100 protein-coding genes, 1 tRNA gene and 2 pseudogenes are annotated in these 113,407 nt (G+C 35.6%); 19 read left to right on the top strand and 84 right to left on the bottom strand.

Annotation, left to right across the window (positions count from 1 at the left end; genetic code table 11):
* The 17 genes and pseudogenes from ACYIAQ_RS02970 to ACYIAQ_RS02890 form a co-directional block, all read right to left on the bottom strand.
* Window positions 1-161, bottom strand: a pseudogene (locus ACYIAQ_RS02970) (ABC transporter permease); the annotation flags it as partial.
* Window positions 154-1,689, bottom strand: a complete 1,536-nt coding sequence (locus tag ACYIAQ_RS02965; protein ID WP_483562511.1) for an ABC transporter ATP-binding protein — start codon at window positions 1,687-1,689, stop codon at window positions 154-156. The gene ACYIAQ_RS02965 and the pseudogene ACYIAQ_RS02970, both read right to left, overlap by 8 nt.
* Window positions 1,690-1,870: 181 nt before the next feature.
* The gene (locus ACYIAQ_RS02960) at window positions 1,871-2,962 is read right to left on the bottom strand and encodes a BMP family lipoprotein (protein WP_483562510.1); all 1,092 of its coding nucleotides are present in this window, start codon (window positions 2,960-2,962) and stop codon (window positions 1,871-1,873) included.
* A gap of 236 nt (window positions 2,963-3,198) precedes the next feature.
* On the bottom strand, window positions 3,199-3,852 hold the full coding sequence (locus ACYIAQ_RS02955) for an HD domain-containing protein (RefSeq protein WP_483562509.1): 654 nt from the start codon (window positions 3,850-3,852) through the stop codon (window positions 3,199-3,201).
* Between the two features lie 206 nt (window positions 3,853-4,058).
* Window positions 4,059-4,131 (bottom strand) — tRNA-Thr (locus ACYIAQ_RS02950).
* Between the two features lie 290 nt (window positions 4,132-4,421).
* Window positions 4,422-4,829, bottom strand: coding sequence for an NUDIX domain-containing protein (locus ACYIAQ_RS02945; RefSeq protein ID WP_483562508.1), 408 nt, complete (start codon window positions 4,827-4,829; stop codon window positions 4,422-4,424).
* A gap of 61 nt (window positions 4,830-4,890) precedes the next feature.
* Window positions 4,891-6,156 (bottom strand): tyrosine--tRNA ligase, encoded by a 1,266-nt coding sequence (tyrS, locus tag ACYIAQ_RS02940; protein WP_483562507.1) that lies wholly within the window; start codon window positions 6,154-6,156, stop codon window positions 4,891-4,893.
* Between the two features lie 270 nt (window positions 6,157-6,426).
* A complete protein-coding gene (locus ACYIAQ_RS02935; RefSeq protein WP_483562506.1) occupies window positions 6,427-9,399 on the bottom strand; it encodes an LTA synthase family protein in 2,973 nt (990 codons plus the stop codon).
* Window positions 9,400-10,003: 604 nt separating this feature from the next.
* Window positions 10,004-11,119 carry an LCP family glycopolymer transferase gene (locus tag ACYIAQ_RS02930; RefSeq protein ID WP_483562505.1) on the bottom strand — a complete coding sequence of 372 codons (1,116 nt, stop codon included), beginning with the start codon at window positions 11,117-11,119 and terminating at the stop codon, window positions 10,004-10,006.
* 102 nt (window positions 11,120-11,221) lie between these two features.
* On the bottom strand, window positions 11,222-11,803 hold the full coding sequence (locus tag ACYIAQ_RS02925) for an aldose epimerase family protein (protein ID WP_483562504.1): 582 nt from the start codon (window positions 11,801-11,803) through the stop codon (window positions 11,222-11,224).
* A 307-nt stretch (window positions 11,804-12,110) separates the two neighbouring features.
* A complete protein-coding gene (locus ACYIAQ_RS02920; RefSeq protein WP_483562503.1) occupies window positions 12,111-13,547 on the bottom strand; it encodes an MFS transporter in 1,437 nt (478 codons plus the stop codon).
* A gap of 157 nt (window positions 13,548-13,704) precedes the next feature.
* Window positions 13,705-15,813, bottom strand: coding sequence for a BglG family transcription antiterminator (locus ACYIAQ_RS02915; RefSeq protein ID WP_483562502.1), 2,109 nt, complete (start codon window positions 15,811-15,813; stop codon window positions 13,705-13,707).
* A 49-nt stretch (window positions 15,814-15,862) separates the two neighbouring features.
* On the bottom strand, window positions 15,863-16,153 hold the full coding sequence (locus ACYIAQ_RS02910) for a PTS sugar transporter subunit IIB (protein ID WP_122019012.1): 291 nt from the start codon (window positions 16,151-16,153) through the stop codon (window positions 15,863-15,865).
* 23 nt (window positions 16,154-16,176) lie between these two features.
* Entirely contained in the window at window positions 16,177-17,565 is a 1,389-nt protein-coding gene (locus ACYIAQ_RS02905) for a PTS galactitol transporter subunit IIC (protein WP_122019014.1), read from the bottom strand.
* Between the two features lie 25 nt (window positions 17,566-17,590).
* Complete coding sequence (locus ACYIAQ_RS02900; protein WP_122019016.1) at window positions 17,591-18,043, bottom strand: PTS sugar transporter subunit IIA; 453 nt, start codon at window positions 18,041-18,043, stop codon at window positions 17,591-17,593.
* Window positions 18,044-18,137: 94 nt separating this feature from the next.
* Window positions 18,138-18,878, bottom strand: a complete 741-nt coding sequence (locus tag ACYIAQ_RS02895; RefSeq protein ID WP_122019018.1) for an L-ribulose-5-phosphate 4-epimerase — start codon at window positions 18,876-18,878, stop codon at window positions 18,138-18,140.
* A gap of 174 nt (window positions 18,879-19,052) precedes the next feature.
* A pseudogene (locus tag ACYIAQ_RS02890) lies at window positions 19,053-19,196 on the bottom strand (sunset domain-containing protein); the annotation flags it as partial.
* A gap of 495 nt (window positions 19,197-19,691) precedes the next feature.
* Between ACYIAQ_RS02890 and hflX the strand changes: the two are divergent.
* A complete protein-coding gene (hflX, locus tag ACYIAQ_RS02885; protein WP_122019019.1) occupies window positions 19,692-20,957 on the top strand; it encodes a GTPase HflX in 1,266 nt (421 codons plus the stop codon).
* A gap of 67 nt (window positions 20,958-21,024) precedes the next feature.
* Here the strand turns inward: hflX and ACYIAQ_RS02880 are convergent, their stop codons facing one another.
* From ACYIAQ_RS02880 to ACYIAQ_RS02865, 4 genes are all read right to left on the bottom strand, one after another.
* Window positions 21,025-21,897 carry a C40 family peptidase gene (locus ACYIAQ_RS02880; RefSeq protein ID WP_483562501.1) on the bottom strand — a complete coding sequence of 291 codons (873 nt, stop codon included), beginning with the start codon at window positions 21,895-21,897 and terminating at the stop codon, window positions 21,025-21,027.
* 165 nt (window positions 21,898-22,062) lie between these two features.
* Entirely contained in the window at window positions 22,063-22,797 is a 735-nt protein-coding gene (locus tag ACYIAQ_RS02875) for a C40 family peptidase (protein WP_122019130.1), read from the bottom strand.
* A 218-nt stretch (window positions 22,798-23,015) separates the two neighbouring features.
* Entirely contained in the window at window positions 23,016-23,507 is a 492-nt protein-coding gene (locus ACYIAQ_RS02870) for a C40 family peptidase (protein WP_483562500.1), read from the bottom strand.
* A gap of 170 nt (window positions 23,508-23,677) precedes the next feature.
* Window positions 23,678-24,226: a guanylate kinase gene (locus ACYIAQ_RS02865; protein ID WP_483562499.1), complete on the bottom strand. Its 549-nt coding sequence runs from the start codon at window positions 24,224-24,226 to the stop codon at window positions 23,678-23,680.
* 94 nt (window positions 24,227-24,320) lie between these two features.
* Here ACYIAQ_RS02865 and ACYIAQ_RS02860 point away from each other — a divergent pair, with 94 nt between their 5' ends.
* Both ACYIAQ_RS02860 and ACYIAQ_RS02855 read left to right on the top strand, forming a co-directional pair.
* Window positions 24,321-24,647 (top strand): DUF2187 domain-containing protein, encoded by a 327-nt coding sequence (locus ACYIAQ_RS02860; RefSeq protein WP_483562498.1) that lies wholly within the window; start codon window positions 24,321-24,323, stop codon window positions 24,645-24,647.
* Between the two features lie 881 nt (window positions 24,648-25,528).
* Window positions 25,529-27,022, top strand: coding sequence for an O-antigen ligase family protein (locus ACYIAQ_RS02855; protein ID WP_483562497.1), 1,494 nt, complete (start codon window positions 25,529-25,531; stop codon window positions 27,020-27,022).
* A 56-nt stretch (window positions 27,023-27,078) separates the two neighbouring features.
* Here ACYIAQ_RS02855 and ACYIAQ_RS02850 read toward each other — a convergent pair whose 3' ends face one another.
* Together ACYIAQ_RS02850 and ACYIAQ_RS02845 are read right to left on the bottom strand one after the other, a co-directional pair.
* A complete protein-coding gene (locus ACYIAQ_RS02850) occupies window positions 27,079-27,699 on the bottom strand; it encodes an LVIS_2131 family protein (RefSeq protein WP_483562496.1) in 621 nt (206 codons plus the stop codon).
* A gap of 100 nt (window positions 27,700-27,799) precedes the next feature.
* A complete protein-coding gene (locus ACYIAQ_RS02845) occupies window positions 27,800-28,324 on the bottom strand; it encodes a hypothetical protein (protein WP_483562495.1) in 525 nt (174 codons plus the stop codon).
* Window positions 28,325-28,680: 356 nt separating this feature from the next.
* On the opposite strand from ACYIAQ_RS02845, the gene ACYIAQ_RS02840 reads away from it, so the two are divergent.
* Both ACYIAQ_RS02840 and ACYIAQ_RS02835 read left to right on the top strand, forming a co-directional pair.
* Window positions 28,681-30,258, top strand: a complete 1,578-nt coding sequence (locus ACYIAQ_RS02840; RefSeq protein WP_483562494.1) for a multicopper oxidase family protein — start codon at window positions 28,681-28,683, stop codon at window positions 30,256-30,258.
* 84 nt (window positions 30,259-30,342) lie between these two features.
* Window positions 30,343-31,053: a C39 family peptidase gene (locus ACYIAQ_RS02835; protein ID WP_483562493.1), complete on the top strand. Its 711-nt coding sequence runs from the start codon at window positions 30,343-30,345 to the stop codon at window positions 31,051-31,053.
* A 174-nt stretch (window positions 31,054-31,227) separates the two neighbouring features.
* On the opposite strand, the gene ACYIAQ_RS02830 is transcribed toward ACYIAQ_RS02835, so the two are convergent.
* The 5 genes from ACYIAQ_RS02830 to ACYIAQ_RS02810 form a co-directional block, all read right to left on the bottom strand.
* Window positions 31,228-31,704 (bottom strand): threonine/serine exporter family protein, encoded by a 477-nt coding sequence (locus tag ACYIAQ_RS02830; RefSeq protein ID WP_122019037.1) that lies wholly within the window; start codon window positions 31,702-31,704, stop codon window positions 31,228-31,230.
* 2 nt (window positions 31,705-31,706) lie between these two features.
* Window positions 31,707-32,483, bottom strand: a complete 777-nt coding sequence (locus tag ACYIAQ_RS02825) for a threonine/serine exporter family protein (RefSeq protein ID WP_122019134.1) — start codon at window positions 32,481-32,483, stop codon at window positions 31,707-31,709.
* 15 nt (window positions 32,484-32,498) lie between these two features.
* Complete coding sequence (locus ACYIAQ_RS02820; protein WP_483562492.1) at window positions 32,499-34,040, bottom strand: ABC-F family ATP-binding cassette domain-containing protein; 1,542 nt, start codon at window positions 34,038-34,040, stop codon at window positions 32,499-32,501.
* Window positions 34,041-34,230: 190 nt separating this feature from the next.
* Window positions 34,231-34,590 carry a hypothetical protein gene (locus ACYIAQ_RS02815; RefSeq protein WP_122019041.1) on the bottom strand — a complete coding sequence of 120 codons (360 nt, stop codon included), beginning with the start codon at window positions 34,588-34,590 and terminating at the stop codon, window positions 34,231-34,233.
* A gap of 46 nt (window positions 34,591-34,636) precedes the next feature.
* The gene (locus ACYIAQ_RS02810) at window positions 34,637-35,806 is read right to left on the bottom strand and encodes an LCP family protein (protein WP_483562514.1); all 1,170 of its coding nucleotides are present in this window, start codon (window positions 35,804-35,806) and stop codon (window positions 34,637-34,639) included.
* A gap of 146 nt (window positions 35,807-35,952) precedes the next feature.
* Here ACYIAQ_RS02810 and pepF point away from each other — a divergent pair, with 146 nt between their 5' ends.
* On the top strand, window positions 35,953-37,758 hold the full coding sequence (pepF, locus tag ACYIAQ_RS02805) for an oligoendopeptidase F (RefSeq protein WP_483562491.1): 1,806 nt from the start codon (window positions 35,953-35,955) through the stop codon (window positions 37,756-37,758).
* A gap of 53 nt (window positions 37,759-37,811) precedes the next feature.
* Here the strand turns inward: pepF and ACYIAQ_RS02800 are convergent, their stop codons facing one another.
* The 15 genes from ACYIAQ_RS02800 to ACYIAQ_RS02730 form a co-directional block, all read right to left on the bottom strand.
* Complete coding sequence (locus ACYIAQ_RS02800) at window positions 37,812-38,954, bottom strand: ArgE/DapE family deacylase (RefSeq protein WP_483562490.1); 1,143 nt, start codon at window positions 38,952-38,954, stop codon at window positions 37,812-37,814.
* Window positions 38,955-38,967: 13 nt separating this feature from the next.
* Window positions 38,968-39,714 carry an amino acid ABC transporter ATP-binding protein gene (locus ACYIAQ_RS02795; protein ID WP_483562489.1) on the bottom strand — a complete coding sequence of 249 codons (747 nt, stop codon included), beginning with the start codon at window positions 39,712-39,714 and terminating at the stop codon, window positions 38,968-38,970.
* Window positions 39,707-41,200 (bottom strand): ABC transporter substrate-binding protein/permease, encoded by a 1,494-nt coding sequence (locus ACYIAQ_RS02790; protein WP_483562488.1) that lies wholly within the window; start codon window positions 41,198-41,200, stop codon window positions 39,707-39,709. The genes ACYIAQ_RS02795 and ACYIAQ_RS02790 overlap by 8 nt, the downstream gene beginning before the upstream one ends.
* Window positions 41,201-41,551: 351 nt before the next feature.
* Window positions 41,552-42,781 (bottom strand): lactate oxidase, encoded by a 1,230-nt coding sequence (locus tag ACYIAQ_RS02785; RefSeq protein ID WP_483562487.1) that lies wholly within the window; start codon window positions 42,779-42,781, stop codon window positions 41,552-41,554.
* A gap of 146 nt (window positions 42,782-42,927) precedes the next feature.
* A complete protein-coding gene (locus ACYIAQ_RS02780; protein ID WP_483562486.1) occupies window positions 42,928-43,725 on the bottom strand; it encodes a metal ABC transporter permease in 798 nt (265 codons plus the stop codon).
* Window positions 43,725-44,345: an ATP-binding cassette domain-containing protein gene (locus ACYIAQ_RS02775; RefSeq protein ID WP_122019136.1), complete on the bottom strand. Its 621-nt coding sequence runs from the start codon at window positions 44,343-44,345 to the stop codon at window positions 43,725-43,727. Before ACYIAQ_RS02775 ends, ACYIAQ_RS02780 begins: the two co-directional genes overlap by 1 nt.
* Window positions 44,346-44,400: 55 nt before the next feature.
* Window positions 44,401-45,549 (bottom strand): SLAP domain-containing protein, encoded by a 1,149-nt coding sequence (locus ACYIAQ_RS02770; protein WP_483562485.1) that lies wholly within the window; start codon window positions 45,547-45,549, stop codon window positions 44,401-44,403.
* 17 nt (window positions 45,550-45,566) lie between these two features.
* A complete protein-coding gene (locus ACYIAQ_RS02765) occupies window positions 45,567-46,451 on the bottom strand; it encodes a metal ABC transporter solute-binding protein, Zn/Mn family (protein ID WP_483562513.1) in 885 nt (294 codons plus the stop codon).
* Window positions 46,452-46,730: 279 nt separating this feature from the next.
* A complete protein-coding gene (locus ACYIAQ_RS02760) occupies window positions 46,731-47,456 on the bottom strand; it encodes an LrgB family protein (RefSeq protein WP_122019058.1) in 726 nt (241 codons plus the stop codon).
* Window positions 47,456-47,890 carry a CidA/LrgA family protein gene (locus ACYIAQ_RS02755; RefSeq protein ID WP_483562484.1) on the bottom strand — a complete coding sequence of 145 codons (435 nt, stop codon included), beginning with the start codon at window positions 47,888-47,890 and terminating at the stop codon, window positions 47,456-47,458. The genes ACYIAQ_RS02760 and ACYIAQ_RS02755 overlap by 1 nt, the downstream gene beginning before the upstream one ends.
* A 152-nt stretch (window positions 47,891-48,042) precedes the next feature.
* On the bottom strand, window positions 48,043-48,771 hold the full coding sequence (locus ACYIAQ_RS02750) for a LytTR family transcriptional regulator DNA-binding domain-containing protein (RefSeq protein WP_483562483.1): 729 nt from the start codon (window positions 48,769-48,771) through the stop codon (window positions 48,043-48,045).
* A 1-nt stretch (window position 48,772) separates the two neighbouring features.
* On the bottom strand, window positions 48,773-50,479 hold the full coding sequence (locus ACYIAQ_RS02745) for a LytS/YhcK type 5TM receptor domain-containing protein (RefSeq protein ID WP_483562482.1): 1,707 nt from the start codon (window positions 50,477-50,479) through the stop codon (window positions 48,773-48,775).
* A gap of 228 nt (window positions 50,480-50,707) precedes the next feature.
* The gene (locus ACYIAQ_RS02740; protein ID WP_483562481.1) at window positions 50,708-52,663 is read right to left on the bottom strand and encodes a PTS fructose transporter subunit IIABC; all 1,956 of its coding nucleotides are present in this window, start codon (window positions 52,661-52,663) and stop codon (window positions 50,708-50,710) included.
* 16 nt (window positions 52,664-52,679) lie between these two features.
* On the bottom strand, window positions 52,680-53,594 hold the full coding sequence (gene pfkB / locus ACYIAQ_RS02735; protein WP_122019064.1) for a 1-phosphofructokinase: 915 nt from the start codon (window positions 53,592-53,594) through the stop codon (window positions 52,680-52,682).
* On the bottom strand, window positions 53,594-54,349 hold the full coding sequence (locus ACYIAQ_RS02730) for a DeoR/GlpR family DNA-binding transcription regulator (RefSeq protein WP_122019066.1): 756 nt from the start codon (window positions 54,347-54,349) through the stop codon (window positions 53,594-53,596). Before ACYIAQ_RS02730 ends, pfkB begins: the two co-directional genes overlap by 1 nt.
* Before the next feature lie 142 nt (window positions 54,350-54,491).
* On the opposite strand from ACYIAQ_RS02730, the gene ACYIAQ_RS02725 reads away from it, so the two are divergent.
* Window positions 54,492-55,847, top strand: coding sequence for a threonine/serine exporter family protein (locus ACYIAQ_RS02725; RefSeq protein ID WP_483562480.1), 1,356 nt, complete (start codon window positions 54,492-54,494; stop codon window positions 55,845-55,847).
* A gap of 102 nt (window positions 55,848-55,949) precedes the next feature.
* On the opposite strand, the gene vprA is transcribed toward ACYIAQ_RS02725, so the two are convergent.
* The 13 genes from vprA to ACYIAQ_RS02660 form a co-directional block, all read right to left on the bottom strand.
* Window positions 55,950-57,386, bottom strand: coding sequence for a vinyl phenol reductase (vprA, locus tag ACYIAQ_RS02720; RefSeq protein ID WP_483562479.1), 1,437 nt, complete (start codon window positions 57,384-57,386; stop codon window positions 55,950-55,952).
* Between the two features lie 57 nt (window positions 57,387-57,443).
* Complete coding sequence (locus ACYIAQ_RS02715) at window positions 57,444-59,306, bottom strand: FAD-dependent oxidoreductase (RefSeq protein ID WP_483562478.1); 1,863 nt, start codon at window positions 59,304-59,306, stop codon at window positions 57,444-57,446.
* A 31-nt stretch (window positions 59,307-59,337) separates the two neighbouring features.
* Window positions 59,338-60,558: an MFS transporter gene (locus ACYIAQ_RS02710; protein WP_483562477.1), complete on the bottom strand. Its 1,221-nt coding sequence runs from the start codon at window positions 60,556-60,558 to the stop codon at window positions 59,338-59,340.
* Window positions 60,559-60,583: 25 nt separating this feature from the next.
* Window positions 60,584-62,068: an FAD-dependent oxidoreductase gene (locus ACYIAQ_RS02705; protein ID WP_483562476.1), complete on the bottom strand. Its 1,485-nt coding sequence runs from the start codon at window positions 62,066-62,068 to the stop codon at window positions 60,584-60,586.
* A gap of 205 nt (window positions 62,069-62,273) precedes the next feature.
* The gene (locus ACYIAQ_RS02700; protein ID WP_122019084.1) at window positions 62,274-63,182 is read right to left on the bottom strand and encodes a LysR family transcriptional regulator; all 909 of its coding nucleotides are present in this window, start codon (window positions 63,180-63,182) and stop codon (window positions 62,274-62,276) included.
* Window positions 63,183-63,296: 114 nt separating this feature from the next.
* Window positions 63,297-65,099: an FAD-binding protein gene (locus ACYIAQ_RS02695; protein WP_483562475.1), complete on the bottom strand. Its 1,803-nt coding sequence runs from the start codon at window positions 65,097-65,099 to the stop codon at window positions 63,297-63,299.
* 115 nt (window positions 65,100-65,214) lie between these two features.
* Window positions 65,215-66,183: an asparaginase gene (locus ACYIAQ_RS02690; protein WP_483562474.1), complete on the bottom strand. Its 969-nt coding sequence runs from the start codon at window positions 66,181-66,183 to the stop codon at window positions 65,215-65,217.
* Between the two features lie 120 nt (window positions 66,184-66,303).
* Window positions 66,304-66,624 (bottom strand): carboxymuconolactone decarboxylase family protein, encoded by a 321-nt coding sequence (locus tag ACYIAQ_RS02685; RefSeq protein ID WP_483562512.1) that lies wholly within the window; start codon window positions 66,622-66,624, stop codon window positions 66,304-66,306.
* Window positions 66,624-67,037 (bottom strand): cupin domain-containing protein, encoded by a 414-nt coding sequence (locus tag ACYIAQ_RS02680; RefSeq protein WP_483562473.1) that lies wholly within the window; start codon window positions 67,035-67,037, stop codon window positions 66,624-66,626. The genes ACYIAQ_RS02685 and ACYIAQ_RS02680 overlap by 1 nt, the downstream gene beginning before the upstream one ends.
* Window positions 67,030-67,467, bottom strand: a complete 438-nt coding sequence (locus tag ACYIAQ_RS02675) for a MerR family transcriptional regulator (RefSeq protein WP_483562472.1) — start codon at window positions 67,465-67,467, stop codon at window positions 67,030-67,032. Before ACYIAQ_RS02675 ends, ACYIAQ_RS02680 begins: the two co-directional genes overlap by 8 nt.
* A gap of 169 nt (window positions 67,468-67,636) precedes the next feature.
* Complete coding sequence (locus tag ACYIAQ_RS02670; RefSeq protein WP_483562471.1) at window positions 67,637-68,713, bottom strand: HigA family addiction module antitoxin; 1,077 nt, start codon at window positions 68,711-68,713, stop codon at window positions 67,637-67,639.
* Entirely contained in the window at window positions 68,706-69,044 is a 339-nt protein-coding gene (locus ACYIAQ_RS02665) for a hypothetical protein (RefSeq protein WP_483562470.1), read from the bottom strand. The genes ACYIAQ_RS02670 and ACYIAQ_RS02665 overlap by 8 nt, the downstream gene beginning before the upstream one ends.
* A 161-nt stretch (window positions 69,045-69,205) precedes the next feature.
* Window positions 69,206-69,898 (bottom strand): 2,3-diphosphoglycerate-dependent phosphoglycerate mutase, encoded by a 693-nt coding sequence (locus ACYIAQ_RS02660; protein WP_122019095.1) that lies wholly within the window; start codon window positions 69,896-69,898, stop codon window positions 69,206-69,208.
* Between the two features lie 153 nt (window positions 69,899-70,051).
* On the opposite strand from ACYIAQ_RS02660, the gene ACYIAQ_RS02655 reads away from it, so the two are divergent.
* The gene (locus ACYIAQ_RS02655) at window positions 70,052-70,843 is read left to right on the top strand and encodes a DUF6612 family protein (RefSeq protein WP_483562469.1); all 792 of its coding nucleotides are present in this window, start codon (window positions 70,052-70,054) and stop codon (window positions 70,841-70,843) included.
* 292 nt (window positions 70,844-71,135) lie between these two features.
* Window positions 71,136-71,321, top strand: a complete 186-nt coding sequence (locus ACYIAQ_RS02650; protein ID WP_483562468.1) for a hypothetical protein — start codon at window positions 71,136-71,138, stop codon at window positions 71,319-71,321.
* 166 nt (window positions 71,322-71,487) lie between these two features.
* Here ACYIAQ_RS02650 and ACYIAQ_RS02645 read toward each other — a convergent pair whose 3' ends face one another.
* Window positions 71,488-71,760, bottom strand: a complete 273-nt coding sequence (locus tag ACYIAQ_RS02645; protein WP_483562467.1) for a hypothetical protein — start codon at window positions 71,758-71,760, stop codon at window positions 71,488-71,490.
* 2 nt (window positions 71,761-71,762) lie between these two features.
* Window positions 71,763-71,945 (bottom strand): hypothetical protein, encoded by a 183-nt coding sequence (locus tag ACYIAQ_RS02640; RefSeq protein WP_483562466.1) that lies wholly within the window; start codon window positions 71,943-71,945, stop codon window positions 71,763-71,765.
* A gap of 196 nt (window positions 71,946-72,141) precedes the next feature.
* Here ACYIAQ_RS02640 and ACYIAQ_RS02635 point away from each other — a divergent pair, with 196 nt between their 5' ends.
* Window positions 72,142-72,327, top strand: a complete 186-nt coding sequence (locus ACYIAQ_RS02635) for a hypothetical protein (RefSeq protein WP_483562465.1) — start codon at window positions 72,142-72,144, stop codon at window positions 72,325-72,327.
* A 611-nt stretch (window positions 72,328-72,938) separates the two neighbouring features.
* Entirely contained in the window at window positions 72,939-73,907 is a 969-nt protein-coding gene (locus tag ACYIAQ_RS02630) for a Gfo/Idh/MocA family protein (protein WP_483562464.1), read from the top strand.
* Here ACYIAQ_RS02630 and ACYIAQ_RS02625 read toward each other — a convergent pair.
* The gene (locus tag ACYIAQ_RS02625; RefSeq protein WP_369916879.1) at window positions 73,842-73,982 is read right to left on the bottom strand and encodes a hypothetical protein; all 141 of its coding nucleotides are present in this window, start codon (window positions 73,980-73,982) and stop codon (window positions 73,842-73,844) included. The two genes, ACYIAQ_RS02630 and ACYIAQ_RS02625, sit on opposite strands and share 66 nt — an antisense overlap.
* A gap of 604 nt (window positions 73,983-74,586) precedes the next feature.
* On the opposite strand from ACYIAQ_RS02625, the gene ACYIAQ_RS02620 reads away from it, so the two are divergent.
* Window positions 74,587-75,372, top strand: a complete 786-nt coding sequence (locus ACYIAQ_RS02620; RefSeq protein ID WP_369916872.1) for a Fic family protein — start codon at window positions 74,587-74,589, stop codon at window positions 75,370-75,372.
* Window positions 75,373-75,702: 330 nt separating this feature from the next.
* On the opposite strand, the gene ACYIAQ_RS02615 is transcribed toward ACYIAQ_RS02620, so the two are convergent.
* The 8 genes from ACYIAQ_RS02615 to ACYIAQ_RS02580 form a co-directional block, all read right to left on the bottom strand.
* Window positions 75,703-76,857, bottom strand: coding sequence for an SLAP domain-containing protein (locus tag ACYIAQ_RS02615; protein ID WP_483562463.1), 1,155 nt, complete (start codon window positions 76,855-76,857; stop codon window positions 75,703-75,705).
* A 45-nt stretch (window positions 76,858-76,902) separates the two neighbouring features.
* Window positions 76,903-78,120, bottom strand: a complete 1,218-nt coding sequence (locus tag ACYIAQ_RS02610; RefSeq protein WP_483562462.1) for a glucosaminidase domain-containing protein — start codon at window positions 78,118-78,120, stop codon at window positions 76,903-76,905.
* Between the two features lie 121 nt (window positions 78,121-78,241).
* A complete protein-coding gene (locus ACYIAQ_RS02605; protein ID WP_483564037.1) occupies window positions 78,242-78,763 on the bottom strand; it encodes a sigma-70 RNA polymerase sigma factor region 4 domain-containing protein in 522 nt (173 codons plus the stop codon).
* A 171-nt stretch (window positions 78,764-78,934) separates the two neighbouring features.
* Window positions 78,935-79,765, bottom strand: a complete 831-nt coding sequence (locus ACYIAQ_RS02600) for a hypothetical protein (RefSeq protein WP_483562460.1) — start codon at window positions 79,763-79,765, stop codon at window positions 78,935-78,937.
* A gap of 211 nt (window positions 79,766-79,976) precedes the next feature.
* Window positions 79,977-81,764 carry an SLAP domain-containing protein gene (locus tag ACYIAQ_RS02595; RefSeq protein ID WP_483562459.1) on the bottom strand — a complete coding sequence of 596 codons (1,788 nt, stop codon included), beginning with the start codon at window positions 81,762-81,764 and terminating at the stop codon, window positions 79,977-79,979.
* A gap of 319 nt (window positions 81,765-82,083) precedes the next feature.
* Window positions 82,084-83,904, bottom strand: coding sequence for an SLAP domain-containing protein (locus ACYIAQ_RS02590; protein ID WP_483562458.1), 1,821 nt, complete (start codon window positions 83,902-83,904; stop codon window positions 82,084-82,086).
* Window positions 83,905-84,434: 530 nt separating this feature from the next.
* A complete protein-coding gene (locus tag ACYIAQ_RS02585; RefSeq protein WP_122023355.1) occupies window positions 84,435-84,683 on the bottom strand; it encodes a DUF2922 domain-containing protein in 249 nt (82 codons plus the stop codon).
* Window positions 84,684-84,720: 37 nt separating this feature from the next.
* On the bottom strand, window positions 84,721-84,945 hold the full coding sequence (locus tag ACYIAQ_RS02580; RefSeq protein ID WP_483562457.1) for a DUF1659 domain-containing protein: 225 nt from the start codon (window positions 84,943-84,945) through the stop codon (window positions 84,721-84,723).
* Window positions 84,946-85,155: 210 nt separating this feature from the next.
* Here ACYIAQ_RS02580 and ACYIAQ_RS02575 point away from each other — a divergent pair, with 210 nt between their 5' ends.
* From ACYIAQ_RS02575 to ACYIAQ_RS02565, 3 genes are all read left to right on the top strand, one after another.
* Window positions 85,156-86,031, top strand: a complete 876-nt coding sequence (locus ACYIAQ_RS02575) for a hypothetical protein (protein WP_483562456.1) — start codon at window positions 85,156-85,158, stop codon at window positions 86,029-86,031.
* 206 nt (window positions 86,032-86,237) lie between these two features.
* A complete protein-coding gene (locus tag ACYIAQ_RS02570) occupies window positions 86,238-86,672 on the top strand; it encodes a hypothetical protein (protein ID WP_122019119.1) in 435 nt (144 codons plus the stop codon).
* A 116-nt stretch (window positions 86,673-86,788) separates the two neighbouring features.
* Window positions 86,789-88,819 carry a KUP/HAK/KT family potassium transporter gene (locus ACYIAQ_RS02565; protein WP_483562455.1) on the top strand — a complete coding sequence of 677 codons (2,031 nt, stop codon included), beginning with the start codon at window positions 86,789-86,791 and terminating at the stop codon, window positions 88,817-88,819.
* A gap of 41 nt (window positions 88,820-88,860) precedes the next feature.
* Here ACYIAQ_RS02565 and ACYIAQ_RS02560 read toward each other — a convergent pair whose 3' ends face one another.
* The 5 genes from ACYIAQ_RS02560 to ACYIAQ_RS02540 form a co-directional block, all read right to left on the bottom strand.
* On the bottom strand, window positions 88,861-90,729 hold the full coding sequence (locus tag ACYIAQ_RS02560) for a MucBP domain-containing protein (protein ID WP_483562454.1): 1,869 nt from the start codon (window positions 90,727-90,729) through the stop codon (window positions 88,861-88,863).
* A 353-nt stretch (window positions 90,730-91,082) separates the two neighbouring features.
* Complete coding sequence (locus tag ACYIAQ_RS02555) at window positions 91,083-93,032, bottom strand: M13 family metallopeptidase (protein WP_483562453.1); 1,950 nt, start codon at window positions 93,030-93,032, stop codon at window positions 91,083-91,085.
* Window positions 93,033-93,126: 94 nt separating this feature from the next.
* Window positions 93,127-94,350 (bottom strand): MDR family MFS transporter, encoded by a 1,224-nt coding sequence (locus tag ACYIAQ_RS02550; protein WP_483562452.1) that lies wholly within the window; start codon window positions 94,348-94,350, stop codon window positions 93,127-93,129.
* A 163-nt stretch (window positions 94,351-94,513) separates the two neighbouring features.
* On the bottom strand, window positions 94,514-96,580 hold the full coding sequence (locus ACYIAQ_RS02545; RefSeq protein WP_483562451.1) for an SLAP domain-containing protein: 2,067 nt from the start codon (window positions 96,578-96,580) through the stop codon (window positions 94,514-94,516).
* A gap of 468 nt (window positions 96,581-97,048) precedes the next feature.
* Window positions 97,049-98,515 carry an FAD-dependent oxidoreductase gene (locus tag ACYIAQ_RS02540; protein WP_483562450.1) on the bottom strand — a complete coding sequence of 489 codons (1,467 nt, stop codon included), beginning with the start codon at window positions 98,513-98,515 and terminating at the stop codon, window positions 97,049-97,051.
* 113 nt (window positions 98,516-98,628) lie between these two features.
* Here ACYIAQ_RS02540 and ACYIAQ_RS02535 point away from each other — a divergent pair, with 113 nt between their 5' ends.
* Window positions 98,629-99,465 (top strand): LysR family transcriptional regulator, encoded by an 837-nt coding sequence (locus tag ACYIAQ_RS02535; protein WP_483562449.1) that lies wholly within the window; start codon window positions 98,629-98,631, stop codon window positions 99,463-99,465.
* A 176-nt stretch (window positions 99,466-99,641) separates the two neighbouring features.
* Here the strand turns inward: ACYIAQ_RS02535 and ACYIAQ_RS02530 are convergent, their stop codons facing one another.
* From ACYIAQ_RS02530 to ACYIAQ_RS02515, 4 genes are all read right to left on the bottom strand, one after another.
* A complete protein-coding gene (locus ACYIAQ_RS02530) occupies window positions 99,642-100,901 on the bottom strand; it encodes a carboxylate--amine ligase (protein WP_483562448.1) in 1,260 nt (419 codons plus the stop codon).
* An 18-nt stretch (window positions 100,902-100,919) separates the two neighbouring features.
* The gene (gene asnB / locus ACYIAQ_RS02525) at window positions 100,920-102,869 is read right to left on the bottom strand and encodes an asparagine synthase (glutamine-hydrolyzing) (protein WP_483562447.1); all 1,950 of its coding nucleotides are present in this window, start codon (window positions 102,867-102,869) and stop codon (window positions 100,920-100,922) included.
* Window positions 102,870-102,972: 103 nt separating this feature from the next.
* Window positions 102,973-104,370 carry a metallophosphoesterase gene (locus ACYIAQ_RS02520; RefSeq protein ID WP_483562446.1) on the bottom strand — a complete coding sequence of 466 codons (1,398 nt, stop codon included), beginning with the start codon at window positions 104,368-104,370 and terminating at the stop codon, window positions 102,973-102,975.
* Between the two features lie 53 nt (window positions 104,371-104,423).
* Window positions 104,424-104,909, bottom strand: coding sequence for a hypothetical protein (locus tag ACYIAQ_RS02515; RefSeq protein ID WP_483562445.1), 486 nt, complete (start codon window positions 104,907-104,909; stop codon window positions 104,424-104,426).
* Window positions 104,910-105,086: 177 nt separating this feature from the next.
* Here ACYIAQ_RS02515 and ACYIAQ_RS02510 point away from each other — a divergent pair, with 177 nt between their 5' ends.
* Entirely contained in the window at window positions 105,087-105,653 is a 567-nt protein-coding gene (locus ACYIAQ_RS02510; protein WP_483562444.1) for a DNA-3-methyladenine glycosylase I, read from the top strand.
* A gap of 49 nt (window positions 105,654-105,702) precedes the next feature.
* On the opposite strand, the gene phnE (ACYIAQ_RS02505) is transcribed toward ACYIAQ_RS02510, so the two are convergent.
* The 6 genes from phnE (ACYIAQ_RS02505) to ACYIAQ_RS02480 all read right to left on the bottom strand — a co-directional run bounded on the left by phnE (ACYIAQ_RS02505) (window position 105,703) and on the right by ACYIAQ_RS02480 (window position 111,196).
* Window positions 105,703-106,515, bottom strand: coding sequence for a phosphonate ABC transporter, permease protein PhnE (phnE, locus tag ACYIAQ_RS02505; protein ID WP_483562443.1), 813 nt, complete (start codon window positions 106,513-106,515; stop codon window positions 105,703-105,705).
* On the bottom strand, window positions 106,515-107,318 hold the full coding sequence (gene phnE, locus ACYIAQ_RS02500; RefSeq protein WP_483562442.1) for a phosphonate ABC transporter, permease protein PhnE: 804 nt from the start codon (window positions 107,316-107,318) through the stop codon (window positions 106,515-106,517). The genes phnE (ACYIAQ_RS02505) and phnE (ACYIAQ_RS02500) overlap by 1 nt, the downstream gene beginning before the upstream one ends.
* A complete protein-coding gene (phnC, locus tag ACYIAQ_RS02495) occupies window positions 107,311-108,084 on the bottom strand; it encodes a phosphonate ABC transporter ATP-binding protein (RefSeq protein ID WP_483562441.1) in 774 nt (257 codons plus the stop codon). Before phnC ends, phnE (ACYIAQ_RS02500) begins: the two co-directional genes overlap by 8 nt.
* 12 nt (window positions 108,085-108,096) lie before the next feature.
* A complete protein-coding gene (gene phnD, locus ACYIAQ_RS02490; RefSeq protein ID WP_483562440.1) occupies window positions 108,097-109,029 on the bottom strand; it encodes a phosphate/phosphite/phosphonate ABC transporter substrate-binding protein in 933 nt (310 codons plus the stop codon).
* Between the two features lie 321 nt (window positions 109,030-109,350).
* Window positions 109,351-110,277, bottom strand: a complete 927-nt coding sequence (locus ACYIAQ_RS02485) for a phosphate/phosphite/phosphonate ABC transporter substrate-binding protein (protein ID WP_122019181.1) — start codon at window positions 110,275-110,277, stop codon at window positions 109,351-109,353.
* A gap of 445 nt (window positions 110,278-110,722) precedes the next feature.
* On the bottom strand, window positions 110,723-111,196 hold the full coding sequence (locus ACYIAQ_RS02480) for a universal stress protein (protein WP_199688589.1): 474 nt from the start codon (window positions 111,194-111,196) through the stop codon (window positions 110,723-110,725).
* A gap of 138 nt (window positions 111,197-111,334) precedes the next feature.
* Between ACYIAQ_RS02480 and ACYIAQ_RS02475 the strand changes: the two genes are divergently transcribed.
* Together ACYIAQ_RS02475 and ACYIAQ_RS02470 are read left to right on the top strand one after the other, a co-directional pair.
* Window positions 111,335-112,135 (top strand): tyrosine-protein phosphatase, encoded by an 801-nt coding sequence (locus ACYIAQ_RS02475; protein ID WP_483562439.1) that lies wholly within the window; start codon window positions 111,335-111,337, stop codon window positions 112,133-112,135.
* 16 nt (window positions 112,136-112,151) lie between these two features.
* Complete coding sequence (locus ACYIAQ_RS02470) at window positions 112,152-112,628, top strand: nucleoside 2-deoxyribosyltransferase (protein ID WP_483562438.1); 477 nt, start codon at window positions 112,152-112,154, stop codon at window positions 112,626-112,628.
* Between the two features lie 62 nt (window positions 112,629-112,690).
* Here the strand turns inward: ACYIAQ_RS02470 and ACYIAQ_RS02465 are convergent, their stop codons facing one another.
* Window positions 112,691-112,858, bottom strand: a complete 168-nt coding sequence (locus tag ACYIAQ_RS02465; protein WP_483562437.1) for an IS3 family transposase — start codon at window positions 112,856-112,858, stop codon at window positions 112,691-112,693.
* On the bottom strand, window positions 112,855-113,407 hold a 553-nt coding region (locus tag ACYIAQ_RS02460), incomplete at its 5' end, for a DDE-type integrase/transposase/recombinase (protein WP_483562436.1). The genes ACYIAQ_RS02460 and ACYIAQ_RS02465, both read right to left, overlap by 4 nt.

Raw genomic sequence — 113,407 nt, 5'->3', positions numbered from 1 at the left:
ATACCATTCATATTGCCCAACGCACTTGAAAACATTGAACTATACGCTTCAAATGGATTATAACTCCAGATAAGCATAATTACCGCACCAACTAAAAATCCAGCTAAAATTGAAATTGTGAGCACTAAAAACTTTTTGATTCTAGGGGTTACTTTAAGCAACAGAGCTTCCTTCTTTCTTAACACCAGTCATTAATAGCCCCAGCTCTTCATCACTGGTTGTTTTTGGCATTACTTCACCAGAAATATTACCATCATGCAAAACAATAATTCGATCCGATAATTGCATAATTTCATCTAATTCATACGAAATCAGCAAAATAGCTTTACCTTTAGCTCGCTCTTGTAAGAGCTGTCGGTGAATATATTCAATTGCACCAACATCAAGACCACGTGTTGGTTGAAACGCAATAATCAAGTCACTATTTCGACTCAATTCCCGCGCAATAATTACTTTTTGTTGATTACCACCAGATAAGTCACTTACAGGCACACTGCTGCTAGTGGTACGAATATCAAATTGCTTAATCAACTGATTAGCATGCGAATTAATTACATCATGGTGCAAGACGTGATGATTAGAAAAAGGTGCTTGATAATATGATTGCAAAGCTAAATTATCCGAGATTGAAAAAGGCATAATTAAGCCATACTTTTGACGATCTGCTGGAATACATGAAACACCCGCTTCAGTGATTTCACGTACTTTTCGATTGGTCATTTCCTGTCCATTAATCAATATATGGCCAGCATTAACGTGCTGTAAGCCAGTTAATGCTCGAACCAATTCGTCTTGACCATTACCATCAATTCCTGCAACACCAAGAATTTCTCCAGCATGCAAATTAAAAGATAAGTCTTTTAATGCCATAATGTCTTGATTATTTTTAACTTGCAAATTATTAACCTGCAAGATAGTTTTACCCACTGTAGCAAGTGGTTTATCAAGACGCATATTAACATGACGCCCTACCATTAATTCTGCTAATCGATTATCAGTAACACCAGCAACATCAAATGTACCAACACTCTTGCCAGAACGAATTACAGTTACCCTATCAGCTACTCGTTTGATTTCTTCCAACTTATGAGTAATTAAAATGATTGCCTTACCTTCTTTAGATAACTCTTTCAAGATTTGAATAAACTCAGTAATTTCTTGTGGCGTTAATACAGCAGTGGGTTCATCAAAGATCATAATATCTGCGCCTCGATATAGTACTTTGAGAATTTCAACTCGTTGTTGTTGTGCTACCGTTATTTCACTAATTTTTTTATTAGGGTCAACATTTAAATTATAGCGTTGTGATAGCTCTTGAATTTGTTGAAAGGCTTTCCTAAAATCAAGTTTTGGTCCTTTAGTTGTTTCATGGCCTAAAATAATATTCTCTAAAACGGTAAAAGAATCCATTAGCATAAAATGTTGATGAACCATTCCTATCCCCAAGTCCTTAGCTACTGTCGGATTCTTGATTTTAACTTGCTGTCCACGAACCAATACTTTTCCAGAAGTAGGGGTTAATAGTCCTGACAAAATACTCATAAGGGTTGATTTACCTGCACCATTTTCACCAAGAAGAGCCAAAATTTCACCTTTTTTAAGTGTAAGATTGATATCATCATTGGCTCTTAAGCCGTCAAATTCCTTAACAATATGACGCATTTCGATTACATTAGCCGTGTTTTCCATTATTTGTTTTCCTTTTATAAAAAACTCTTTGTCACACACAAAGAGTTTTTTAAACACTCAATTATTTTTATTAGCTAACAGTTGGTTCTTCTTACTAAATCAAAAATAGGATTTTTTTAAACTACATAACACGCCAGTCACATAATTTTGTAGACATGCCCAACATACGGTCCTATAAAAATTATTTACTTGGATGAATTGGCACTTTAATTTCGTTGTCTATAATTTGTTGACGTGCTTCACGCGAATATTTCCATGCCGTATCACTTATCTGACCACGCTTAATTGAAACTCCGTTAGTCTTCAAACCATAAACCAGCTGTTGACCTCCGGGAAACTTACCTTCGTAAGCACGGTTAGCAATATCATATGTAGCTACGTCTACACCAGTAATAACAGAAGTTAAAACACAATTTTCTTTTTTACCATCTTTATTCTTGTAATTACCCAAATGTGATTGATCAACATCTACACCAATAGCCCAAACTTTTTTACCATCAGGACGGTTTTGATTGAGGGCCTTAGCTTCTTGGAAAAGACCATTACCGGCCAAACCGGAAGCGTGAAAAATAATGTCAGCTTTTTTAGCATACATTGATTGTGCAATGGCTTTTTCCTTATCAGCACTAGTAAAATCACCAACATATTGATTCAACAAAGTAATCTTCTTATGTAATTTCTTAGCCTGATCTTTAACTCCACGAGTAAATCCGGCATCAAAAAGATCAATAATATCACTATGCGTACCACCAATAAAACCAACGGTATTCGTCTTAGTTTCTGTGGCAGCAACAACACCTGCTAAATATGAAGCTTGTTCACTCTTAAAATTAGCTGAAGCAACATTCTTTTGCCCCTTAATCACATCGTCAATAATAACAAAGTTTCTTTTTGAATCCTTTTTAGCAGCGGCACTAACAGCATCTTTTAAGCTATAACCTACACCAAATATTGTTTGATATCCTGCTTTACTAGCTTGATCAAAGTTAGGTTCAAAATCAGCAGCACTACTTGATTGGAAATATTGATACCCGTTACGACCTCGATTTAAGTTGTGTTCTGAACCATATTTCTTAAATCCACGCCATGCAGACTGATTGAATGAATTATCATTAACACCTGCAGTATCGGTAATCAGAGCTATCGAGTGTTTCGCACTATTACCTGAATTTCCGCTTCCCCCCTGCTTTTTACCAGAACATGCAGTAAATGCTATCGCAGCCGCAGCTATCATTGTAGTGACAGTAAAAACTTTTTTAATCTTAGACTTCATAAATAATCCTCCTAATATTTCTTCCACTTAATAAAATATCAACATTTAGTGGTTATGTCAAAATTATGCCACAAGATAAAGTGTTGATGTGACAATGTTTTTATTTTTGCTCTAATTGCAAGTCCACCTAGGTAGAGCAAAATTTTGTATACACCAAAATTTGAAAAATAATTTTTTTACATTTAATTTTCGCAAAAGCCAAATCTTTTAATTAATACCTCGTTTTAACCCACTCGTTAAATATTCCATTCTGCCATAAATTCTTTGACAAAATTACGCATAAATTCTGTTCGCTGGTGAGCTTCTTTTCTTCCCCCCTCTGTATTCATTGTTTTTTCCAACTGGAATAATTTTTCATAAAAATGATTAATTGTTGTTTCTTGATGCTGGCGATATTGATCATGACTGAACAATTTTTGAGGTTTAATTTGTGGATCATAAATTAAATTTCCATGTGCGCCGCCATATGTAAAAGCCCGTGCAATTCCTATTGCTCCTAAACTTTCAATGCGGTCAGCATCTTGCACATAGGCGCCAGATAATGGTAATTGGTAATGGTGCTCAATGTTCTTAGAAAAAGACATATGTTGCATCGTAAATAAGATATCCTTAATCTCCAAATCTGTAAAACCAACCTGCGGTAACAGAGTCTTAATTTGCGTTAAAACTGATTCTGGAGCAGCACAAATCTTTTCATCAATCGTATCGTGTAGATAGCCTGCTGTTTGAATAATCGCCACCAATCTACTGTCAGAATGTGCATTCGGATTATCCTGCAAGTAAAGTTGACTGGCTAAATGTGCTACACGCTGTCCATGATAAAAGTCATGACCAGTCTTTTCGTCTTTTAATTGTTCTTTAACAAAATTAATTATTTTTCTTAAATCCAACTCAAGTATTCCTTTCCCTTAAACTAATTAGTTTAATGCGATAAATAGTTAATCATCCTTTGATCAGTTAATTCTAAAACCATCAAAATTTAATATTAACATATTTCGATAAGTAATTAGCATTAGCACTATATTAAAACCATCCTTAATTTATCTTAACAAAATCCGATAAATTAAAGATAACTATTTTATATGATGTTAATCAAAGCCGCTTCCCAGAGTTGAACTGAGGACCTCCTCCTTACCACGGGGGTGCTCTACCTGCTGAGCTAAAGCGGCAAGTCAATTGTAACAAAAAAATATTCGCCACGTTGGTGAATACCAAAATTTATTACAATTTTTGTATGACTGCATATCTTTACTAATTGAGCTGTAATCACAGCACTACGACATTATCAGTATCCATTTTTTTATCCACTCTGCAGTTTAATTTTGTGAATTCTTCAATACTTTTATCTCATTGCATACCTCGCTACTAACTATCAACTTTAATTGAATGTCAAAATCTTTAAACATACTTTTAGAATGGGGTTGTTCACCAAGAATTTCATATTCTTTACCCTTTATTGTTATTTATTTTTTATTGCAGTCAAAATAGCTTTTCCTATCGCTGTTGGTAGTAAATTAACTTTCAATAAATCATCAACCGCAATCCAAGATGGGAAATAAAGATTATCAGAATTTTGCCGTTTTTTTTCTTCACCACCAATTTTGGGCGCAGCAATATATGGAATTTGCTCACAAAAAAATACTTGTTCCTCAATTTGATCTGTTTTTGTGAATAAATATTCTAAATTTGTAGATACTAACTCAATTCCTAATTCTTCATGTATTTCTCGCACGGCTGTTTCTTGTGGACTTTCACGCCCTTTACTTCCGCCACCGGGAACTACCCAATAATCACGTCCATATTTAGTTCGATGAATTAACAAAACCTTATCGACTTTTTGATTATATAACACTACACGAGCTCGCATTTTTTTGCCTTTTCCAATCTAAAAACCCGCCACACAGCAATGCAGCGTGGCGGGTTCACGTTTAGTCTTTAATATTAACTAAAGTATACTTTCGCTTACCCTTACGGACGATTACGTATTTGCCCGCAAAAGCTCTATCAGGATCAATTTGATAATCAACTGATTTTTCACGATCACCATTAATATAAATGGCACCATTTGCAATATCTTCACGAGCTTGCCGTCTGGATGGTTCAATCTCTGTATCGACCAAGAAATCAACAATATTTTTTATTCCAGGTTCTGATTCAACAGTTGGAGCATTCTTAAGCCCTTGCTCAATCTGCTTAATTGATAAGTTTTTAATATCACCAGAAAACAATGAGGCTGTAATCATTTCTGCTTCAGCCAATCCTTCATCACCGTGCACAAATCTGGTTACTTCTTTAGCTAGTGTCTTTTGTGCTGTGCGTTTCCACGGCTCATTCTTAACTTGAATAGCTAAATCGTTAATTTCTTCTCGGCTTAAGAAAGTAAAGTACTTCAAATACTTAATAACATCACGATCATCTTGATTAATCCAAAATTGATAAAATTCATACGGACTGGTTTTTTCGGGATCAAGCCAGACAGCTCCACCAGCTGATTTACCAAATTTTGTACCATCGGCTTTTAGCATTAAAGGAATTGTTAGCCCAAAAGCTGGCCTTTCTGTCCCTAACAATTTATGAATCAAATCAATTCCCGCCGTAATATTGCCCCATTGATCACTACCACCAATTTGCATTTGAACATCATGGTCTTTGTTAAGATGATAAAAATCAATTGCCTGTAAAATTTGATAAGAAAATTCTGTGAAAGAAATACCATTTTCTAATCGACTGGCAACTACATCTTTATTCAGCATGTTGTTAACTTGGAAGTATTTGCCATAATCACGCAAAAAATCAATTAGACTTAATTTGTCTAGCCACTCAGCATTATTCACAATTTCAAAATTCTCGCTACCAAACAATTTTTCCATTTGCTTAGTTAAAGCCACTTCATTTTGATGCAATTTTTCTGCACTGAGTAAAACCCGCTCCGATTTTCGACCTGATGGATCACCAATATTTCCTGTCCCACCACCGATTACAATTACCGGATGATAACCAGCCAACTGAAATCTTTTTAGAATCATAAAGGGAATCAAATGACCAATATGAAGTGAGTCTCCAGTTGGATCAGTACCACAATATAGAGCTAATTCATCATGCTCTTGCAAATATTTAGCCAATCCAGCTTCGTCTGTTTGCTGATTGATTGCTCCACGCCATTTCAAATCTTCCAAAATATCAAAGTTTGCCATCTTTTTCCTCCAATAAAAAAGTCCCTAGATTCTAAATAGAATCTAGGGACGACTAAATTAATTATTTTAGCCGTGGTACCACCCACGTTTACGCTATTATCAGCGTCTCAACTACGGTCATTATTGGAACCACCCTACTTTGTATTTCACTATCATCAACCTGTCTAGCTCACACCAACCGCTAGTTCTCTGAACACTGAATTGAGATGTTACTTAACTATTACTCAAAATAATACTTATTTTTTATTGATAAGTCAATACCAATGTAGACTATTTATAAAACCCCTTGACCTGCAAACCATAAGCTTTTCCAGCAGTCATATCATACTGGATAGTTTCATAATCAGAAAGCAATTCTCTCTGCTCTTTAGTCAAATACTTCGGATCAATCACTTGACCCTTACGTCCAATTAATTCAAAACCTTTATCACCCTCAAAATTAATTGTGATTGCCGGTAATTTCTTGTGAACTTCCGTTAACAATGCTTGATATGGCGTCACTTTCGAATCAGTCTGTTGTAACATCATTGCAATGAAATCACTAGAACTAACAAAATTATTTGCCTTACGTGTCAATCTCATCTTTGCACCATGTTCACGTGCATATTTATTTGAGTAAATAAAGTAACGCGTTGAGTGCATTTGAACTGGGTATTTCGCAGTGTAGCTTTGTGAAAGAATACTTGGATAGTGATCACCATAAAAGACCAGCGTGATCGGTTTTTTAATCTTATCAATTTCATTCACGAACTGCTTAACGGCCCGATCAGTGTATTGAGTTCCTTTAACATAAGTTGCCATCTGTTCACGAACACCTGATGAATTGAATAAATCACCAGAAATTTTACCCATGTATTCATTATTCGGGTACCAGTTATTATATGGCATATGATTCTGAATAGAAATCAAATTGATAAATTGGCCACCTTGACGAGAATTAATTTGGTGTAAGCCGTTAGCATAAGTAGTGAAATCTGAATTATAACCACTACGACCCAATTTTTTCTGGTCAATAATCTTATATTTAGAGCCAGTATAAATAAATTTGTCAAACTTAAATCTGTGATAATCTTCTTGTCTTGAATAGTACGTTCCAATAAATGGATGAACCGCAGATTTGTAGTCAAAGTTCATTCCAATTGTAGGATAAAATTCATAATTAGGAACAACCTGAACATATGGTGTCAGGGTTGACTTAAACATCCCCATGTTCAGACCAGTCAATGTTTCCCATTCCATATTGGCAGTTCCACCACCATAACCGGCACTTAGCATCGTACCATAAGAAGAACGAGACTTCATTGATTCGATAAACTTAACTGGGTTAGGCACAGAATGTTCAAATCTAATAGTCGGAAAAGTGTTAGGATCAACAAAACTTTCACTCAAATTAAAGACGATCGTCTGATCACGCAGATCATTTTTTCTACCCTTGTTAATTTGAGCTGCTACTTTTGTATATTTTTGATCCAATTGCTTAATCGCTGAAGCAGAATAACCCGTTGGTTCATCCATGATTTGTAAATCAATATAATTCAAGAAGTTTAATACAGGACCGTTAACTTGAATATCACGTTCTGGATTACGAAACTTCTGTTTATTATCAAAACCACGGTTAATGTGGTAAATCATTCCACCATCGTGATTCAAACGAAATGGGGTCATGAACAGTAGCAAACTAAGCAATGCCCATATACCACGATGTTTCCATGATCCTCGTTTCTTGATTGAAAATTTACATTCCAAAAAGACATCAAGTGCAACTATAACAACTATTGCGATCAAGATTGCAATTACGGTTGTCTTGCCAATCATTGGTAACAAAGTACGCCAATTAACAATTTCACTTAATTCAGTCGGATAAATTGGCTCACCACGAAGGATTAATTTGATCTTATTAGCAACAGCCCAACCAATTGCAATTAGACTGACCAACATATTAGAAGTCCAATATCGTGTAGTCACAAAATATAGAATAGAAAACAATGCATCTAGAAAGATTGTTGTCAAAATAATGGCGAAAAATCTTGTTCCGAGCAAGTAAACGATCGCATTAATCGTTGATGCAGTGCTAATTTGGATACGCAATTTATCTGATTCAATTAAAAATGAACCAAAACTCAATATATAGAACCAAGTCCAAGTAAGAAGGTTAACACGATTAGTTACAATAAATTTAGCAAAAATTGACCAAGCTCGTTCACATATTTTAGCTAAATTAGATTCATGATCAAGATAATTAATGGTTCGAGCAAATGGCTTAATTTTAAATAAATATCGTTCAAGCACATCATCCCAAACAATAACTACTATAAACATTATCATAAGCATCAACAGCTTATTAACAGTTGATGAACCTGTGAAACGAAATGCATTCATGAATTTAGGAGAGATTGGCGCATCCATAAACATAATTACTGGAATCAAATAGCGCATTTGCCGCGGGCTAAAAGTCACAATAATCTTTTTAAAGATAAGAAAAACAGCAATAACCAATAAAAACATGAATGGGGATGATGGATTGTTTAAGAATTCACGATTCCAGTCACCGCCACCATTTCCAGAAATAATTTGCGACCAATAAACGGCATCAAAGCCAGATACTCCAATTACAACAATAAAAAACGAAAGTAGTCCAATAATTACAGATAAGGTCAGTAATTTACCATCAATCGAAACATTGGATAGGAACATGCCCCAAGCAAAAAAGAGCACTAAATAAAGACCATAAAATGAATATTGAAATGACAAATTACCCGCACTTAAAGCAAAACCTAAAAGCGTAAGCAGACTCAGTATCAGTAACTTCTGCTTTTCGGTTTGTTTACCGAGTAAGTCATATAAATACGGCTGTAGCAAAAGACTAAAAAATAACCCAGCAAATAAAACTGAAGTACTGGCAATAATCGGGAACAACATCCCCCATACTCGCCACATATTAAAGCTACTAGGCAATTTGAAGAAGAAAATAATGTAGTACACAATCAGCGTTACACTAGCAAGTAACCAGCATTTAAAACTTTCACTGACGCTCAGCTTTTTCTTGCTATAAACAGCACCAAAAACCATTGGTACAATCATTAAAGTTGCATTATGCAACATATTCGGTATAAAGCGAATAAAAGAATAATGTGCTCTAGAAGCAATTCCTTTCAAACTGTACATTTGTACTAGCATGAAAAGAGTTGCTACTAGAAGACAAACAATCTTGGCAGCTTTTAACGTTTTTTTATTTTTATTCATATTTCCAGTACATATCCTAACTAAAAGTAATGTTATTAATGAATTCGTCTTATACTTTATTATGTACAAGACATTCACTCTTTACCTTTACTCAGTAAAGAATTCTTGCAAATCACGCCTCAACTTTGAAGCCATGATTAATGTGACAGTCCCTGACACAATGACCTTTTCCTTAATCTGCATAATACAAGCTAAACCGCAGCCTAAACACTAAAGGAAAATTATTAAGTTTCGTATTCTTATCACCGATAGCAAAGTAATCAACAGTGCTGCTACGACAGCTTGGATATCTACATCACTACTAGCAATAAGCAACAACTTACCCTCTTGCTGCCTTTAGAATGATTCCAAAAGGAAAATATATCCTAAAATTAGTCCTAAACTCGAACAAATCAGTTCAATTTCCTTTGAAATAAATAATTGATCGGAATTAAACAAGTAGCTATCTTTAATAAGCCACTAATTCAAGTTATAATTCCCATTTTCTCTCAAATGGCAACCGTATTGGTAAACCCAACTCTAGCGTAATCTTGAAGAGCAATGCTACCCACAAACAACAACTAATCAGATACATGTCCAATTAAAGCTACATAAAGATGGGCCATCAATTTTCACCTTCTTCCTGCAGATCCCAATAGTCTTGATAAATATTATAATCTTGAGTAGCAGGATTAGTAAAATCAAAACCATGAGCTTTATTACGCTGATTTTGATAAGTTTCATTATTTTTAATCTGTTCAGGTTCTAATCCCAATTCTAAGCGTAAATAATCAGACACTCGTTGTAATTCCTGAGTCGACTGAACCTGATAAGAAGCACCTTCAATTGTGGCATTATGCCCATGAAGGTAATCATTTTTAACATTTTTAGTTGAATTGCGATAATTAAAAGCAATCTGCTGCAAAGCATCAAATGGTAAGTTGGTTTTTACATTACCAGAAATTGAAGTCAAAACTGAGTCCAATTTAGTTAATGTGTTGAGTGCTACCGCTTTTTTAATTAGCGTTGTAATTACTTGTCGCTGACGCTTCTGTCTGCCATAGTCTCCTTGCGGATCATCATAACGCATCCGTGAGTATGCCAAAGCACCACCGCCACCCATATGAGTTAACTGACCTTTTTTAAAAATATAGCCACCATACTCAAAACTAAGCGTTGGTCGTATCTTGATTCCACCAACATAGCGAATCAAACGCATTATGCCTTTCATATTAACTAAGGCATAATACTTGATTGGTATATTGACCAACTTAGAAACACTGGCCATTGACATTGCTACCCCACCCAATGGATATGCTGCATTAATTTTTTCGATCTGGAACTTTTTTGTACCAACCATTTGTGCCATCGTGTCACGTGGTACAGACATTAGTGTATAACGCTCTTTTTGCGGATTAACAACAGCAATAATGATTGTATCAGTGTTACCAATCTTTTCGGTACGATCAAGAGCTCCCGTATCCGTACCCATTAACAATACCGCAAACTTTTTCTTGCCGTTAAATTCACCCTTTTTTATCTGAACCTGATTATTGTTATCATAGGTATCATCAACTGCATTCTTGGTTCGACAATAAATATAAGCAGAGTATGCTACTACTGCGACAATTGCAAAAAACAAAATGATCGATATCCATTTTAAGAGACTCTTTTTCTTGTTGTAATCCTTTGCGTGTATTTCAACCCGACTTTTCTTCGGATGATTATCGTTGTGATCCATATTCTTCGTTTACCCAATTTTTAATTACAATGAGTATATTATAGCAAAAAAAACAAGCCGTTGCTGGCTTGTTTCTTGTATCTTATTAAAATCATTAACTTATTAATTCGCAGTTAATGTCATCGTAAATTCTGTACTTTGATTACCATTCAATATTTCATCATTCGTTGTAGCAATAAAATTTTTATCTTTTAAAACTAGTGTAAGATTTGTAGAAGCAAATTTCACTTTAATATCCATTTTGCTCAACTCAAATTCATTAATATTTTCTTTAATATCCCATTCTTCAGAAATTGGCAAAAGAAATTTTAATGAAAAAGGCATCTCTTTATGAGAATTGTTTTTCAAATAACATTTAATATTGATACGATTTTCCTCAAGTACATAGGATACAATCACTTCAAAATGATATGGAAACTTTTTATAACTTGCACTGTTATCAATTAGAGTTAAACTAACTCTTGCATCTCCTTTATCAACGACCGTCCATGGCAGAAGTTCGGCCAAATTTTTTTCATCTTGACCATTTTCTGCAAAGACAATCTTCAACCTATTTTGCGTGTCGCCATCTTTAAAATAATCAGACTGGTTATTCTTTGAAACAAGATTAACCAGTTGTGCTCCCTTTTCATCCACAGCAACTTGCAAGACGGAACTTTCAATTATTTGCATAACTTTCTCCAAACTTTCTCCTCCCTAGAAAATATCACTTTGATGGCATCAATTCAAGCTTAAAATTAATTCAAATTCTTCATTAATATAAAAAACACATTTATCAAGAATAGATAAGTAAAGCTAAATTAGCAATTATTCTATTAAAAACATTAAAATTATTAGCAAATTTCACTTTGATATATTATAATAATAGTGTTCCCGAGAATTATAAAATTAGTTTTTGGAACAAGTTAATAAGAAAACATCCCAAAGATATCTTTGGGATGTTTTTTTGAACAATTTTTTCTTATCTATTAAATATCCATATTAAAAATTCTTACTTTACATCTTTTTTGAATAGGCGCCATCCACTCAAAATTACAGTTACTAAGCAAATAATTGTTGAAATGATAAAAACTACGTGCATACCATAAATAAAGATCTCTGGTTGTTTAGGTAAATATGCGGTCACACGAGAGCCCTTTGCATGACTCATTGCCGCAAAAAGAACAGTTGTTGCGCTGGAAATTCCGATAACCATACCTAAATTTCTTGAAAGCGAGTTAATACTACCAGCAACACCTAAATCTTTCTGTTCAACAGAACTCATTACTAACGAATTATTTGGTGAACTGAAAATACCACTTCCAAGTCCCATGATGGCAATACTAATAATGAATAACCAAATTGACGAATTAAGGTTACACAAGGTATAACCAATTTGGCTAATTAGTAATAAAACTAAGCCAATAAAGGTAATCAATTTAGGACCAATTTTATCAGATAGCGTACCAGCAATAGGAGCCGCAAAAAGCTGAACAACTGGCAAAATCATTAAAATATAACCTGTTTGACTTGGAGCCAAGCTACGCGCATTTTCTAAATAAAAAGGAGTAACAACATTAAAGAAAAAGTTCGTTATAAAAATTAACAGTGCACACAATAAACTAATCGAAAAGTCAGGATTTTTAAACAAGTTAAATTGCAATAGCGGGTTTTCAGTATGGTTTTCAACAGAAACAAACCAGACAAAGCTGATAATTCCAATTATCAATAACGCTAAAACTGGCAAAGCTGTGAAGCCAAGCTGCTGACCTAAGAAAATTCCGCCGAATAAAGTAATCATTCCTAAAGCAAAACCAACTGAACCACTCTTATCAAGAGGAGCATTAGTAAATGTAATATCTTTAGGAAGATAAATTGCACCAATAATCGCAGCAATAATTCCAACGGGAACATTTAACCAAAAAATGTATGACCACGAAAGTTTACTCAAAATTAGGCCACCAAGACCAGGGCCTGCAATCGAACCCAGAGCCACAAAAGAACCAATTGTTCCTAGAGCTTTACCTCGTTCAGTCGAAGGAAAAATTTCTGTAATAATTCCGTTATTAGTGGCCATTGTCATCGCCGCACCAACTGCTTGAATAGCCCGTGCCAATAATAAGAACGGTAAATTGATTTTAATACCAGACAACAATGAACCTGCAATAAAGAAAATAGCTCCAAAACGAAAAATTTTTATTTTTCCTTGCAGGTCACTTAACTTTCCAAAAAATAAAATAAAACTACAAACAACAATTAAGTAAAGAGAAACAACCCATTCCGATTGACTCATCGGAATTCGTAAATCATTACTAATTACTGGTAATGCAATATTAACAATTGTTCCATCAAGTGTAGACATAAATGTAAATAGCCCAACAGCTACTAATATCCACCACCGATTTTTTTGCACCTTTTCGTTAGTTTGGTAACTTACAGTTTGCGACATTTTTACCAATCTCCTCAATTCAAATTTTAGTTAGGTACCTTATTTGATTAAATTATACACTTATTTTTGCAGTTGCCAAGTAGCAAAAAACAGCCACATTGATAATGTGACCGCTTTTACTTCTCATATAAGTACACTAAATACTAATTTTTAAAAATCATGAGCATGATAATAATATTTTTCGCACATCCCGAGGAGATTCGGCTTTGAGTAATCGTTCGACATTATTGTTGTCGCGGACAATATCAACTAATTGCTCCAAAGCTTTTTCATGTTCATGCTTTAATCCCGGTGAAAGAACAAATAAGCAAGTAACAGAAGCATATTGATTACATGTATTTATTTCTAATGAATGATCAAATAGAATCAACGACAAACCAATGTTTTTATTGCTAATACTAGGCGCAGCATGAGCTAAAAAAATATCATTAGCAATTAACATATAAGGTCCATATTGATTAATCAATTGTACGATTTTTTCAAAATAATACTGGTCAATAATTCCATCTCGTTCAAGTAAATTACATCCCAACTGAAGTGCTTTTTGCCAAGTTAAATCGGTAGTATTATTATGGTAAACCATGATGCGTTCAGTAGGTAATATACTACCTAATGTCGGTAAATTAGATTTCTTTACTTTTTTGCTTTTAGGGAAAATAAAATGATCAATGCTTTGTCTAAGTCCACTTTCATCCTTAACATCTGCATATTCATTTATAATTGATACTAAACTATTTACTACACTAGTATTATGCTCTACCTTAAGTGGATACTTCTGGCGCAAAATATTTTCAATTAGACTTTGATCATGCTTAGTTATAACTGCTCTAACATTAACTACAGGAATAGGATATTTTGTACTAGATAATATTGCTGTGCTAATAATCAATTTTGCTTGGTAATCATGTTTAAATATGTTAGGTAAATCTCGTATCTCAAGAGGTAAAGAAAATTTAATTAAGGGATACATCTTTCTGAGTTCTTGATAAAGCATCGCTGAAGTACCTATACCACTCGAGCAAACCACTAATACATCAGCTAGTGAAGCTCTTCTAAATTTATCGCTATTGGTTAAATCATGGTAATTTTTTTGACTAACCGATCCTAAATAAAGACATATCAGTGCTATTTCTTCACTTGGCAATTTTTTTCTTAAATAATTTTCTAATGGAGCACATGCAATCGTAGTAAACTTAATTAATTCTGGATATTGTCGTTTAATTTCATCTACTTCACTTGAAGAAAATGGTACGTCAAATTTCACTCTAAAAAAAGTAGCATATAAATGATTACATAAAACCTTAGTAAATAATTTATAAGAAATTTGTTGTTCAGTTAATTGTTCATATCTAAAAATAATATCCTGAGCAATATTATTTAAATCCTTATATAAATTTTTATTAACACAATTAACTTCTGTAGCTTGTGAACAAAGTATAATTTTACTAAAAAAAACTATTTCACCATTGCAAACTTTTTCCCCAATAAGTGACCGCAATAAATCTTCACATGTTGTCAAAACATTTGTCGTATTGGTTGCTATCCAATTATATTCTGAATCTTCTTGAATAGTAAATTTTTTTAATATTCTCCACTTTATAAAAACCAACAAATAGGCTAACTGTTCTATTGAATTTTCTGAAAAATTAATTTTCATTCGTTGTTGGGTATTAATGACTAGTTGCCTAGCTTTTGAAATAGAATAACGTAAGTCTTTAATAAAAGAATAAGTTAACCTATTTTGATAAAGTAATAATTTATAAATTGTTAATCTAATTGCCACTTCATTACCAGTAATTTTATGACCCATTCTAGAGCTAGCAATTTTTAATTGAGGAAACCTTCCATTAATTGTCTTAAAATCTTTAATGATGGTGTTACGAGAACAATTAAATTTCTTAGCTAATTTATTAATAGATAAATAATCATCTTGTATTAACAATAAAATAATAACCGTTTGACGATCAATAGAATGTAAATTGTTTTCATAATTATAATCTTGTTTTGAAACCATTATGTTACGTTCATTAATCAATTTTTTTCTTGTACGATTCGTAATTTTATAACCATACCTAGGAACATTAACAATTTCATCTAAATTATGCTTACGTAAATTTTGATTGATTGTTTCTAACCAATTAAAAGCAGTTCTCCGAGATATGTTAAAAGTTTCAATAATTTCTTTTAAGCTAACAAAATCTGATGATTTAATTAAATAATTTAATAATCGATTAGCCCTAATCAAACTGGTAGAATTGCTTGCCACCACGTTTATCACCCTTCAAATTTAGTAACATAGCAATTTGCCCAAAATATCACAGACTTAATTTATCAATTACTTCATTTATTACTTGATCAATACCAATATTGGTTAATAATGGAAGTCCATTAATAACTGGTGTACTAACTGCATCATTATCATATTGAGTTGTCGTTATAACTAGGTCATAATCATTTGCAAGTGATTCTACTTGAGCAACTGATGACTGACCTAACGTATATTTGTTTTCTGAAATACCTCTCTTAGATAATTCTTCTTGTAACTTATTCATTGCCGATGTACTAGTAACAACACCTGCTCCACATGCAACTAAAATCTTTTTCATAAAAATTACTCCTTAAAACCTTTTTATTTTTTTACTGCCATTTGTTTTTCTTCTGCAATAATTTTTGTTCTGTTCCACCAGCATAATCCTAAAATCAAAACAATTCCTACTATATACGCTACCAATTTAAATGGGGCTACTTGAACAATCAACCATGGATATGGATTTGAACCATAATCAATACTAGAAATCAATGATGAGCCTTTAGGAATACTAAAATGAGCTGCTATTGCACATTTAGTAATTAATGGTGCCAAATTAGTACCAATCCATAACCCTAATACGACATTAATCGCACCAATAATAAATGATCTAAAGAAATCACCATGAGTAATTGATACAATTAGTGGAAACATAAATACGAATCCAACAAGTCCAATTGTCGGTAAGAATTGATTACCTGGTAAAATGAAAGCAAATAATAAAGCAACCGGAATCATTAAAGTAGCACATGCCAAAACAACTGGACTACCTATACCTACGGCAGTATCCATTCCAATATAAATTTTTCTTTTACCTGAAAACTTCTTTTGGGTAAATGCTTGAATTGCATTTGATACCGGTACAACACCTTGTAACAGTAACGCAGCCATTTTAGGTGTAATAATCATTACTGCCGATAAGGTTACACCCATCAACATTATCTTACCTAATTTAGTAGCTACACTCATTCCTGGAATAAAGCCATAAGCCAAAATTCCAATAATAATACCAATAGCGAATCCTAAAAGAGTAGGCTCACCCCATGAACCAAATTTTTTATTAAAATCTTTAGCATCCATATGGATCTTGTTAATTCCAGGAATTTTATCAATAATCCAGTTAAATACAATGGCAATCGGAACAAATGAACCGGCATATCCATGAGGAATTGAAATTCCTGGCAATCCTAAATATTTTTCAGAAAGTGGTGCAGTTCTATCCGCAGTTACCATTATCACAATCATATTTACACTAGCTAAAAAAAGGCTAAGTACAATATCTTTAGTTAAAGCGTATACTAATGATCCACTGAATGCAAAATGCCAAAAGTCCCAAATATCAACATCTATTGTTGATGTAGTTTTTGTTAATAACATCAAAACATTTATAGCAATTCCAAGAGGAATCATACTTACACCAACAGCTGTACCATATGCAATAGCTGATGCTGATGGCCAGCCAACATCAATTACTTGCAAATTTAAGTGCATAACTTGGATCATATTTTTAATGGCCGGATTCATTACATCAGTTAAAATAGAAACAGTAGCATTTAATCCAATAAATCCGATCCCCACCATTAAGCCACCACGTAGCGCTTTTGTAAAAGGAACTCTTACACATAAGCCAAATATCAACATAATAATTGGAATTAGAACAGTTGGACCTAAACCAACAATATACATAATGAAATCAATGATAGGTTTCATAAATATTTCCTCCCATAAACTTTATTTAAATTTGCTTTGAAATAGCTTTATATAATTCAACATTATTTTTAAGTTGTATTAAATTACTTAATAAATCTTGGTTTTGAAATAGCGCCATTAATTTTTGTAACATTTTTACCTGTCCATGAGATGTTTTTAATGCTAGCATTACCACAATCTGGACTTCCAAAGTTTCATTTGTAATGGCCATATTATGAAATTTTATAGGATGAGCTAAAGTTGCAAAGGCAATAGCAGCTTCATTGACATACTGAATATCAGTATGAGGAATAGCAACGGCAATTTCACCACTAGGTAATCCAGTAGGATGAACTTGCTCTCTGTCTTTAACGGCTTGCTCAAATGTATCTTTAACTTTCCCTTGTTTTTTCAATTGTTGGGCTAAATAATGAATAATTTCATCACTGCTATTAAGATTTATTCTTGCAAAAACTAATGATTGATTTAAAAGTTCCATCAATTCACTTCTTTCTTTATTGTTTCTTTTTAAATTTAAGCACTTACAAAATCAATTTTTAAGTCAATTACATGACAAAATTTAGTGCAATCAATTAACTATTAAAGTTATTATTTTTTGCATGTAATTTTGATACAGGATTATTTTGTCCATAATACGCAGCTTTTCCATGCTTACGATAATAGTGCTTGTTTAACAAATAATGTGGTAACTCACAATTTGCTCGTGTTAATTGCATAGTATGATAATCTTCTTCTGCTACTGTCTCTAGCACTTTGGCATTATAAACCGCCTTTTCAGGCGTTTCTCCCCAACAAAAAGGTCCATGATGACTAATAAGTACACCAGGTGTCGCTTTATAATCAAGATTTCTTTCTTCAAAAGTACGGACAATTGAAACACCAGTATATTTTTCATAATCTGATGCAATTTCACTTTGAGAAAGAGAATCAGAAACTGGAATTGCATCATAAAACGTATCAGCATGAGTCGTATTCATTGCTGGAATATCCATTTTAGCTGCAGCAAACGATACGGCCCATGGAGAATGTGTATGTGCAATGCCGCCAATTTCTCCAAATTTACGATATAAAATAACATGAGTTGGAGTATCACTTGATGGATTTAGATCACCTTCGATTATTCTACCCTGCAGATTAATTACAACCATGTCTTGAGGTTTCAATTGTTGGTAATCAACTCCAGATGGTTTTATAACAAATAAACCACTTTCTCTATCGATTCCTGAAACATTACCCCAAGTAAATGTAACTAATCCTAACTGCGGTAATTGCATATTTGCTTTATAAACCTTTTCTTTTAGTTTTTCTAACATTTATTTACCTTCTTTCTTTAGATTTCAATATGTTCTCTTAAAATTATTTAACTATTTTATAAGTCATGCTTTAAGTCAAGATTTATACTTATTTTTAGTGCAACCGATTAACTAATAATTTTCTACAAAACAAAAAGCACACCATATATAGTGTGCTTAAAATTCAATATATTATTATCTCTTTGAGCATCTATATCCTGCCCTAATTGCTTCTTTTTCAGAGTTAAAATATATCGCATTAACCATATTTAGACGATAACTATGTTGCCCAGGTACATGATAAATTTTTGAATTACGGTTGCCAATAATTCTTTTAGTTCCTGTTTCTATGTACCGATGTATTTTATGTAAATAATTACGGGATTGTCTGTGATACCCTTTAGCTTGAACTACCATTGTTGGTTGAAGAATGTCTTTATCTAGAAGATTGATCAAACCACAACTACTTAGTAATAGCAATACAGGTAATAATATTTTTAATAGTCGATTTTTCATTTAAGTACCTCAATCAATAATTAAATATCACTTATATTATTATAACAAATCATTAAATCATGTCGAAACACTATAAGTATTTTTGGCTAGTTCTTTTAGCTTTTAATTATATTTATCAAAAATTCTTCCACTTACTTGATAATCAATAACTTACTGGCTAAATCATAAAAGTTAGCTTTGACCCATTATCTTGGTAAACAAACAATTTTGTATTACAATTATAGTTATCTAAAAAAAGTGGTTATCTTACAGAATTTTCAAACTAAATATAGTAGCGACATGATTTCTGCTCAAATTTTTAGTTAGAAAGAGGACAATATGATTGATAATACCCCTCATCAAACCAAAGCATATCTTGCTGGCGTTAATTTAAATGACCCTAATTTTGACTACTACATGACTGAGCTTGCTAACTTAGCCGAAGCAGATAATATGGAAGTTGTTGGCCAATCACGGCAAAACGCAGAAAAAGTAGTTACTGGTACTTACCTAGGTCTTGGTAAAATTAACGAAATTAAAGAGATGGCACGCGGATTAAAGGCTAAAATTCTTATATTAAACGATGAACTTTCACCAGTCCAAATCCGCAATTTAGAAAATCTAACTAAATTACAAGTTATTGATCGCACAGAATTAATTCTTGAAATTTTTTCTAATCGTGCACGAACTAAACAGGCCAAATTGCAGGTCCAATTAGCACGTTTACAGTACGAACTGCCACGTTTACATCCATCGCAAAACAACCTAGACCAGCAACGAGGAGGTGGTTTTGCCAACCGTGGTGCTGGAGAATCAAAGCTGGAATTGAATCGGCGAACACTGGGTAAGCAAATCTCTGCTATTAAGCAAGAACTAAAAGCAATTTCGGAACAAGAAGAAATCAAAGCTAAACGTCGCAATCAAAACCATATTCCAAAAGTAGCTCTTGTCGGCTACACCAACGCTGGAAAATCTACGACAATGAATGGACTTTTGAAAAAATTTTCTCAAGAAAATCATGATAAACAGGTTTTTGCTAAAAATATGCTTTTTGCTACCCTAGATACAAGTGTACGCCGCATTGAATTAAATAATAACTTTAGCTTTATTCTTTCCGACACGGTTGGGTTTATTTCTAAGTTACCACATAAGTTAGTTGAATCATTCAAAGCCACTTTACAGGAAGTCAAAGATGCTGATTTGTTAATCAACGTTGTTGACGCTGCTGATCCTAACATGATTCAAATGATTCGAACTACACAAGACGTACTAACTGAAATCGGGGTAAAAGATACACCAATGATTACAGCTTATAATAAAGCTGATAAAGCCAATCGTAATTATCCCCAAATTGAAGGTAATAATATTTTGTATTCAGCTATTGATACAGCTTCAATCACTACTTTAGCTAAGTTAATTACTAAACGAGTATTTGCTGATTATCAAAAAGTTGATTTACTCTTGCCACTATCTGCTGGTAAGACTCTAGCTCAATTACATGAAGACACGCAAATTATTAGTGAAACTTATCAATCTGATGGTGTTCACCTAACTGTGCGCATGTCTTCGCAAAAGCAAAACCAATTCACACAATACGTCGTATAAGTATAATATTTATTCAAGCAAAAGAGACCTTTAAATTAAGGCCTCTTTTTATTAATTATAAGAAAAATTATTGTATCACTCGTTTAGCAATACAAGGATAAAAATAAGAACTAATTGTTTGTTGCACCACTCCTTGGTCTGGACTTGCTGCATTCACATATTGATTATTGCCAATGTAGATACCAACATGGTACGGGGCATCAGGAGATCCCCAATACAATAAGTCTCCCGGTTGCAGTTGATTCATTGCAACTGTTACTCCTACTTTAACCTGATCAGTAGTTACTCGCGGCAAGCTTATTCCACCAACTTTGTTATAAATATACTGGACAAGTCCTGAACAGTCAAAATTATCGGGGCCATTTCCACCCCATGCATATCCTTTACCAACCTGACTTCTTGCTAAATCAGCTACAGCTTTGGCACGTTTATTTACTTCAACAGTTGCAGTCTGTTTATTAACTGATGTTTTTTCGATCCCTTTAATTTTATTGATATTTAACTTACTAATAATAACCTTATTTTTAGGCTTGGCTACCTGATTCACAACTCTTTGCCTTTTACGTTCTTTTTGACGGTTATTTCTATTATTCTTTTTCTTAGCAACAATTGATTTACTTTTAGTCTGATTTATATCGACTGTATAACGTGCTTCAATCCATTCATTAGGACCAATGCGATACCATAACCGCTGCTTACGGTCTACAGCAACTTCAACAACGTTCCATTTACTTTTGTCTTTTGCATGAAAGGCAATTAATTGTCCACCATCATAATTAGTCCAAATTTTCACACTTTTTCCGGGTAAATAATTAATCTGAACACGCTTGATCGGTGCTTTTAATGTTGCGGCATTCACCATTTTTTGAGGTACAGCAGTCACTACACCAGTTATAGTTATTGCTGCTGCTAACCCCATTTTCCAAAAATTCCGCTTCATAAATCCATATTCTCCTTATTAGTAGCCTAAAGTAATCAAAAGAAATAATATTAACTTTATTTTAACTGCTTAAAGTTTTTAATCAAGTTACAGCCATCTTAATGTTAACAAAAAAGCACCTAGACTATCTCCAAGTGCAATTTTTTTGCTTATTTAGTTATTTGACTAGTCAAGCACGCGCTTGGCAACTGAGGGGTAGAAGTATGAACTTAAACTGTCCTTGACAACACCTTGTCCTGGTGCTGCTGCATGAATATATTGATTATTACCAATATAAATACCTACATGATAAGGAGCATTAGGTGACCCCCAGAATAAAAGATCTGAAGGTCTCAAATTTTGCATTGAAACTGTCTTGCCTTGTTTGACTTGAGTATAAGTCGAACGACTAACCTCTTTACCCGCAGCCTTGTTATAAACATATTGAACTAAGCCTGAGCAATCAAACGCACCAGGACCATTACTTCCCCAAGCATAAGCTTTCCCAACTTCTGCATTGGCTAAGTCTACAACTTTCTCCGCCTGTGTTGAACTGATAGAAGATGCTAGACTTTTTTGAACTACTTTTTTAATATGACGAGCAGGCTTAACAGTATAACGAGCTAATATCCATTGATTATCGCCTATTTGATACCAAGTTCTACCTTTCTCATCAACTGCACTACTCAACACTGAAACTGTCTTGCCATGCTTAATTCTTTCGCCGGTAAAAGTTGGATTCTCGTAATTATCCCAAACATTGATACCGTATCCAGGAATATAATTAATTTTGACTTTTTCAGTTGCCGCATCAACATCAGAAGATGTCAATTTTGTATTAACAGTGGTAGCAACCCCAATACTAGTAACTGCTAGAGCGGCGGCCGTGGTAAATTTTACTAAATTACTCTTAACTTTCAAAATTAAATTCCCCCCAATATTATGTTTATTTTCAATCAAATAATATTTAAACAATATTTATCTACTTCTACATACATTTATAATTCTACTCGTGCAGTGTTACAAAAATGTTACAAAAATAATACTGATACGTAAAAAAGCCCTATCAGGAATTTTGCTCTTGAAGGACTAAAATTTGGATTCTTGTATTTTAGAAATATTGTTGATTTTGATTAGTTTTATTCAATTATTCTCTTTGCAGCAGAAGGATAAAAGTAAGCACTCATTGGTTGCTGTAATACACCTTGATCAGGAGTTGCAGCATGAACGAACTGGTTATCACCTACGTAAATTCCAACGTGGTAAGGAGCAGCAGCTGACCCCCAAAATAACAAATCGCCCTTTTTAAGTTTCTTCAAAGAAACATTCTTACCAAGTGTCACTTGAGAGTAAGTAGTTCTTGGCAGTTGGGTATTACCAGCTTTTCGATAAACGTACTGTACTAAACCCGAACAATCAAAATAATAAGGACCAGTTGCACCATATACATAACCTTTTCCCACCTGCTTTTTAGCAAGTCGTACAACAGCATTACGGGATTTAGTTATAGAATTAGCACTAACATCATTTGATGTAGTCACCAAAGCTGTACCAGCAGTCGTAGTTCCTATTAAAAACAATGCTACTACTGCAATTATCTTTATTAACCCATATTTATGACCGTGTTTCAAAACCAATCTCTTCTCTCAACTAAATATTTCTTATTGTTTCTTGTTTAATTTGCTAGTTAACTTGACTAACAATCTATATACTACTCAATAAATGTTACACATTCATGTCAAAGAAGCTACAAAACATTAAGAATTAGTCGAAGTGTAATTTTAAAACTCTACGATTAGGCTTAGGCTTTTAATAATTTTGGTACTAATGTTGCAAGTTTTTTTGTGGTAGTGGTCCAATCATCATTAACTAATATGTGAGCTTGTTTCTTTAGGCTTTTTGGTAATTCGTTTAATTCACTGCCACTTAGACGTTCACTAATTTTGGCTGGACTGTCACCTCTTTGCATTAATCGTGCTGCTAATTCTTTTTTAGTACTGGTAGTAACATACAAAAAATAAACTTGCTGTTTCAAGGCCGTAAGATACGACCTAACGCCATTAATATCAACAATTAGTGAAACTAATTCATGTTCTTGCCAAGCTTCATCTAAAGCCTCTTTACTAGAGCCATATTGGTAAGAGCCATACTTAATATGTTCGAAAAAATGTAGTTTTTCAAAACTTGCATTGCTTTCAAAATAATATGATTGATTAGGCACTTCTTCTTGGCGCATGGGTCTGGTCGTATGCGTCACTACTCGTGGAATAGCAAATTCGCGAGTCAAATATTCCGAAATAGTAGTTTTACCAGCACCGCTCGGGCCAGCAATTAAAATTAATTTTCGCATAATCCAAGCCCCCTTTACTTGAAAACCATTTGCTTTTATAATAATATCTTTCTATTATAATGAAACATGGGTAAGAGAGGAAGTAAAAATTATCATGAAAAAAACAGATGTAAAAATAGATGATATTCTGAGTGCAAAATCTGAAGAAGAACTCACCCAACCCTTTATTGGCAAGGTTGAAAAAATTTACGAAAATTCTGCCCTGTTAAAGATCATTGACTTTGATCCCGTCGATAAAACTTCAGTTGGTGATCTTAATCATAAGATTGTCGTCAACTTTAAGAATTTAAAGACTGCACCTAAGCGCAAAATCAAAGAAATTCGAGACCTTGCAGAGAGCGATGTCAAAGTTGAAAAAATTGCCAAAACTGACCAGATATCAGAGCAAAATCCTACTGAAAAGCAAACTAATGATAAATAATAGTTTCTCTAGTGTGTTTTAAACAAAAAAGCGCAATTTCTTGTTAACAAAAATTGCGCTTTTTTAGTATGAATTAATACCTAATGTAAGGTAAACCCAAACTTTCACTAAAACTATGATCGCTAGTTTAACTAAAAATAGAGTCTCTCTTAGCGTAAAATAACTACCCTTAAGTAAACCTAGTCAGGACTCACTGAATCTCAGCTACCATCTGTGGCTTTTGCATTGCTACCTTGCAAAAACATTCCTACTGTTCAATTTTTAAAAATATAATTAGCTCTAAAACCCGCTGAATTAAAGTTAATCCAACGGGATGACTTCAAAAATGACGCTCTCTTTAGTTTGTCCTAACCTCGCAGTAATAAGAATAAGCAATAAACTTATTATTTCTTCCAAAAACTGCTATAAGTTAACACTTCTTAAAATTGTGGGGCATTCAACTTTTGAATAACACATTTAGCAACATCATATATAAGCAATGAATTATGATAGGTATTTATTAATTATAAATACCAAATATATCATATTAAGTGGTAATAAATAGGGCTTAAAAGCTATTACTAAATGTGCTTAAGGATATGATATATCATTTTTACAGCTCGTACAGATTATATAAAAAAAAAAAAAAAAAACAATATAAAATTACCTGTCTTTCAAATAGAAGCAAGTACATTTTCAACTGATTATTACCTCATTTTTGTTGTCATAATTGGGGTAACAAGCAATTTTCAAATTAATAATAAGTAATAAAAAACTATTTAATTACCGTGCAAAAATAGTAATTAAAGCAGATCGAACTATTAGTTATCGTTAAAGCCTTTTTTTTTACGCTATTTTTGCCTACAATTAACTAATAAATATTTATTACTTGGAGAAAAAAAGTGAAAGAAAAAGTAAAAACCATTCTATTTTGGTTCATCCTCAGTCAACCGTTTTTAGATTTATATTGGTTCTATCATGGAGAGTTAGCCAATATTTTGCCATTTACCTTACCTACTATTATTCGTCTTGTGACAATTGGAATACTACTAGTACTTTTCTTTAGTCAAAAAAAGGCACGCAATCAGCTAATTAACCACAAATGGCTATTTTGTTATCTGTTAGCTTTATTCATTTATTCGGTATTGCATCTTCTCCATGTTAAAAACTTTACCAGTATTAATCCCAGTGGCTATAATTACTCAACTAGTGGTGAAATTTTTTACTTAATTAGGATGATATTGCCCTTAATTGTCTTATATTTAACTTCAGAATTGCACTTTAGTGCGTTAAATTTACGCCAAGTAATCACAGGAATTTCAACGCTTTTCTCCGGAACAATTGTCGTATCTAATTTATTCGTAATTTCATTAAGATCTTACGAATCCGGAACGATCAGTACCAATATTTTTGCTTGGTTCTTTAATACCAATATTGGTTACTCACACTTAGCTTCAAAAGGTTTTTTCAATTTTACCAATATGATTTCAGCAGTCTTATTCATGCTGTTACCACTTATGATCTACTATCTATTCACCAATTTTAATTGGCGCATTGTCACTTTAAATATCATTCAGGCACTGGCAATGGTGGAAATTGGGACAAAGGTTGCAGCAATTGGCTTAATTGGGGGAATAATCATTTGTTTAGGATTATTTCTTTTCCATAAGTACCTAATTAAAGACGTTAAGTCAGATGGGCGAGCTTTATTAGTGGTTATTTTGCTTGGAATATCTGCTACTGGATTAATAACTATAGGTCCGGCTGTTCAACGCTACCATTATGAAATTTATTTAGCAAAACAGTCCGACCATGATTTAACTAAAGCAAAGCAAGAACTAACGCAGGGACTTAAAAAGTATCCTACAGGAAATAAGCGCACTGAATTTTTACAGTGCTATATTAAACAATACTACCAAGTATACGCTCTTAATCCTAAATTTGTTTTTAAAAGTTATCCTTACCAATATGATCCCGAATTTTGGCTGCAGATTATGCATGAACCGGGCCAAAGTCGCATGGGAAATCGTCATATTGAACAAGCAATGCTTAAGCAAGTTGTTAAAACTAATAATAACTTGGGTGACAAGTTCTTCGGCATTTCTTATGTGCGTGAGAACAATATTTTTAATCTTGAGCGCGACTTTTCTGCTCAAATTTACTCCTTGGGTTGGCTGGGGATGATACTCTTTGTTAGCCCGTACTTAATTATTATCATTTATGCAATCTACCGCTGGTTGCGGTATCAATCTACTCGAACTTACTTAGTAAGCTCACTCATTCTTTCAAGCAGCTTTATTTTGCTAGCTGCTTTCTCTTCCGGTAATGTCCTTGATTTCCTAACCGCCAGCTTTATTCTTGCCTTTATCGAGGGTAGTTTGTTGAAATATTCGTAACACTAAATAATTAAAACAGGTAACTAACCATTATTTTGGCTGTTACCTGTTTTTAGTTATTTTTGCTTAATAAACGAAGCATCTGGAATTCTAATTAAATAATAGCGAGTAGCAGTATGACCAGCATGTAACCCAATACCATTTTGCCACACCGGTTTATACTTTGCTGTATAAACCGCTACATAGGCTCGTTGATATTTGCGATCCTGCTTTCTTAATTCTTTTTCATTATATGGAATCCGAGCAGCGTTTATATCTAAGGGATTCTTATCATAGGCCACTGTCGCAAAATTACTTGAAACTGTTGTTTTATTCCCAGCACAATAGTAGGTGTATGTCTGGGTACCAATTTTTTTCTTTTTTGAATCAATCGTTACATAACTGGAGTTACCAGCTCCCGTATTAATAATTAATGGTTGATACGTAATAGTTGATGAAATTTCACTCGTATCTTCAAGATCAGGATTATCGAGCATTGTTTTACCAAAAAGGTATCCGACTCCGATTAGCAAAACCAGAACTTCTAAAAGATCGATTAATAAATTGGGCCAATTAAATTGCTGATGCTTCTTGATAATCATCGCTAAATGACGTTTACGAATATTTTGAACAATAAACACCAGATAAAGAATAGCGATAACCCATAATAAAACACCAAGAAAATTCCAGCTTATCATAATAGACCTCCTATAAGTTCCATTATATTGTAAAAAGTTTATTTTGGATAGGTGCTTTAAATGAATGTCACTTCATCAACCAAATTTTACTCACTCCAAATTAACCCTTGCTTGTACTTACCTTTTTATTACTTACTGTCTTGCTTTTTACTGGTGTCTCATTTTTTTGATACTCACGCACTTGATGGAGTTTAGCCATTACCGCATCAACAAGACGCTCACTCACTTCATCTTCATTTTCAATGAGTTCCTTATCCGTAGCCAATTGGTCAATTCGAAAGTCAGATGCATTCAAATAATCTGATTCAGTCTCAAAATAAACATTCAGAGGTTGTTTCGTATTTTCATCAAAGAAATTAGCAATTTTCTTATAATCACTGTAAGGCAAGTTGATAATATTATTTTCTATCGCGAATGTAACTGGTCGCTGTCCTGTCACTTCAAGAGCAATATGTCCTAAAGAATCATGCCTTATTGCCGCCCCCAACTCTTTCACCATCTTAGATGCCAATGTCTTAATTTTGGTTTTCGATTTGCTAATTTCAGCGTACTTAATCGTTTCTAAATCTTCTAAATAATCTTGCTGTTCAATTTTATTGGTTAAATCGATTAAATTGATTTTCAAAGTAAAAGTCCTTTTCAAATTTAAAACTTAGTTATTAGTCTTCTATAACGATACTCAAATTCTTACCCAAAAACAATTTATTTTTATTTCTTTTAAAATTATTTTTAAAAAACACCAAATTTAAAAAACAAAATTATTTTGCCAAAAGTTAAATTGTTATCACAAAATCACTTTATTTATAAGTGTTTTGCCCAAAAATAAAATAACAAAATTATTTATATTTTTGCGAAAACGCATTATTTTTGTTAGCTACTTCGGAAACGTAGCTATGACCACTTTACAAGCGTTTTCATCTAGAGTAAATTTATCATACAGATAAAAAATTAAATTAATTTTTTAGTGAAAGGTAGACAAAAATGTCAGATAAAGTTTATACAGATTATTTCTATAAATCAGCCGACTTTGATAAAAATCATAATATGGGGTACAAAGAACTTCATATTCCAGAAGGTGTCGATGCACAGCCTCTAATTGTACCACCAGTTTTGGAGCCAGATAAGCAGGAAGGTAACGATATTTGGTTTACAATTGAATCTCAAGAAGGAGAATTCCAATTTTTACCAGGTAAAAAAACACATACTTGGGGATATAATTTCCCCGTCCTTGGTAAAACCATGGTCTTAACAAAGGGACAAAATGTTCATGTCACACTAAAAAATAGCTTACCCGAGTTAACAACCTATCATTGGCACGGAATGGAAGTTCCAGGACCTGGAGCAGACGGTGCATGTCATTCACCTGTATATCCTGGAGAAGAAAAGCACATTGAGTTCACTGTTAACCAACCCGCTGCCTTAACATGGCTACATGCTCATCCATGTCCATCAACTGCTGCCCAAGTTTGGATGGGGTTAGCAATGGGGGTTGTAGTAACTGACGAAAATGAGGCTAAGCTACCAATTCCTAAGACTTATGGCAAAGATGAATTTCCAATTATTTTACAAGATCGAATTTTCCATGAAGACAACCAATTTGATTACAAGGCAGATTATAATGCTATGGGAATCTTTGGTGATGTTCCTGTTATCAATGCTGTGATTAAACCTTATGTTGATGTAACTACTCAAAAGGTTCGTTTACTATTCTTAGGTGGCTCAAACCGACGAGAATGGCGACTCCACTTTACTGATGATCTTGTAATGACTCAGATCGCTGGTGATGATTCTTTCTTGGAACATCCTGTGAAAATGACTAAGGTTTTAATCGGGCCCGGTGAACGTCAACAAGTTGTCGTTGATTTTGGTGCATATCATGATGGCGATATCGTTAACCTATATACTGATGACTTCAAATTGGTTGAATTTAGAATTCATAAGTACGAAAAAGACGACAGCGTTATTCCTGACACATTATTTACGCCAAATGATCCTGAAGTTAATCCAGATGCAGAAGTACGTAAAGTAACAATGGATAATCACAACATGATCAATGGCAAGCAATTTTCAATGCAGAGAATTGATATGAAGCAAAAGCTAATGAGCACTGAATATTGGGATATTACTAATACTAATGACAAGACTCATGGTATGCTTCACCCATTCCATATTCATGGTGCTCACTTCTTAGTTGTTTCGCGCGATGGCAAAGAACCTTATCCAAATGAAAGAAATGTTTACAAGGATACCGTAGAAGTTGCTCCACAAGAAACAGTCCGCGTTAAGGTTTACTTCCAAAATGCTGGTGTTTTCATGTATCACTGTCACATTATTGAACACGAAGATGCAGGAATGATGGCCCAAATCCAGATCGTAGATCCAAAAGAACCAGATAAGAAATATGATTTGATGGATATGGAAACCTTAACCAAGGCTTTTGCTGAAGAAAAAGGAATCCCAATGGATGAAGTTTGGTGCCCAGGAATGGACGTCGAAGGAATGGATGTTAAAGGTACTGACCATACTATGGATTCTTTATCTGGTGCTAGTCACCATTAATTTAACCATTAATAAAAATATTAAAATCGCTCATTTTATTGAGCGATTTTTGCTTTACACTATTTTTCATGATATAAATACCTTATGACTAAAAAGAAATTCTTCAACAAGGTTTTAATTAAAGTTGTATCAGGCTTACTTATTGTGGGGCTTATTTTTGTTTGCCTAAATTCAAAAGAGATCATAAATCATTATGATTGGTTAACTCTCAATTCGAAGCAGAAGATAAATGTTCCTTTAGAAAATCAGTACCCAGAGCTGCCTAATGGCTGTGAAGTAACCTCTTTAGCTATGCTTTTGCGCTATAATAATATTAAAGTAACTAAGTTAGACCTATCAGAAAAGATTAATCATGTTGCTTCTTTTACTGATAATGGTCAGTATCGTGGAAATCCCCATGTCGGTTTTGTGGGCTATATGAGTCTAGCAAATGCAGGATGGTGCGTTTATAACGAGCCCTTAATGCAGGTAGCTCGCAAATATACTAATCGTATTCAAAATTTTACTGGACACGACTTTATACAAGTAGTAAAACTGGTATCTGAGGGTCACCCCGTGTTGATTATTACTACCACTAATTTTGACCGCGTTAAAGACATGCAAACTTGGTCAACTAAGCAAGGAATAGTGCATGTTACGCCATCATCACATGCTTGCGTTCTTACAGGTTTTAACAAGGAAAAAAGGCAAATTTACGTTAATGATCCCTTTGGTCAAAAAAATAAAAAAGTTTCCTGGAGTGGACTAGAACGTAGCTATAATCAGCAAGGAAAGCAGGCATTATTTTTAAAATAACAAAAAAGGCAGGTTCAATTAAGAACCTGCCCTTTTTAAATCAAGGCTCATTTTTACAATGAGTGACTACTTCTGTTCACATCAGGTTAGTCAACGACCAACACTTCCCGTGTCTGCCACTTAAGGCGGGTGTCCTTATCCAAATCCGCATCTCGCGTTTTTGTCGACTCGCAATTACTTATTATAAACATCTTTATTTCGCTTGTAAAATTTTTTTATTCTGAAAAAGATTTCAACACACATATTAGATAATAGCATTCCTAATGCAATTGCTCCTGTAACTACAATCACTCGCAAAATAGCATCATTGGCTCCTTGAATATTGCCAGAAGTCAATCTACGCACCGCTTGATAAGCCGGAACTCCGGGTACAAGTGGTACAATAGCTGGAATATAAAATACCGTTGCTGGACACTTCTTTCTTCTTGCAAAAATAATTCCCAAAATTCCTACAGCAAAGGACCCAAGTAAGTTTGCAATTAAGCGCCCCATATTAGCTCTCATTGCCAGCCAATAAATTATCCAGCAAATAACCCCCGCCATTCCACTCAAATTCAAAACTCTTCGTGGAACATTGATTGTCAACGCAAAACCAACCGAAGCTCCATAAGCAAAAATAAGATTAATAATTATTTCTAACCACAATGGCATTTTTATGCTCCTAAAAACTTCAATATAATTCCAACGCCACCACCTAAGGCAAAAGCAGTTAAACATGCTTCACAAATTTTAACCATTCCAGAAAGCAAGTCACCTTTAAATAAGTCACGCAAAGCATTTGTTAAAGCTAACCCTGGAACCAACGGCATTAATGCTCCCGTTAAGATATGATCAATGACCATTGTAGGAAATATGTGATCCATACCGACTGCCATTGTTGTCATTACAATGGCAGCAACTAGTTCAGACAAAAATTTAACGTTTGTAAATCGTTTAAAATAGTAAAAAGAAATGAAGCCACACATTCCAACTATTGCAGCAGCTGGAAAATCAATCCAATCATAATTATTCATAAACATAACCATTAAAGTTGCACTAACTATAGCAGCCCCAACAGCCTGTAACCAGATTGGAAATGTCGGATAACTTCCATGAGCAATTTTATCTACCTCATTTCTGACCTGCTGCAAATTGATTTTTTGATCTGCGAATGCCCTTGACAATGAATTAATTCGATCTACCAATTCAAGATTAATATTTCGTTCATGAACTTGCACCGTTTGACAATAATTTCCTCGATCTAGGCTCATGAATATTCCCGTTGGAACAATAAAAACACGCGGATCTGGTTCCCCAGCCGTCTTCGCGATCCTAATCATTGTATCCTCTACGCGGTACATTTCACTCCCCCCCTCAATCATCAATTCACCTACAGTTAAACAAGTATCTAATAACTCTTGGTAAAAAGTCTTATCTTGCTCATTCACAATTTTATACCTCAAAACTTATTTCATCGTTTCAATATCAATTGTTTTATCAATCCAATTTCCTTGGAAAAAGTCTCGCTCATGACTAACAATAATGACACCACCTGCGAAATTAATTATTGCTTTTCTTAAGGCATCCTTGGAATCACGATCTAAATGATTAGTTGGCTCATCCAAAAACAATAAATTGGCTGGTTCGAATTGCATTTTAGCTAATTTGACCTTCTCCTGCTCGCCACCAGATAATTTTTTTAATGGACTCATTGCCTGCTGGGCGGTTACCCCTAATCTAGCCAATGCTCCACGTAATTCCTTTGGCCTTTTACGTTCAAATTCTTCTTGTAAATATTGAAGCGGAGTCATGTTATTATTGGGCCAAATTAAATCTTGTTTAAAATAAGCAATTTTAGCAGTTGTCACTATTTCAAAAGAACCTGCAAGTGGGTTAAGTTGGCCTAATAAAGTCTTCAATAAGGTTGATTTACCAATACCATTAAAACCTGTGATAGCAACTTTTTCATTACCACCAACAGAAAAATTAAATGCTTTTTTAACTAGTGGCTCGTTATATCCAATGACCAAATTTTGTGTTTGCAACAGTAAATTTGAGGCAGTTGCAACATAAGGAAATTCAAAGTGGGCATGCCGATTTTCTTTTGGAGGATTTAAAATATCCATCCTAGCAAGTTGACGTTCTCGAGACTTTGCGCTCTTGGATCTGGTTCCCGCCTTATTCTTGCGAATATAGGCTTCAGTCTTGGCAATTTTGCGCTGTTGATTAGTGTAAGCCTTTAAATAGGTCTCTTTATTGGCTTCTTTTTGGCGCATTGCCTGTTTAAGTGTTCCCGTGTACCGCGTAATTGTCCCTAAATCAACATCAATAATACAGTTAGCAATTCGGTCTAGAAAATCATAGTCATGACTGACAACGATAAAAGCACCTGAAAAATCATTTAAATAATCTACAAGCCAGTCAATATGTGTTACATCTAAATAATTTGTAGGTTCATCCAATAACAATACATCTGGATTTTGCAGAAGTAACTTGGCCAGAATTATTTTTGATCGCTGTCCACCAGATAATTTTGCCACATCATGATCATAACCTAAATCAGCTAATCCTAATCCCGCGGCAACTCGTTCAATTTCCGTATCAATTCCATAAAAGTTATGCTCTTCTAAGTAAGTTTGTATCTTACCGGCCTTTTGCAGCAATTCATTAGTACCATTATCGTCATACTGCATATACAGCTTTGTTAGCTCTTTTTCTTGTTGATAAAGTGGCGCAAAAGCGGTTCTCAAAAAGTCACGAATTGTAACTCCTGGAGTCAACTTAGCATACTGATCTAAATAACCAACACTTACCCGACTTTGCCACTTAACTTGACCATCATCTGGTAAAATTTCACCAGTTAAAATTTTAATTAAAGTTGATTTACCAACACCATTTTGTCCAGTAACTCCCATGTGATCTTCTTTGTTCAAAACAAAATTTGCATCTTCATATAATGTTTTATCAACAAAGTGCTGGCCTAAATTATTAACAGTCAGTAAACTCATTATCTATCCCCTTAAAGTAAAAAACAACTTGCTCTAGTATATAATAAAGTTATATCTTTAGCTTGTTTTTGTTCGCTAACTAAATTTTTTTAAATTAATCAAGTAATAATTACTATTCAATAAAAAAGTTAGGTATTACCTTGTAAATAATATCTAACTTCTTAATTAATAATTTCATATAAAGTACAACTTATTTTTGGTCCCGCTCAAATTTTTGTAGGGCTGTTAATACTTTAGGCCAATATCGCTTAGGAAGAATCAACTGTAAGCGATCATGATAAATTGGAAAGTCACTTCTCTTCATTCCAGTAATTTGTGCTAAATCCTCATCAGATAACTGAAATTCATGAGCAATGCGTTTAATTTCAACTGAAGCATGACCCCGAAACCATGATAAAACAAAGAAAAACATTGCAAAGATACTAGCTACCATAACAGCTATAGGTAAAGACCATTTAAAAGTTCGATTACTAATGAAAAAAACAGCAATAAATGCGATTAATGATGAAATAATCCCATAGACAATAGGAAAAACTCGTTGCTTATGCATCCTTTAGCCTCCACATCTTGAAATTTTTTAATTAATCAGTGAGAAATTATTGATTTGCAGAACTTTGATTATTAGTTGTTGCATCAGAGTCATTGGAAAGAACTGATTGATAGATCTGATAATTATTAAATGGAGTAGGATCTTTCCATTTAATATTGTTATTTTGTTCATTCATTTTATTGAGCCTTGTTTCATCGTTATCAAGAATCTCACTATCTAACCCTAAATTCAGACGTAATTTATTAGATACTCGTTGCAATTCAGCAGTTGATGCTATTTGAATTGATGACCCATTAATCCACGCATCATGCCCCTGAATATAATCACTATCAATATGCTGCGAACAATTGCGATAGGTTAATGCTAAAGCTAGCATATCATTAAAAGTTAGATTCGTATTAACATATTTAGTAAAAATTTTAACTAATTTACGATAATTCGCAAGAGTATCAACTGAAATCGCCTTATTAACAACAGCCGTAATTACTTGTCGCTGACGAACTTGTCGGCCATAATCTCCCCTAGGATCGTCATGTCGCATTCGAACATAGGCAACAGCATGTCGACCATTAAGGTGTTGCTTACCTTTATGAAAATCGCACCAATCATACGAAAAACTAAATGGGACATTGACATCTACTCCGCCAACTGCGTTAACCAAATTTCGTAATGCTTTCATATTAACTTCAACATAGTAGTAGATGGGAACATTAACTAACGCAGATACCGTCTTCACCGCAGCTGAACTACCACCTACACCATAAGCTGAATTTATCCTAAAAATATTATATTTATCACCTGGATCGCCTAAAATATTGGCTAAAGTATCCCGAGGAATTGAGGTCATTGTCGACTTACTTTTAGCTGGATTAGCGGTAGCCAGTATTATAGTGTCTGAATTACCGCGATCATGCCGCCCCTCAAGTCCTTGATCAACACCTAGAATTAAAATCGAAATTGGTTGACGTTTAGCAATTCGAGCTGATGTAGCTGTATTACCACCTTCACCATCAATGGCACTATGGAGTGCAAAATACATGTGTGCTGTCCATGCAAGTCCCAGACTCACAAAAATAACAGCAACTATACCACATAAGCGAGCAAAGGAATTACCGTGACGCGTACTTGTTGGACCAGCCAAGACATGATTACGTTGGATATTTAACGATGATTGTTTCTTACGGTAATCTTCTCTACGTTTTGAATTTGGATCCATTCCTTTATTTAATCCTTCCATCCATATTATGCATCTTTATTTGTATCACTTAAGAACTTGAATTAAAATATTATCAAATATAATTAATAATATCTTATTTTTTGCTTTTGAGCACAATTATTACTAAATTTCAAAGGAGATTTCTAATGACAATTCCTAAAAGAACGCAAGTTCCAACTAAACTTAAGTGGGACCTTACTCGTGTTTTTAAATCTGACAATGAGTGGATAGCCGAATACCAACAAATCAAACAAGAAATTCCCACTTTATCTAAGTTACGCTCTGACTTTATATCATCTGGTCAAAAACTATATACTGGTTTAACCAAAATTCTTGATATACGCAGGCGCCTTGAAAAAGTCTATACTTATGCCACTATGGCAAGTGATGTTGATACAAGTAATACACATTATCTGGGGTATGTTGCGCAAGCACAAACTCTTGCTAATGAATTTGAATCAGTTACTGCTTTTATCAATCCTACTATTTTAAATCTTTCTCCAGAAAAATTGCATAAATTTATGCAACAAGAGCCGTATTTAAATAAGTATCAGCATCTGCTTGATGAAATTATTCAAATGAAACCACATACCTTATCTTCTAATGATGAGAAGTTGATCGCAGCGGCGGGAGACGCCCTAGAAAATCCCGAAAATACTTATAATGTATTAACAAACTCCGATATGGAATACGGTTATGTCCAAAACGATGATGGTCAAATGGTGCAATTGTCTGATGGCCTATATTCGCTGTTAATTCAATCGCAAAAGCGTGAAGTGCGACATGATGCCTTTGATTCAATGTATGCAACTTATGGGCAATTTCAAAATACTCTTGCATCAACATTGGCAGGCGTTGTCAAAAAGCATAATTATCTCGCTTATATTCATCATTATGATTCGGCTTGTAATAATGCCCTAAGTGAAAATTGTATTCCTAAAGTAGTATATGATACCTTAATCAAAGAAGTAGACGACCATCTTAACTTGCTACACGACTACGTATTTTTACGTAAGCAGCTTTTGCAACTTGATGACTTACAAATGTGGGACATGTATGTGCCACTGACTGGCACGCCCTCTCTTTCTTATACTTTTGATCAAGCCAAAAGCAAAGCAAAAGAAGCTCTAGAGCCTCTCGGAAGTGATTATCTCAAACAAGTCGATTACATTTTTAACAACCGCGTTATTGATGTCGTTGAGTCACAACATAAGGTAATAGGTGCCTATTCTGGCGGTAGCTATGACACAGATGCTTATGAATTACTCAATTGGAATGATAGCGTTGATTCTCTTTACACATTAGTCCATGAAACCGGTCATTCTGTTCATAGCATGTATACTAGACAAAATCAGCCTTATGCCTATGGCGATTACCCTATTTTTGTAGCAGAAATTGCTTCAACTACTAACGAAAATATTTTAACTGAATATTTTCTCAATCATCTTACTGAACCAAAAGAGCGCGCTTTTATACTTAATTACTATCTTGATTCCTTTAAAGGTACCTTATTCAGACAAACCCAATTTGCTGAATTTGAACAGTATATCCATGAAATGGATGCCCAAGGTGAACCATTAACCGCAGACTTTCTTAATGACGCTTACGGCAAATTAAATCAGCGTTATTATGGGGATGCTGTTGAAGAACATAGTGATATTGATAAAGAGTGGGCCCGAATCCCTCATTTTTATTATAACTTTTACGTTTATCAGTACGCGACAGGTTTTGCTGCAGCGACAGCACTAGCTAACAACATAGTCCACGGAACTTATACACAAAAAGAAAACTACATTAATTTTTTGAAATCCGGTTCAAGTAATTATCCAGTTGAAATCATGAAAAAAGCAGGAGTAGACATGACCAAGCCCGATTATTTGGAGGAAGCTTTTAAAACTTTTGCTCAACGCCTCGAGGAATTCAAAAGTATTATCAAAAACAATTTTAAATAACAAAAACAAAAATCACTTTCTCATTTTATATAGGAAAGTGATTTTTGATTATATTAAACTCGCTCCTGCCAGAAGCGCCATGCAAGCTTTTGATATAACTTGCAGCCATCAAGATAATCTGCTACTTCAATAAATTCATTTGGTTGATGATCAGTTTTACCTTCCGCTGGTCCTAAAATAATTACAGGAAAATTACCAGCCTGAATATATTCAGAGGCATCAGTCGCACCTGTTCCTGCTGTAAATTCGCAGTCTTTACCAAATTCTTGCTGAACGACTTCTTGTGCCAATCTGGCTAATTGACTATTAGATTGATTTGGTAGGGGTACTTCAGGATAACTGTAACGAATTGAAAGCTTTGCTCCTTGAGAATTTAATTTTGCAATTATCTGTTCTAACTCACTACAAATTTGATCATTCGGATATTTCGGAGTTGTCCGAATATTACCGGAAAGCCAAGCCTGATCTGGCACAGAATTAATTTGATTACCACCCTGAATCTGACTAATCACATGTGTCAAAGACCCTAAAATAGGATCTTTTTCTTGGTGACTATCCATTAAAGATTGCGCCTGTTGTGCAAACTGAATTAGTGGCATAATAGCATTTTTACCTTCTTGTGGGATAGAGGAATGTACGCATTTTCCACTTGAAGACACATAATAATCAATTATACCTTTATGTGTTACTCGAATATTAAAATTGGATGGCTCACCAATAATAAGTCCGTCCAAGTCTTGAACATAACCTTTCTTGGTTAGTTGCGCAGCCCCATATTCACCAGTTTCCTCACCAACTGAAGCCAAAAGACGAATTCGACCAGGTAACTTTTTGCCACTCTCAAGTAAGTCAAGCATTGATACAATCATTGCAGCTAACCCAGATTTCATATCACTGGCTCCACGACCATAAATTTTTCCATTATAAAGCGTTGGTGTGAACGGTGGAAATTGCCAATTGGTTTGATTCCCAGCATCTACAACATCTTCATGACCAGAAAAGCCTAATAACGGTCCCTTATTGCCTAGTGTAACAACTAAATTATCCCGACCAGGTTTATAAGTAATACGCTCAATTTGGACTGGGTAATTAGCAAATAAAGCTGCTATATAGTCTGCCACTAAGCTTTCATGATCATTTGCTGAATCAATTGCTAATAAATCAGTCAAAATCTTTATTGCCCGCTTCTCATCCACAATTTTCCCTCTCTTACGTTTCTAATACCTTCGCCAAAAAGTCTTGAGCCCTTTGTGTTTTTGGGTGTGAGAAAAATTCTTCTGGTTTCGCCTTTTCTTGGATATAGCCATCAGCCATGAACCAAATTTCATCAGCAACGTTTTTGGCAAACCCCATCTCATGCGTTACAACAACCATCGTCATTCCTTTTTGTGCTAAATCCTGCATTACTTTAAGAACTTCACCAACCATCTCGGGATCAAGTGCAGACGTAGGTTCATCAAATAACATTACTTCTGGTCCCATTGCTAAGGCTCGCGCAATGGCAACTCGCTGTTGTTGCCCTCCAGAAAGACTGGCTGGAAAAGTATTAGCCTTATCTTCCAGTCCCACTTGTTTTAAGAGCTCAATTCCCGTTGCTGTAGCCTCTTTATCACTAACATGCTTAACTTTCATCGGAGCTAACTTAATATTTTCAATAATACTCATATGGGGAAACAAATTAAACTGTTGGAAAACCATACCCATTTTTTCACGTAAAGTATCAAGTTGATTTTCACTTAAAGCTGTTAATTCTTTGTTTTTAAATAAAACTTTCCCCGCAGTTGGCTGATCCAACAAGTTAATACAACGTAAAAAGGTACTTTTACCAGCACCAGAAGGTCCAACTAAACAAATAACCTGACCATCCCGAACCTCAGCATTAATATCCTTTAAAATGTCATTTTGACCAAACGATTTTTTTAAATGTTCAACTTTAATCACTGTCTCATTAGTCATGTTTCATTTTCCTTTCAAATACTTTCATTAAACTGGATAAACTAAAAGTAATAATAAAGTATAAAATCATCGTAATGACTAAGGGCATAACACCTCTATAGGTATCCGCTTGAACAATTCGCGATTGGTAAATTAAATCCTTAACTCCAATGACTGATACAATTGAACTTTCTTTAATAAGGGAAACAAATTCATTACCAAGTGCTGGCCAAATATTTTTCATTGCTTGAGGCATAATCACATAACGCATTGTTGCTGAGCGAGAAAGCCCTAATGAACGTGAAGCCTCTGTTTGCCCTTTGGCAATTGAACTAATCCCTGAACGAATTACTTCAGCCACATAAGCAGCAGAATTAAGAGCAACAGCAATGATTCCTGATAATAATGCTGGAATATTAATAATTAGCCCTAACCCGAAATAAATAAAAAGCAACTGTACCATTAATGGCGTTCCCCGGACAAATTCAATATAGGCCGTAGCAATTGTATGAGCAAATTGATTATGGCTTAACCGCATTAGCGCTAAGATTGCGCCAAGTAAGAAGCCAAAGAAAACCGAAATTGCTGAAATGAATAAAGTATACCCCACACCAGCTATAAAGAAATCCTTATATGCCCACATTGAATTAGAGGCCTTAGCAGCCTTTTTGTTTTTACCATTGGTCAAATATTTACCAACTTTAGGTAAATAAACCTGATTAATCAGATCTTTTTGTTTAATTTCTGCTATCGACTTATTAGCTGCATTCACTAAGCTCTTTGCCCCCTTATGAAAAGCAATTGCTGAGCCAGCTGAATCAACCTTAAAGCCTGATGCAATAGCAGTAATACCAGAAGTATTCTTCGCAAAAGCACCGGCAGTAGCCGTATCAACGGCAACAGCATCAAACTTTTTGGTTTGCAAACCTAAAATCAAATCACTATCTTTATCCATTGTTTTTAATGTAACTTTTTTAGCCTGCTGCTTAATAAGCGTGGCCTGTAAACTACCGGTTTGTGCACCAATTGCCTTACCGGCAAATGAGTGATAATCATGATATTTATTCTTATCGGAAGTTCTAATTAAAAGATCCTGACCACTTTTGTAATATGCATGACTGAAGTCTACACTTTGTGCCCGTTTTGGCGTTGCATCCATACCGGAAATAACCATATCAATTTTACCGGTTTCTAATGCTACCAGTAATGAATCAAAGTCCATTGTCCGGACAACCAGCTTAACACCTAAATCGTGCGCCATCTTTTTTCCGATTTCAACATCGATTCCTTCGACTTTCGACTTGCCATTAATATTTTTGACAAATTCATATGGAGGAAAATCAGGACTAGTCCCCATTATCAATTCGCCTTTTTGTTTAACTTTTTGTAAATAATTATCTGTCACCTTGGGTGCTGTTTTACTGGCAGCACCAACATTTTGCGGGATTATGGTTAGTAGTATCACTAACAATAGAATACTTTCAAGCCATTTCCATGCTTTTTTCATTGTTTTCCCTCCGTGTATGTAATAAAAATAATTATAATAATCAAAAAATAAAAGTACAACGACTAATTCAAAATTCGGCATAGATAGCAGTCATTCAAAGAACCTACCACAAAAAACATAATAATTTAATTATATAATTTTAGTTAATTTATAATAAAAATAAATAAATATAATTATAATTTAAATTATTTTATAGAATTACAATTAAAATTTCAATATTTTTAGTAAGCCTCCTAAATTTGGTTATAAAAAAACTCCGAAGTTGTCCTAACTTCGGAGTTTTTAGCAATTTTTACAATAGTGATTTTTTTCAAAATTAAACAAAGCCCATTAACAGGCAAAAACAATTAATTATGAATGAGATGCACCTGAAACAGTATCCGAGTCATCTACTTTCATTTGATTTTCTGTTGTGACAGGATATGGCTTAATTCTTGCAGGATCAGTATTTGATCTCAAATTATCAGCCGTATAGTTAATATGCGTTATTCTTGCTCGTTTCACATCTTCAATCGTCTTACAACCAGTTAATTGCATATCGATCAATAATTCCTTATTTAGTTGCTCAATTACCGATTGAACTCCTTTTGCTCCACCTAATGCTAACCCATAGAGGTATGGCCGGCCAATCCCAACAAGATCGGCACCCAGTGCCAATGCCTTAAAGACATGTGAACCGCGCCGAACTCCTGAATCAAAAATGATTGGTACACGATGATTAACCGCCTTAGCAATTTCTGGAAGCATATCGATAGTTGCAGGCCCACAATCAACTTCACGACCGCCATGGTTAGTGACAACGATTCCGTCAGCACCGGCACCCATTGCAAGATAAGCATCTTCAGCACACATAACACCCTTAACAAAAACAGGCAGCCCTGACATTTCTTTAATCCGTTTCACATCTTCCGGACCAATCTTTTGAGCAGATGAAGCATACATTTGAGCGACTGTTTGACCTTCACCCTTAGCACCCTGGTAACGAGTAAAGAAATCTAACGGTACTGGATAAGCAAACTTAGTTCGTAAATTAGCTTCTCTAAATCCTGAAACTAATGCGTCAACTGTTAAAAAGATTCCCTTGTAGCCGGCTTTTTTGACTGCATCAAAGACCATTTTATTGAAATCCCAATCTTTACTGAGATATAGTTGGAAAAAGCGTGGTGCTTCTGGAGCAGCAGCAGCAATATCTTCAACGCTCTTGTTAGCATAGGTACTAGAGCTAAACAATGCTCCGGCAGCGGCAGCACCTATCTGTGTTGCAACTTCAGCATCTTTATGAGCAATTCCATGACAAGCTATCGGTGAAATCATAACCGGAGTCTTTAATTTCATGCCCATAAATTCAGTATCAAGCTGAGGATCTGTCATATTAGTCAAGGCACGCGGAATAATTTGAAAATGATTAAACGCGGTCGTATTGTTTCTCCAAGTCCATTCATTCTCTGAACCAGAAGCAATGTAGTAATATGCACCTTCCGGCATAACGTTCTTTGCACGTTCCTCAAGTTCATCAAGATTAATCATATTAATCGCTTCATCGCGATCACTTTGCGGAAAACCGTTGTAATAGGATGTCATTTTTAAAACTCCTTTTGTTAATTCTATTCAATAAACTACACAACTATCATTATACATAAAATCGCTTACACAGGTTAGTTAAATTTCAATATGTTCGCCTATTCTAGTGAAAACAATTACATTTATCTTGTAAATATTATCTTCACTTATAAATTATGTCTAATAACACTGACAAAGTAAGCAATAAGATAAATAATCACTTCAATTAGTGCAATAAAAAATGTTACTGGTAAATTAGTTATAAACCCAAGATAGAGCCCAAGCCAAACACCTAATAATGCAAAGAAAACTGACCAAGCCAACATTGCAGGAATAGTCTTGCCAATATAACTAGCAATTGATGGCGGAAGGGTCAACAAAATAAATACTAACAATGATCCCACAATTTGAGCCCCAATTGAAACCGACATCGCCAAAGTCACCAAGAAAATCAAACTAACTAAGCCGGTTTTGACACCGTGAGCAAGTGCACCAATATGATCAAAAGAGTCAAAATTCAATTGTCTTTGAATAACAAAAATTAGCAATAATACAATAATAGATAAGATAATTAATTGCCAAACTCCTTGCTTATCAACCCCAATTATACTGCCGAAAAGAATATTGGTCGCGTAATTGCTATTATTACCTGAAATTGCTAAAAAAAAGACCCCTAACCCAATGAATAGCGCTGAAATTGCGCTAATTGATGACTCTTTTTGTTCACTATGCAGGGATAACTCACCAACACTAACTGACCCTAACAAAGTAAATAGTAGCATTCCCCATAAGGGATTAATTCCCAGCCAAACTGCAAAAGCGGCTCCAGCAAAGCCAATCTCCGAAAGAGTGTGTGCTAAAAAACTAAAATTGCGCGCCACCACATAAACACCGACAATACCACAGGTAATTGCAATAAATGTACTAGCTAAAAAGGCGTTACGCATAAATCCAAAAGCAAACATTAATCGTAAGCCTCCTCAAATTGTGCCATTGACCCTTGTTCAATTTTATGATGATTTAAATAAAGGTAATCCTGCATATATTTTTTTGCCAATGGCACATCATGGGTTACGAACAATACCGTGATTTTATGCTTCTGATTTAAATGTCTGATTAACTTCATTAATTCATCCTTAGCAAGTGGGTCTAGGCTTGCTGTTGCCTCATCTAAAATAATCATGTTAGGATTTTCCAGCAATGCTTGTGCTAAATATGCACGTTGTTTTTGTCCACCCGATGCTTCACCCATTCGAGTATTTCGAATTTGATATAAATTTGTTTCTTTAAGTTGCGCTTTGATTGCCTGCTTAATTTTACGATTCTTGATTAAGGGAGCATTTAAGCCAACAAATGCTTCAATTGATAATGGGTATTCTGGATTAATATTGCGAAACTGTGGCACATATCCCAGACGAGTATTTGAATCAAACTTGAAATTTCCTGCTGTTGGTACTAGCATCTTCATTAAAATATTAATCAAAGTCGTTTTGCCAGTCCCATTTGGCCCCAAAAGTGCAGTCATCGATCCCTGCTTCAATTTAAATTTTAAATTTTCAAAAATTAATTCTTGGTCAAATTTCATGGCAAGATTATTTACTTCTAAAATATCAGACAATTTACACTCCTTACTTGGTTATTTAGAAATTCCCAACTTTAACAAATTGATTTATTCCAATTTGATAATATTTGCGATTAGTTATTTTGAGTGCCCCGCCGTATATTCGCACAGAATTACCGCGGAACAATTTGCCTAGATTAGTCCGATTTCCGCTTGCATCATACATATAAGCGTTATGCTTTAAAAGTCGCATTTTTCCTTCAACATTGCTGGCAACAACATACTGGTTTAGTCCTACTTGTAAATACTTTTTATTTTTAATTATCTTATCACCATAAATAGTAAGCTTTACACCAGCTTTTTTTAGTTCTGTAACAGTAGCTACACCATTTTCATCATAAACTTTTGCATTGTGCATTAAAGTTTTATTTCCGATAGCTTCTGGCAAAGTTGGCTTTTGAGAAGTATGATTATCTTTATCATGATTACCTGAATTGTCTGGATTCTGCGTTCCCTGCGAACTTTGTGAATCTTGCGAACCTGGTTTGTCATAATAATATTTGATTAAGTCAAAAAAGTCATCCATAGAATAGCCCCATTTGGCAAAATAACCATCAGGATCGCCATGATCCGTTCCACCAAGAAACTGCGATACAGCACGATGTGACCAAACTGTTCCTTGACCTGTGTGTACAGCATTAACGGGAACAATATTATATCTGTGCATAATTTGAGCCACATAAATTGCGTCATTGTTTACACTCTTAGTAAAATCAGTAAGATTATTTTCTTCGCATAATTCTACTTGGAAAAAGCGATTGTTGGCGATAGGACCGGCTCCCCAAACACCATATGCTGGCGTCATCATCTGAATAACACCATTATGGTCGACAAAGGCATGTACATAAGAATAAATATTCATCCATTCACGATTGAAATAGACTGCCTCATCATGTGCACTAGCATTAGGAGTTGCTGTTTCATGAATGACAACTCCTTCAGGTTTACCATTACGATAATTTAACGGATTGTCTGTATAAAAACAGTTGTACTTAATCCCCTCCTGCTGCAACATTTGCTGCAGATAGGTCAGACCGCCATAACTTTCCTGTTTAGCATTATTATTTATTGTACTACCCTGGGCACTAGCATGAACTTCCACCACTCTAGCTGTTAGCATCGTACTCATTCCGATAACCATAGCTATCGTAGCAATTAATTTTTTCATTTTTATTTCCTCATATATTATTTTTGTGCAATCTCTGCTAAACTTTGATAACTTGTTGTCATCCACTCTAGATAAGTGGTTTTTGCTGGAATTGTTTCACGAATTTTTAAAACAGGAACATTATGTTCATCGGCCATCTTAACGAAATTATCAACAGTAGAACTAGAAGTCTGAGAATTAACTACAAAAAACGAGATTTTTCTTTCTTTAATTCCCTGCGACATTTTTTGCACTGTTGCAGGACTTGGATCCGTATTGTTTTGAACCGCTTTTTCAAAATCTTTATCTGCAACCTTGAAGCCAGCTGCCTTTAATGCATAATCAAAAACAGGCTCACTGACATAGACTGACTGGTGATGACCACCAATTTTTGAAGCAGCTTTTTGAATACGAGCAATCTCTGCCAAATACCGACGACCATTATTGCGATAATATCGTGAATGTTGTGGATCTTTACGGCTTAGTTCCTTAACTAACCAATCAACATACTTGGCAGGCATTTTCAAATCAAACCAGACATGTGGATTATCTCCCTTTTTTAAGCCAAGCAAGTCTTCACCAACTAATATAGACTTTTTATCAACAGAGGAAGCCAATTTGTTCATCCAGCTGTCATATCCTAAGCCGTTAGCAACCACAATATCTGCTTGAGACATAGCTTTAGCATCATTAGTAGTCGGCTCAAAGTCATGGGGATCCACATTGGCATTCTTAATAATTGCTTGTGCTGTGCCATACTTGCCAACAACGTTCTTTGCAATATCTGCATAAACATTAGTTGTAGTCATAATTGAAATTTTGTCTGTTTTTTTTGATTGTGATGAACACCCAGTAAGCGTCAGCACTAGTAACCCTAAGGTAGTCACAGCGAATAATTTTTTCAATTTAGTAAAATTCATTATTGTTGTCATTCCTTTACAATTTTTAGGCTATCGTTAGGGATCGCCAAATAAAATAACCGTAACTTCAACTAAAGTTACTTACAATTAATAACAATTATACACTAAAAAAACGCCACGATTAAAGTAACGCATTAAACATTGCTAACAATCTGATTAATATTACATTTCAGTTATTTTTCTTTTATCGTGATAAATTATCTTCATTTTTTAAAACAAAAAACGTACCAGATATTCAGTACGTTTTCAGTGTAAGTAACATAATAATAAAATTTTCAACAACTATAATCCAATCATATGACTAAAGATTGGAACCAACAAATTATCAACTAAAGCAGTTGCAACAACGGCAACGGATGCCATCGCTCCCTGAACAGATCCTAATTCTAACGCAAAAGCTGAACCAACTGTGTGACCTGAAGTTCCTAATCCTAAGCCTGCACCTAAGGGATCTTCATTGAGATTAAACCATTTCACCAGTTGCTTACCAAGTGCATAAATAACGACCGCATTGATAATGCATGCCATTGCAGTTACTGAAGCATTACCACCAATTGACTTAGTTAATGGCATTGCAACTGCAGTGGTAGCTGATTGGCTGAGCATTGACTTAATACCAACACTATCAAGGCCAACTGCTTTAGAAACAAGCGTAATTAATATCATCGAAATAAATGTACCAACAACTAAGCCAAGTAAAATTACCAGCCAGTTTTTCTTAACAACATCGTTACGCTTGTACAACGGGACAGCGAAAGCAATTGTTGCCGGGGTAATAAACCAAAAAATGATATCTCCACCAGGCTTATAGGCTTGTGTGTAAACTATTGCTGTAGTTGTATTGAAGAATTTGGCTAAAACTGCTAAAACAGCAATTCCCAAAATCATTCCTACAAACAGAGGTTGGAAAAGAAAGAAGCCGTTAGACTTTTTGAATAGCCATTGACCGATCAAGAAAACGACCAGTGATAGGAAAACTCCAAATAACGGATTAGTTATAAACTTCATTACTTAGCATCTCCTATTTTCTTTTTGTGATTTATATTTACCTGACTCTCGGTTATCTTATTAACAAGCCAACTAAAAAATCTGGTTGTATATGCAATAACCACTAACAAGATAATTGTAGCTGCCACAATTACAATTATTAGCTGCACTCCCTGTGCTTTCATAATTTTCAAGTTAGCTGCTAATGAAATTCCTGATGGAACAAACATAAAACCAATTAAAGAAATTAGAACACTGCCAAAAGAGTCAACCCATTCTAGCTTAATCACTTTAGTAGTTAATAACACATAAAGTAGAATCAATCCAATCACCGGTGTTGGTACCGGAAATGACCTCGGCATCAAATCTGAAATCACTTGTGACACAAATAAGATTGCCGCATAAATAAACATCTGAACCAAAATTGGTGCTGACTTCACTTTCTTTTCTTCCATAAAAACCATTCCCTTTCTCTCACAACTTGCTTTCAAGTAATACCATAAGCTAAATAGAGAAAATTGTATCTGGTTATTGGATGAACTGCAAAAAATAAACCACGAATTACCTAAAAGCGATTTCACAAGACGCTTAAGGTAAATTTATGTCCTTACATGTCTAACCTTCTTTTTAATTCTTTTCGATAAGATCGACCTACTTGAATTTTGACACCATTATTCATCAAAAGTAATAAGGTATGATTAAACCACGGCTGAATTTCTTTAATATCTCCGATATTTACGATAGCGTTACGATGAACTTGGACAAATGTTACATCAGTTAAATGCTGCTTTAGCCAGGCCAAAGTTTTCCTTGTTTCAAACTTTTGTTTGGCAGTGGTAATCGTTAATACTCCTTTATTAACTGTAGCAGCAACTATATTTGCTTTTTTAATTACCACATTTCGATCATCAAGTTCAACAATCAGAACTTCACTTTCGTTACTTGATGTCTTCTGAAATTTAGCTGTTAGATTTGCAGTAGCTTTTTTTAAAGCACGGTCAATTCTCTTTTGCTCAAATGGCTTGAGTATGTAGTCAAACGCCCCTATATCAAAAGCCTTAACCGCATATTCATCATATGCGGTGGCAAAAATAATTAGTGGTGCGTGAGCTAACTGCTTCAATTCTTCTGCAAGTTCAAAACCATTTTCATCATTTAATGAAATATCTAAAAACAATAAATCAATTGGATGCTTTAGCAAAATTCCTTGAGCTTCTTTAATATCTTCTGCTTGATAAAGTGTTACTGGGTGATTTTTTAAACTTGGACTCTTTTTAATTAAATATAATAATTCCGTTCGTGCTAACGGTTCATCATCTACAACTAAAATTTTCAACTTAATCTCCTGCTATCTTCTCAATATTTTTACTTTGTTTCATTGGTATTTTCATGCTGAAAGTTGAACCAGCAGAACTGGTTACAATTTTAAGTTTGCTACTCGTTCCGTATAACCCTTGCAGTCGTCGATTTAAATTATAAAGTGCGGTTCCACTTCCACGTGATTCATCAATTACTTCTTGTCCTAATCGAGCAAGAACCTTTGAATCGATTCCGTTTCCATTATCACTAACCTTGATTTCCAAAGATTGTCCCTTTTTTGTCAAACCAACCATAATTTTATTTCCGGTCTTTCTCCCCTTAAAAGCATGCCTAATGGCATTTTCAATAAAAATTTGTAAACAAAATGGTGGTAGCAAGGTATCAGCCGGTACTTTGATTTGATAATCAATTGAAAACTTATTAGGAAAGCGGAGTGTCTCAATTCCTGTATATGCTTCAACATATTTTTTTTCTTGTTCTAATGAAATTTCTTTTTTTTGACCATTTTTAAGACTGAGTCGAAAATAGGTACTTAATTGCATTAATGCTTCGTGCGCTTTATCAACATTTACCCGCATCAATGCTCCAATGGTATTAATCGCATTAAATAAAAAGTGTGGGTTAATTTGGAGCTGAAGTGCTCTTATTTCAGCCTCATTAACCAGGCTGGTCTGCTGTTCAGCAATTCCAATTGCCAATTGACCAGAAAAAATCATCGCTAACCCACGAACCAAATTTTCCTCAACAACCGTCATTTCCCGTCCTTCACGTAAATAGAGCTTTAATGCTCCAATTGTTGCATCATTAACTCTTAATGGACAAACAATCGCTGAAGTCAGGGGGCAATCGTGGTGAGGACAGCCAATGTCTTTTTTGGAATACGCTACCTTCTCCTTTCCAGTTGAAATTACATACTTAGACATATCAGTAAGCACTGGTTCTCCTGAAATATGGTGATCTTCTCCCATGCCAATATGAGCTAAAACATTTCTTTGATCGGTCAAGCCTACTGCATCAAAATGAGTATATTCTTTAATTATTTGACAAACGTGTTTAGCCGAATCGAGATCAAGCCCATTGCGAAAATAAGGTAGTGTCTTGTTAGTCAGTTCTAAAACATCTTTAGTTTGGACTGCTCGTAATTGTCTTTCGTTAGATAAATAAGTCTGCAAAATCTCAATAAATAAGTACGAGCCAATTGAGTTGAGCAATATCATCGGAACAAAAATCAATTTAACCAATCCCAAACCGCGGAATACAAAAATAAAGGCCATCTGAATCAATTCTGCCAGCAACGCTAAAACCACTGTCCAAAGTGTAGATGGATACAAATTATTTTTCTTAACATGGTCTCCCAAAAAGCCAATTAAGAATCCAATTAAGACCGAACTAACAATATAAAAATAATCAGAAAAGCCACCAAAAATGACTCTGTGTAAGCCACCTACTAATCCAACCAGCATTCCAACGTAAGGCCCACCGGTCAAACTAGCTGTAGTAATCACTAACATTCTTGTATTAGCAATCGAATCAGATTGAGACATTTTAGTAATAATTAGTGGCGTTACAATCTCTTTTGAATTCGAAATCTCCACCCCAGTTAAATTTGAAATAATTACAAAGATTGAAAAAATTACAAACAACCATGTCTGCGATTTAAGCGTTCTTTTTTCAATTAGATTCCTAAAAAAACGCATATTTACTAGCATAAATGCCAGTACCATAATAAGACCTAATCGCTCTGATAATAAAATAAATAGATTAAACAACTTGCACTCACTTCTTTAATTTATGTTAGACTACCCCAGTTTTGTCTTTTATTATGCCATAACACTAATTTCATAATGTACAAAACATGTTTAATTACTCTTTTTGGCTTTTAAACAGCCAAAAAAAGGAACTAAAAAAATCTCAATCTAAATGATTGAGATTTTTTATTAAATGCTATGTTGTTAATTACGATGTTTAATATTTTTCTTCCATAGACCTAAAATCACACCTGCGACAATTGAGCCAATGATTGTGGCTACAAAGTACAAAACGATATGATTGGCTAATGGTGATACCCATAAACCACCATGAGGTGCAGGAACACCAATTCGCCAAAAGCCGACTAAAGCTCCTCCAACTGCAGAACCTATAATACATGAAGGAATAACGTGTTTAGCATCAGCAGCAGCAAATGGGATAGCACCTTCAGTAATAAAGGAGAAGCCTAAAATCCAGTTAGTCACACCAGCACGACGTTCATCAGCAGTAAACTTATTCTTAAAGAAAGTAGTTGCAATTGCAGTCGCAAATGGTGGAACCATGCCCCCAACCATTACGGCAGCCATCATAACAGCTGCCACTGTTGAATGAGGATCATTAGCAAATGCACCAGAAGCAAAGACATAAGCAGCCTTGTTGAAAGGTCCCCCCATATCAATTGACATCATAGCAGCCAAAATCAGAGTTAAAACAGTTAAGTTTCCTGTACCCATTTGATTTAAGAAACTGGTAATACCAAAGTTAATCGTACTAAAAATCGGATTAACAATGTAATACATAATCAAAGCGATTAATAGCAAACTTAGAATTGGATAAATCAGCATTGGCTTCATGCCTTCCAATGACTTAGGTAACTTAGCGAATAATTTCTTTAAACCAACTACCAAGTATCCAGCAATAAATCCTGAGGCAAGTCCACCCAAAAATCCGGCAGGAGATTTTGCATTAGTAACCACATTGGCAACATATGCACCACCATATGCACCGCTATATACGGTGGCCATAAAACCACCAACAAAACCAGGCATTAAAGCAGGCAAATCACCGATCGACTCAGCAATGTAACCCGACAAGATTGGTACCATAAAGGCAAAGGCCATGTTACCAGCATTATTTAAGAAGATGAATGCAGGAGATTTAGGACCACCAGCATAGTTTTCCACGATGAAAGAAATGGCCATTAAAATTCCGCCACCAATAACGAACGGTAACATGTGCGAAACACCATTCATCAAGTTCTTGTAAACGGATCCCCAGAAGCCTTGCTTGGTATTTTCACCAGAATTACTCTGGGCACCCGCTTGACCGTCCGCATGGTACACATTGGCATTACCAGCTAAAATTTTCTCAACTAATTCATCAGGCTTATTAATCCCATCAACAACAGGCCGATTAATTAATGGCTTGCCATCAAAGCGTGGCATATCAACTTTTTTGTCAGAAGCAATAATTACACCCTGTGCGCGCTTAATTTCATCTGCGGTCAGCTGGTCTTTCACACCTTCGGAGCCGTTAGTTTCAATCCTTACATCCGCACCGAGTTTTTTACCAGCTTTAATTAAGGCTTCTTGTGCCATATATGTATGAGCAATACCATTAATACATGCAGTTACCCCGACTATTAAAGGTCGATCACTCTTTACAACGGGCTTTTCTTTCTCTGCCTTTTTCTCTGCATCTGTTCTTTCTTCTGCATCTTCAAAAAGTTGAATTACTTCTTCAGGAGTCTGAGCCTTTTTCAATGCCTCGACTAAATCTGGATTAATTAATAAACTAGATAGCTTTGCTAAAGCCTCAAGGTGAGTATTATCCGCACCTGCTGGTGCTGCAATCATGAAAAAGAGGTAAACCGGTTGACCATCAAGTGAATTATAATCAATTCCTGCTTTACTCTTTGCAAACAATACCCGTGCTTTATTAATCGATTTATTACGAGCATGTGGCATTGCAATACCATCACCAATACCAGTAGTCGACTCTTTTTCACGGGCCCATATTGCTGAAACAAATTCATCTTCATTATTAACAATACCGGTCTCAACCTCTAGGTCCGCCATTTCTTTAATAGCATCTTTTTGATTAGTTGCCTTTAGCTCCATAATCATTGATTCTGGAGCTAATATATCCTTAATTTTCATTACAATCCTTCCTTAATTATAAAATTTGTTCCACTTTAATCTGCGGTAACACAGCTTCAATCTGACTCTTAACTGCAATATCCTTGGTAAAGGCGGTTGCTGCACCACAAGCCATTCCAATTCTAAAGCTTTCAGCTGGATCATTATTTTTAACGTATGTTCCCACAAAGCCGGCAATCATCGAATCCCCAGCACCAACAGAGTTTATAGCAGTTCCAACAGCACCTTTAGCATGATAAACATGATCAGTAGTTATTAAGTAACCTCCCTTACCTGCCATTGATACCATTACGTTTTGTGCACCTAATTGAAGCAATTTACGAGCACAATCAAGCAGTTCATCATCAGAATTAAACGTTGTATTAAACATTTCCGCCAATTCATGATGATTGGGTTTAACAACAAGTGGATGAAAACTAAGTGTATCCAGCAATGCTTGACCAGTAGTATCAACAACAAAGTTGGCTCCTGCCTGAGTAATTGTTGGTAACAACTGTTGATAAAAATCGGGTGGCAAGGTGGGAGCCAATGAACCACTTAAAACAACAATATCACCTTTTTTTAAATCACTTAATCGATCCTTAAAAGCAGTTATTTCCTGCTCAGTAATGCTTGGACCTGCAGCATTAATTTCTGTTTCGGCTTCGGCATGAACTTTAACATTAACTCTTGTAGCATCAGAAATTGTAACAAAATCATTCACAATTCGCCGTTGATTAAGCTGACGGACAAGTTCTTTACCAGTAAATCCACCAACGAATCCCCAAGCAGTGTTATCAATTCCTAACTGGTTCAAAATTTGAGAAACATTGATTCCTTTGCCTCCCGCTAAAAATGAGCAATTATTGCTTCTATTAACTTCCCCACTTTTCACCTGCTGTAACTGAATAACATAGTCTAAAGCAGGGTTAACAGTGACCGTATAAATCATTATTTAACCTCTTTCACATTGATTTTAGCTGGTAATAAGTCCAGATGCGCTTTATCTAAGATAGTAGTGATCAACATTGCATTTTTGATATTACCAAACGTTGCAAAACTTTGATCACCTATCTTTGATATATCAGAAAGAATGTAAGTTGTTTCTGCGTGTTTCCATGCCAATTTTTTGATTGCCGCTTCTTCAGGATCTGGAGTGGTCAAACTCCCCGAATGATCAATCCCGTTAGTGCCAACAAAACAAGCTGCAAAATTCATATTCCTCAATTGCTTAATTGCTGATTGACCAACAACCGCATGTGTATCTTCCTTAATTCTTCCACCTAAAAGTATAGTATTAATATTATGGTTAAGTGCCCCTAAGGCAGTTTCAAGACCATTGGTCACAACGGTCACGTTGACCATATTAGCCAAGAATGGCACCATTTCGTAAGCTGTTGTTCCAGCATCAATAAAAATGTAGTCATTTTCATGAACATAGTGCTGAACAGCATACTGGGCGATTCGGATTTTATCATCGTGATTCATTGTAAAACGAATGTGTTGTGACACATCATGAGCAAAACTGGTGACCGACTGAGCGCCTCCATGAATTCGCTTAATCAAACCTTTTTCTTCCATTTGATTAAGATCACGCCGAATTGTTGACTCGGATGTTGAAGTCATTGCACACAAGTCGCTTACCCGACATAAGCCATGTTGATTAACACGATTTTCAATTAATTTTTGTCGCTCTTGCGTGAGCATCCCATTCACCTCCAAAGTATTTTATTCTGTTAAGTAAATAAAATCAATCATTAACAATCAAAATGCGTCATTTTCATGCAAAAATGCCTCCTTTATCGGTGTGGTAAAATTAAAATTGGCTATTAAGGGGGAATTTTAATTAATGGAACATAACAATCCGAATAATGTAGAAAATCATCTATCATCTAAACATCACATGAAAATTCATTGGAAAGATTTTTTTAAAAGTTCAGATGATACTTTGGTCAAAGACGCAACACTTGTAGAAAAAGGCTCCTTAGTTGGCAGAATTGGCATTATGTTATTATCTTGTGGTACTGGAGCATGGCGCGTTAGAGATTCAATGAATACAATTGCACGGGCATTAAATATTACCTGTTCGGCTGATATTGGTTTGATTACTATTGAATATACCTGTTTTGATGTTGATAACCAATCTTATTCTCAAACCTTATCGCTGGCTTCAACCGCTGTTAATATGAATAAATTAAATAAACTTGAAAACTTCGTTCGTCGTTTTGAAGCAGAAAATGATTACATCACAATTGGTGCAGTTCACCATCGCTTATCGCAAATTGAGCGCAATACTAAAAGTTATCCGCTACTTATTTCAGCTCTAAGCGCAGGCGTAGCATGTGCTGGTTTTATCTTTTTGCTTGGTGGGGGATGGCCTGAAATGCTTTGTACGTTTTTCGGTGCCGCAATAGGAAATTACTTCCGCGGTTTGCTTGGTAAACAACAAATTACTTTAGTAGCAAAAATTGTTGTGGGTGTGGCTATTTCGTGTGCTGTTTACTTTTTAAGTTTTAAGCTTGGCGAATTTATGCTTCATTGGGATTATCATCATGCATTCGGTTATATTGGTTCAATACTTTATGTCATTCCTGGCTTTCCATTCATCACTTCCGGACTTGATATGTCAAAACTAGATATGCGTTCTGGAATTGAGCGACTTGCATACGCCATATTGGTTGTCATGATTGCAACAATGGCGGGTTGGGGAATGGCGACTTTACTTAATTTGCGTCCTGGTTCAATGCCCGCACTTAATTTATCCCCTCTTTTCTTAACAATATTTCGCATTATTGCTAGTTTTTGTGGGGTTTATGGGTTTTCAATCATGTTCAATGCTACACCAGCAATGGCAACAGTTGCAGCAGCTATCGGCGCCTTTGCCAACACCCTACGCTTAAGTTTAGTTGACTTTTCACATACACCTGCTGCCATGGCCGCATTCATTGGTGCACTACTTGCGGGGTTGATTGCTAGTTTTGTTCGCGATCGAGTCGGCTTTCCTAGGATTGCAATTACAGTACCAGCTATCGTTATCATGGTTCCAGGTTTATATATGTACCGTGCTGTATTCAACTTTGGCATTACAAATATTAACATTGGTGCTTACTGGATTATGAATGCCTTAATGATTATCATTGCTTTACCAATTGGCCTTCTAACGGCAAGAATTTTGACAGACGCCAAGTGGCGACATGCAGATTAAAAAAATCCCAAAATAAAAGCTGATCAATTAACGTTTTAATTAACGAAAATTATCAGCTTCTTTGTTTATTTATTGTTTTTCCTTAGACTCATTTTTAATATTTTACTTCCTCGCAATATTTTCGATGGCATTTCTACCTGAGAAAACACAATAACCGGCATGAGTTCCTGGTACATTTACTCCATAAGTATCACCGTATAACACAGCGGAACCATCCCCGCCAATAGCATATAGTCCTTGAATTGGTCGTCCTTTAGTATCTAAAACTTCATTTTTAATATTAACGCGCAAGCCGTCACCAGTCGTATAGGCTCCAACACCTAATTCGATTGCATAAAATGGCCCATTTCCATCAACCGGTAGCATATACTTAGCTGGCTTATGAAAGTCGGTATCCTCACCTTGTGCTGCCATTTCATTATAATGCTCAATATAAGCTGGCAAATTTGGCGTATCAATTTCTTGTGCAAGTTCTTCTATGGTTAGCGCTTTATGCAAATATTCGCGCCCATCTTTTTCTGCTTGCTCAATATCAGAGCGCAAACTTGGATAACGATCCTCTGGAACAAATGGCTTCATTGACCTTGGATAAGATTTATCAGTAAAATCGTCCAAGATTTGTTGACTAAAGATACAAAAAACACGATCTTGGCGGTTCATTGCATTGCCCTCATTTGCCCAATTAACTACAGCTGCACTTTCGTCAACAAAGCGCTCTCCCAATTCGTTAACCCAGCATTGTGGTTGATCACAAACAGAACTCCAAATAGCGGTTCCCCACAGTTTGAATGAAGGAATTGTATGATCTTTTAGCTGACCACCAAACATCATGGCCATACCAGTAAAGAATTTTTTGGCACCTAAACTCCATGCTAGTCTCAAGCCATCTCCAGTATTTTTACCAGAATTAACAGGAATAATATTATCTGGATTTTGATGCGGCGTCTTTTGCATTAATTTTTGATCATTAAGGTAACCACCTGTTGCTAGAACAACATTCTTTGTTCGGACTAGTCGCTCACTCTTATCTTCAACTTGAGTCAGAGTAACAATAAAAGTATGATCATTATTTTTCTTAAGACTTGTTACTCTTGTTAAAGTTACAATCTCAATTCCTTTTTCTTTAACATAAGGTTCAAGACCATTGTGAATTGCATCATGGCCTTTACCTTCAAACAGATGCCATGTTCTTGCACCAGACCCCAAATTGGCAACCATTGCAATTTTAACACCGTGATCTTGTAGCCAAGATACATTCTTACCAGCGTGATTAATGTATTTTTGCCACATTTTACCATCAGCTCGGTAATGAGAATAAGTTAATTCCTCGTTGAGCAATTCGTCTTTATCAATAACAGCATTTTCCTTTTGCTGTATTTCAGAATCAGCAGCGAAGACTCCTTCAACATAATTGCCAGTACCACCTGTTGTTCTGCCCTTTTCTACCAACAATGTTTTCAAATGCTGGTCAGCAGCTTCAGTAGCGGCAGCAAAACCAGCTAACCCAGCACCTACGATTATTACATCATATTCTTCCATTATTCAGACCTCATTATTTTATAAAAAGCATGTACAATTTGTCCATGCCTTTTAAAATTACTTGTTCTTCTTAACTGACTCGGCTGCGTCAATTCCGGCTAAGCGACCCGAAATATATGCAAAGCCTAAAGTTCCGCCTTCAAAATCAACATAAGCCTTTCCATACATGCCTGAAGCATCGGCTCCTGCAACATATAAGTTAGCAACTGGTTCTCCGTTTGGCGCTAAAGCACGCATTCTTTCATCAATTGTGGCACCGCCTAATGTACCAAGATTGCGGGCAATAAACTTAACTGCGTAAAATGGTCCCTCTTCCACTGGAATCATTCGCTTAGTATCAGAGAAGAATAGATCATCTTCGCCTTTGGTTTTGGCTTCATTATATTGTGTAATCGATTTTTGCAGATTATCAGGATCAACACCCATTTGTTCAGCTAATTCAGCGATAGTTTGACCAATAAAAACAACATTAGTAGAAGCCAACTTGTTTAAAAGACTTGTAAAATCCGTCTTTTCGTGTTCACGTTTAATACTTTCGTCGGTATCAGTCGGATAATTGAATTCCATATAGAATTCACGCTTATTCTTCCACTTACCGTAGTGATCTTCAATCGCAACCGTGCCGCCTTCCTTAATCTTGTCAAGCATCGCTTGATCCAAAATCACAAATTCGGTTTGCTTAGGCTGCTCTGATAGTTCCGCACCGTGAACTGCAAAATCCAAAGCATGAGTTTCACTAGCATAGCGCTGACCACGATTATTAACCCGTAAGTTAGGAAAATCTGCTAAAGCATTTAATGGCATCCAATTCGGTCCCACTAACTTGGCCATAGCGCCAATATCCTCATTGCTGAAAGTTTGCCAGAAATAGTGAGTTGAACCATTAATATGACGAGCTGTTCCAGCATCCCAAGCCATGTTCAAACCGTCCCCAGTATTTTGTAGAACCTGACCTTGGGTACTGACATCACCCAGATATTCTTTGCGCATCTTGGCATTACCGCCAAAGCCACCTGTGGCAATAATTACTTTCTTAGCATTAACTTGTAATTCTTGATCGTCACCTTGCGCAATTAAGCCAACTACCTTACCAGCATCATCTTGTAATAACTTCTGCCCTGCAAAGCCGAAGTACATTTGTCCACCAAGAGATTTAAACTTTTCAATCAGTTTGGTAACGGCTTTTGTACCACCTTCTTGATAACCATGCAAAGTTGCCGGCATGCCAATATGATCAAAACTGCCACCTGTTCCGGCATCAACCAACTTCATAATTGCACCATTTTCATTGAGCCAGTCAACCGTTTTTCCAGATTCATCAATAATTCTGCGTACTAAAATTGAATTCATATAGCCTTGTGACGCATCCATATATTCATCATAAAGCCACTTTTTAGAAACGACTTGGTCTTGATCTTTTTGTTGCTGACTATCACCGGCAAACATCCCGCCGGCAAAGGTACTGGCACCTAATGGCGAAATTGTCTTTTCTAAAAGAGCAACACTAACGCCATGTTGTCTGGCAGCAAGTGCGGCAGCTACACCGGCTCCACCAGCACCAACAACCGCAACATCAACATTAATGGTTTTCTTAGCACTTATAGTGGTCTTAGCACCATTAGCTTTTAGCGCTTCAAAGTCAACATCAGCTTTTGTTAAAGCATTTTTAACTCCTTCGATTATTCCACGTGATGTTTCGGAAGCTCCAGAAACGACATCCACATCAACATCCTGATGCGCAACAATTTTTTGCGCCATCTTCTTGAAGGCATTATCGGCCAAACTTCCGGGTGCATATTGATCAAGTGCCTTAACGCTAATAATTTGATCTGAGCCCACTTCGACCTCAAGGTTAATTTGACTTTCCTTGCCTTGACCGGAACCAGTGTATTTACCGGGCTTAGTAGTGATTTTTACCATAATTAAAATCCTTCTTAACTAATCAAATAACTTATTTACGACGACGTGCATCATTTGCGTCTGGCAATATGGCAATGAAAACAGCAGTTAACATCAAAACAATACCTTGAATAATAAAGGTCAACATATAGTTGCGCCCAGCAACCAAAGAAATAATAACTGGAATACAGTATGAGAAAAGTAATGATACAGTGCCAATTAATCCACCAGCAGAACCCGCATACTTGGGTCCAATTTCTGGAAAAGTAATCGGCATTGCTTGCATCAATGGGCCAGTCATTGCGCCAAATAAACCACCTAGAACCAAACTAATAATTAGAGGTAAGCCTAATGGAATAAACCATGTGATAGCAATTAACATCCCAGCTAAAAGTGTCACTAAAATCATCAACGGCTTTGCCTTTCTTGCTTTACCAATAATTGCAGGACCAAAAAGAGAACCACATAGACTACCAATAGTTGCAATTGCAGCAATTGTATTGCCTTGAACAGAAGATAAACCTCTGGCAGCAAAAGCTGGTGGCATAATACTTGAAAATGCTTCGCTCGCACCCATTCCAACACCGACACTAATTGCAACAATCCACGTCTTCTTACTACGAGCTGCAGCCTTGAAAAATTCCATTGATGATTCAGTATGATCTTGCTTTACTGCTTCAGGGGGAAGTTTTTCACCTGCAGGCATATCTTTCATAAAAAATAACCAGCAAATTGCCAATACAAGTAGCAAAATCGATGAAAACATATAAGCTGATTGTACACTCGGAAATCTTGGACTAGTAATCCGAGATAAGATGATGCCAACACTAGCAGACGCAAAGAATATTCCCATTGCAATGTTTGTATCTTGTTTAAACCACATGCCAAAAATTTTTAAAGTATTGGCATTTAATAACGCCATATAGACACCAAACAGTAGTAACATCAGCATCATAGTAATAAAGTTATGAGCAATTAAGCGACCAAATGCACCGATAACTGAAATAATCAAACCAATTGAAACAATTTTTTTAGCACCAAACTTATCAGCTAAAGTACCTGCTGGAATACTCAAAAAAACCGCAATCAACATTGGTGCCATAACTAGGCTTTGAAACTGAGCAGTCGAAATATGAAGCATTGGCATAATTTGAATAGCTAAAGCTGAGATTTGAAATTGAATATAATTACTCGTTAAATCTAGTAAGGCGACAATGGTCAAAATTACCCACCGATAGTTTGAAAGCTTGGGCATTTGTCTTTCATCCATCATTTTTAAAACTCCTTTTTAAATTAAACTAATTTTCTGCTGCGAATTGACCGGCTAACCTACCGAAAGTCTGCGCGTGACTACAAGTTAAGCCCGGAACACGGTCTGGATATGAACCCCAGAAAAAGCCGCCACTAGCATTACCCGCTGCATAAAGATGCGGAATTGGGTTACCATCTTTATCAATCACTTCCATCTTAGAATTGATCCGTAAGCCATCAAGCGTTGCAAGAAGACGTCCCCCCATTATGACGCCATAATATGGGCCATGTTCGACCGGGTATAATCTGAATTTTTCTTTGCCAAAATCGGTATCTACACCTTGCTTACACATCTGGTTATATCGTTTAACTGTTGCAACCAACTTGTCTTTTGGTAAAGCTAATTTTTCAGCCAGTTCTTCAATCGTATCGGCTTTTTGCACCATTCCATCATCAATTCGCCGTTGAATTTCGGCTTTATTTTCTTCAGTATTATAAATACCAGGCCAGCCTAAACGTGAGCACCCCTGTGTATCAAATTGTGCTAAGTGATCCATGGTATCTTCTGACCAAATCTGAGCCTCAAGATAGCCCGGCTGCTTCGACATTGCATTAATATCAAACTGATAAGGGACACTTTCGTTACCAAAACGTTCACCTTTCAAATTAACCTTAAGTAGTGGATATGCTCCCATCCAGAAATATCCTGGTCCCTTAAAGTCAATTTCATAATGATCTTCAGCCTTTGTACCAACTGGAACTGCACCACGATCAAAAATAATTTCAGCTGGTTCTTCATCACGTGCAGCACCAACTTTTAAGCCGGCTAGAATCCCTGAACCATCATCTCGTGGTCCATCAGAGTAGACATTCTTCTTGTAACCAAGTGGATTCCATTTCTTCATTAAATCAACACTGCCACCATAACCACCGGTACAAATAATGACACCTTTATTAGCATTATACTGAGTCTTTTCACCACTAGCTCGGTCACTTGTTATTACTCCTATTACTGCTTTATTATCATCAGTAACTAGTTCCTCCAGCTTGGTATTATATTTAATGGTCACGCCTAATTCTTGTGCTTTATTGAGTACCCATTCACCATAGTGAGCCCAGCCATTATCTGGGGTGGCAATGGCCAATTCTGTATTAAAAGCGGTATTGACAATTGTTTCGTAATAAGCATCTTCTTGCGGTCTTAAGATACCACCATTAGGTTTTAAAATATTATCTTCAAGCCAGTTGGCTGTTTCATCAGCATGATTAGCCCAAGTCCAAAGCAATCTTTCATCAACATTGTCTTGGAAGAAAAGCGTTAAAAAATTCATTAATTTAGCTTTATCTACCTTGATGCCTGCTCTTTGTTGAGCGTTACTGTTAAGTGCCGCAAAGAAAGAACGGAATAAGAACTGGGAGCTGCCAGATTTATCAATTAACAAAACTTTGGCACCCTTTTCAGCAGCAGCACATGCTGCCATTGCACCAGCATTGCTAGCGCCGGCAATAATCACATCATAAGTACTTACCATTTTTATCCCTCACTTTTAATGTAACTTTTTTTATCGCTTTCATAATACTATGGATTAAGTGAATCTTTGCACTAAATTTAGAATTGAAGATTACTAAATGGAATGCTGACGATTAGCTATCTTTATCAACCAACATAAATAAGCTTGTGAATCAACGTTTTAGCGCCTTTCACAAGCTTATTTCAGTTTACTATTAATTTGTGTATTATTTATTATTTTGATTTAAATACTCATTAATTGCTAACTTTAATGTTGTAATTACTTCTTTTAAAACAGAATCATTGGTAAAAGATTCCATATAAGCAATACCATATGGGGAAATCTCATGATAATCAATCGGTACATAAGTAATATCATCGGCACGGTTATCAGCAATAAAGTTTGGGATAATCCCATAACCCCAGCCAGCTTTAACATAAATGTTCATTGCCAAAAAGTCTTGGACAAACTTAATATGTTCCATACCCATGCGATTAATTAGTTCGTTTTGAAAATTCATTTGAACATTCAAAGAACTATTAGGATCAAGTAGGAAAAGTTCTTCTTTTTCCAAGTCATCTAAAAGAAGCCGTGACCTTTGAGCTAAGCGCGAATTAGGTGGACAAGCCAAAACCACCCTGCCTTGAATTAAAGGTGAAAAATGAACATCATCCACAACATTAACATCATCTCGGGCAATCGCACATAGATCAACATGGTGATTGAGTAGTTCACCAATTGAATTATTTAACACAAAGACAAATTGGATATTAAGGTTACTTTGTGCTGCTCGCAATTTTTTTAAAAAAATGGGCAAAATCTTTTGTTCTAATGGCGTATCGCACACCCCAATTCGTAAAAGTGTTTCTGGGTCATTCTTCTTACTTTGTAAATATGCCACTGTATAATCCATATCATCGACAATGTTGCGAGCAACACGATAAAAATACTTTCCAGCATCAGTAAGAGAGATACGGTGATGGGCACGATTAATTAGCGTTACACCAATCGTATTCTCTAAATCTTTAATATTTTTGGAAACAGCTGATTGAGAAAAGTTCATTCGCTCTGCCGCAATCGTAAAGCTAGAATTATCTACTGCCTTGATAAAACAGCGTAACTGGGTAAAATTCATTCTTTTATTCTCCGCAATTGCTAATTGACTAACATAAAATTATTTCACCTTAATTATAAACTTTAACCATTCAAAAAGACCATTGTTGCCAACGGTCTTTTTTTAAACTAATTACTAGTTAATTTGGCTTAATGCATCTAAAACTGCATCCCGTAATCCTCGGCTTGTACTAGAAGCACCTGAGACTGCATCAACATCAACACTATTATGTTCAACCATTTCCTGAGGTAAAATATTAATCGCTTTTTGCCCATAATCCGCTGATTCAGCTTGTTTTAATACCTCAATTTGTTTCAGATTTTTCTGTTTATCAGCGGTAACTCGTACAACAATTTCATCACCCATTCCACGGCTTGAACGACCAATATATTGGTTTTCACCCGTTGGATAATTTTCTGTTTGTATATCTGAAGTTAAATAACTTGCTTGTTCTGATGCACCGCTTGCTACATCAGTTTTACTGTTTGATTTTGGCTTTGCTGCATTTTCGCCAGCAATTTTACCCCAAATCAAACATTCTGCCAAGTTTCCACCACCTTGATATTGATTAGCACAAATTCCGCCCAATTCACCTGCAGAGTACAAATTTGGTATCGGATTACCTTTAGTATCCAAAACCTCTGCTTTAGTATTTCTTCTTGGACCACCTTGGGTATTAAGCATGGTTTGTTCCATTTTAACTGCAAAAATTTTACTGCCAACAAAGGCGCGCATAGAGTGCGGATCACGGTGAAATTCGGGATCATTTTGTTCATTTGCTGCCTTATTAAAGCGATCAACTGTAGTTTGCAAAATCGTAGAATCAAGCCCAATTTTTTCAGCTAATTCACTAACTGATTCGGCCATAATTACATGATCACAATATGGTTTGTACTCACCAATAATTGGATCGTTATCCAATTCTTGCTTCTTATTTTCATCAAAAATCAAATATGGATGGTCTTGATTCATTGGCACTTTCCATTGACCATGATTTTTAATATGACCATGACGATTTTCTTCTGCTTCGTTAAAGTATCTAGTTCCATCGTCACCAACCACAAATACGCTGCCATGAGTTACTTTTTCATTTTGTACACCAAACATCAGTCGCCCACGTTCACCCTTTTGCACCGCAAACGTCATCCCATGTAGCAATCCTAAAGATTCAAAATTGTTCATGTGCCAAAAATCTGCTCCTATTTCTTGAGCCATTCTGATGCCATCACCCTTATTATATAAAGTGCCTAAAGGAGCTAGTTTAGTTGCGCCTAAATAGTCTTCAATCATCTTTTGATTGTTTTCAAAACCGCCAGTAGTCATAATCACACCATTTTTAGCCTGAACTTTGAGTGATTTCCCTTTACGTTCGATTACTACACCCTCAATTTGGCGAGTCTCAGGATCTTGGATTAACTCTGTCGCTGGAGTATCATATAAAACATCAATCTTATCCTTGCGTTTTTGAACTTGTGATTTTAAATTTTGCCATAGTGACGCATCAAACCATGTTTGAGCTACGGTTGTAAAATCATATGTTTCTGAGCCTTCAAACTCAGGATATTCTTCAAATGCCCAACGTGTTTCTGGTGCATAATCTTTTGCACTGCATGGCTTCACACCTAAGTAGTTAGATACATAATTAGGCATATCAACCATTCCTTTAACAAAGGTATCAATCATATCTTCATCAAGCGACATTGGTTTTGTTAAATTTTTATAATACTTTTTACTTTCGGTGAAATCATCACCAGTTCCTAACAATTGTGCAGAATAGCGAGTATTGCCACCTTCATGTCCTTCAGGTGCCGCATCAACCAACAATACTTTAGCACCGTTATCTGCTGCAAATCGAGCTGCAGTTGCACCAGCACCACCAAAGCCTAATACAACAACATCATAATTAGCATCCCAATCAATACCATTTTGATAAATCATATTATTTCTCCTTAATGAAATCGCTTTAACTGTTAATATGTTAATTATATCACATACATAATAATAGAACAATATATCAAATAATCGCTCACCAACAATGATGAGCGATTTTCAATTAATTATTAAGATATTTAGCCAGTTTTTTACCCTTTAATCCAGCACTAAGTCCAACCAACAACTTGATTCGAGCCTTAGGACCCGTAAGGCCGCGGCAAAAAATAATACCCATTTTTGCTAAGTTGACGCCGCCACCCTCATAGTCATAAACCGGTTCGGCTATTCCATTAAAGCAACGTGAAACTAATACTAACGGGATATGATTATCAAGAAGTGCCTGCAAGACTGGCAATGTTTGTGGTGGCATATTACCCGCACCTAGCGCTTCAATCACAATTCCATTAGTCGATGAATTATTTAAAGCTTGTAAAAGCTCTGACCCCATCCCTGCGAATGCCTTAACCAAAAAGACCCGATCGACAACATGATCAATTGGCAAATGCGGCAGCGGTTTAATCGTTTGCACATAATTAACGTGACCATCAGAGACGATTCCAATCGGCCCAAATGTTGGCGTGCGAAATGTTGCCACATTAGTCGTATGTGTCTTGGTTACATAGCGTGCCGAATGAATTTCATCGTTCATCACAACAACGACACCTTTACCTACCGATTCCGGTGAACTAGCGACAATCACTGCGGCGCGAAAATTATATAAACCATCAGTCCCAATTTCATTTGAAGAGCGCATTGCACCAGTTAAAACAACAGGTATTTTACTCGAAATTGTTAAATCTAGAAAAATTGCTGTCTCTTCTAAAGTGTCCGTTCCGTGCGTAACTACCGCACCAAAAAAGCCCTCTTCTTCTGCTCGCCGAATTCTTAATGAAAGTTGTAACATATGTTTAGGATCCATATGGGGAGATGGCACATTGAAAATTTCCTCTGTCACTAATTCCACTTCACCTTGATTATCTAAAGACAGCTCTGCAAGTGGATTTTGCTTGTTCGGTTTGATATTGCCTGACTCATCTTCTGACATTGAAATCGTACCACCGGTGTGTAATACAAGAATTTTCTTAGACATAATAATACTCCTACTTAGAAATAAACCATGTATTTATTACTCGTATTATAACTGATTATGATTCTTAAACAACATAAAAACAGCCAGCTTCAATCATGATTGAAGCTGACTGTTTTAGCTTTATTCGCCATATACTTCTTTAGCAAGATCAAAAGCAGACCATGCCTTCGGCCATCCACAATAAAAGGCGAGGTGGGTAATTAATTCAACCATTTCTTCTTTGGTGACGCCATTTGTTTTCGCCATTCCCATATGAGCTTTTAATTGTGGAAAAGCACCTTGTGCCATCAAAGCGGCACAAGTAATTAAGCTGCGATCACGTGCTGGCATTTCTTTTTCACGTGACCAAACTTCACCAAATAAGACATCATCATTTAATTCGGCAAACTTAGGAGCAAATTTACCTAAGTTATCACGCCCAGCAGTTTGTTTTTTCATTATTAATCCTCCAATTGTTGATAATCTTCATCAGTTACTGGCTCAAGCCATTCAGGCGTACCGGCAGTGATTGCCAAATGTGAAAACCAACTATCTTTAGTTGCTCCATGCCAATGTTTAATACCATCATGAACCACAACAACATCACCGGGATGAAGCTTTCGGGCAGGTTGACCTTCTTCTTGGTACCATCCTTCACCAGCAGTTGCTAATAAAATTTGAAAACCGCCATTGTGCTTGTGCCAGTTATTACGGCATCCTGGTTCAAAACTAACATTTGCTACACCAACATTAACTTTAGGATCAGCAACCAAACTTTGTAGATAGCTTTGACCAATAAAATATTTTTGATATGCTTCGTTTTTATCGCCTAAAGCAAAAAGACCATTTTTTACCTCATCTTCATGATTATTCATTTTCATTTTTCTCCTTAATTCGCTTCAAATATGCCGCAAAGGTTTCATCATCTGAAATTGTCCGGTTTTGCTTTTCTTCGTACCAGTCAATTTTTTGATTTAATAATTTAATATTGTCAGTTAATTCCTCTAGCTGGCGCATTGCATTTTTCTGCACTTCTTTTAATAACGCTAGCCTGCCTGGAATCGTCCCATCACCTTGAGCACGCAAAGCAACATATTCCTTTAATTCGGTAATTGTCATTCCTGTGCCCTTCAAATGTAAGATAAATTCAAGCCATGACCGATCAGCATCGGTGTAAAAACGTTGACCAGACGCATCACGCTCGGGTGCTAATAGACCTTCTTGTTCATAATAGCGTAAAGTTGCTGGTGGTAAGTGTGTCAATTGACTGAATTGTCCAATATGATATCTTGCTGCTGTCTTCATTAGCTTCACCTCTTACATTATTAAGATAGCCCTTAAAGTACACTTTAAGTCAAGTGCTTTTATAAAAAAGAAAAAATTAAAAGGATTAACCCCCATAAATATTAGGTGTCAGTCCTTAATTAAGATTTATATTTTATGACCATATATAAGTTTGAATAATCTTATGCTTTTATAACAAAATATTATATTCTATTTTTAAATCGTTAAATTCCCAGTGCTTCAATAAGTCATTGGACTGTAATCGTCCAACCACTATACCGGGACTGATTTCAAGCTCATCAGCAAATTTTTTAATAGCTGCTTTTGAAAAATCATGACTATTTACAAACTTGGTATATTCTTTTTCCGGAATAAAAAAGTCTTCTGCAAATTTATCAGCTCGTTTTTCTTTTCTATGATATCCTTCTTTATCTTCATAATTAGAATAGAAGTCTTCATAATAAATATGACCTATTTCATGAACAAGCGAAAACCAAAAAATATCAGAAAATTTGTTTTTATCAGTAATTAATAATAAGATACTACCATTTTTAAATCTTTTTGTTGCACCATTTAGTCCAGCACCAGTGAGATTGGGAAAAGCTTCTAAAACAATACCACATTCTAATAAAATTTGTTCTAACTTAGGATAAAACTTACTAGGTTCTTGTATAGTCATCTTTCTAATAGTATTTAATTTACATTCCAAATTCGCTTTATTATATTTATTAGTAGTCTTATTTCTAGCATCATTAGAAGCCAGCTCAAGCATAACATTTGAGCAAACAATGGATTTTTCTTCATTTTTTGTATTGGATCTTCTATAACTTACCGCTGAATTAAATTCACGTAATTGAGAGATATTTGAATAATTAAGTAATTTTCTTAATTCGACAATTTTATCATTTTCACTGTATCTTTTGTTTTCAATAAAATTATTTTTTTTCAAATAAGAGCTGTCGATATATGAACAGATTTTTTTCTCATCGATATCTTTTTCATTTTCAATTGCCGCTATTTTAGCATCATAATTTGCTTGCAAATTTAACCATGTTCTAAGAGAAATTCCAGTTAATTTAGCTAATTTATTTGCCGTTGAAGTACTTAAATTTTCTTCTCCGTTAACCAATTTACTAACTGTTTTAGGAGAAACATCTAATCTAGTTGCAAATTCCGTTTGTGTGATATTTAGATTATCTATAATATCTTCAATATATGAACCCGGATGAAAAGCAATTAAGTCTTCATATTCAACTATATTACTCATAATGCTTACTAACCTCCGTTATCTTAATTATTGTTATGGAACTAGAATTTGTAAACACTTGTTTCTTATCATATTCATCAAAACAAGTTATCAGTCTATATTTGCTTCTTCGACCATCAATATCAATAGCATAATAGCCCTCAAGCTTCCCCTTTAAACCATGAAAATTAAATGTACCATTATTTATAATTGAATCCAAATTTTCAGCAGCTTCAATAAAATTAATCTTTTGAATTAATTTTCTTGCAATTTTATCAGAGAAATCTTTTTTTGCCTTCTTCAGTGAAGTACATTGCTGCCGTACTTTGTTATTCTTGTAAATAATCTCCATGTATTTTCTCCAATATCATGAAATTACCTTTCAGGTAATTTCATGATATTGCTTATTAATTTTCTTGTCAATATTTTTACAAAGCTTTTCAATACAAAAAAGACCACCTAAAAATTTATTATAGTGGTCTTTTTGATGTTAAAAATTATTAGAAAATCAGGTTAGTCATCCAATTTTTCTTTATTAACTACATTTAATTTATCATCAAATGTGTAAACTACTGGTTCACCAGTCTTCATTTCCAAGTTCATAATATCTTCATCAGAAATATTTTCGATGTACTTGGTTAATGCGCGAAGTGAATTACCATGAGCAGCAATAATGACATTCTTACCAGCTAATAAGTCTGGTGCAATGTGATCTTCCCAGAATGGCATTACCCGTCCTAAACAAACCTTAAGGTTTTCAGTCCGTGGAATGATGTTGGGGTCAAGATCAGCATAACGGCGGTCATGTACTTGACTAAATTCTGAATCATCTTCCAATTTTGGTGGTAAAACATCGTATGAACGTCGCCAAATGTGAACTTGCTCGTCACCATACTTGTCTGCAGTTGCCTTCTTGTTTAAACCTTGCAAACCACCGTAATGACGTTCATTTAACCGCCATGATTTCGTTTCTGGTACCCAAAGTTGGTCACTTTCGGCTAATGCATAATGCAATGTCTTAATGGCACGAGTTAAAACAGAAGTATAAGCTTGGTCAAACTTTAAGCCATGCTTTTTAAGCAATTTACCTGCGTTCTTGGCTTCTTCAACACCTTTATCGGATAGGTCAACATCAACCCAACCAGTAAACTTGTTTTCAAGGTTCCATTCACTTTGACCGTGACGAATCAAAACTAATTTTGACATGAAATATCTCCTTTGCAAATTAAAAGTTTCACTTATTATTTTACACATTTACATTTTGTTTTCATAGAGTTTAGAACCAAAAATAATGTTTTAATTGCCTAATTTAAGCTACAATAGAGAAAGTAATGATTATCAGAAAGAGAAAAGTTCATCATGATGAAGTTCAAAAAATTATTTCTCGGTCTTGCAACAGTGACCGCACTATTTACCGGTGGTTGTTCACAAACAAAAAAGCAATCTGAACCGGTTTTAACAAAAACTGCCGCAATCAAAAAAGCACAACAGACTTTCAAAAGTGGTCAAGCTAAGCAATTAATTGATCTTAGTACTGATACAGCTAGTCAGGTTATTACAAGTTCTTATACCTTTGGTGGCAATCCCACTGTTTTTCACCTTAATTACCAAACTCAAGTTAAGGACAAAAACAATAATATCGAAGAATGGATCAGTAATACTAACAAAACTTATATTAATGGGCAAAGTAATTGGTATTACTCGGACCTTAAGCAAATGAGCGGCCATTCATACGCCGATCTACTTGACGCAATCATGAATAATAATTTGCTAATGAACCCACCACAAAAATTAGTTAACGCTTATAAAATGAAACGTTCCGGCAACACCTATACATTGACGGCCACAATTACCGACCCTAAAATTATGCGCGAGGCAGCCGAGCCGATTTTACTTACCAATACTCAAAGTCAGCGGCAATATCCTACCTACCACAAGTTAGTCAAAGCCGGCAAATATAAGAAGATGGACGTCAAACTCGTAATTAAAAACCAAAAATTAGCAACATTTAATTACAAAGTTAATTTACAAATAGGCAAAATGTTCCAAATGAATATTGGACAGAGTTATGCTAATATGCGTAATCAGGATTTTCTCAAGATACCGAATAATGTTTTAACGGCAAAACCACTGCCAAAGCAAAAAAAATAACTATCAAAAAACACCTAAGTTATAAAGTTAACCCCGAAATTGATTTTCGATCTAATCCAAAGGGTTAACTTCTTTGATTGTCTTCTTTTTATTATTAATCAAAGTGAATCTAGCTTCATTAAAAAAACATTACCTTGAAACTCAAGGTAATGTTTTTTGCTAAATATGCTGTTCACGTTTCCCAGTAACTGTATAGTCCATTGTTTGTTTCTTTGCTATAATCATATTTGAATTGAGAGCAAATTGTTTTGAGGGCGGTTGGCTGTTTTTCCTAGGAAAGGAGAAGGTGCTTATGGCGCGAAATTCTTCAGAAAGGTTGACAGTCATTGAGCGTTTATCATGCGCTAGAATTAGTGCTAGCATTCGCTACGTTTATTCTCGTCTTGCTGACTTATATCGACAAGCACAAGTAAACAAAAAGACCGTCCCAGCAAAACTTTGGCAGGTTATGGGATTGGTCTTTTTGATTAATTTATAATTTGCCAACCGCCTTTAAAGCGGCTGCTTGAAATTTAGAAGAGAAGTCTTGTTTATTCAAGGCTTCTTTTTCTTTTCTATTGTATTATAACATCTTTGGCTTTATTTTGTGCAAAAATTACAATATTAAATTGAACACCTGTATTAATTTGATAAATGCAATCTAGTTAGCGTTCAAATAATTCATCTGATGTCTGATAAGCCAAGATATTTTTTTGATCAGAATTCAACTTCATACCATCAAATGCAATACAATTATTCATGAAATACACAAATTTTTGTACTCTAATTGGTAAATCAATTCCTTCCAACTTTTCTTTTTGTAAATTCATTATTGTTTTATTTATCTCTCTATAAACTTTATTCAATTTAGTAAAAGAACTATTTTGTAAGCTCTTTTTTAAATCAGATAAAAGTTCAACATATTCTTCATTAGACATAATTAATGAAGCCCCGTAATCAGATCACCAGTAATATTACTAATGGTTGAGTTAATTAAACTTCCCCAATTTAGATCATACCAACTCGGTGTAACTGCAGAGACTATATTAGAACTTAACATCATTGCTCCAGACAAACTTAACATAGCTAAAAAACTAATTGATAAAATTCTTTGTTTTTTCATAATATACATCCTTAATATAATACTATATTATTTTATCTTATATAGTTTGGTTCATTTGATTTTAAATTAATAAAAATAATATTTATTTATTAGAGTACAGTCTATTGTTTGTTTCTTTGCTATAATTATATTTGAATTGAGAGCAAATTGTTTTGAGGGCGGTTGGCTGTTTTTCCTAGGAAAGGAGAAGGTGCTTATGGTGCGAAATTCTTCAGAAAGGTTGACAGTCATTGAGCGTTTATCATGCGCTAGAATTAGCGCTGGCATTCGCTACGTTTATTCTCGTCTTGTTGACTTATATCGACAAGCACAAGCAAACAAAAAGACCGTCCCAACAAAACTTTGGCGAGTTATGGGATTGGTCTTTTTGATTAACTTATAATTTGCCAACCGCCTTTAAAGCGGCTGCTTGAAATTCAGAAGAGAAGTCTTGTTTGTTCAAGGCTTCTTTTTCTTACAATCATATTGTAGCACGTTTGGCTTTATTTTATGCAAGAACTTGACTGCGTTATTGCATACTTTTCTCTATATCGTTTAACTGTTATTCGGCTAATACCTGTTAATTTTGCTACTCTTGTATCGTTAGCGCCTTTTTTATCCAATGCAAAAGCATGTTGTAATTGGGGACTATTTTAGAATATTTAGTTGATTTTGATGATTAGCTTTACTGTAGCTTTTTTCTTTGGCTTTTTTCTTTTTCATTTCATCATCTCCTTACATATTATGTAATGCACGCTTTTGGTAAATTGTTAAAAGTTAGTTTTATGTAAAATTTGTAGGCAATTCAAGTAGAAGGATTTTCTTCGTGTCATTGAAAACATTTCTATCTGGGGCAACAAACCAATATGTCGCCTCACTCGTAGCATCAACAAAGGCGGCTACACAATCAATTTGGGCTCTTTCAAGTTATCTTGACAATAAGATTGTTGTTGAAAGCGGAAACGGTTATGATTGTAAGTATGAGATAGTAAATTTCTTAATGGAGGTTTAATTATGAAACTAGGAATTATTGGTAGTGGCAAAATTGTGCATGATTTTTTACAAACCGCAGATAAAATCACTAATTTAGAATTGACCGCAATTTCAACTACCAAACGCAGTCAAGCGATTGCACAGGACTTGGCACAAAGATACGGTATTCGTGATGTCTTTGACGATAATGCGCAATTATGTAGTGATAATAGTGTTGATACTGTCTATGTTGCCGTACCTAATTCATTACATTATGAAATTGTTAAGCAGGCAATTATGGCAAACAAAAATGTCATCTGTGAGAAGCCATATGTTGAAACTGTAGCTGAAGCTGAAGAACTTAAGCAACTTGCTGATCAACATAATGTAATCATCGTTGAGGCAATCACCAATTTACATTTGCCCAACTATCAAGCAATTAAAACGGCACTAGCCCAAATTGCTCCAATTCACATTATTTCTCTTAACTACACCCAATATTCTAGTCGCTATGATGATTTTTTAGCAGATAAGATTGCACCTGTCTTTGACCCTAAAAAAGACGGGGGAACTCTGATGGATTTAAATATTTATAATATTCACTTGGCTGTTGGTCTTTTTGGTAAGCCCCAATCCGTTCAATACTACCCTGTTATGCAAAAAAAGATCGATACTTCTGGCATTCTGAATCTAACCTACCCAGATAAACAGGCTGTATTAATAGCATCGAAGGACTGCTACACTACTCCACGTTCCTTTATTGAAGGAGAGAAAGGAACAATCCATTTTGATGGTTCTACCGGAGTCCTTAATTCCTTTACAATCGAACTGCGTAATGGTGACACTCAGCGTTACAATTATAATAAGTTTCTGCACCGGATGGCTAGCGAATTTACTGACTTTGTTAAAATTATTGACCAACATGATGTTCAGACTGCCAATATGCTATATCATCACAGCATTAATGTAATGGATGTCTTGGCCCAAGCAAAAGCCTCCGTCAATCATTAACTTGTAAGTTTGCTTCCTTTGACCAGTTTCAATTTTGGAGATTGTTGATTTAGCAACATTAGCCTTTTCAGCAATTCTCGCTTTACCAAGATAAACAAAAGCTCACCATTATTCTTTTGGCTTGATCACGCCTTAGACTTTACCCAATATAGCCGGCATGGCCTTAAAATTTAAAGCGGGCTAAGAGTTATATCTTAGGCAACTGGCAAGCCATTTTAAATATTCACGATTCTGCTTATCAGCACTGTACTGCTAAAGGTCACATCAGTCATTATTTATCAGAAAGCCTGGGGCGATTATTAAACATGTTACAACCAAAGGCTTATACTTTAGACATTAATGATAAAAATAAATCTATTCAAGGAGTGGTTATCCCAGATAAATTTATGTATCAGCAAATAAGGGGGAGTAATAGAAGCAAGTCATTTAGAGTGGGAATTCTGAAAAAGTGATATTGAATACATCTTAGATTATGTAATTAATCCTAATCCTCAATAACTTAAAAGGATTGATAAAATTTGGGGTAAAGATAATGAGTGATCGAATTGCTAAATTAATTGTTTGAAGACACTCTTGATCGAGCAGTAGCCTTTAAACAAAATACTCAAACAACAGCAAGAACTGTCTGACCTTATCAAGACAGTTTGGGCTATAATTATTGATAGTGAGGTAAAAAATATTGGATTACGAAGATAAGTTTCACTTAACAGCAGAAGAAAATAGACGATTTGCTAAAACGAATCTAACCAAGCTAGTTTTTACCAATTCACGTTTTGAAGGTTTAACTACGACTATGCCGCAAACTCAAACAATTATTGACGGTTTGGGAGTTGACGGTGTATCGATTGACGATATTAATACGATTGTGCAGCTAAAAAGAGGTTGGCAATTTATAATTAATAATAAAGAGCCTTTAACTTTAGCAACAGAAAAAAAAATTAATGCAATTGTTGCTCGTGATAGTGCCGCTTTCCCTGGTTACTTACGAAACGGAACTGGCGGTGTAAGTACCTATCGAGGTGATTTTGAACCGCCAATAATTGACGAACAAGAGCAAGAGCATTATTTGAATTCAATTTTAGCAAGTAAGCGCACCACTACCGATAAGGCATTGACCATTATGTATCACAATATGCGTGAGCAGATGTTTTACGATGGTAATAAACGGACAGCCACAATTGCTGCTAATAAGATAATGATTGATAACGGAGCAGGGCTAATTAATGTACCGCTAGATTATTGGACCACTTGGCAGAAGATGTTAGCCGATTATTACTTTTCCAATGATATGACAAAATTGAAAGATTGGACGTATAAACATGGTATTCAAGGCATGGAGCCTAATTTACGTGCTCGTTCACAAAATGTTGGTAAAGAAATTTCTCCAGATGAACAAGCAAAGAATCTTTCGGAATTTAAACACTTTAGAGACACATTAGATGATGACGGATTTGGATTATCATAATTAGCATTAGCAACACAAACAGCCTAACAGAAATGATGTGACCACTAAAATTTGGGCAATGTCATTAAGTTAAGCAACACTCTTTTTTAGGTGATGCTGGTTAAAGCTAGGTAGATATTACCAAAAATTGAATAGCGTTTAGCAACTTAGATCTTAAATCAACGGCAAAAGTCATATCATAGCTCCATTTTTATAAACTATTAGAATTATGATTGCTTAGATAGGGAAAAGAATGCAAGCAAAAAGCCCAGTTAAAGTTAATTAACTGAGCTTTTTGGCCTAACTTAATGACATTACCTAATTATAGGGTTCAGATTAAGGATCGCATTTTTATCTAAAATTAACTACTTTCACAAATTGTGTTGGACTAATGGCGTAGTAGCGCTTGCCAGCAATTGTAACTTGACCACCGTAAGTCTGAATGCTGTGGTTGCGTAATAATTTCGGATCAGTCGTACGCCGACCCGCAGTATCGTAAGTATAAGCATTCCGAGTTAGTATACGCTTCTTGCCAACAATATTACTTGCGACAATATATTCATTATCTCCTATTTGCAAATATTGCTTATTATTAATCAACTTCGCAGCTGTCACCGTGACAGTTGTGCCAGCGGTTTTTAGTCCTGAATTGGTACGTTGACCAGTTGCATCATATGTATAAGCATCATGCATCAAGGTCTTATTACCAGTTGGCAGTTTAGAAGTGGTATCTTTTCCGGCACCAACATCACTTTGCCCAGTATCAGTAGCCGAATTGTTATTGCCCGCATCTGGCTTAGCGCCAGTATCAGCTCCTTGCAAGTCGTAGTAATACTTGACCAAAGAATAAAATTGATCCATCGAATAGCCCCACTTGTTAAAGTAACCATCAGGGTCAGTATGATTCGTTCCGCCTAAAAAGCGCGAAACGGCATGGTGCGACCAGATTGTGCCGCTGCCTGTGTTGCAGGCATTGGATGGCACAAGATTATAGCGATGCAAGAGCTTAGCCGCATAGATTGCGTCATTGTTGACACTCTTAGCAAAGTTATCCCTAGTGTTTTCTTGGCAAAGTTCAATTTGAATAAATCGATTATTGGCATTGGCACCAGCACCCCAAACACCATAGTTGGGCGTCATCATCTGAATAACTTGTTGACTGTCAACAAAGGCGTGAACGTAGGAATACATGTTCATCCACTCACGGTTGAAATAAATCGCCTCATTATAGGCTGATGCACCCGGTGTGGCCGTTTCATGAATAACAATTCCTTCAGGTTTACCTTTGCGATAATATATCTTATTACCATTGGCATAAAACTTATTGTATTGAATGTTCTGTGTTTGCAACATTTTATTCAAAAAAGTTACACCAACATAACTGTTTTGTTTAGCTATTGAATTAATTGATGCGGCTTCTACCGCTTGACTTTGATTTGTTTGATAAATAGGAGCAACTAAACCTACCCCGATAGCAATAGTAGTTATTAGTTTTTTGAGCTTCATTCTAACCGTTCATTCCTCATTTCTGCTTAGCAGCCTTAATACAAGCTAAAAGTTTGCTTGCCTAATATACTGGTTAACTCCGATACGATAATATTTATTACCGTAAATTGTAATTGCTGAGCCAAAGGTAGCAACTGACTTACCCTTCTTCATTATGCTTTGATTATCACGATTGCCGTAGTCATTATAAACATAAGAATTTCGCTTTAACAGTTTCATCGTCCCATCAATATTGCCACTAGCAATATAGTGGTTTTCGCCAACGCGGTAATACTTCTTACCGTTAATAGTCTTGATACCATAAGTTGCAATGATCTTGCCATTACTATTAACCTTTATGGCTTTCATGCCATTAACCCGCTCACCTTTATTATTATAAACATAAGCAGTATGCATTAAAGTCTTATTGACCTTCTTATCGTCTCGCGGCGCTTGGGCAGCTGGCGGCAGTGCACTGCCAGTATCTAAAACGGTGCCATTAACCCAGCCTTTGCCGGCAATATACATCCGCTTACTACCGTTATAGTAAGTAATTGTCTTGGTAACTGTAATCGAATCACCTGCATTGACACTATCCGTCTTAGCCGATAGTGAATGATCCGTTGGCCAAGCATAGGTTGCCGCATTCTTTTTGACAACATAAGATTTACTATCATTAGAAATCTGCGGGTCATATTGCGTTAAATTGTAACTGGTAATCCGATTATTTAAAATGCTATCGTAATTATTCGCCGTTGCATAGGTTCCAGTTAAGGCCTTCGTCGCATCAGTATAAGAAGCCGCATTTTCTAACCATGCACCTTGATAGCGATCTGGTTGCCAAGTAACACCTTGGCGTAATTTCTTACCATTATCATCAAAAGATTCTTGATAAGTATTATATTTTCTAAACTTGGCAACTACATAGTAGCTCTTACCGTTCTTATCTTCTTCGCGCGTCTTAGCCGAATATGTCTGACCCGGCCAGCTGTCATCAGCCTTCATACCAAATAAATTATTGGCATTTACCGCCAAGCCAGATTGCCCCCAATTAGATTCAACAATTGCTTGCGCAATCATGACAGATGGATATAAACCATACTTCTTTGCTACTTTCTGTGCCTGACAAGCAGCCGTGTCTAAGAATGCAGTTTCATTTCCCTGCGCTGCAGATACTTGTTGAACCCGCGCCGGGGAATTGGCAATTAAGTTGTTGGTAACTGGAATTACGGCTGCAGCTGCTAAAACAGCCGTGGATAATCCAGTGATTAGTCTCTTCTTCATAAATGTATTTTCCTCCTTAATCGACACTTTTATTGTATCGAGCTAGCTGTGGATAAACAATAGCTTACTTTTAATTGTAGTCAAAAAGTAATATTGTCTAGCTTATATTACAAATAGTAATCTATATTTCTAAACTATGTTGAAGCTTAGTAAGTAGGTGGCGTTTAATTCGCTGAAGCTGTCCCCTGCTGATACCAGTTTCTTGAGCTAAAAAAGTAATCGTGTTATTTTCTATCAGATGACGATAGAATAACATGATTTCTTCTTCTGACATCTGTTTTACCTCATTTTCAAGTTCTAACCAATTATTTAGATTGCTTATTTGCCCAATTTCTGCTTCCAAAAGAAGCGGTACCTCACGAGCACAATGCACCTGCTCTTGACGCAACCGGTCAAGCGTATGCCAAATAATCTTGCCAAAAGCTTTGCGATCAATTTCTGCACGTGACAAATTCTTTTCTTGTTGCAATATTGACGCATAGACGATAATTCCTTCCTGAAAAAGATCATCATAATTACTGTAATCTAGGCGAACATGGGCTTTTTTCAATGCTCCACGGACTAATTTCTGGTTACTCCAAGCGAGCATAAAACTTTCTTTACTAATCATTAGTTGTGACATTCCTTTTCGTAATTTTGTCACAAGCGCTTGTGCACCTTGAGATTATCAGTATTAGCTTTAAAACCAAAACCAGCGTTAATCACTTGCAATTACTTGGTAATATAATAATTGTCAAATGGTAAAAAAATAAAAAGACTGCAAATTATTGCACCATCCTAAGTCAATTCTGGGTAAAAAAGTTTTCTAATTCAATCAATATAATGTATCAAGGCGGCAACTAAAGCGAAAGATGGGATAATCTGCCTGTCTTAAAAAGGGCAATTCATAGTAGTCACTTAATTCGTTAATATACCTCAGCTGTTTTTGTTGCAACAATTCCATGACCGCATCCTTCAACTGATGATCATCGGTAACAGGACTTGGGAAAAAATAATCTGTTTGATCAATTAATGATTGACCTTTGGGTTGCTTAACCTGCCAGCCAAGATATTCTTGTAAATGAGTATGGATCAACTTAAAGAGAACGTGGTTGTAGGTTAAGCTGCGTGATAACTGCGTACCGATATAGCGACTGCATTGGTCGAAGATAAAGCAATAATTGTAATCTATTGTTTTAAAAGCCAGACTGGAAATACTCAAATTGCTCGCCTCCACCATTCGGTGTAACGCTATCCAGTCGATATTGCCCCGATTATAACTGCGTGTTGAAAAATAAGCTAAACGCCCAGTCGCAATAACATTGCTGCCCCGAAAATTAAATCTGCGAGCTAAATATCTTTGAAATTCTAACCCCGCGAGCAGATTACGCCGACTAAATGCCGTAAAAAGAGCACTGCTGCTACGTCGACTTAAGACAATTCCTTTACGACGATCAAAAATAACACTCTTATATTCACCAAGAAGGGGCTGATGTTGAAACTGATAAAGTACCAGAGTATCGGGGTTAATACAATAGTCAGGATCTGTAATCAAATACTGATCAAGAAGCGCATCCTTTCCTATACGTTCACGTATTAGCGTTTTGGACCACTTTCTATACTCTACTTTTAAGGGTAAATTCCATTGGCTATTTTCTTTACGCACAATTAACCATCCTTTCATTTTTTATAGTGCATAATAAATAATTATAGCGCTTTCATTATGACTTAAAATGCCAATGTCTTTGAAAATGCAGCGTCTAGTATTTAAAAATTATCTTAATAATTTCATGAGGTGTTTACCTTATTTTGGGCAACCAAAAAAACGGAAACGATCATTCGTTTCCGTTTTGGTTAGCAATTATTTAATTGTCTAATTAAAAGTTAGCAACTCTAACGTATTGTTTAGCAGGTCCACCAATGCGGTAGTAAGTCTTACCGTTCTTGAACTTGAAAGGAGCACCGTAAGTAGTAACAGTGGAACCCTTCTTCAAGACCCGCTTGTCAGCGCGCTTGGTACTGGTCTTGTAAACATAAGCGTTGTGAGTCAAAGTACGAGAAGTTCCGTCAATGTTGTCAGCCATTACGTATTGGTTGTCACCAATCTTATAAACAAGACTGCCATCGGCAAGCTTAGTTGCGTCACCATAAACATTTACGGTACTGTAAGAAGCTAAAGTCTTAGTGCCAACGCGCTTGTGGTTTGCGTCGTAGATGTAGGAATTGTGCATAACTTGCTTAGTAACTGTAGGCGCTGGGGCAACTGAGCCATCAACGTACTTATTTTCAATATATTGGTTAGAATCAGCGCTGTTAACGTGAATATATGTCTTGTCACCGATCTTAACTGGGTTACCAAAAGTAGCAATCTGGTCACCATTCTTGATCGTGGTCTTAGATAGAGTTACTGTGTTACCCGTAATCTCGTAAACCGGCACCGTGTCGGTATCAGCTTGCACCGTCTTGTAAGTAGCACCTTTAGCACCCACCGTTAACATAAAGGTTACCTTAGTAGTCTTATTGTCAGGGTTAGTAGCTGAAACAACTACTGGATACTTCCCAGCAACAGCAGTATTAACCTTGCTGATGTCAACATTTGGCACTAAGACTGTCGTGTTAGTAGCACTGATTGTAGTCTTAAAGGCATCCTGAATTGCCTTAGTATCAACAGTGCCATTGACTGGTACATAGTTGAACTTAACACTGTCTGGTAAATCTTTGATAGTAGCAGAAACACTCATTGCCTTATTACCATTGTAACCATCAAGTGTAATTGCAGGATAAGTTGGGTCACTAGTGTCTGTACTTGGACTCACTGTAACAGTAAAGCTACCCGGCCTACCATTAGTAGCAATTAAATTAATAGTAACTGGGAAAGCAGTTGCTGGTTGATCAAAGGTACCATTAGCCTTAAGGGTAACACCAGCAGTTCTTAAGCCAGAAAGAACGTCTTGGTCAATGTCTGTAAATGAAGCATCAGCAGCATCCTTTGCACCTGCAGTTGTAATAGCTGGCTTATAAGCATCAGTAATACTCTTAACAACGCTGGCAACACTGTTACCAGTAGCAGTTAAAGAAACTGCCCCAGAGTTTACCAAGTTACCCTTACTATCTTGCACGTAAGGTGCACCAGTTAAGTTTGAATTGAACAACTTGAAGGCGTCACTTGCAATTCTAAGATCGGCAATGGTGCCTGAACCTGAAGCAGTTACATTATAAGTATTACCACCTACAGTAATAGCATATCCTTGTCCAGCTGTTAAACCAGTAATTGTTACCGTAGCAGATGCTCTATAAGTATCATCGCCATTAAAGTTAGAAACTTCAGATGCATTTGGTTTAAGGGATGCACCTTGAGCACCAGTAACATCAACATCGCTTGATTTATAAATCTTAGCACTTGAGACTGATACTGAAGCACCAGCAGGTAAATTAGGCGTTAACAATGATGCTTGGGCAGTTGAAGCAGCAGCACCAGCAACTAAACTAGGAATGTTAGTAACCTTTAATTTAAGTTCAGCTTTAGTTGAGCCGACATTTGTCGTACCACCAACAACAGGCACATTCATATCAGCAAAAACTGTTGACAAAGTAGAAGCAGCAGCCGGAGCAACGGCTAATAAAGCAGCAGCAGTGGCACTGACAATTCGTAAATTCTTTTTCATGTGGTCTATCCTCCTTGAATATATAAAAAAGGTAACAGACTGTATTAATCGTAAGAACCCATCTTGTAAACAACATCCTTCAAGCTGAATTCATAAGTTTATTAGGTCTTATGAGGTAGCTTTCAAGCTGAATAATACGCATGCTTATAGGCTAACGAAGCAAAGACATATCTATTACCTACCACGCTTCAAATTGTACGCATATTTAGCCAAAAATGCAAGAAACGTACCTAAACTCAATCAAATATTAAAGTAACCAAAAAACGAAAACAACAATTTGTTTCCGTTTTGGTAATTAATTATTTAATTGGTTAATTAATTAAAAGTTAGCAACTTTAACGTATTGCTTAGCAGGTCCACCGATACGGTAGTATGATTTACCGTTCTTGAACTTGTAAGGAGCACCGTAAGTAGTTACAGTTGAACCCTTACGTAATACGCGACGGTCAGCACGCTTCTTAGAAGTCTTGTAAACGTAAGCGTTGTGAGTCAAAGTACGTGAAGTACCATCAATATTGTCAGCCATTACGTATTGGTTGTCACCAATCTTGTAAACAAGGCTACCATCGGCAAGCTTAGTTGCGTTACCGTAAACATTTACAGTAGTGTAAGCAGCTAATGTGTTTGAACCAACACGCTTGTGGTTTGCGTCATAGATGTATGCGTTGTGCATAACCTTCTTAGCAACTGTAGGAGCTGGCTTAATTGAACCATCAACATACTTAGTTTCTACGTAAAGATTTGAGTCTAAAGCATTGATACGAGTATATGACTTGTCACCAACAGTAATAGTACCAAAAGTAGCAATTTGGTCGCCATTCTTAACAGTAGTCTTGGTATCAGTTACAGTATTACCATTAATTTGATAAACTGGAACACTATCAGTGTCAGCTTGAACAGTGGTGTAAGTGGCACCCTTAGCACCAACAGTCAAATAGAAAGTAACTTTAGTAGTCTTGCCAGCTGCGTTAGTAGCACTAACAGTTACAGGATATCTACCAACAACTTTAGTGTTTACTTTGCTTGCATCAACAGTTGGAATTAATGCAGTTGAGTCAGTAGCACTTACAGTCGTCTTAAAAGCAGAGCGGATAGCATTAATATCTACATAACCATTAAGTGGAATATAGTTGTATGCTGCATCACCAACATCAAACTCTCTAGTTCCTTTTAAGTTCTCACCCACACCGTTAAATTTCATTTGTGGGTATGTATCGTCACCATTTGATGGATCTGGAAGTACAGTTAAATTAAATGAGCCTTTGTTGTGGTTAGTTGCACTAATTCCTAAAGTAAGAGTAATTGGGCTTGAAGGTTTGTCAAAACTACCATCAGCTCTTACAGTAATGCCTGCAGCCTTAAGACCATCTCTAACATCTTGCTCCAAATTAGTCCAATAACTAAGAGCTGTATGGCTACCAGGAGTAATCACAGTAGTAGCAACTTCATACTTATCATTAATGTTTTTCAAGATACCATTGATAGTATTAGCAAAAACAATTTGACCTTCTGATACTTGATGAGCATCAGTACCCTTAGTTCTCACATAAGGTGCACCTTGCAGATCATCAGTGTAAATTGTAAACATGTTACTTGCTAAAGTAATATGAGCAGTATGAGATGAATTTGCTTTAACTACATCAGAACTATCGTTTATGCGGTACTCACCATCAGCAGCCAAGTTACCAATATCCATTGATACAACAGCCACATAACTTTCATTAGCTCTAAAGTTTTTGACTGGAGTTGCATTTGCTACTACTTTAGCTTGACCATCTGCTCCAACATTTACATCAGAAGACTTATAAACTAAAACATCTGATACATTTTTAACTTGATCAACTGCAAATCCTGTTGGCATATTGTTTAAATTGATCTTAACTTGTAAGTTATTGTTTGAAACACCGTCACCATCAACAACTTTTGTAATTGTATCTGCCGATACTTTTAAGTTAAGGTGATTGTTATCACCCGTACTCAAGTTGTTACTATTAATATTGGCTGTAAGCTTTCCTACAGGTGCTGGAGTAGTTGTAGGAGTATCAGCAGCAAATACTGATGATACACTAGTAGCAGCAACTGGAGCAACAGCTAATAAAGCGGCTGCAGTAGCACTAACAATTCTTAAATTTTTCTTCATGTGGTCTTTTCCTCCTTGTGTATATACAAAATAGTAATAGGCTATAGGTTCAGTAGTTGAGCCTACATTGTTACAACACTCTTCGAGTCGAATTCATAAGTTTATAACTCTTATGAGGTAGCTCTCCAACTGAAGAACGCGCATGCGTACAGGCTTATTTACCTGAAGCATAGGCTATTACTCACCACATTTCATATTGTACCTGCCTTTAGTAGAAATTGCAAGGCATGTAGTTATTTTACACACTTTTGTAACAAACGCTTACAAAGCCAACATTAAATTATCAAGTTAGTTGAACTTAAATAAGCTTGCTATAACAATTAATCCTTAGTATATTTATCTCAATAAGATTACAGTAGAAATTTTATTACGGCAAAAATTTTACAGAATATTGACAATGCTTCATTAGCGTTACATTAAAAAAGGTCGCGTCAATAATTGACGTGACCTTTTAATAAGACAATTATCGTTAGCTTAAAAAACGTTTGAGTTCCTTAATTATGCTAACTAATGTCTGTAAAAGCTTGAGACTAGTTTGACTTATTTTCAGAATGATCGAACACACTAGTAACAGTGCGTTCAACATATGCAGCAGATTGGGGAACCTTATACAGATCAACTCCACCCTTATTAAAAGCATCAGCTTGGGCAATTGTGGTCATTGCACTTTGAACAGCTTCTGCAGTCACATTGTCTGAGGCATCAGGCAACACGATGCTGGTCTTTTTGTTTTCGGAATTTAAGAATACTAGTTGTAACGATTTGGTTGTAGTTGGCATGATTATTTCCTCTTCCTAGTAAATATCTCTGATATTATTATCCAATTTGATCCATTGGAACTGCTTGTTTTTGAATCAAGACAATGTCGCCTAGCGTATCATTTTGCAGTTGTGCCAGTGCCTTACCGACTTCGGCTAAGCCACTAGCAGTGGCATTTTTCTTAACGTTCTGCATGACGCGGTTCTTGAAGCCCTTATCACCATACTTCTTAGAGTTCAAAAATTTGTACTGAACAGATTGGTCAATTAATTCGAAATTCATTTTTAATACCTTCCTTACTATAGGTTATCTTTTAGTTGTAAGATTTCGGCGCCGATGTCTTACACTATTATTAACGAAATGAATCGGCAAATTGTAACAATTTTTTGGCAAAAATTTGCTAATTAAGCCAAGCAGTCCTCAATAAGTAGTCAAATCAGCTAAAACCATCTATAATTAACTTAGTATTAACAAGGAGGATATATTCCTATTATGAAAAAAACGACGATTGGGACGATTGTAGCAGTGATTATCATTGCTATTGGCGGCGGAGTCTTCTACGCAACCAGGCAATCAACTAGCAACCAAGTTGATGCTTCTTATAATAAAGCAATTACTAGTGGTAAGACCGCTGTCAAAGATAAGGACTATGCCAAGGCCAGCAGCAAGTTTGCTGCCGCTTTAGCCATTAAGAAGACGGCGCAAGCAGCAGCTTATAAGGAGCAAGCAGATAATATGCTTAGTGCAATTAAAGCTGCCAAGGCTGGCAAGTACGCTCGAGCACTAATCAAGACTAACAGTGTCATTACCAAAAGCAGCGGTTATAATGTGCTAATTAGTCAAGGACGCCAATTGAAGAAAACAATTGCCAACGTTCAAGATAATTATGAACACGAGATTAAACCGATTCTGTCCGTGGCAAAACAAGCCCTGACTAACAAGCAATACCAGATGGCTAGCGACCAGTACCAGAAAGTGCTGGATTTACCTTACATTGATGGCAAATATTATGCTAAGTATAAAGAGCAGGCACAAGACGGACTTAAGGATGCTCAAAAAGCTGCCAAGACTGGTGACGGTACTAGTTCAACCCAAGGTTATGGTGTAAAATCTGGTAAGGTCAAAAATAACGTGGGCGAAACCGGTAATGCAGGTAAAACTGGTGAAGGCTCGATGGGTAATCACAAGGTGCGCGGCAAGACTGTTACCACTGATCAAATTACCCAATTACGCAAGCGCGTAACTAAATTAGGCTTTGACGGCATGTCATGGAGTCCGCAAGACTTAATCGATCTTTTCCGCAGCTCCAAGCGCACTAGTCCAAATAAAATCACTAAGAGTGACGTTCAACAATATTTAAAACCATAACGCATTAATTAAAAATCGCCCAAGCGGCGATTTTTTATTTCTCCAATTATAATAACAATAGATAAGATGATATAATTTTATTAACCTTACCCAAAAAGAGAGCTGTTATTTTGCTGAAGCATTAGAATAGTTGCTTTTATAGTCTAAACTCGGTAAAATGACTATTGACTTTCACGTTTCCTATTTTTATTAAAGGAGTGTCCGCTTTGACTGAAAAAGAAAATAATATTAAAGATACAACTAACGAAAATGAACAAGAAAATGACGAAATTAAAGTCGTAATGCCCGAAGCCACTTGGACAACCATGCCGCAAGAGGAGTTCAAAGAACAACCTGAATATCTGCAGGTTTTCACTAACTTTTATATTGCCAAATTCAACCAGCGTGATTTAGAAGTTATGAGTACTTATGATGTTAATTCCAACATGGTTGACATCAATCATTATCTGGTTGATAACATTCACTTTACTCGTAAAGAACTTGTGCGTCATGCCCTACAATACCACGATAATAATTTCCACCAATTGGTAGATGAAATTGTTCGCCAAGATCACATTGACCAAGAATCAATGACTTCATACGAAGACTGGGATAATTGGTATGAAGAACGTCGCAATAATTTTTCGACTTCTTTATCATAATTTGCTTGTATTATCACTTAAAAAAGAACAAAATATATATTTAGCTGAGAATGTCAAATTGACATTCTCTTTTATTTAAAAAATATTGATATTAGTTTATTGGAGTACATAATAATATGGATCAAAAAAAAAAACGGATTTCTGCGGCGGGTCTGCTGATTACGATTGGAATTGTGTATGGCGATATTGGTACCAGTCCGTTATACGTTATGAAGTCAATCGTTACTGGTAATGGCGGAATTGCCAACGTGAACCGTGAATTAATTTTGGGCTCAATTTCTTTGATTTTTTGGACAGTGACCTTATTAACAACTGTTAAGTACGTGATGATTGCCTTGCACGCAACCAACCACGGTGAAGGTGGCATCTTTGCTCTCTATGCCCTCGTGCGCAAACGTGCCAAATGGCTGGTAATGCCCGCATTAATTGGAGGAGCAGCACTACTTGCTGACGGGACTTTGACGCCGGCGGTTACGGTAACCACCTCAATTGAAGGCTTGAAGAATATGCGCTTTGGTTCGAGCATTCCTGTTCCTAACCAAAGTTCAGTGGTCATAATTACACTGGTAATATTACTGGTGCTCTTTTCAATTCAAATGCTTGGTACTAGTAGTATTGGTAAGGCTTTTGGTCCAATTATGTTTGTCTGGTTTACTTTCCTTGGACTGATTGGCATTTACAATATGAATCAAGATTGGTCAATCTTGCAAGCACTCAACCCCATTCTTGCTATTAAAGTATTATTCAGTCCAACTAATAAAGCCGGCATCTTTATTTTGGGATCAATCTTCCTTGCTACGACGGGTGCTGAAGCCCTCTATTCCGATGTTGGTCACGTTGGTCGCGGCAACATTCTAGGGTCGTGGCCATATGTATTTCTTTGCTTGGCACTAAATTATCTGGGTCAAGGAGTATGGATTTTACAGAATCCCAACTATCAAACTCACGGCACAGAGCTTAACCCATTCTTTGAAGCCGTTCCGACCAACTTACGTCTGTTTGCCATTATTTTGGCAACGATTGCGGCCATTATTGCTTCGCAAGCCCTGATTACCGGTTCATTCACACTTGTTTCCGAAGCCAGTGGTTTAAAATTCTTACCACGAATGAAAATTAACTATCCAACTACCGAACATGGACAGATTTATATTCCTTCCGTCAATAAGATGATTTGCGTAGCCACAATGGCCATCGTTGTCTTTTTCCAAACTTCAGAACATATGGAAGCTGCCTATGGGCTGTCAATTACGGTGACGATGCTTATGACCACCGTCTTATTATTTGAATATCTCGGGGCTAAACACCATCCATTCATCCTGCGACTTTGTTTCTTAATCGCCTTTGGCTTTATTGAAGGCATGTTTTTAATTTCTAGTTTAACCAAATTTACTCATGGTGGATACGTGACCGTTTTAATTGCGGGCTTCATCGGCATTATTATGTTCATCTGGTACTTTGGTAATAAGGTTCGTGACAAGCACGAAGGCGCTAATACCTATGTTCGCCTAGATAATTACACCGATATGCTTACCGACCTTAGTCATGATGATGATTACCCTGTTTATGCCACCAACCTTGTTTATATGGCTAAAGTTAAATACAACAAGTTTATTAAACGGGAAATTCTCTACTCAATCTTAGATAAGCGGCCAAAAAGGGCTAGTGCATATTGGTTTGTTTCCGTTAATATTACCAATGAACCCTTTACCGCTAAATATGCGGTTAACACCTATGGCACCAAAAATGTCATCAATGTGCAGCTTTTCCTAGGCTTTAAAAAGCAAACCAGCGTAAATGTATACTTGCGCCAAGTAGTTCATGATTTGATTAAAGATGGCACTATTGAATCGCAGCCACAGGAATACACCACTACCCCGGGACGTGAAGTGGGAGACTTCTCCTTTGTTATCGTCAACGATGTAGTCAGCCCCTTAACCAAGCTCAAAGGCTTTGAAAAATGGATTGTGACTGCTCGTGTCTGGTTACAAAACCTTTCTTCAAATCCTGCTTCATGGTTTGGTCTTGAATATACAGACACGGTTGTTGAAAGTGTGCCGCTGATTCTTGGTCGTCCGAGCCGTGACTTACACATTAAGCGCGTTGCGCCACGTGATTATTCCCACCTCAAAAATGAGGATGATGAATAAAAAAAAGAATTGTATCTTTTACTTGATACAATTCTTTTTTCTTACTTAAAATTTCTTACTTTGACGTATTGTTTCTTCGGTCCACCAATGCGGTAATATAACTTACCGTTTTTAAATTGATAAGGTGCACCATATGTTCGAAGATATCTGCCCTTACGTAGCAAGCGATGATTAGCACGCTTACTGCCAGTTTGATAAACATAGGAATTATGCTTTAATTGGCGCAAGGTGCCATCAATGTTAGCTGCAAGCACGTATTGGTTATCAGCTAATTTATAAGCTAAAACGCCATCAGTTAAACGCACGGTTTTAGGATAAACCATGATATTTTCATATGAGTGAAACTTCGAATTACCAACTCGGTGATGATTAATATCATAGATAAAGGCGTTATGCATTAGTTTTTTACTGATTTTTGCTTGATCTAAAGTATAAACATATGTAATACTTTGAGGATTATTTTCAAAAAAGCCCGTTGCCTTTTCTGGTCTTAATTTTAGACTATAACCAGTAATTTTCTTTTCTTGGGAAGTATAACCTTCTCCCAGATGCCCTTTAAGAATTTCATCTGGTGCCAAAGTGTTGCCTTGTTCATCTTGATAATGAACTGTCACATCGCCGCCTTGAACATTCTGAATACTGGAGCCAGCATTAGGGATATTTTCCTTAGTATAATAAAAACTAAATTCCTTTGGTTGTACTTGTTCACCATTGTACGGATCGACAAAAATAACATTCTGCGAATTCCTGTTATCATTAGTTAAGAAATATCTTCGGCCATTGTTGTCAGTTATCTCTTGTTTTGGAATAAATTTTTCACCAAGCAATCCTTCGCATGTTTCATCTTTGATCTTGTTGTTACTACTTTTATCTAGGTAATGAACAATGATGTCTTTAGCACGAGTAGAATTCTCTGAATCTAAACGCACATAAGTGCCCGCATTTTTAGAACCATCAAAATTATCGAAGAAATTACTTGAATGTTCATCTTGGTCTTCAGGATGAACAGAAGTGCCTTTGCCTACCTTGTACCATTTCCAGTATCCGGCACTACCACTCGTTGGGAGATATTTATTCGACGAATTGACAAATTCGGTGCCTAACTTTAAGGTATTCAATGCGGCACAATTAGCAAACATGGCACCCATTACCACATGTTTAGTATTAAAATTGGTTAAATCCAAATTATATAAACTGCTGCAATTACTAAACATGTGGGACATGTCAGTTACTTTTGACGTGTCAAAGTGGCTGGCATCTAATGAAGTTAAACTATAACATTCCTCAAACATGCTGGACATGCTAGTCACACCGGAAGTATCTAACTTCTCTAGGCCTTCAATTTGAGTTAAAGCTCCCAGGCCACCAAATAAGTATGAAGCATTCCCTGTAATTGTTAAATTACCGGTTATCTTTATTTTTTTAAGTTCCATACTAGGATAAATTCTACAGTTTTGAAGACAAGTCGAGAATAAATCCATAGGATTGGTAATAGTACCACCGGAAATATCTAACTCGTAACCATCATTGCCATCGTCAATTAGCGTCAAAGTTACATTGCTGTCTTGTTGTATTTCCCTATCTTTCCATTTTATTGATGTTGGCGAAGCAGCTACCGTTTTGATAGTCTTTTTTGGTTGCGCTGGTTGGTTATCATTAACAGGAGGTTGAACTTTTTCATTTGTTTCACTACCTGTCTGATTTGATAAATTATTATCAGCATCATTAGTTGTATTTGCAACTGGTACAATATTATTTACAGTTTGCTTTAATTTTGCAGTGTTAACCGATTGATCAGTTGTTTGATCAGCCTTCACATCTTGAGTATTTAATGCTACTACACCTAAGGCCGCCGCAGCTACACTAGTTACTAAGGCCTTGCCTAAATAAAAATTTGCTTTTTTACCCATAATTACATCTCCTATTTATATACCACCATAAATATTGTATCATATTTTTTGATATATATACTGATTTTGTGTTATTTTATATATAAAATTGAAGCCTCTTTTTGCTCAGTCATTTGAGACTTTTTATTTAGGGTTATACACATCAGATTAATAAAACATTATCCATTTATTTAGAAAATGTTATTTTTCACTTACCGATCTAGGTATAATATATATAGTCTTTTTGAAGTCATGGTTTTATCCAAACAGATTTTAATTACTAGTTATCTAGCAAAGTGAGTAAAGCAATTAAACAATATAAAAATAGCACCATTCCACTTGGGAATAGTGCTGTTTTGGTTTTAATAATTAAATTACCAAATATGAACACGTTTATCTGGTTCTAACCACATACCATCTTCTGGCTTCACATCAAAGGCTTCATAGAAATCATCTTGACATTGCGTTTGGACATTTGCCCGTAATGGACCTGGTGCATGAACATCGACTGCCGTTTGAGTCTTAATTGACTCAGTCAACTGCTTATTTGCCCAAATTCTAGCAAAGTTTTCAAACAATTTCTTTAAATCGTCATTTTCATTTTTAGCAGCCTCAACTGCAGCAGTCAATCCGCCCTGATCGGCAATGTTTTCAGACACAATTTGCTTACCATTCAATTTAACTGGACCATATTCAAGACCATCAAACAGATCAATTTCAGCTTGTGTCCGCTTTTTAAATTCGGCATAGTCTTCATCAGTCCACCAATTGGTCATATTACCTAACTCATCGAATTGCGCCCCATTATTGTCAAATGCATGCGAAACTTCGTGAGCAATCACAGTCCCAATCCCACCAAAGTTAGTGGCACGATCTTGCTTTAAATCATAAAATGGTGCTTGCAAAATTGCGGCTGGGAAAGTTAAGTCATTTCTTTGCGGATCATAACAAGCGTTAACTAAATTGCCTGGCATTGCCCAAATTGTTCGATCAACTTCACGGTGCAATTGTTCAATGTTGTATTTCTGCTCTTCGATTGCAAAAGCGCGTTCATTGGAGTAAAGACTGCCGCCTTGACTAGCTGGAATAACCTCTAAGCGATTGTAGATTTCTTCAATCTTATCAGGATAACCAATTTTAAGTTCCAAAGCTTCAAGTTTTACAATTGCCTTCTTTTTGGTAGCTTCGGATAGCCAACTATTCTTTGCCAAGCGTTCTTTATAAACAGCCAACATGCGCCGAATCATATCTTCAACATCTTTTTTGGCTTCAGAGCCAAAATACGTTTGACCGTAATAAACACCAACAACTTCACTAAAACTACCATTGGCAATATGATATGCCTGTTTAACACCATCGGATAATTGTGGCTGACCCGACAAGGCTTGACTAAACGGAAAGGCAGCTTCTCTGAAGCTTTGTGATAGTTCAGAAGCAACATCATTAATAAAGTTGACAATCATCCAGCCCTTAATTTCTTCGAAATTATCCTTATTGACCAGTTCATTGATATGATCTAAATAACGTGGTTCTGCTACGATAATTCTGGCAGGCTCTTCCCCAATGACTTCTTTCAAGTAGTAATCAATCTTGAATTCACTAAATTTAGCTTCAAAATCAGCAATTTTCATTGGATTATAAGTTGCTGGATAATCAGCCCATTCTTCAGATGACTTAACTACTTTAGCTAGTTTGGCATCAAACTTAATTGCATCTGCCGCATATTTTTCTGCTACTGCAGGATCTATTCCAGCCATTTCAAGCAACTTAACTGATTGCTGTTGCAAAATAGTTAATAATTTAGCCGCATCTTCAGTTTGATAAGTTGTAGTATCTGGCAAAAAGGTTCCAGGACCGGCAAAGTTCAGTACATTAACTTTGGTGTTTTTCATATCCGGTTCCACATCAAAGCCAAATGGCATTGATGCAAAAGTTGTTAAGTCTGGTGCCTTCAAATTAAAATCAGAGAAGTCCTTAAGTTCAGCAAGAAGTGCCAAGTCGGATTTTATCGGCTCTGCCCCTTCGCGATTACGTTTATCAAAATCGCTTGCTAATTGGTAAAGCTTAACCGCCTTTTTCAAGTTAGGAACATTGGGCACCTCTTTTTTACCAGAGGCAAAATCTGCGAAATCTTGCATTAAATGCTTTTCAACATTAACGTCAATCCCATCAAAAGATGCCATACGCGAACGGTCACTAGGAATCTTAGTCTTTTCAAGCCAGTCCGAGTTAACCGCTAGATAAATATTGTCTTGGGGACGTGTACCCACTTTAGGTTCAATTACATCGCCGCTTCCGCCACGAATTGTAGAAATTATTTTCATTTAAAAATCCTCCCTTGGGATCAAGATTAAAATTTAACTAGATTAATATTATCATTTTAATTATCAGGTTAATATTAAAAAGCTTTTACAAACTCTATTTGTAAAGTTTTATCCGATGCCGTAACTTCGCATAAAGCGGTAATAGCAGAATAACCATTAGAAAAATTCCGCCAGCGGCAACCATGAAAAATGGTATATAGCCTGCTCGATCAATTATCATCCCGCCAAATAAGGGACCAAAGGCTTGACCTATCCCGCGAGCAACATTGATTACCCCCTGATATTTACCCTTACTGGTATTGGGCGATAAATCATTAATGTAAGCCGGAACAGCTGGAAAAGCTGTAGATTCGCCCAAAGTTAAGATAACCATCGATAAGGCAAAATGCAAAAAGTCCCGAGCAACAATCAAGGTTGCAAAAGAAATGGCAAACATCAAAGTGCCGAACACGATTTGTTGGAACAAGCTCTTAAAAATGTTTGGGTACCGTGCCAAAATTACTTGCACAATCACGATAATTGCTCCATTAAGAGTCCATAATAGACTATATAAGTGAAACGGAATACCCAAAGATACCATATAAACGGAAAGATTAGATTCCCAGTTCATATACATTAGCCACGTTACTGCTAGTGAAATTAAGAATCCTACCATCAGCATCAAATTATATTTAGGCATCGGTTCAGCCTTAAGTTTTTTGCCTAATTGTGTTTTCTTAGCATGTCTTTGCTTATGAAAATTGCTAATTGGACGATAATGAATTGCGGCATTAACAAAGCCAATTGCAAATAAAGCCGCTGCCAACAAGAACAGAAATTCGATCGAAAAATCATATAGGTAGCCCACTAAGAGTGTGCCTGTCACTGTCCCAACGTTCTGGGCAAAGTAAATTAGATTGAAAACATAGCGTCCCGGATACTTGCGCAGGCTAGTTGCAATTGAATTGATTAGGGTTCCGTTCCATCCGCTAGCAAAGCCAGTTAGCACCAACCAGAACCAATATTCTGGCCAGCCATGGAAAAACGCCATCAAAATCAAAATTAATGCATCTATCCCAAGTCCAGTAACAATTAACGGATATGGGTTGCAGCGATCATAAAGCCAACCCGCTACCAATGATCCCAACACATTGCTGGCACAATTGCAGAATAAAACAATACCAATCACTGATAAACTGATATGTAACTGTTTGTTAAGATATACTGAGGTTAATGGCCAAACAAAGCTTGACCCAATCCAAGTTACCAATTCTCCTAACAGCAGCCAGCGCAATTTGACTTCTATTTCATTATTATTTAATCCATGTGCAAGTTTCATATAATTAATCCTCTCCACTTAGACTCTATTTACCAGTTTAGCAAGAAGTTTAAAAAAAGAACACCCCAAGGTGTTAATGACCGAATCAAAATGCTTACTTTAACTTCTGGATTCGTGCTTAACTTGCGGGTGTTCTATATTTCTATATTGTAATTAACGTTAATTACTTAAAATTTGCCACTTTCATATAAGTACCTTGACCGATAATATAATACTTCTTTTTCTTAATCGTTACACTGCTACCGTAAGTTCTAACCAAATGATTCTTTTTGAACACTTTTTTGCCTAACCGATTGCCATAATGACTGTAAACATACGAATTATGCTTGAGTCTCATATTAGTACCATCGATATTGTTAGCAACAATGTACAAACCATTAGAAAGTTCATAATAGTTCGTACCTTTTAAAACTTTCTTGCCTATGACATCTACAACTGAGGTGGTGGTAAGAATCACTTTATTGGCACGTTGTCCTTGCTCATCATAAAGATAAGCATTGTGCATAATTTGCTTTTCAACGAGATTATTTACATTTACGCTTACTTTCATACCACCTGTAGTTAATGATTGCACTGTAATTGGCATAACGTTATTGGCCTTGATGAAACGATTACGGGCAATGATAAAATATTTGTGTCCGCGAATGGTTAATGGATCACCATAGGTGTCAATTCTTTGTTTGTTGCGCAACATTTTTGAGTGCTTAATTCGCTTGCCATACCGATTATAAACATATGCATTATGCTTTAGCACCTGCGCAGTTGCGTCAGCGTTACTAGCGACTACATAATATTTCTGCTTGTCAGCACCTTGATCAACTAAAACATAAAATGTTCTGCCATTAATCTTTTCTTTACCATGCACAGCTAACTCTGAATCAAACTTAAGCGTAACCCTATTTGCCCGCTTACCATCTTGATCATAGAGATAAGCATTGTGTTTAAGCACAACTTCTTTAACCATATCATTAGTTGACGGGACATGATTACTAGGATTAGAAGTGCTGGGAATAGATGGCGTTTGACTTGTTGAATCAGTTGGTGGTACAGGCGAAGGTAGCGGTTTTGGTACAGCCTCTTTAGTAGCGTAGGTATCAGCGTCCGTATTTGGATTATAATTACTAATTAGCTCGCTTGAACTCCATTTATGAGTATTAGCTGGCAGATAAGAAGGATCATCACCTTGGTTATACCACGTTACAGGAGTATTTAAGCCAGACCCATCTAAGACGTTGTTTTTGCCTAATTTTAGCCATTTCAACTTAGGTAAGTCTGTCAACATATCTGAACGTAGAGTTGAACTGGTCATTTTAAAACCACTAAGATCTAATTTCTCTAAACTTTTACAATCGTGAAACATTTGATCCATCTCGGTCGGGGTCGAGTTTTTAAAACTACTGAGGTCAATTTCTTTTAACTTTTCACACCACTCAAACATACCTCCCAAAGCAGCGATTTTTTCACTATTCCATTGAGGGAGTTTTACCTGTTCTAATGACAAACAGCCAAAAAACATGTCATTCAGATCAGTCACCTTATCAACTTTAAAGTTTGAAATATCGAGCTTTTTAACGGACCTCAAGTTCGAAAACATGTGTATCAGCCCACTACCAGTAACATTGCTCGTGTCAAAACGACTAACGTCTAATTCTGTTATTTTCTCACAAGCGCCAAACATAATTTTCATATCAGTAACCTTAGCTGTGTTAAAGTGCGAAACATCCACTCCAGCTAGATTACGGTCATCAAAAAACATACTACTCATATTAGTTACATCTGAAGTATCAAGTCTATCCAAATTCTGAATGTCTTGTAATTGATCTAACTGGGCAAATATACCAGCAGCAGAACCACTAATTTTTATTAAATCAGCAGCAATAACTATATGTTTCACTCCTGGTGCTACCATTGCAAGCATACCAGGATAATTACCAGGACCATTAATAGTATACTTTTCCCCAGGTGCTCCAATAGTTAGGGTATTGCTGCTAGCATCATATTTTAGTGGTATAGTACCGTTCCACATAAGTTGTTGTGATCTAGTCAATTGATTATTTGATGCAACTTTGGGCAAGTTAGTTGCAGCAAAATGCTCAGAAATTCTAGGTCGCAAGTCAGCCGCTTCAACGGTGTTATTTTCAGTAATTCCTAATATCAATAACGTGCTGGCGGCAATACTACTAACCATTATCTTTTTATTCTTTTGATTAAAACTTTTACGTTTTTTCATATTTGCTTCTTCCACAAAACTTACAGCTAATAATACAATTATTTCTTATAAAATAATAAATTGTATCTTATAATCAATTGTATAACTAAATATATATAAAAGATAATAATTGATAGAATAAATTAAAAGTTAAGCTTCATAATCAGCAAAAAATTAAGCCAATATAATTATTGCGCTGTTTTTATTTTTGTAAGTTAAGTAAAAAAATAATAAAGCAAAAAATAAATATACGTATACTTAATGCAGATGCATATCACAATTTTGATTCTATTTTATTTCAATAAACTACCCTTGTACCCAAGACTTATAATAAATATAAAAAGATCGTATACCGATATTTTATCGACATACGACCTTAGCAAATCAAAATAATATTAACTGTTAAACACTAAAAATCTGCTTCATTGATGTATAAATCATCAATATTTTCTTCATGTAAGCTTTTAATTATTTTTTGTGCAGTATTTTCTAATCAACGAAAATGCTTGCTTTTTCACCAGCTATTCGGCCAGAATTCCACGCAAAAGCATTACTTAATCCTTCAATTGTAGGATATGATGAATCAAACATACCTGATGCATTGTTACCAACAACATATACACCTGGAATTATTTCTCGTTTATAGTTGAGGGCAGCAAAATCTTCATTTACCAGTCCACCACCAACTGTACCTAAAGTTGTAGAATTTGCACGCACTGCATAAAATGGACCTTCTTGAATATCAACAGACATAAATTTACTATCTTTATAAAAATCTGAATCTAAGCCTTGTTCAACAAGTTGATGGTATCGAGCAATAGATTCCTTAAGATTTTGATAATTAACTCCCATTTTAGTAGCCAATTCATCAATTGTGTTGGCTTTAACAGCAGCACCTTCCTTAATTGCTTCATTTAGATCAGATTCAATTGTCTTAAATGGTCCAACTTTATAAGTCATCTTCTGACCATCTAGTAGTCTAAAAGTTCTTTCAAAAGAACTTGTCCAGTTTAAGCTATTGTTTTTCAAACTGCTTATTAATTTCTGATCCATTAAGAAATAATAGTATCCACCGTTAGAATAAACTGTATCACCCCAAAGGGCAAAATCATAAACCAAATCTTCATTAGTAAATCTCTTCCCCTCTTTATCAATCCAAAGAAAGGGCAAGCAAGTTAAAGTAAATATTGTGTCATTATGCCATTTAGGATTAGTTTTGGAAAAGACTGTTGCCGCATGATTTTCAAATATCCGTTTATAATTATTTATTCCACCAACTTCCTTAAGCATTCGTAACCCATCACCAGTTGCTTTTCTTTCGCCCATAGAATAGAGATCATCTAAATTTATTGAAATACTTTTAGAAACTTCTTCTTTACTACCGACAAACCCCCCATCGGCTAGAATTACAGCTTTTGTTTTAAGACACCTATGTTTACCATTATTGATTACATCAATCGCTGTTACTTGACCATTTTTTTGAATGATTTTGTTACCAGTCGTTTCTGTTAATAAAACTCCACCAGCTTTTTTAAAATTATCCATTAATCGCTTAAAACCATTGAATTTATCAATAAATTGATGATATGTTCTAGGATGTCCTTGATGAACTTCCTGAGTATTAGCTACTAATTCTGTATCTAATCCATTTTCTTTCATCCATTTGATTGTAGAAGCAGATTTTGCCAAGATTGCCTTAGTTATTCTTGCATTAGATGAATGATGAGTATAACTAATTACTTCCTCATATGCATCTTTTAAGGTATAATTTTGGTCTATTTGCTTTTGTGCCTCACTTTCCACAGCAAATAGTCCTTGTGCACCAAACATACCCGCACCACCAAAGCGATCACCCTTCTCAAGCATTGCTACTTTACGTCCTTTTTGTACAGCGGTTAATGCCGCACTTATACCAGAAGCCCCTGCACCAACTACTACAATATCAAAATTATCCATATTTCCTCTCCTTTTAACATTTAAATTAATTATATTATTTTTTATAAACATCGCTTCCTTGATTGCGTTTACATCGATATAAGGTTAGACTTAACGGTGGTGAGGTGAAAAGTATGTACAATCATGATATTGATACTTTTATCATAGTTGCAGAAACTGGGAGCTTTTCAGCTGCTTCTAGAAAACTGTATATCTCAAAACCAGCTGTTACTCAACAGATTAATTTATTAGAAAGCAAACTGAATTGTAAACTTTTTAATCGCAACTCTCATGGTGTTGTACTAACAGAAGCTGGTAAGTTGTTTTTAATTCAAGCAAATAAATTTAAGCAAATAAGTTTAGAGACAGATCAGATTATGCAAGCATATCAAAATACAATCACTGTTGGTACAGGTTATCTTAGTACTACAGATTTGCTTGAACAATATTGGGCATCTTTCTCTAAAAGCAAAAATATAAAACTCAATTTTCAAGAAATTATCAATTACGAACAAATTCCTAGCAATATTGATTTAATCGAAGGTATTTATTCACAAGAACCTATACCTAAGCAAGGCTTTTTATTTAAAAAAGTATCTACTACTCCTTTAATGGTTGCCGTTCCGCCAGAAAATTTATTAGCAAAAAAAGATAAATTAGTTGTTTCAGATTTAAGTAATCAAAACGTTTTAATTATCAAAAATAATGTTTTAAAGCAATCAGAAAAAATTAAACAGTATCTACAAAAGAAGTGCAAAAAAATTCATTTAACTAGTTACTCTGTTTACAATAAAGCTAAAATTAATTTTGCACTTTTAGATAACAATTTATTTTTAATACATAAGTCATTAGCAAGTTCGTGTGCGCCATTTGTCGTCAAAAATATCAATTGGGATTTTGATGCTGATATTGGTTTTTTTTATCGCAGCAATGCAAATAGGCTTACCCAAAAATTTGTTGACCAAATTTAAATGATCTTTGATATTCAATAACATTTATCTTATAATCATACTGAAAAAAATCACAACAGGTTTTTTCAATATATATCACCTTTCATGAGAAAAATCATTTCTTAACCTCTTACGACAAACTAAAAAGCAGATCAGTTAAGTTTAAAAACTTAACTGATCTGCTTTTTTAACTAATATTATTTATTAAAAAATTGTCCTTTATTTTCCTGATAATACTTTTGATAACGACCATTATAATTATGGAACATATATTTCATTAATAGCCAGCGCTTAAAGTTACGATCCTTGTCATAAAACACTGTCGTACCATAGCGACCCTCATGAATTAATTCTTCCGCCAACTGCTTGGCATCATTATCTACTGCATATCGTTGGAAAACTTTAACTGGTAGCCCCAGCCACAAAACATGCTTAGACTTTAGTTTATTCCCATAAACAGTTTCTTTATCTTTTAAACTATCTTCAACATAATCTTCTACGTACCACTTAGCGAGATTATAATCATTCAAAGTGACATAAAAGCTAGAGCGACCTTGACGCAAGTTGATTTCAAAGAACTTATACTTGCCATCACGGGTATCATATTTAATATCAAAGTTGGCCATTCCAGTATAATTTAATTTTTCTAAGAATGCTTCAACTTGCTCATATAGCTTTTCATCATATTCAGGTAGAATCGCCATATAATTACCAATTGACTGCGGAGTCGGATCTTCTAAGAGCGGATGCCCCATGCACATCATCTTGACGTGATGATCCTTGTCAACATAAGCATTTAAAACACGCATGTTAGAATCATCTCCGGGAATAAAGTCCTGCAAAATCAGGTCTTCTTTATAGCCATTACCATAAATCTTGCCGATAATATCTTTTAATTCGGCTTCATTATGAATGGTAAACGCCTTTTTACGACCTTCAAATTGAACATCAAGCCAAGAAACTGGGTCTTCAGGCTTTAATTCCAGCGGATAACCAAAAGGAAGCTCTAAATAATTTTCTTCCTGATAGTCAGCCAATGTTACAATTTTTGTCTTTGGATAAGGCAAGCCATATTCTTCCGCAATTTGATAAAAGCCTTCTTTAGAAATCAATTTTTCTAAAAGATCATAGTCAATATACGGAACAACAAAAACGTCGCTTAACTCAGTCTTATGCTTAGAAAGCAGTTCTGCATAACCATCCCCACAAGCAATTAAAATTACCGGTTCCTGGTGGTCTTGATAAATTTTCATTTGTTCATACATGACATCCATAAAGGTCGGATCTGTACTAAAGCCATGATGTAATTCAACGTTTACAATTTTAGAATAACGCGTTGGTGCCAATTGGGTATCAGCTAATGCCTTAACTTTAATGCCATAGGCTTCATTAAATGATCGAGCCATACCATAAACATTAATATCACTACCAAGTAAGATGGGTGTAAATTGTTTCATTTTAAAAATCTGCTCCTATCAGACTAACTTTCCTTGCTCAATCAAGCTAGCTACTTCTGGTTGCACGTGCTGATACTTGGATACTGTTCCCTCATAATCAACAAAGAATAACTTATACCATACTAAAAAAGTATATATCGTCCAAATTTGACGCCGGTGCGTCCCATCGCCCTTATAATTATCATCTAATAATTGCAATATCTTATCTTGCTCAAAAATATCTTGGACAAAGTCTTCGCTGAATAATTCCCTTACTTGCTTATAAAAGCGTGGTTCTTGTAACCATTGTTTAATTGGTGTTGGAAAACCTAGTTTAGGACGTTTAGCCCATTCATCTGGCAATACTTTTTCAGAGGCCTTACGCAAAGCATACTTGGTGTCATGGCTATTAACCAAATAATCTGTCGGAATTGAATTAGCACGTTCTGCCATTTTCTTATCTAGGTAAGGAACTCGTAGTTCTAACGAGTGCGCCATTGAAATCTTATCAGCTTTTTGTTCAATATCGTTTAGCATAAAGTGATGCAAATCGATATATTGCATTTGGCGAACATTATCCAAATCTTTAACTTTCTTAAAGTCACTTTGATAAATGCCATTAACCGTTAACTGATTGCGATAAGATGGTCGCAAAATACTATTGGCATCTTTAGAAGTAAAAATAGTTGGGTAATCCATGTCATAGATGACGGACTGCCCTACATAAAATTCACTTGGTTGCGCCAAATTAGTATATAAATGCACTTTCCCTGGAAAGTTTGGCATTTTCTTTATCTTGCGCGCCAATTTTATTTTGGTGTTTTTAGGTAGTTTTACACATTGAGAAGTAAAAGCCTTAATTACACTGTTATGGGTGTGCATGCCATAATTAACATAACCTGCAAATAATTCATCAGCACCTTCACCAGATAATGCCACTGTGACGTGCTTCCGTGCCATTTTACATAGATACCATAAAGGAATAATTGACGGATTAGCATCTGGTTCATCCATATGGTATTGCATTTCTGCAAAATCATGCATTGCTTCATCAGCATTTACTTTATCTGAATAAAACTTCCATCCCTTAATATCGGCTAAGTCTTTTGCTTTAGACGCCTCATCATAAGTGGCATCATCAAAGGAAATTGAGAACACATCATCAGGATTTAAAATACTAGTAATGTAGCTTGAATCAACACCCTCAGATAAAAAGGCCCCTACCGGAACATCAGCATTATGGTACAGTTCAACTGTTTCTTTCAAATCCTCATCAATTTTCTTGACCGTTTCTTCAAAGCTAAGACTATTAGCCTTGTATTCGGCATCCCAATATTGATGAATTTTCATCTCGCCAGCTTTATATTCGAACCAATGCCCTGCCGGAAAACGGTGAATTCCTTTGAAGAACGTTTCACTTAAGTCATTGTATTGATTCATTAAATATGGCTTAACTGCCTCAGTATTGAGTCTACGTTTAAAACCAGGGAAAGCAAGAAAACTCTTGATTTCAGAGCCCATAATAAGATGACCATTGTCATTGCTGTAATATAATGGCTTGATACCAAAGAAGTCGCGAGCACCATACATTGTTTGGGTATTATCATCCCAAATAATAAAGGCAAACATTCCCCGAACCCGCTTGAGAAGACCATCCATGCCCCATTCTTCATATCCATGTAGTAAAACATCAGTATCTGATTTAGTTGTAAAGGTATGTCCAGCCGCAATTAGCTCTTCTCTTAGCGGCTTAAAATTATAAATTTCTCCGTTAAAAATAATTGCCCGCGTTTTGTCTTCGTTAAAAATTGGTTGGCTACCGCCACGCAAATCAATAATCGATAACCGTCTAAAACCCAGTGCGACTTTATCGTTAGTGTAAAGCCCATCTGAATTAGGACCACGGTGCTTAATTGTTGCCATCATTTTACCGATGGCGGCTTGCTTATCGTTTATTTCTGGATTATAAAATGCAACAATTCCGCACATAGTTTATCTTCCTTAAATTATTTCAAACATCTATTTTCCTTAGTCTAACTTTACTATTATAGGCTAAAAGGCAGCCAATTACCAAATTGCCCAACTTTCTTTACTAAATATAAAAAATTCTTCTCTTGCTAGCCGCGCCATAACCAAATACTTGAATACAGTGTCGACGTAAGTCAATATTTACCACGTAGCCAGCAAACTCAGTAGCGTGATCAATTTGCCGCTTCCAATTCTTATTGTACTTAGTGGTCAGAACATGGTTAGAACCCATCAAGGCTGAACAATTAAAGAGAATATATTGAATACCATTAATGCGATACTGGTCTTCAGTATGGCGATGACCACAAAAATAAGCAATGATGTGGGCATTTTTTATATTTGTAAAATCAAAATCATTTGCCAAACGAAACTCGGGCGGAATTCCACGACTAGAATGCATTTGTCCTTTTTCTCTTTGATTAAAGGCAACCAGCAACTCATGCAGCGATCGACCATTATACTTTAACGCATTTGATCCCTTACAATTAATCGGATTAGCATGACTCATCAAAACGATGCGCTTATTTGACGATTGCTGTAAGATTTCAATAATTTCTTCAATCTGATCTTCTCTAACTGCTAAAGTAATTTTCGCATCATACTTTTTATGTCCTTGAAGATCTAAATGATATGGAAGATCCGAAGTATTAACGCAAATAAAGCGCACATCGTCTACATCATAATAACAGACACCATGTTGGCGAGAAATATAATGCACATCTTTTTGAGCATACATCTGCGGCCACATAATTTTTTCAAATTCATTCTCTGGAAAAGAAGCCTTTAGGTCATGGTGCTCATCATATTTATCATTTTCGTCATGATTACCCTTGATCATCATATATGGCACGTCTGTCGATTTAAAGGAATCTCGCAGCTTAATTAACTCACTTTCACCCAAAAAGCCGGTATCAGAGCCATCAATCCAATCGCCCAAATGAAGCTTTAAATCAAGTATGCCTGATTGATCAAGATAAGAAAACTCTTTGACATGCGTTAGTCCATTCCAGCCATAAAAGTCCATACTATTAGAATCTTTAAAATGAGTATCAGTTATTACGCTCACATTAACGGAATTTTTACCTTGGCGAATATGTCTTCGAGTGCGCTGCAAAAATTGATCAAGATAGTCCTCTACAATATACCGTCGGCCCGTTTTAGTATTAACAAATGCACGATAACGTTCCAACTCAGGATTAAACTCTCGCACATACTCTGGTTCCAATTTATCTGAACTTTCTGAGCTAAGTGCTTGATGCAGAATATCATTTTCATCTTTATATACGATTAGAGTATACGGTTGACCATGAGGCGTTTGCTGCTCAGCACCAATATGATACTCGCCCACTGTCAAATAATCCTGCATTGGATCAAGTGGAATATTTTTTTTATTAAATAGCGCATGGTCTTTTATTCCGCTTAATTGATCAGCCAATCCTCTAACATATTTAAATACATTCATTTTTCGCCTCAGACTAAAGAAAAAAGCTGGGCATTATGCCGCAGCTTCAAAAACTATTTGTTATTTGCCAAAGCATAAGTTGCCAACCCAATTGACAAAAGCGCATCCTTAGACAAAACTGCTTGTAATTCCTTAGCCGCAATTGCTTGAACTGCACCAATTACTTTCAAGCTATATGTAACAACGTGAAAATCAACTATATTATTATAAAAATCATCTTCATAAGGATTTTCATGATTATATGTCAAATTGATTTCATTTTGATCAATAAAACCGTCAACATGATTTGTTAAAATACGATCATGCAAATCAGTCAATTGTTCAGATAAGTTAATCAAAGTCAGTTTATGATCACTTTCAGTCTCGTAATACTCTTCCTGCGTCATTTTAAGGTATTCTTTGATTGGCTTATGTAATACTTGCAGACTATCAATCGCCTGATAAACAGCCTCTGCATCAAAATCTGTCTCTTTATTTAAAATACTCTCTTGATTTGCGGCCAAATCATCGGCCAAAGTCATTATAGCTAACTTCTCCATGATATCCTCCTAAAGTTCATTCTATATTATACCAAAAAAACTACTAATGCACTTTTTGAAGGCGATTTTTTATAAAAGAATGATAAATATTAAAATTTATTATTTATTTAAATGAATAATACCTTTTTTTCGTATTTAATTGTAATAAAAATTGTGTTTTAGAAAGGGAAATTTATTATGTACCAAAATTTACGTTGCCCCTGGGGATGCAGCAATGATTCCATGATACAACAGTATCATGATCATGAATGGGGTAAATTGAATTTAAATGAGCAATATTTATATGAAATGCTTGTACTTGAGTTATTTCAATCTGGCCTCAATTGGGCTATTATTTTGCACAAACGGGAGAATTTTCATCGTGCTTTTAAGAATTTTGTTTTAGAAGATGTTGCCCAACTGACAGAAACTGATATTGCAATGCTGATGCAAGATCAGTCAATCATTCGCAATCGCCTAAAAATTTCGGCAGCAATTCAAAATGCTAAGGCCATTTTAACTATTGAAACCCAAAATGGCAGTTTTGCTCATTACTTACAAAATTTTATTAAAACACCCATCATTCATCATCCGCAGACAGCCAGCGAAGTACCAACAACGAGTGCACTTGCGATCAAATTATCAAAACAAATGAAAAAAGACGGTTTCACTTTTGTGGGGCCAATTACTATTTATTCTTACTTACAAGGAATCGGCTTAGTTAATGATCATCTTGAAAATTGTCCATTTAAATATCATGGCTAACAAAAAATGAACCGCGCAACACAGCGTGATTCACTCTTCTACATTATATTTATACTAGCTTTTTACGAATCCAACCTGAGATGCCATCAATCACAATTACCATTACAATGATTCCAAGTAAAATAACTCCTACTCGATTCCATTGCCGGTACTGTAATGCAATGATTAACGGGTAACCAATACCACCAGCTCCAACTAATCCGAGAATGGACGCTGAACGAATTGAAACATCAAAACGATAGAGCGTATTCGAAATTAGGGCAGGCATCAAATTTGGTAAAATTGAAAACATTACAACATTTGTTTTTGAACCACCAGCAGCAACTACAGCCTCATTTGGGCCGTCATCCAAGTTTTCGATTGCTTCTGAAAATAATTTTGCTAACATTCCAACAGAATGAAAGCCTAAAGCTAAAACCCCCGCAGCTGATCCTGGTCCTACTGCTTTAATAAACATTAATGCCAAAACAATCTCTGGAAAAGAACGGATAATTGCCAAGACAACTTTACCTACACGCGAGACATACCATCTTTTATATTTAGTATGTGCAGCCCAAAAGGCAAATGGTATGGAAATAATTGCCGAAATGAAAGTCCCCAGAAAAGCAATACAAATGGTTTCCCATAACTGGGAAACCAGGTCTTCACCGGTACCGTTATAGATATAAGACCAATCGGGATGGAAAATTCCAGAGAAAATCGCACCCGCAATTTGCCCAGCAGTTTCTTTAATACCACCAAAATCTATTCCAGTACATGACCAAACAATTATTCCAATTGTAATTAGTGATATTGCCCAGTGCACTATTCTTTTCTTTAAATCAACTGGTTTAGGAGGTAATTTTTTCATTGTAATATCCATTATTTCATTAACGCCTCCCGTGATTTAGATGAAACATAGTCAATTAAAACAACAACCAATATGATTACAATAATAATCGTTCCTGTTTTGGCATAATCAAAGACCTGCAGTGTCTGTTGCAAATATAACCCAATACCACCAGCTCCAATGTAACCTAACACAGTTGATGCTCTGACATTAATTTCAAAAGCATACAGACAGTATGAAATAAAATAAGTAATGACTTGCGGCAACACAGCAAAAACAATAATTTGCAATTTATTTGCGCCAACTGCTGTTAGGGCTTCAATGGGACCAGGGTCAATTGTTTCAATTGCCTCATAAAACAATTTAACAACAATTCCGAAAGTGCAAATTGCTAAAGCCAATATACCTGCAACAGGACCTATTCCAACAATAGCTACAAAAACCGCACCGAGCAACAAATCAGGAACTGTTCGAATAATATTCATAATGACCCGTAAAATACCAGTTATGGCCTTATTTTTTACAATGTTACGTGCAATTAGCAGTGAATAAATAAAAGCAAGAACAGAGCCAATGACTGTTCCCAAAACCGCCATTTTAATTGTTTCTAGTAATAGTGGAATTACCGTCTCCATGTATGCCCAATTAGGGTGCAACATTTGAACAAAAATGTCAGAAAACTGATCAAAATTGGTAAAAAAAGCATTTAAACTAGTTTTGGTAACACCAGTTGAAACAAACAAGCCACCAATAAAGATAATGAGCCAAACCAAATTCCAAAAATTAAATTTTTTGCGAGGTAAGGTCAGCAATTTTTCTTCGTCAGCATTAGTCATCTTGGTCACCACCACTATAAATTTGCGCAAAAGTTGACTCTGGAGTTTCACTCATCTTACCATCATAGATAATCTCGCCAGCTCGGACACCAATGACTCGTTTACCAAATTCGCGGGCAAGCTCAACGCTATGCAGGTTAATTATTACTGTCATTCCATGCTTTTCATTCAGCATTTTCAAATCCTGCATCACCCGCCGTGATGTTTGGGGATCAAGAGAAGCAGTGGGCTCATCAGCCAAAATGATATCTGGATTTTGTGTTAATACACGAGCAATCGCAACTCGTTGTTGTTGCCCACCAGACAACTCATCTGCACGTGAATAAACTTTGTCAGCTAAATCAACTTGTTGTAAGGCATCATAAGCACGTTGCTTGTCTTCTTTACTAAAGAGATTCAAGGTACTCTTCCAAGTTGGATAATAGCCTACTCGACCAGTTAACACATTACGTAAGACGCTCGAGCGCTTAACTAAGTTAAAGTTCTGGAAAATCATTCCGATGTTGCGCCGCAAAGTCCGCAATTCTTTCCCCTTGGCTTTTGTAATCGATTCACCATTAATTAAAATATCGCCTGCACTAATATCAATTAAGCGATTAATAGAACGCAACAGTGTTGACTTACCAGCGCCAGATAATCCTACAATAACTATAAATTCACCTTGATTAATCGTTAGATTGACGTCTTTTAAACCAACAACATCTTTCCCGTAAACTTTTTTAACATTTTTCAACTCAATTATTGGTTTAGCTGCAGAATCTGCCATTATATACTTCCTTTATTTTTTTGTTGATTCGATGATTTTTTCATATTTACGAACAGTATTGAAGTCGCTGTCCTTAGAAGTTACATAGCCTTCATGTGTATAAATACTTTCGATAATCTTTTTACCCTTCTTAGATTTACCAATGTCAATAAACGCTGCAGCTAGCTTTTTACGAAATGACTTAGACATGCTAGGTACAACTGAAATTGTGTCATTTGGTATTGGCTTAGTGAAGTAAATTGGAACAACTTGCTGCATAATTTTTGGATTATCATCCTTAACAATTGTTCGTGCATCTTCAAAGACGAATGCAGCATCAGTATCACCATTTAAGACATTCAAGACAGCTTGGTCTTGACCGGTAACTGTTACTAGCTTACATTTCTTAGGTACATCTAAACCTTTCTCTTTTAATTCGGCAATTGGATAAACATAGCCAGCTGAAGAAGTTGGACTTTGGACTGAAATTGACTTACCCTTTAAATCTTTCCATGACTTAATATTAGAGCCTTTTTTAACTACAATTTCAGAACGGTAGAAATTAACCAAATTCTTCGTTGGGCGTCCATCCGGTTGCTTTACACCATATCTTTGGGCTTGTAAAAGGACATCCGCTGCACCTTGGTTATGTGCTAACACATAACCATTTGGTGGCAAAAAGCCAACATCAACTTTCTTAGATTTCATTGCCTCAACCACTGTGTTGTAATCCGTTGACATTGAAACATGAACAGGAATACCTAACCGATCAGACAACATTTTTTCTAATGGCTTAGCCCGTGACTCCAACTTAGTTGCAGCCTGACTAGGTACAAATTGAACATTTAAAGACTTAGGTTCATCGCTACCTGCACTCTTCTTATTTGAGCCATTTGAGCAGGCAGTTGCCATTGTAGCCGCAATCAAAACAGCAACACCAGCTAATAATTTTCTAAATTTTTTCATCATGTCCTCCTAGACATAAAAAAAGACTTTAGCTAAAAACACAAATGTGAATTATACTAAGTCCTTCAATGACAACTTTAATCAAAAAACGAACAATACCTACATTTTGAAAGCAACGAAGAGACTTCCTCACAGGAAGGATAGTGAATGATGCGAATCGTTCACACTTCTGCATAGTCTACGTCTCCTTTCATTGCCTTATTATTATTCGTACCAAATAATAACAGAAATATCTTATTTAGCAAAGTAAATTTGCTGGAAACTTTTTGCTTTAAGCTGTCTAGCTTACTTTATATGCCCGTCTACTCTGGAGTAGCAATCTTATTTCTTATTAGCCGCAATGATTTTATTATATTTACGAATAATGTTGTAGTCGCTGTCTTGGGCATGAACATAACCCTCATGACTATAGACACTTTCAATAATGTGTTTCCCTTGCTCAGTCTTACTAATATCAATAAAGGCTTGGGCAAGTTTCTTCTGAAAATCTTTCGGCATATTAGGAACAACCGAAATTGTATCGTTAGGAATCGCCTTAGTGAAGTAAATTGGAATCACTTTGTCCATAATTTTTGGTTCATCGTTTTTTACAACATTTCGAGCATCTTCAAAAACGAATGCTGCATCTGTATCACCATTTAAAACGTTTAAAACACCTTGATCAGCACCTTTTACAGATACGATTTTACAACTCTTAGTGACATCAAGACCTTTTTGTTTCAATTCTGCAACAGGGAAAACATAGCCTGAATCTGAGGTGACGTCTTGAACCGAAATTGATTTTCCCTTTAAGTCTTTCCAAGTCTTAATCTTAGAGCCCTTCTTAACCAGAATTTCTCCACGATAAAACGTAACTAATTCTTTAGTTGCTACTCCACCTGGCTGCCTAATACCATAGCGTTCTGCTTTTAAAAGCAGATTAGCTGCACCTTGCTTATGCGCCATAATATAAGCATCGGATGGTAAGAAACCAACATCAACTTTTTTGGATTTCATAGCTTCAACTAAGCCATTATAGTCAGTCGACATTGAAACATGAACAGGAATGCCTAAGCGCTTTGATAGCAACTTTTCCATTGGTTTTGCGCGTGCTTGCAACTTATTTGCACCAACACTAGGAACAAATTGCACATTAAGTGATTTAGGTTCCGAACTACTTGAAGCTGTTTTTTTGTTTGAACAAGCAGTTGCACCAACTGCCAGTAATAGTACCAAAAATGCTAATATAAATTTTTTGATTTTAGTCATTTTATTTATGCTCCTATATAGAATTATTTTTTAAAATTAACCAACTGCCATGCTCGATTTTATACCAGTTCATTCTTGGCAGTGCCCGTAAATTTAAATACTTTTTGTTCTATCACTTTCTCCTTTTAAAGACTTAAAAACACCAGCAAAATCAGATCCGTTTTAGCTTATGCGATTAACTGCAAGAAAAATAAACGTACAATTTAGAAATTAATTTAAAAGCTAACTCTAAACAGAAAATCAGTTTTAAAGTATTAGTAGCGTTAAGTTGTTTTACGTTTATTTTATATAAATAATATCATTATTGTTCGTTAAAAACAATAAAATAAATAATATTTTTTATATATATAAATATATATTAGCAAAAAACGAACAATAAGTTTTAGATAATAAAAAGGGCATACAACTTTTTGCATGTCCTTTTTATTACCTATATTTGTAAACTTTACTTAAGTGGCTTGTTAGCAATATCCGTTCTGACAATTAAAACATCAGCTAACGCATGTTGATTAACATAAGACGTAACCGAACCCATCAACATTCTTTCAACCGCATTGAGACCTGTTGCACCCATGATAATCAAATTATTATGATGATCCTGAATAAAATCATAAGAAATAACTGCTTTGGGACTCCCATAGCGAATATGGTAGTCAATATCATCAAAGTTCAAGTTATCATGTGCCCATTTTTTTAGGCTCTGCATATATTTTTCAGCATCCTGTGTCATCTGATAGACCGTATCACCGGTAATTAACGTATCCTGCATTTCACCTAGAAATTGTCTGGTGTCAATTACATTTAAAATATCAATGTGAGCATTTTCTGTCATAGCAATTTTTACTGCTTTATCAAAAGATCTTTCAGCTGCTTCAGAGCCATCAACCGGAACTAAAATTTTTACTTTGTTCATACTCATGTCCTCATTCTTACTTTGCACTTAGTTTCATTCATTTTAACACAATTTTGGTAACAGTAATTTTTTTATAATTGTTTGCACGATAAATTATTGCTAGAATAAGTATTAAATGTCAGACGGTAAAAGGTGGAACAATTTATGACTGAAAATTTAAAAAAACATTTACTCCCAATCTCTAGCGGTCGAAACTTCCGTGAACTTGGCGGCTACACAACTAAGGACGGTAGAACCATTAAAATGCATAAGCTATTGCGAACAGCAAACTTAGCAACACTTAATGAAGCTGACCTTAAACTTCTACAAGAATATGGTGTTAAATATATCGTTGACTTCAGAAGTAAAGATGAAGTCGAAAACGAACCAGATCGTGTGCCTAATGAAGCAACGTACAATTTCGATCCCGTTTTTAGTGAAGACTTAACTAATGCTTCAAAAGGAATTGACGACATCATTAGCCAGAAAAATGATGACCCTAAAGCCGGATTTAATCATATGTTTCTTGCTTATGATGACATGATCAAGAGTGAGGCAGCTCAAAAATCGTACCGCCAATTTTTTGATATTCTGCTTGCAAATACCGAACCAGGCAAAAGCGTGATTTTTCATTGTACTGCTGGCAAGGATCGTACGGGTGTTGCTGCAATTCTCATATTGACTGTTTTAGGTGTACCTCTTGAGACAATCAGAGAAGATTATCTCTTTACTAATATCGCTACTAAAAACTTTGTCACCGAATTTCTGCAAAAAGCTAAAGCTGAAGGCGCTAATGACGTTACTTTAAGCGTCTTGCATGATCTGCAAACCGTTTGTCCAGAATATTTTAATTACGTAATAGAAACCATAAATAAAAATTATGGTAGCGTTGATAACTACTTACATAATATAATGAAATTGACTGATGATGAAATTGATCAGTTGCAACGTAATTATCTTGAGTAAATGAAGGAGTAGAGTAATGAGTAAAACAAAAACTGTCTATTTTGGTGCCGGATGGTTTAATGATAAGCAAAACAAAGCTTATCAAGATGCAATGGTCGCTTTAAAAGCCAATCCAACGATTAATCTTGAAAACAGTTACGTTCCTTTAGACCACCAATACAAAGGAATTAATGTTGCCGAACATCCAGAATATTTACATGATCGCGAATGGGCTACTGCTACTTACCGTGGTGATTTAACCGGAATTAAAGGCAGTGATATCATGATTGGGGTTTACCTTCCAGATGAAGAAGATGTTGGCTTGGGTATGGAATTAGGATATGCAATGTCTCAAGGTAAGTACATTATCTTAGTTATTCCCGACGAAGACTTTGGTAAATCTATTAATTTAATGAGCTGGGGCGTTTGCGATAATGCAATTAAAATTAGTGAGTTAAAAGACTTTGATTTTAACAAGCCTCGCTTCAATTTCTACGATGGTGGCGTTTATTAAAAAATTACCATTAGCAAAAAACCGCTTCATATGAAGCTAACCCCTAAAACTGGACGTTAGTTTTATATCATTTTACTTAAGGCTTGATTCCGATATTGAATCGGAGTTAAGCCTTTTAGTTTGTGCCGAATTCTATCTTCATTGTAATAACTTATCCATTCTTTCATCGCCTTAACCAATTGTTTCTTAGTATCAAAGTGATGTGTAAAATAATTCATTTCAACTTTCATAATGTGAAAGAAACTTTCCATAGCTGCATTATCATGACATGTAGCTCTTCGTGACATTTATGTTTTCGTAAAGCATGTCGATATGGATTAGATTGATATTGAATTCCTTGATCACTATGGATTGTCATTCGATAATTTAATAGCTTTGGTCTTGCAGTAAACACTCCCTCTAATCCTTCTAGAACATATCTTGTTAATGGACGATCGGTGATCGTATAACTAATAATTTCACCGCTGAATAAGTCCTTAAATGGCGATAAATATACACGATCACGGATAGTCATGTTCCCATATCTAAATTCACTAATATCAGTTACGACCTTTTGATATGGTCTATCAGTCTTAAACTTTTGATGGAACCGATTCTTAGCTTTCTTATTTTGTGGACCCTTTGAAGAATCATATTTACCGGCTCTCAGATTATATTTATTAGCTCCTAAATTGTTCTCACGCATTAAGCGTTGAACACGTTTATGATTAACCATTAGGTGATAAGTCATCCTCAGAGTATCAGTTACAGGCCAGTATCCATAACTGGCATGATGCTTC

Source organism: Lactobacillus sp. X-49, assembly GCF_057063645.1.
Note: the sequence above shows the minus strand (reverse complement) of the source record. Positions and strands in the feature narration are given on the sequence as shown.

What these genes read in the sequence shown, in the direction of transcription:
- ACYIAQ_RS02640 (WP_483562466.1), bottom strand. Translation starts at nt 71,945, where the DNA reads ATGAAAAAACAAAGAATTTTATCAATTAGTTTTTTAGCTATGTTAAGT.
- ACYIAQ_RS02700 (WP_122019084.1), bottom strand. Translation starts at nt 63,182, where the DNA reads ATGAATTTTACCCAGTTACGCTGTTTTATCAAGGCAGTAGATAATTCT.
- ACYIAQ_RS02675 (WP_483562472.1), bottom strand. Translation starts at nt 67,467, where the DNA reads ATGAAGACAGCAGCAAGATATCATATTGGACAATTCAGTCAATTGACA.
- ACYIAQ_RS02680 (WP_483562473.1), bottom strand. Translation starts at nt 67,037, where the DNA reads ATGAATAATCATGAAGATGAGGTAAAAAATGGTCTTTTTGCTTTAGGC.
- ACYIAQ_RS02705 (WP_483562476.1), bottom strand. Translation starts at nt 62,068, where the DNA reads ATGGTAAGTACTTATGATGTGATTATTGCCGGCGCTAGCAATGCTGGT.
- ACYIAQ_RS02555 (WP_483562453.1), bottom strand. Translation starts at nt 93,032, where the DNA reads ATGAAAATAATTTCTACAATTCGTGGCGGAAGCGGCGATGTAATTGAA.
- ACYIAQ_RS02545 (WP_483562451.1), bottom strand. Translation starts at nt 96,580, where the DNA reads ATGAAAAAACGTAAAAGTTTTAATCAAAAGAATAAAAAGATAATGGTT.
- ACYIAQ_RS02965 (WP_483562511.1), bottom strand. Translation starts at nt 1,689, where the DNA reads ATGGAAAACACGGCTAATGTAATCGAAATGCGTCATATTGTTAAGGAA.
- ACYIAQ_RS02465 (WP_483562437.1), bottom strand. Translation starts at nt 112,858, where the DNA reads ATGAAAGTTGAAATGAATTATTTTACACATCACTTTGATACTAAGAAA.
- ACYIAQ_RS02905 (WP_122019014.1), bottom strand. Translation starts at nt 17,565, where the DNA reads ATGAAACCTATCATTGATTTCATTATGTATATTGTTGGTTTAGGTCCA.
- ACYIAQ_RS02795 (WP_483562489.1), bottom strand. Translation starts at nt 39,714, where the DNA reads ATGACTAATGAGACAGTGATTAAAGTTGAACATTTAAAAAAATCGTTT.
- ACYIAQ_RS02830 (WP_122019037.1), bottom strand. Translation starts at nt 31,704, where the DNA reads ATGCCATTGTGGTTAGAAATAATTATTAATCTTATTTTTGCTTATGGA.
- ACYIAQ_RS02530 (WP_483562448.1), bottom strand. Translation starts at nt 100,901, where the DNA reads ATGAAACAATTTACACCCATCTTACTTGGTAGTGATATTAATGTTTAT.
- asnB (WP_483562447.1), bottom strand. Translation starts at nt 102,869, where the DNA reads ATGTGCGGAATTGTTGCATTTTATAATCCAGAAATAAACGATAAGCAA.
- phnC (WP_483562441.1), bottom strand. Translation starts at nt 108,084, where the DNA reads ATGGCAGATTCTGCAGCTAAACCAATAATTGAGTTGAAAAATGTTAAA.
- ACYIAQ_RS02670 (WP_483562471.1), bottom strand. Translation starts at nt 68,713, where the DNA reads ATGAGTAATATAGTTGAATATGAAGACTTAATTGCTTTTCATCCGGGT.
- ACYIAQ_RS02835 (WP_483562493.1), top strand. Translation starts at nt 30,343, where the DNA reads ATGACTAAAAAGAAATTCTTCAACAAGGTTTTAATTAAAGTTGTATCA.
- ACYIAQ_RS02895 (WP_122019018.1), bottom strand. Translation starts at nt 18,878, where the DNA reads ATGTTAGAAAAACTAAAAGAAAAGGTTTATAAAGCAAATATGCAATTA.
- ACYIAQ_RS02725 (WP_483562480.1), top strand. Translation starts at nt 54,492, where the DNA reads ATGGAACATAACAATCCGAATAATGTAGAAAATCATCTATCATCTAAA.
- ACYIAQ_RS02585 (WP_122023355.1), bottom strand. Translation starts at nt 84,683, where the DNA reads ATGCCAACTACAACCAAATCGTTACAACTAGTATTCTTAAATTCCGAA.
- ACYIAQ_RS02595 (WP_483562459.1), bottom strand. Translation starts at nt 81,764, where the DNA reads ATGAAAAAGAATTTACGAATTGTCAGTGCCACTGCTGCTGCTTTATTA.
- ACYIAQ_RS02860 (WP_483562498.1), top strand. Translation starts at nt 24,321, where the DNA reads ATGAAAAAAACAGATGTAAAAATAGATGATATTCTGAGTGCAAAATCT.
- ACYIAQ_RS02880 (WP_483562501.1), bottom strand. Translation starts at nt 21,897, where the DNA reads ATGAAGCGGAATTTTTGGAAAATGGGGTTAGCAGCAGCAATAACTATA.
- ACYIAQ_RS02470 (WP_483562438.1), top strand. Translation starts at nt 112,152, where the DNA reads ATGAGTAAAACAAAAACTGTCTATTTTGGTGCCGGATGGTTTAATGAT.
- ACYIAQ_RS02840 (WP_483562494.1), top strand. Translation starts at nt 28,681, where the DNA reads ATGTCAGATAAAGTTTATACAGATTATTTCTATAAATCAGCCGACTTT.
- ACYIAQ_RS02710 (WP_483562477.1), bottom strand. Translation starts at nt 60,558, where the DNA reads ATGATGGATGAAAGACAAATGCCCAAGCTTTCAAACTATCGGTGGGTA.
- ACYIAQ_RS02510 (WP_483562444.1), top strand. Translation starts at nt 105,087, where the DNA reads ATGTACCAAAATTTACGTTGCCCCTGGGGATGCAGCAATGATTCCATG.
- ACYIAQ_RS02730 (WP_122019066.1), bottom strand. Translation starts at nt 54,349, where the DNA reads ATGCTCACGCAAGAGCGACAAAAATTAATTGAAAATCGTGTTAATCAA.
- ACYIAQ_RS02715 (WP_483562478.1), bottom strand. Translation starts at nt 59,306, where the DNA reads ATGGTAAAAATCACTACTAAGCCCGGTAAATACACTGGTTCCGGTCAA.
- pepF (WP_483562491.1), top strand. Translation starts at nt 35,953, where the DNA reads ATGACAATTCCTAAAAGAACGCAAGTTCCAACTAAACTTAAGTGGGAC.
- ACYIAQ_RS02590 (WP_483562458.1), bottom strand. Translation starts at nt 83,904, where the DNA reads ATGAAGAAAAATTTAAGAATTGTTAGTGCTACTGCAGCCGCTTTATTA.
- ACYIAQ_RS02645 (WP_483562467.1), bottom strand. Translation starts at nt 71,760, where the DNA reads ATGTCTAATGAAGAATATGTTGAACTTTTATCTGATTTAAAAAAGAGC.
- ACYIAQ_RS02540 (WP_483562450.1), bottom strand. Translation starts at nt 98,515, where the DNA reads ATGGATAATTTTGATATTGTAGTAGTTGGTGCAGGGGCTTCTGGTATA.
- ACYIAQ_RS02930 (WP_483562505.1), bottom strand. Translation starts at nt 11,119, where the DNA reads ATGGATCACAACGATAATCATCCGAAGAAAAGTCGGGTTGAAATACAC.
- tyrS (WP_483562507.1), bottom strand. Translation starts at nt 6,156, where the DNA reads ATGGCAAACTTTGATATTTTGGAAGATTTGAAATGGCGTGGAGCAATC.
- ACYIAQ_RS02760 (WP_122019058.1), bottom strand. Translation starts at nt 47,456, where the DNA reads ATGAAGTTTATAACTAATCCGTTATTTGGAGTTTTCCTATCACTGGTC.
- ACYIAQ_RS02810 (WP_483562514.1), bottom strand. Translation starts at nt 35,806, where the DNA reads ATGGATCCAAATTCAAAACGTAGAGAAGATTACCGTAAGAAACAATCA.
- ACYIAQ_RS02660 (WP_122019095.1), bottom strand. Translation starts at nt 69,898, where the DNA reads ATGTCAAAATTAGTTTTGATTCGTCACGGTCAAAGTGAATGGAACCTT.
- ACYIAQ_RS02745 (WP_483562482.1), bottom strand. Translation starts at nt 50,479, where the DNA reads ATGGTACTGGCATTTATGCTAGTAAATATGCGTTTTTTTAGGAATCTA.
- ACYIAQ_RS02815 (WP_122019041.1), bottom strand. Translation starts at nt 34,590, where the DNA reads ATGCATAAGCAACGAGTTTTTCCTATTGTCTATGGGATTATTTCATCA.
- pfkB (WP_122019064.1), bottom strand. Translation starts at nt 53,594, where the DNA reads ATGATTTATACGGTCACTGTTAACCCTGCTTTAGACTATGTTATTCAG.
- ACYIAQ_RS02740 (WP_483562481.1), bottom strand. Translation starts at nt 52,663, where the DNA reads ATGAAAATTAAGGATATATTAGCTCCAGAATCAATGATTATGGAGCTA.
- ACYIAQ_RS02690 (WP_483562474.1), bottom strand. Translation starts at nt 66,183, where the DNA reads ATGTCTAAGAAAATTCTTGTATTACACACCGGTGGTACGATTTCAATG.
- ACYIAQ_RS02790 (WP_483562488.1), bottom strand. Translation starts at nt 41,200, where the DNA reads ATGAAAAAAGCATGGAAATGGCTTGAAAGTATTCTATTGTTAGTGATA.
- ACYIAQ_RS02780 (WP_483562486.1), bottom strand. Translation starts at nt 43,725, where the DNA reads ATGTTTGCTTTTGGATTTATGCGTAACGCCTTTTTAGCTAGTACATTT.
- ACYIAQ_RS02960 (WP_483562510.1), bottom strand. Translation starts at nt 2,962, where the DNA reads ATGAAGTCTAAGATTAAAAAAGTTTTTACTGTCACTACAATGATAGCT.
- ACYIAQ_RS02560 (WP_483562454.1), bottom strand. Translation starts at nt 90,729, where the DNA reads ATGGGTAAAAAAGCAAATTTTTATTTAGGCAAGGCCTTAGTAACTAGT.
- ACYIAQ_RS02900 (WP_122019016.1), bottom strand. Translation starts at nt 18,043, where the DNA reads ATGGAACTTTTAAATCAATCATTAGTTTTTGCAAGAATAAATCTTAAT.
- ACYIAQ_RS02520 (WP_483562446.1), bottom strand. Translation starts at nt 104,370, where the DNA reads ATGAATGTATTTAAATATGTTAGAGGATTGGCTGATCAATTAAGCGGA.
- phnD (WP_483562440.1), bottom strand. Translation starts at nt 109,029, where the DNA reads ATGAAAAAATTTAGAAAATTATTAGCTGGTGTTGCTGTTTTGATTGCG.
- ACYIAQ_RS02850 (WP_483562496.1), bottom strand. Translation starts at nt 27,699, where the DNA reads ATGATAAGCTGGAATTTTCTTGGTGTTTTATTATGGGTTATCGCTATT.
- ACYIAQ_RS02655 (WP_483562469.1), top strand. Translation starts at nt 70,052, where the DNA reads ATGATGAAGTTCAAAAAATTATTTCTCGGTCTTGCAACAGTGACCGCA.
- ACYIAQ_RS02485 (WP_122019181.1), bottom strand. Translation starts at nt 110,277, where the DNA reads ATGACTAAAATCAAAAAATTTATATTAGCATTTTTGGTACTATTACTG.
- ACYIAQ_RS02635 (WP_483562465.1), top strand. Translation starts at nt 72,142, where the DNA reads ATGGTGCGAAATTCTTCAGAAAGGTTGACAGTCATTGAGCGTTTATCA.
- ACYIAQ_RS02565 (WP_483562455.1), top strand. Translation starts at nt 86,789, where the DNA reads ATGGATCAAAAAAAAAAACGGATTTCTGCGGCGGGTCTGCTGATTACG.
- phnE (WP_483562443.1), bottom strand. Translation starts at nt 106,515, where the DNA reads ATGGATATTACAATGAAAAAATTACCTCCTAAACCAGTTGATTTAAAG.
- ACYIAQ_RS02650 (WP_483562468.1), top strand. Translation starts at nt 71,136, where the DNA reads ATGGCGCGAAATTCTTCAGAAAGGTTGACAGTCATTGAGCGTTTATCA.
- ACYIAQ_RS02755 (WP_483562484.1), bottom strand. Translation starts at nt 47,890, where the DNA reads ATGGAAGAAAAGAAAGTGAAGTCAGCACCAATTTTGGTTCAGATGTTT.
- ACYIAQ_RS02775 (WP_122019136.1), bottom strand. Translation starts at nt 44,345, where the DNA reads ATGAAATTTGACCAAGAATTAATTTTTGAAAATTTAAAATTTAAATTG.
- vprA (WP_483562479.1), bottom strand. Translation starts at nt 57,386, where the DNA reads ATGGAAGAATATGATGTAATAATCGTAGGTGCTGGGTTAGCTGGTTTT.
- ACYIAQ_RS02475 (WP_483562439.1), top strand. Translation starts at nt 111,335, where the DNA reads ATGACTGAAAATTTAAAAAAACATTTACTCCCAATCTCTAGCGGTCGA.
- ACYIAQ_RS02515 (WP_483562445.1), bottom strand. Translation starts at nt 104,909, where the DNA reads ATGGAGAAGTTAGCTATAATGACTTTGGCCGATGATTTGGCCGCAAAT.
- phnE (WP_483562442.1), bottom strand. Translation starts at nt 107,318, where the DNA reads ATGACTAATGCTGACGAAGAAAAATTGCTGACCTTACCTCGCAAAAAA.
- ACYIAQ_RS02480 (WP_199688589.1), bottom strand. Translation starts at nt 111,196, where the DNA reads ATGAGTATGAACAAAGTAAAAATTTTAGTTCCGGTTGATGGCTCTGAA.
- ACYIAQ_RS02785 (WP_483562487.1), bottom strand. Translation starts at nt 42,781, where the DNA reads ATGACATCCTATTACAACGGTTTTCCGCAAAGTGATCGCGATGAAGCG.
- ACYIAQ_RS02910 (WP_122019012.1), bottom strand. Translation starts at nt 16,153, where the DNA reads ATGAAAAAGATTTTAGTTGCATGTGGAGCAGGTGTTGTTACTAGTACA.
- ACYIAQ_RS02695 (WP_483562475.1), bottom strand. Translation starts at nt 65,099, where the DNA reads ATGATTTATCAAAATGGTATTGATTGGGATGCTAATTATGATGTTGTT.
- ACYIAQ_RS02665 (WP_483562470.1), bottom strand. Translation starts at nt 69,044, where the DNA reads ATGGAGATTATTTACAAGAATAACAAAGTACGGCAGCAATGTACTTCA.
- ACYIAQ_RS02920 (WP_483562503.1), bottom strand. Translation starts at nt 13,547, where the DNA reads ATGTCGCAAACTGTAAGTTACCAAACTAACGAAAAGGTGCAAAAAAAT.
- ACYIAQ_RS02535 (WP_483562449.1), top strand. Translation starts at nt 98,629, where the DNA reads ATGTACAATCATGATATTGATACTTTTATCATAGTTGCAGAAACTGGG.
- ACYIAQ_RS02935 (WP_483562506.1), bottom strand. Translation starts at nt 9,399, where the DNA reads ATGAATAAAAATAAAAAAACGTTAAAAGCTGCCAAGATTGTTTGTCTT.
- ACYIAQ_RS02575 (WP_483562456.1), top strand. Translation starts at nt 85,156, where the DNA reads ATGAAAAAAACGACGATTGGGACGATTGTAGCAGTGATTATCATTGCT.
- ACYIAQ_RS02550 (WP_483562452.1), bottom strand. Translation starts at nt 94,350, where the DNA reads ATGAAACTTGCACATGGATTAAATAATAATGAAATAGAAGTCAAATTG.
- hflX (WP_122019019.1), top strand. Translation starts at nt 19,692, where the DNA reads ATGATTGATAATACCCCTCATCAAACCAAAGCATATCTTGCTGGCGTT.
- ACYIAQ_RS02770 (WP_483562485.1), bottom strand. Translation starts at nt 45,549, where the DNA reads ATGAAAAAATTAATTGCTACGATAGCTATGGTTATCGGAATGAGTACG.
- ACYIAQ_RS02610 (WP_483562462.1), bottom strand. Translation starts at nt 78,120, where the DNA reads ATGAAGAAGAGACTAATCACTGGATTATCCACGGCTGTTTTAGCAGCT.
- ACYIAQ_RS02820 (WP_483562492.1), bottom strand. Translation starts at nt 34,040, where the DNA reads ATGAGTTTACTGACTGTTAATAATTTAGGCCAGCACTTTGTTGATAAA.
- ACYIAQ_RS02615 (WP_483562463.1), bottom strand. Translation starts at nt 76,857, where the DNA reads ATGAAGCTCAAAAAACTAATAACTACTATTGCTATCGGGGTAGGTTTA.
- ACYIAQ_RS02580 (WP_483562457.1), bottom strand. Translation starts at nt 84,945, where the DNA reads ATGAATTTCGAATTAATTGACCAATCTGTTCAGTACAAATTTTTGAAC.
- ACYIAQ_RS02865 (WP_483562499.1), bottom strand. Translation starts at nt 24,226, where the DNA reads ATGCGAAAATTAATTTTAATTGCTGGCCCGAGCGGTGCTGGTAAAACT.
- ACYIAQ_RS02630 (WP_483562464.1), top strand. Translation starts at nt 72,939, where the DNA reads ATGAAACTAGGAATTATTGGTAGTGGCAAAATTGTGCATGATTTTTTA.
- ACYIAQ_RS02945 (WP_483562508.1), bottom strand. Translation starts at nt 4,829, where the DNA reads ATGCGAGCTCGTGTAGTGTTATATAATCAAAAAGTCGATAAGGTTTTG.